Source organism: Stenotrophomonas sp. Ps181 (assembly GCF_025697425.1).
In the GTDB taxonomy this organism is placed as follows: Bacteria; Pseudomonadota; Gammaproteobacteria; order Xanthomonadales; family Xanthomonadaceae; genus Stenotrophomonas; species Stenotrophomonas sepilia.
In genome coordinates, this window is the sequence record NZ_JAHWBI010000003.1 from 587271 (window position 1) to 675447 (window position 88177).

At 67.4% G+C, this 88177-nt stretch carries 75 protein-coding genes, 7 tRNA genes and 1 pseudogene; 41 read left to right on the plus strand and 42 right to left on the minus strand.

The window, feature by feature from the left end:
- Positions 1 to 468 precede the first annotated feature (468 nt).
- From KXV01_RS09570 to KXV01_RS09600, 7 genes are all read right to left on the minus strand, one after another.
- Positions 469 to 2115 (minus strand): MFS transporter, encoded by a 1647-nt coding sequence (locus KXV01_RS09570; protein ID WP_099488254.1) that lies wholly within the window; start codon positions 2113 to 2115, stop codon positions 469 to 471.
- Positions 2109 to 3428, minus strand: a complete 1320-nt coding sequence (locus KXV01_RS09575; RefSeq protein WP_263467735.1) for an alginate export family protein — start codon at positions 3426 to 3428, stop codon at positions 2109 to 2111. The genes KXV01_RS09570 and KXV01_RS09575 overlap by 7 nt, the downstream gene beginning before the upstream one ends.
- A complete protein-coding gene (locus KXV01_RS09580; RefSeq protein ID WP_192839728.1) occupies positions 3407 to 5254 on the minus strand; it encodes an amidohydrolase in 1848 nt (615 codons plus the stop codon). The genes KXV01_RS09575 and KXV01_RS09580 overlap by 22 nt, the downstream gene beginning before the upstream one ends.
- Positions 5255 to 5373: 119 nt before the next feature.
- A complete protein-coding gene (locus KXV01_RS09585) occupies positions 5374 to 5799 on the minus strand; it encodes a DoxX family protein (RefSeq protein WP_111096592.1) in 426 nt (141 codons plus the stop codon).
- Between the two features lie 2 nt (positions 5800 to 5801).
- The gene (locus KXV01_RS09590) at positions 5802 to 6458 is read right to left on the minus strand and encodes a hydrolase (protein WP_005417006.1); all 657 of its coding nucleotides are present in this window, start codon (positions 6456 to 6458) and stop codon (positions 5802 to 5804) included.
- On the minus strand, positions 6455 to 6898 hold the full coding sequence (locus tag KXV01_RS09595; RefSeq protein WP_053091543.1) for an AraC family transcriptional regulator: 444 nt from the start codon (positions 6896 to 6898) through the stop codon (positions 6455 to 6457). Before KXV01_RS09595 ends, KXV01_RS09590 begins: the two co-directional genes overlap by 4 nt.
- Positions 6899 to 6948: 50 nt before the next feature.
- Positions 6949 to 7281, minus strand: coding sequence for a hypothetical protein (locus tag KXV01_RS09600; protein ID WP_263467736.1), 333 nt, complete (start codon positions 7279 to 7281; stop codon positions 6949 to 6951).
- Between the two features lie 96 nt (positions 7282 to 7377).
- Here KXV01_RS09600 and KXV01_RS09605 point away from each other — a divergent pair, with 96 nt between their 5' ends.
- Positions 7378 to 10407, plus strand: a complete 3030-nt coding sequence (locus KXV01_RS09605; protein WP_164282544.1) for a sensor histidine kinase — start codon at positions 7378 to 7380, stop codon at positions 10405 to 10407.
- Positions 10400 to 11053, plus strand: coding sequence for a response regulator transcription factor (locus KXV01_RS09610; RefSeq protein ID WP_049413726.1), 654 nt, complete (start codon positions 10400 to 10402; stop codon positions 11051 to 11053). The genes KXV01_RS09605 and KXV01_RS09610 overlap by 8 nt, the downstream gene beginning before the upstream one ends.
- A gap of 637 nt (positions 11054 to 11690) precedes the next feature.
- Here the strand turns inward: KXV01_RS09610 and KXV01_RS09615 are convergent.
- Entirely contained in the window at positions 11691 to 12884 is a 1194-nt protein-coding gene (locus KXV01_RS09615) for an MFS transporter (RefSeq protein WP_049414584.1), read from the minus strand.
- Between the two features lie 93 nt (positions 12885 to 12977).
- Between KXV01_RS09615 and KXV01_RS09620 the strand changes: the two genes are divergently transcribed.
- A complete protein-coding gene (locus KXV01_RS09620; protein ID WP_049414582.1) occupies positions 12978 to 13907 on the plus strand; it encodes a LysR family transcriptional regulator in 930 nt (309 codons plus the stop codon).
- A gap of 93 nt (positions 13908 to 14000) precedes the next feature.
- Here KXV01_RS09620 and KXV01_RS09625 read toward each other — a convergent pair whose 3' ends face one another.
- Both KXV01_RS09625 and KXV01_RS09630 read right to left on the minus strand, forming a co-directional pair.
- Entirely contained in the window at positions 14001 to 15458 is a 1458-nt protein-coding gene (locus KXV01_RS09625; RefSeq protein ID WP_111096611.1) for an amidohydrolase family protein, read from the minus strand.
- Between the two features lie 54 nt (positions 15459 to 15512).
- Entirely contained in the window at positions 15513 to 16214 is a 702-nt protein-coding gene (locus KXV01_RS09630) for an ankyrin repeat domain-containing protein (RefSeq protein ID WP_099495807.1), read from the minus strand.
- A 115-nt stretch (positions 16215 to 16329) separates the two neighbouring features.
- On the opposite strand from KXV01_RS09630, the gene KXV01_RS09635 reads away from it, so the two are divergent.
- Positions 16330 to 17211, plus strand: a complete 882-nt coding sequence (locus tag KXV01_RS09635; RefSeq protein WP_049440171.1) for a LysR substrate-binding domain-containing protein — start codon at positions 16330 to 16332, stop codon at positions 17209 to 17211.
- Between the two features lie 131 nt (positions 17212 to 17342).
- Positions 17343 to 17780, plus strand: a complete 438-nt coding sequence (locus KXV01_RS09640; protein ID WP_111096587.1) for a DUF3806 domain-containing protein — start codon at positions 17343 to 17345, stop codon at positions 17778 to 17780.
- 49 nt (positions 17781 to 17829) lie between these two features.
- On the opposite strand, the gene KXV01_RS09645 is transcribed toward KXV01_RS09640, so the two are convergent.
- Positions 17830 to 18990, minus strand: coding sequence for an amidohydrolase family protein (locus KXV01_RS09645; RefSeq protein ID WP_049440174.1), 1161 nt, complete (start codon positions 18988 to 18990; stop codon positions 17830 to 17832).
- A 182-nt stretch (positions 18991 to 19172) separates the two neighbouring features.
- Between KXV01_RS09645 and KXV01_RS09650 the strand changes: the two genes are divergently transcribed.
- On the plus strand, positions 19173 to 19817 hold the full coding sequence (locus KXV01_RS09650) for a hypothetical protein (RefSeq protein WP_049414575.1): 645 nt from the start codon (positions 19173 to 19175) through the stop codon (positions 19815 to 19817).
- 79 nt (positions 19818 to 19896) lie between these two features.
- On the opposite strand, the gene KXV01_RS09655 is transcribed toward KXV01_RS09650, so the two are convergent.
- Positions 19897 to 22623, minus strand: coding sequence for a TonB-dependent receptor (locus tag KXV01_RS09655; RefSeq protein WP_111096586.1), 2727 nt, complete (start codon positions 22621 to 22623; stop codon positions 19897 to 19899).
- A gap of 181 nt (positions 22624 to 22804) precedes the next feature.
- Here KXV01_RS09655 and KXV01_RS09660 point away from each other — a divergent pair, with 181 nt between their 5' ends.
- The gene (locus tag KXV01_RS09660; protein ID WP_049414571.1) at positions 22805 to 23440 is read left to right on the plus strand and encodes a GNAT family protein; all 636 of its coding nucleotides are present in this window, start codon (positions 22805 to 22807) and stop codon (positions 23438 to 23440) included.
- Here the strand turns inward: KXV01_RS09660 and KXV01_RS09665 are convergent.
- Positions 23437 to 24213 carry a CDP-diacylglycerol diphosphatase gene (locus KXV01_RS09665; RefSeq protein ID WP_111096585.1) on the minus strand — a complete coding sequence of 259 codons (777 nt, stop codon included), beginning with the start codon at positions 24211 to 24213 and terminating at the stop codon, positions 23437 to 23439. The genes KXV01_RS09660 and KXV01_RS09665 overlap by 4 nt on opposite strands.
- A gap of 68 nt (positions 24214 to 24281) precedes the next feature.
- Positions 24282 to 24941 carry a hypothetical protein gene (locus KXV01_RS09670; protein WP_049414568.1) on the minus strand — a complete coding sequence of 220 codons (660 nt, stop codon included), beginning with the start codon at positions 24939 to 24941 and terminating at the stop codon, positions 24282 to 24284.
- A gap of 170 nt (positions 24942 to 25111) precedes the next feature.
- On the opposite strand from KXV01_RS09670, the gene KXV01_RS09675 reads away from it, so the two are divergent.
- The gene (locus tag KXV01_RS09675) at positions 25112 to 25408 is read left to right on the plus strand and encodes a hypothetical protein (protein WP_049414567.1); all 297 of its coding nucleotides are present in this window, start codon (positions 25112 to 25114) and stop codon (positions 25406 to 25408) included.
- Between the two features lie 101 nt (positions 25409 to 25509).
- Here KXV01_RS09675 and KXV01_RS09680 read toward each other — a convergent pair whose 3' ends face one another.
- The 5 genes from KXV01_RS09680 to lldP form a co-directional block, all read right to left on the minus strand.
- Entirely contained in the window at positions 25510 to 26394 is an 885-nt protein-coding gene (locus KXV01_RS09680; protein ID WP_049438369.1) for a hypothetical protein, read from the minus strand.
- 138 nt (positions 26395 to 26532) lie between these two features.
- Complete coding sequence (gene dld / locus KXV01_RS09685; protein WP_111096584.1) at positions 26533 to 28233, minus strand: D-lactate dehydrogenase; 1701 nt, start codon at positions 28231 to 28233, stop codon at positions 26533 to 26535.
- A complete protein-coding gene (gene lldD, locus KXV01_RS09690; protein WP_263467737.1) occupies positions 28230 to 29369 on the minus strand; it encodes an FMN-dependent L-lactate dehydrogenase LldD in 1140 nt (379 codons plus the stop codon). The genes dld and lldD overlap by 4 nt, the downstream gene beginning before the upstream one ends.
- Positions 29370 to 29373: 4 nt before the next feature.
- Entirely contained in the window at positions 29374 to 30138 is a 765-nt protein-coding gene (lldR, locus tag KXV01_RS09695) for a transcriptional regulator LldR (protein WP_049414563.1), read from the minus strand.
- 53 nt (positions 30139 to 30191) lie between these two features.
- Positions 30192 to 31850: an L-lactate permease gene (gene lldP, locus KXV01_RS09700; RefSeq protein ID WP_111096583.1), complete on the minus strand. Its 1659-nt coding sequence runs from the start codon at positions 31848 to 31850 to the stop codon at positions 30192 to 30194.
- Between the two features lie 237 nt (positions 31851 to 32087).
- Between lldP and KXV01_RS09705 the strand changes: the two genes are divergently transcribed.
- A complete protein-coding gene (locus KXV01_RS09705) occupies positions 32088 to 32480 on the plus strand; it encodes a hypothetical protein (RefSeq protein ID WP_049438364.1) in 393 nt (130 codons plus the stop codon).
- A 70-nt stretch (positions 32481 to 32550) separates the two neighbouring features.
- On the opposite strand, the gene KXV01_RS09710 is transcribed toward KXV01_RS09705, so the two are convergent.
- Both KXV01_RS09710 and KXV01_RS09715 read right to left on the minus strand, forming a co-directional pair.
- Entirely contained in the window at positions 32551 to 33000 is a 450-nt protein-coding gene (locus tag KXV01_RS09710) for an MgtC/SapB family protein (protein WP_049422814.1), read from the minus strand.
- Positions 33001 to 33129: 129 nt separating this feature from the next.
- On the minus strand, positions 33130 to 33888 hold the full coding sequence (locus KXV01_RS09715; RefSeq protein ID WP_111096582.1) for an SDR family NAD(P)-dependent oxidoreductase: 759 nt from the start codon (positions 33886 to 33888) through the stop codon (positions 33130 to 33132).
- Positions 33889 to 34208: 320 nt separating this feature from the next.
- Between KXV01_RS09715 and KXV01_RS09720 the strand changes: the two genes are divergently transcribed.
- The gene (locus KXV01_RS09720; RefSeq protein ID WP_049414561.1) at positions 34209 to 35162 is read left to right on the plus strand and encodes an AraC family transcriptional regulator; all 954 of its coding nucleotides are present in this window, start codon (positions 34209 to 34211) and stop codon (positions 35160 to 35162) included.
- Positions 35163 to 35386: 224 nt separating this feature from the next.
- On the opposite strand, the gene KXV01_RS09725 is transcribed toward KXV01_RS09720, so the two are convergent.
- From KXV01_RS09725 to KXV01_RS09735, 3 genes are all read right to left on the minus strand, one after another.
- Positions 35387 to 37297 carry a CocE/NonD family hydrolase gene (locus KXV01_RS09725; RefSeq protein ID WP_049414560.1) on the minus strand — a complete coding sequence of 637 codons (1911 nt, stop codon included), beginning with the start codon at positions 37295 to 37297 and terminating at the stop codon, positions 35387 to 35389.
- Positions 37298 to 37519: 222 nt separating this feature from the next.
- Complete coding sequence (locus KXV01_RS09730; RefSeq protein ID WP_111096581.1) at positions 37520 to 37906, minus strand: DUF4440 domain-containing protein; 387 nt, start codon at positions 37904 to 37906, stop codon at positions 37520 to 37522.
- Entirely contained in the window at positions 37906 to 39264 is a 1359-nt protein-coding gene (locus KXV01_RS09735; RefSeq protein ID WP_111096580.1) for an MFS transporter, read from the minus strand. Before KXV01_RS09735 ends, KXV01_RS09730 begins: the two co-directional genes overlap by 1 nt.
- 105 nt (positions 39265 to 39369) lie before the next feature.
- On the opposite strand from KXV01_RS09735, the gene KXV01_RS09740 reads away from it, so the two are divergent.
- Positions 39370 to 40275, plus strand: a complete 906-nt coding sequence (locus KXV01_RS09740; RefSeq protein ID WP_049414558.1) for a LysR family transcriptional regulator — start codon at positions 39370 to 39372, stop codon at positions 40273 to 40275.
- 86 nt (positions 40276 to 40361) lie between these two features.
- Here KXV01_RS09740 and KXV01_RS09745 read toward each other — a convergent pair whose 3' ends face one another.
- A complete protein-coding gene (locus KXV01_RS09745) occupies positions 40362 to 43157 on the minus strand; it encodes a glycoside hydrolase family 3 C-terminal domain-containing protein (RefSeq protein ID WP_111096579.1) in 2796 nt (931 codons plus the stop codon).
- A gap of 338 nt (positions 43158 to 43495) precedes the next feature.
- Here KXV01_RS09745 and KXV01_RS09750 point away from each other — a divergent pair, with 338 nt between their 5' ends.
- Both KXV01_RS09750 and KXV01_RS09755 read left to right on the plus strand, forming a co-directional pair.
- Positions 43496 to 43930 carry a glyoxalase/bleomycin resistance/dioxygenase family protein gene (locus KXV01_RS09750; RefSeq protein WP_049429041.1) on the plus strand — a complete coding sequence of 145 codons (435 nt, stop codon included), beginning with the start codon at positions 43496 to 43498 and terminating at the stop codon, positions 43928 to 43930.
- 293 nt (positions 43931 to 44223) lie between these two features.
- Positions 44224 to 44928 (plus strand): AraC family transcriptional regulator, encoded by a 705-nt coding sequence (locus KXV01_RS09755; RefSeq protein ID WP_111096578.1) that lies wholly within the window; start codon positions 44224 to 44226, stop codon positions 44926 to 44928.
- A gap of 9 nt (positions 44929 to 44937) precedes the next feature.
- On the opposite strand, the gene KXV01_RS09760 is transcribed toward KXV01_RS09755, so the two are convergent.
- On the minus strand, positions 44938 to 45828 hold the full coding sequence (locus tag KXV01_RS09760; protein WP_111096577.1) for a sterol desaturase family protein: 891 nt from the start codon (positions 45826 to 45828) through the stop codon (positions 44938 to 44940).
- Positions 45829 to 46000: 172 nt separating this feature from the next.
- On the opposite strand from KXV01_RS09760, the gene KXV01_RS09765 reads away from it, so the two are divergent.
- From KXV01_RS09765 to KXV01_RS09795, 7 genes are all read left to right on the plus strand, one after another.
- Positions 46001 to 46906: a LysR family transcriptional regulator gene (locus KXV01_RS09765; protein WP_099488300.1), complete on the plus strand. Its 906-nt coding sequence runs from the start codon at positions 46001 to 46003 to the stop codon at positions 46904 to 46906.
- 92 nt (positions 46907 to 46998) lie between these two features.
- Entirely contained in the window at positions 46999 to 47649 is a 651-nt protein-coding gene (locus KXV01_RS09770) for a DsbA family protein (RefSeq protein WP_263467738.1), read from the plus strand.
- A gap of 35 nt (positions 47650 to 47684) precedes the next feature.
- Positions 47685 to 48692, plus strand: coding sequence for a cyclase family protein (locus KXV01_RS09775; RefSeq protein ID WP_049414226.1), 1008 nt, complete (start codon positions 47685 to 47687; stop codon positions 48690 to 48692).
- A gap of 218 nt (positions 48693 to 48910) precedes the next feature.
- Positions 48911 to 49525, plus strand: coding sequence for a translesion DNA synthesis-associated protein ImuA (gene imuA / locus KXV01_RS09780; RefSeq protein WP_263467739.1), 615 nt, complete (start codon positions 48911 to 48913; stop codon positions 49523 to 49525).
- A 9-nt stretch (positions 49526 to 49534) separates the two neighbouring features.
- Complete coding sequence (locus KXV01_RS09785) at positions 49535 to 50944, plus strand: DNA polymerase Y family protein (RefSeq protein WP_049414229.1); 1410 nt, start codon at positions 49535 to 49537, stop codon at positions 50942 to 50944.
- 6 nt (positions 50945 to 50950) lie between these two features.
- Complete coding sequence (locus KXV01_RS09790; RefSeq protein ID WP_099488306.1) at positions 50951 to 54061, plus strand: error-prone DNA polymerase; 3111 nt, start codon at positions 50951 to 50953, stop codon at positions 54059 to 54061.
- 81 nt (positions 54062 to 54142) lie between these two features.
- Positions 54143 to 54649: a hypothetical protein gene (locus KXV01_RS09795; protein ID WP_263467740.1), complete on the plus strand. Its 507-nt coding sequence runs from the start codon at positions 54143 to 54145 to the stop codon at positions 54647 to 54649.
- A 99-nt stretch (positions 54650 to 54748) separates the two neighbouring features.
- On the opposite strand, the gene ptsJ is transcribed toward KXV01_RS09795, so the two are convergent.
- Positions 54749 to 56035: a transcriptional regulator PtsJ gene (gene ptsJ / locus KXV01_RS09800; RefSeq protein ID WP_263467741.1), complete on the minus strand. Its 1287-nt coding sequence runs from the start codon at positions 56033 to 56035 to the stop codon at positions 54749 to 54751.
- A gap of 76 nt (positions 56036 to 56111) precedes the next feature.
- Between ptsJ and KXV01_RS09805 the strand changes: the two genes are divergently transcribed.
- The 9 genes from KXV01_RS09805 (at position 56112) to KXV01_RS09845 (ending at position 63948) form a co-directional block, all read left to right on the plus strand.
- On the plus strand, positions 56112 to 56885 hold the full coding sequence (locus tag KXV01_RS09805) for a YggS family pyridoxal phosphate-dependent enzyme (protein WP_111191480.1): 774 nt from the start codon (positions 56112 to 56114) through the stop codon (positions 56883 to 56885).
- Positions 56882 to 57583, plus strand: coding sequence for a glutamine amidotransferase (locus tag KXV01_RS09810; protein WP_049414238.1), 702 nt, complete (start codon positions 56882 to 56884; stop codon positions 57581 to 57583). The genes KXV01_RS09805 and KXV01_RS09810 overlap by 4 nt, the downstream gene beginning before the upstream one ends.
- A complete protein-coding gene (locus KXV01_RS09815; protein ID WP_049414239.1) occupies positions 57580 to 57804 on the plus strand; it encodes a hypothetical protein in 225 nt (74 codons plus the stop codon). The genes KXV01_RS09810 and KXV01_RS09815 overlap by 4 nt, the downstream gene beginning before the upstream one ends.
- A 305-nt stretch (positions 57805 to 58109) precedes the next feature.
- Complete coding sequence (locus tag KXV01_RS09820) at positions 58110 to 58361, plus strand: hypothetical protein (RefSeq protein WP_240458925.1); 252 nt, start codon at positions 58110 to 58112, stop codon at positions 58359 to 58361.
- A 125-nt stretch (positions 58362 to 58486) separates the two neighbouring features.
- A complete protein-coding gene (locus tag KXV01_RS09825) occupies positions 58487 to 58996 on the plus strand; it encodes an RNA polymerase sigma factor (protein WP_111096571.1) in 510 nt (169 codons plus the stop codon).
- Positions 58993 to 59919: a FecR domain-containing protein gene (locus tag KXV01_RS09830; RefSeq protein ID WP_049438491.1), complete on the plus strand. Its 927-nt coding sequence runs from the start codon at positions 58993 to 58995 to the stop codon at positions 59917 to 59919. The genes KXV01_RS09825 and KXV01_RS09830 overlap by 4 nt, the downstream gene beginning before the upstream one ends.
- Positions 59920 to 59983: 64 nt before the next feature.
- On the plus strand, positions 59984 to 62455 hold the full coding sequence (locus tag KXV01_RS09835; RefSeq protein WP_263467742.1) for a TonB-dependent receptor: 2472 nt from the start codon (positions 59984 to 59986) through the stop codon (positions 62453 to 62455).
- Positions 62442 to 63242 carry a ChaN family lipoprotein gene (locus KXV01_RS09840; protein WP_049415363.1) on the plus strand — a complete coding sequence of 267 codons (801 nt, stop codon included), beginning with the start codon at positions 62442 to 62444 and terminating at the stop codon, positions 63240 to 63242. The genes KXV01_RS09835 and KXV01_RS09840 overlap by 14 nt, the downstream gene beginning before the upstream one ends.
- A complete protein-coding gene (locus tag KXV01_RS09845) occupies positions 63235 to 63948 on the plus strand; it encodes an energy transducer TonB (protein WP_099488314.1) in 714 nt (237 codons plus the stop codon). The genes KXV01_RS09840 and KXV01_RS09845 overlap by 8 nt, the downstream gene beginning before the upstream one ends.
- A 256-nt stretch (positions 63949 to 64204) precedes the next feature.
- Here the strand turns inward: KXV01_RS09845 and KXV01_RS09850 are convergent, their stop codons facing one another.
- The 7 genes from KXV01_RS09850 to KXV01_RS09880 all read right to left on the minus strand — a co-directional run bounded on the left by KXV01_RS09850 (position 64205) and on the right by KXV01_RS09880 (position 73639).
- Entirely contained in the window at positions 64205 to 65107 is a 903-nt protein-coding gene (locus KXV01_RS09850; RefSeq protein WP_099488316.1) for a cation diffusion facilitator family transporter, read from the minus strand.
- A 28-nt stretch (positions 65108 to 65135) separates the two neighbouring features.
- Positions 65136 to 67424 carry an Orn/Lys/Arg decarboxylase N-terminal domain-containing protein gene (locus KXV01_RS09855; RefSeq protein ID WP_049415368.1) on the minus strand — a complete coding sequence of 763 codons (2289 nt, stop codon included), beginning with the start codon at positions 67422 to 67424 and terminating at the stop codon, positions 65136 to 65138.
- Positions 67425 to 67444: 20 nt separating this feature from the next.
- Positions 67445 to 68797, minus strand: coding sequence for an arginine/agmatine antiporter (adiC, locus tag KXV01_RS09860; protein WP_049415369.1), 1353 nt, complete (start codon positions 68795 to 68797; stop codon positions 67445 to 67447).
- Between the two features lie 76 nt (positions 68798 to 68873).
- Positions 68874 to 70301 carry a porin gene (locus tag KXV01_RS09865; protein ID WP_263467743.1) on the minus strand — a complete coding sequence of 476 codons (1428 nt, stop codon included), beginning with the start codon at positions 70299 to 70301 and terminating at the stop codon, positions 68874 to 68876.
- A gap of 514 nt (positions 70302 to 70815) precedes the next feature.
- Positions 70816 to 71655, minus strand: a complete 840-nt coding sequence (dsbG, locus tag KXV01_RS09870) for a thiol:disulfide interchange protein DsbG (protein ID WP_049438485.1) — start codon at positions 71653 to 71655, stop codon at positions 70816 to 70818.
- Positions 71656 to 71685: 30 nt separating this feature from the next.
- Positions 71686 to 72489 (minus strand): TlpA disulfide reductase family protein, encoded by an 804-nt coding sequence (locus tag KXV01_RS09875; protein ID WP_263467744.1) that lies wholly within the window; start codon positions 72487 to 72489, stop codon positions 71686 to 71688.
- Between the two features lie 82 nt (positions 72490 to 72571).
- Complete coding sequence (locus KXV01_RS09880) at positions 72572 to 73639, minus strand: helix-turn-helix domain-containing protein (protein WP_049415382.1); 1068 nt, start codon at positions 73637 to 73639, stop codon at positions 72572 to 72574.
- Positions 73640 to 73825: 186 nt separating this feature from the next.
- On the opposite strand from KXV01_RS09880, the gene KXV01_RS09885 reads away from it, so the two are divergent.
- The 7 genes from KXV01_RS09885 to KXV01_RS09915 all read left to right on the plus strand — a co-directional run bounded on the left by KXV01_RS09885 (position 73826) and on the right by KXV01_RS09915 (position 75162).
- Positions 73826 to 74224 carry a heavy metal-responsive transcriptional regulator gene (locus tag KXV01_RS09885; RefSeq protein WP_263467745.1) on the plus strand — a complete coding sequence of 133 codons (399 nt, stop codon included), beginning with the start codon at positions 73826 to 73828 and terminating at the stop codon, positions 74222 to 74224.
- A gap of 103 nt (positions 74225 to 74327) precedes the next feature.
- Positions 74328 to 74403 (plus strand) — tRNA-Ala (locus tag KXV01_RS09890).
- A 54-nt stretch (positions 74404 to 74457) separates the two neighbouring features.
- Positions 74458 to 74533 (plus strand) — tRNA-Glu (locus tag KXV01_RS09895).
- A 185-nt stretch (positions 74534 to 74718) separates the two neighbouring features.
- Positions 74719 to 74794 (plus strand) — tRNA-Ala (locus KXV01_RS09900).
- A 49-nt stretch (positions 74795 to 74843) separates the two neighbouring features.
- Positions 74844 to 74919 (plus strand) — tRNA-Glu (locus KXV01_RS09905).
- 44 nt (positions 74920 to 74963) lie between these two features.
- Positions 74964 to 75039: transfer RNA gene (locus tag KXV01_RS09910), tRNA-Ala, on the plus strand.
- Between the two features lie 47 nt (positions 75040 to 75086).
- Positions 75087 to 75162: transfer RNA gene (locus KXV01_RS09915), tRNA-Glu, on the plus strand.
- A gap of 95 nt (positions 75163 to 75257) precedes the next feature.
- Here the strand turns inward: KXV01_RS09915 and KXV01_RS09920 are convergent.
- Positions 75258 to 75674 (minus strand): GNAT family N-acetyltransferase, encoded by a 417-nt coding sequence (locus tag KXV01_RS09920; protein ID WP_263467746.1) that lies wholly within the window; start codon positions 75672 to 75674, stop codon positions 75258 to 75260.
- 76 nt (positions 75675 to 75750) lie between these two features.
- On the opposite strand from KXV01_RS09920, the gene KXV01_RS09925 reads away from it, so the two are divergent.
- Complete coding sequence (locus KXV01_RS09925; RefSeq protein WP_263467747.1) at positions 75751 to 76707, plus strand: SOS response-associated peptidase; 957 nt, start codon at positions 75751 to 75753, stop codon at positions 76705 to 76707.
- Between the two features lie 45 nt (positions 76708 to 76752).
- Here KXV01_RS09925 and KXV01_RS09930 read toward each other — a convergent pair whose 3' ends face one another.
- Both KXV01_RS09930 and KXV01_RS09935 read right to left on the minus strand, forming a co-directional pair.
- On the minus strand, positions 76753 to 76950 hold the full coding sequence (locus KXV01_RS09930) for a hypothetical protein (RefSeq protein ID WP_049412313.1): 198 nt from the start codon (positions 76948 to 76950) through the stop codon (positions 76753 to 76755).
- Between the two features lie 72 nt (positions 76951 to 77022).
- Positions 77023 to 77403, minus strand: a complete 381-nt coding sequence (locus tag KXV01_RS09935) for a response regulator (protein WP_049412316.1) — start codon at positions 77401 to 77403, stop codon at positions 77023 to 77025.
- A gap of 132 nt (positions 77404 to 77535) precedes the next feature.
- Between KXV01_RS09935 and KXV01_RS09940 the strand changes: the two genes are divergently transcribed.
- A tRNA-Leu gene (locus tag KXV01_RS09940) sits at positions 77536 to 77621 on the plus strand.
- 203 nt (positions 77622 to 77824) lie between these two features.
- A pseudogene (locus KXV01_RS09945) lies at positions 77825 to 78124 on the plus strand (diguanylate cyclase); the annotation flags it as partial.
- Here the strand turns inward: KXV01_RS09945 and KXV01_RS09950 are convergent.
- A complete protein-coding gene (locus KXV01_RS09950; RefSeq protein WP_263467748.1) occupies positions 78121 to 79947 on the minus strand; it encodes a methyl-accepting chemotaxis protein in 1827 nt (608 codons plus the stop codon). The pseudogene KXV01_RS09945 and the gene KXV01_RS09950 sit on opposite strands and share 4 nt — an antisense overlap.
- Before the next feature lie 516 nt (positions 79948 to 80463).
- On the opposite strand from KXV01_RS09950, the gene KXV01_RS09955 reads away from it, so the two are divergent.
- Together KXV01_RS09955 and KXV01_RS09960 are read left to right on the plus strand one after the other, a co-directional pair.
- Positions 80464 to 81552 (plus strand): DUF5694 domain-containing protein, encoded by a 1089-nt coding sequence (locus tag KXV01_RS09955; protein WP_049438475.1) that lies wholly within the window; start codon positions 80464 to 80466, stop codon positions 81550 to 81552.
- Between the two features lie 61 nt (positions 81553 to 81613).
- Positions 81614 to 81904 (plus strand): putative quinol monooxygenase, encoded by a 291-nt coding sequence (locus tag KXV01_RS09960; RefSeq protein WP_099495730.1) that lies wholly within the window; start codon positions 81614 to 81616, stop codon positions 81902 to 81904.
- Here KXV01_RS09960 and KXV01_RS09965 read toward each other — a convergent pair.
- From KXV01_RS09965 to KXV01_RS09980, 4 genes are all read right to left on the minus strand, one after another.
- On the minus strand, positions 81846 to 82148 hold the full coding sequence (locus KXV01_RS09965; RefSeq protein WP_049435379.1) for a hypothetical protein: 303 nt from the start codon (positions 82146 to 82148) through the stop codon (positions 81846 to 81848). The two genes, KXV01_RS09960 and KXV01_RS09965, sit on opposite strands and share 59 nt — an antisense overlap.
- Before the next feature lie 62 nt (positions 82149 to 82210).
- Complete coding sequence (locus tag KXV01_RS09970) at positions 82211 to 84400, minus strand: PAS domain-containing protein (RefSeq protein WP_049438476.1); 2190 nt, start codon at positions 84398 to 84400, stop codon at positions 82211 to 82213.
- 208 nt (positions 84401 to 84608) lie between these two features.
- Positions 84609 to 86996, minus strand: coding sequence for a Tex family protein (locus KXV01_RS09975; protein ID WP_099495728.1), 2388 nt, complete (start codon positions 86994 to 86996; stop codon positions 84609 to 84611).
- Positions 86997 to 87203: 207 nt separating this feature from the next.
- The gene (locus KXV01_RS09980) at positions 87204 to 87419 is read right to left on the minus strand and encodes a hypothetical protein (RefSeq protein ID WP_005410085.1); all 216 of its coding nucleotides are present in this window, start codon (positions 87417 to 87419) and stop codon (positions 87204 to 87206) included.
- Positions 87420 to 88177 lie beyond the last annotated feature (758 nt).

The following is an 88177-nucleotide window of genomic DNA, read 5'->3' on the forward strand; positions in this document are numbered from 1 at the left end:
CCCGATCAATCCATCGCGATCCTGCACAGCCGTCCAGCGGCCGGCTCTACCACGGGCAGGTCAACCGCCTCCGCTTTGGTAGTGCCGGCCGCTGGCCGGCAACCCGATCAATCCATCGCGATCCTGCACAGCCGGCCAGCGGCCGGCTCTACCCCTGGCAGGTCAACCGCCTCCGCTTCGGTAGTGCCGGCCGCTGGCCGGCAACCCGATCAATCCATCGCGATCCTGCACAGCCGGCCAGCGCCCGGCTCTACCACGGGCAGGTCAACCGCCTCCGCTTTGGTAGTGCCGGCCGCTGGCCGGCAACCCGATCAACGCGTCGCGATCCTGCACAGCCGGCCAGCGGCCGGCTCTACCACGGGCAGGTCAACCGCCTCCGCTTTGGTAGTGCCGGCCGCTGGCCGGCAACCCGATCAATCCATCGCGATCCTGCACAGCCGGCCAGCGGCCGGCTCTACCAGCGACGGCTCAGATGTCTGCATGGTGATGTGGCACGGAGGCGGGCAGCGGATCATGGCCACCCACGAAGTGACGCACCACCGGCGCGCGCTCTCCCCGATGCAATCCGCGTAGTTCTTCCTGGATCGCCTTGTCGTCGGCGGTGATGCGCTCGTGCTGGCGAAGGTGCTCCAGCCATGACGGGGTCACGAAATACTCCAGGTGGATCCCCGGTGTTGCCACGTCTTCGACTACGCCCCAGACCACTGCACCATCGCGACGACGGATGGATCCCATCGCGCGCATCTGCGCCTGGAACGCGGCACGATCAGCATCATCGATGCGGTACTCGATGGTGACCAGCACCGGGCCTCGATCGTTCGACACCGGCACCGACAGCTCGGGTGCCGGCCAGTGCCCGGCCGGGCTCAGGTTCAGGTCTTCGGTACCGGCGATGCGCACGCGCCATACCAGCAACCCACCGATCACCGCACCGGCCGCTGCCACCAGCAACGCCAGTTCGGGCGAGGTGCGCTGAGCGAGCGCGCCCCAGCTCAGGCCGCCGGCGGCCATGCCGGCAGAGAACACCATGATGTACAGCGCCAGCGCACGCGCACGTACCCATGCCGGAACCGCAGTCTGCGCAGCGATCTGCAGTGACGACAGCACGGTGATCCACGCAAATCCATTGACCAGCATCACCGCCGGAAGCACGTACCAGCTGCGGGTCAGCGCCAGCCCGACCAGGCTCAGGGCCAGCGACAACGTCGCCAGCAGCACCAGCAGGTCGCGATCCATCTGTGCGCGCAGCTTCGGCAGCAGCAACGCACCGCCCACTGCGCCGATCCCGATGCAGCCCAGCAGCATGCCGTACTGCCCCGCCCCACCCTGCATCTGCCCACGCACCACCACCGGCAACAGCGCGTTCATTGCCGCGGCGAAGAAGAAGAAGCCGACCGACTTGATCAGCACCGCCTGCAGCCGTCCGGCACGGCTGGCGTAGCGCAGGCCCGCTTTCAATCCGGCACCGAAGCCTTCCGGCGGCAAGCTCGACTGCTTTGGGTCGCGCTTCCAACCCCACACCACGAACAACATCGCGGCGAAGGTGATGGCATTGAAGCCGAACGCCCAGACCGCACCCAGCTGGGCGACGATCACGCCGCCGATGGCCGGGCCGATCGAACGGGCGATATTGATGCCGATCGAGTTCAGCGCCACCGCCGAGGCCAGCATCGGCTGCGGTACCAGTTCGGAGACGATGGCGGCCTGCGCGGGCATTGCCATCGCCGCACCGCAGCCCATGCAGAAGGTCAGCAGCACCAGCAACTGCGGGGTCAGCAGGTCCATCGCGGTCAACGCAGCCATCGCTGCGGCCACCAGCAGCATCCAGCCTTGGGTCGCCAACAGGTACTTCCGACGATCGACAATGTCGGCCAGGGTGCCGGCAGCGAGCGCCAGCAGCACGATCGGCACCGTGGTGGCCGACTGCACCAGGGCCACCATCAGCGGCGAACCGGTGCGCTCGGCCATCACCCAGGCGGCGGCCACATCGTTGACCCAGGTGCCGATGTTGCTGGCCAGGATTGCCAGCCAGATCGAACGGAACATCTGGATCTTCAGCGGGGACCAGGCCCCTGCGGCCTGTGCGGGGTGTTGCGACGCGGTTGCGTTCACCATTGCCATGCTCCAACGATCGAGGCGAACAGCGTGTCCTGGCCTCCAGCCTGCTTCAGTGCAGGACCGGCATCGACCCAGGCCAGCTGCAGCTGCCATTGCCAGTGTTCGCTGGCCTGCCAGCGGGTTTCGGATTTGTACTGGGTGCCGATGCGGCGCGCGCCACCGGCGCTGCCCGGCAACGCCACCAGCGGCGCCGGCGTGGTGTAGACCGCATCGGCACGACGATGCTTCCAGGCCATCTGTACGCCCAGCTCCGTCGCCACCGCGTCGTGCAGGCGCAGGGCCAGTGTCGGCTGCAGGTCCATCAGATTGGCCGGGGCCAGCAGGCTGGCCTCGCTGAAGTACGCCGATTTCGGGAACAGTGCATTGAAGGTTCCCAATCGCCGATCGTGCAGCTTGCCATCGCCACTGGCGATGTCGGCCTTCAGCCCCAGCCGCGGTTGCAGCGGCCGCTCCGTCCAGCGCCAGCCGGTGTCGGTGGCCAGCGTCCAGGCACGGATGTCGAGGGGGCCGGTGGCGGCATGCAGTTCACCGCCCTGCGCCACCAGCTCACTGTTCCAGTCCAGCAGTCCTGACTGGCCGAACCAGCGCGCACCGAGTGTCTGCCGGCGCTCGGTTCCCGAGCCTGCCGCAAAGCGCGCACCGTCGCGACGATAGTCCAGCAGGTACAGATCCCATTGTCCCTCGCCCTGCCCGCGTGCCGCGGTGGCGTAGGCACCCCACAGGTGCGCACCGTGTTCGCCCCGATCATCAAAGGCACCCGGCCGGTTCTCGACCGGCCGCAAGGCCATCAGGTCAAGCGTGCCGAGCCGCCCCTTCCAGCCCAGGCGCGCACCGTCGAAGGCCAGGCGGATGTTCGGCCCATCGCGCACCGACAACAGCCGCGAGCTGCCATAGCCGGCTTCCTGCCGGCCGAGCAGCGAGCTGCCATAGCCGGCTTCCTGCCGGCCGAGCTGCACATGGATGCCACCGCGCTGCCAGCGCCAGTACGCCTGCTGCACGTCCAAGGCACCACGGTCGGTGCGGCCCGGGCCGCCTGCCTTGCCATTCTCGGCATGCACGCCCAGCTGCAGCTTTGCCTGCCAGCTGTCCTCCACATAGGTGGCCGAGGCCAGTGCCCGCAGCAGGCCATAGCCATCTTCGCCGCCGCCGATGCCGAACCGGGTCGGGTCGTAGTACAGGCCGCGCAGGCGCAGCGATGCGTCCAGCTGCAGCCGGCCATCGCCCGCGTCGCTGCAGCGGCCCCCCTCGCAGGCCAGCGCCAGCGATGGCGCGGCCAGCAGCGCCAGGCTCAGAACGCGAAGCACGAGCATCCCATCGCGCCCCAGAAGGCGGTCAGGTCACCGGTAGGCGCCGCATGCTGCGCGGCATGACCGTGAGCACCATGCGTACTGCAGGCCACACCGTGATGGTGGCGATGGGCGGCGGCCAATCCGGTGGCGGCACCGCCAACGTGGTAACCACCGAAGCGGTTGACCGGCGACCAGTCCGGCATCGCCGGCGGCAGCTGCGGCGCCAGGCCGGCGTAATCGCCGTCGGCGTGCACGATGCGGCCGCCGACCACGGTCAGCAGGCTGGTGATGTCGGCGATCTGCGCGTCGTCGACGCGGAAGAAATCGGCCGAAAGCAGAATGAAGTCGGCCAGCTGACCAACCTTCAATGTCCCCTTCACTGCTTCGTCGCCGGAGAACCAGGCGCTGCCCTGGGTCCACAGGCGCAGCGCCTGCTCGCGTTCGAGCAGGTTTTCCTCGCCATACAGGGCCAACCCGCCCACGGTGCGCCCGGTTACAAGCCAGGACAACGCCACCCACGGATTGTAGCTGGCCACGCGGGTGGCGTCGGTGCCTGCGCCCACCGGCACGCCCTCGGCCAACATGCGCTTGACCGGCGGCGTATGCCGCGCGGCCTGCACGCCGTAGCGCTCGACGAAGGCCTCGCCCTGGTAGGCCATGCGGTGCTGCACGGCGATGCCGCCGCCCAGCGCGCGGATGCGTTCGATGTTGCGCGGGGTGATGGTCTCGGCGTGGTCGATGAACCAGTGCAGGCCATCGAACGGCACCTCGCGGTTGACCTGTTCGTACACATCGAGGATGCGGGTGATGCTCTCGTCGTAGGTGGCATGGATGCGGAACGGCCAGCGCTTCTCGACCAGCAGCTTCACCACGTCGTGCAGTTCCGGTTCCAGCTCCGGCGGCAGTTCCGGGCGCGGCTCGTTGAACAGTTCGAAGTCGGCGGCGGAGAACACCAGCATCTCGCCCGCGCCGTTGTGGCGCAGCAGGTCATCGCCCTGGCGCGGCTGCAGGATCTCGCTCCAGCCACGGAAGTCATCCACTTCCCTGCCCTTGTTCTGGGTGAACAGGTTGTAGGCGATGCGCACCGTCAGCTGATCATCGCGATGCAGCTGCTCGATGACCTGGTAGTCCTCGGGGTAGTTCTGGAAGCCACCGCCGGCGTCGATCACCGAGGTGATGCCAAGGCGGTTCAGTTCGCGCATGAAATGGCGCGTCGAGTTGGCCTGGTATTCGATCGGCAGGCGCGGGCCCTTGGCCAGCGTGGCGTACAGAATCAGCGCATTGGGCTTGGCCAGCAGCAGTCCGGTCGGGTTGCCCAGCGAATCGCGCACGATCTGGCCACCCGGCGGATCCGGCGTGTCCTTGGTGTAGCCGCAGGCGCGCAGCGCGGCGCGGTTGAGCAGTGCGCGGTCATACAGGTGCAGCAGGAACACCGGCGTATCCGGTGCGATGTCGTTGAGCTCCTGCAGCGTCGGCAGGCGCTTCTCGTTGAACTGCGCGGCGGTGAAGCCACCGACCACGCGAACCCACTGCGGCGCGGGAGTGCGGTCTACCTGGGCCTTCAGCATGTCCAGGGCATCGCCCAGCGAACGCAGGCCGTCCCAGCGCAGTTCCAGGTTGTAGTTCAGGCCACCACGGATGAGGTGGGTATGGCTGTCGTTGAGGCCGGGCAGCAGGCGCCGGCCCTGCGCGTCGATCAGCGTCGCTTCATTGCCCCAGCCGCGCATGATCTCCTCGTCGCTGCCGACGGCGACGATGCGGCCTTCCTGTACAGCCAGCGCCTGCGCATGCGGCTGCCGCGGGTCGAGGGTGGTAATGCGGGCATTGCGGATGACCAGCGTGCTCATGCGACGCTCCTTGGAAGTGGAATCGAGTGCGGCACCGGCGCGACCTGCCAGGCCGAGCGCAACAGCGGCGCCGCTGGCCAGCACCACGTTGCGGCGGCCGTGATCGAGGGGATCGTGACTCATGCGAATTCTCCCGGAAAGCGTTGGCCGTCCAGCGCCCAGGCGCCGGGGCCGGCCAGCGCGAGGGCCAGCAGCACCGTGGTCCACATCAACGGATACTCACTGCCGCCGCGCATCCAGAACCAGCCCTTGGGCAGGGCCAACAGCACGGTGAAGCCGATGAAGGCAGCCGCCGCAAGCGCGGCGATGCGGGTCTGCCACCCGAGCAGCACGGCCAGCCCGGACAACACCTGCAGCACGGCCAACAGCAATGGCAACGGTGCCACTGCCGGCAGCCCGAAACCGCGCAGCTCGGTGGCGAAGCCGGAAAGCCCCGGCCCCCCGAACCAGCCGAACAGCTTGCCCAGCGCGTGCGGCAGCAGGAAGCCTCCTGCCGCCACGCGCAGCATCAGCAGGGCCAGGTCGAGGCCATGGCCGGCAACCATGCTCAGTGCCCGCCTTCCTGCGCACCGAACATCCGCTTGGCGTACTGGATGCCGATGCCGTAGCCGCCGGCGTGGTCGCGCGCAATGCCGGTGGTCAGGTCGTAGGTTTCACCCCGTGCCCAGTCGCGCTGCAGTTCGAGCAGGTACTGCACGCTGGTCATCGGCACCGCGCCGGCCTGCACCATGCGGGTGATCGCACGCTCGTGCGCTTCCTCGCTGACATCGCCACAGGCATCGGTGATCACATACACCTCGAAGCCCTGCGCCAGCGCCGACAGCGCCGGGCCGACGATGCAGACGCTGGTCCACAGGCCGGCGATGACCAGACGGCGCTTGCCGATGCGGTTGATCTCATCGATCACAGGCTGGTCTTCCCAGGTGTTCATCGAGGTGCGATCGAACACCGTCTGGCCAGGGAAGATCTGCGGCAGTTCCGGGAACATCGGCCCGGAGAACGATGCTTCGGCGACTGTGGTCAGCACGACCGGTACATTGAAGCCCTTGGCGCCCTTGCCGATCAGCGACACGTTGTTGCGCAGCGCGGAGATGTCGATGGTGTGGGTGGCGAACGCCATCTGCGACTGGAAGTCGATCAGCACCAGGGCGTGGTCGGTCGGCGACAGCAGCGCCGGGGCGGGAGTGGCGGTGGCAAGGCTCATGGGTGGACTCCGTTGGAAACACGATCAAGGGGATGCAACAGGGCGGCATCGCCGGCGACGTACTGGCCGGGGCTGCAGCCGGTCTCCGCGCGGAAGCTGCGGACGAAATGGCTCTGGTCGAAGAAGCCCAGCTGCTGGGCCAGGCAGGCCATCGGCAGCTGCGCGCCCGGCAGCAGCTGGCGCGCACGCTCGATACGACGGCGGCGGACATAGCGCAGCGGGCTGGCGCCGGTACCGGCGCGGAACAGGCGTACCAGATGGAAGCGGCTGACGCAGGCGGCCGCCGCCAGCTCGGTCACCCGCAGCGGCTGCGACAGATGCTCATCGACATAGCGCAGGGCGCGCTGCAACGCGGCAGCCTGCTGCGGTGCCAGTGAAGCGGCGGGCGGATCAGGCGGGGAGATGGTGGCCATGCGGGACGCCGCGAAGGGGTGCCCCATGGTGCGTGACCCCTGCGCGACGCCCTACCCCCGTCGGTCGAGGCCAGCACCTACCCGAATGGGGGAGGCCGACGGCGGAGCAGGCGGCGCCCGAACAACCGCGCATCCAGTGAATAGGCGCCAGGGCCCAGCATCAACAGCGCCACTGGCAGCACCACCTGTGGCCACGGCGCCTGCTGCGCGAACATGCCCACGGCCGCCATCAGCGCCGCCAGCGGCGTCAACGCACCCAGCACGAGCATCGGCACTGCCAGCAGGCACAACGCCGACCACCCGCCCGCCTGCATGCCGGGCGTGACCAGTGCAGCGGACAGGCACAACCGCAACCACAGCAGGCCGATGCCCGGACCGCGGTCGGGGAACATCAGGAACAGGCGCTGCATGGCGGGGCTCCGGAGGGCATGCCGGCGTGATAGCCGACCCCGGCGCACGCCGCCTACCCCGTTCGGGTCACCCTGGACTGCCCCACACCTGCCAGAATGCGCGCCATGCGTGGCCGCCCCTTCCCGTTCCTGCGTCGCCTGCCGGCGCTGCTGACGTGCCTGCTGCTGTTGACCTCCCTGCCCGCCTTTGCCGTGCAGCGCCCGCCGGTGAGCGGCGGGCTGCCTGATTACGAACACACCGCCTGGCGTGTCGGCCAGGGCGCACCAGGCGATATCTGGGACATTGCCCAGGACCGCGAGGGCCTGTTGTGGCTGGCTACCGGCTCGGGCCTGTACCGCTTCGATGGCCGTCGCTTCGAACGGCAGGCAGCACCCGCCGGCAGCCAGTTCCCGTCCACCAACATGGTCACGCTGGCGCATGCCGCCGGCGGTGCGCTGTGGATCGGCTACTTCCAGGCCGGCATCAGCCAGTTCGCGCATGGGCAGCTGCGCAGCTACGGCCGCCAGCAGGGGGTGCCGGTCGGCGTCGTCCCACGCTTCAGCCAGGATCGCCAGGGCCAGCTCTGGGCGGCGATCAATGGCGGGCTGCGCCGCTTCGACGGACAACGCTGGCAGCCACTGCCGGCCGCTGCCGGCCTGCCCGAGCGCCGTGTGCAGTGGGTGCTGCACGACAGCCGGGGCAGGTTCTGGGTGCTGGCCGACCTGAAGATCTGGATGCGTGCGGCCGGCCAGACTGCGTTCGAGGACACCGGCATCGCGGTCTCGCAGATGGCGACGCTGGCCGAAAGCCCGCAGGGTGAAGTGTGGCTGGCCGACCGGGTGCGCGGCACCTCGCCGCTGGCCAACGCGCAGGGTCTGCTGGCAGACAGCGAACGCGAGGCGCGGCGGCTGCCGGAACTGGTTGCTGCGCGCCTGCAGTTCACTGCCGATGGCGCGCTGTGGGCCACGATGAGCCCGCACGGCGGCGTCGCCCGCATCACCTTCGACGGCACCCGGGCCGTGCGCATGGAACGCTTCGATTCGCCGCAAGGACTGACCGCCACATCAGCAGTGCCGATCATCGTCGATCGCGAAGGCAATCTCTGGATTGGCACCAATCTCGGCCTCAACCGCTTCCGCGCACGCAGCGTGCACACCCTGGCGGTGGGCCCAAGCGATCCGTACCGCGCGCTGGTGCGGGCCAGCGATGGCCACGTGTATGGCTATGGCGAAGACCTCAAGCCCTACGACCTGCGGCGCACCCTGCTGGATGGCAGCGCCACGCAGCTGCAGGCCGCCGCGCGCCAGGCACCCACGCCGATCTGGCAGTTCGACTGGGTCAACCTCGCGCGCACGGTCGCCGGCCACACCACGTTGATCCCGCTGCCGGCGCCGTTCACCGGGCAGCCGCTGCATGCCCTGTTGTTCCCCGATGACGGACAGGCCTGGGTCTGCACCGGCGAACGCGGGGTGCTGCACTACCAGCATGACCAGTGGCAACGTGAACTCCGCCTGCCCGAGCAGGCCTGCTCATCGCTGGCGCTGGATGCCGATGGCCAGCTGCTGCTCGGCTATGCCGATGGCCGCCTGCGCCGCCTCGGTGCGAATGGCACCGAGACCTTCGACGCCGGGGACGGCCTGTCGGTAGGGCCGGTGACCGCGATGCTGCACCACCGGGACCTTCTGCTGGTCGCCGGCGAAGCGGGGCTGGCGGCACGGCTGGGCAACGGCCGGTTCGTCCCGGTGCGCACCGACATGGCCGGTGTCCTGGAGGGCATCACCGGCATGGTCGCCGATGCCAATGGACACCTGTGGCTCAACGGCAGCCGTGGCCTGGTACGGATGGAAAGCGGGTTGCTGCGCCGTGCCCTGCGCACCGGCCTGCCGGTGACGCCACGCCTGTTCGACGCCATCGACGGCATGCCCGGCATCGCCCTGCAGAGCGGACCGATCTCCACCGCCGCCCTGGCCGACGACGGCCTGCTGTGGCTGGCCACCAACCAGGGCCTGGCCTGGCTGGACACCACCCGCTCGCACGTCAATACGATGGCTCCCAGCGTGCGCATCGGCGAGGTGCTGTATGGCAGCGAGCACGCGCCGCTACGCGATGGCCTGCGCCTCCCGGCCGGCACCAGCCAGCTGCAGATCGATTACGTGGCGCTGTCCTTGGCACGTCCGGAGCGCAACCGCTACCGCTACCGCCTGTCGGGCGTGGATGACGGCTGGCAGGACGCTGGCAGCAGCACGCGTGCGTATTACACCAACCTCGCGCCCGGCAACTACCGGTTCGAGGTGGAAGCCGCCAACGAGGACGGCATCTGGAGCTCCGCGCCGGCCAGCCGCAGCTTCCGCATCGCTCCCACCTTCATGCAGACCGTGTGGTTCAAGCTGCTGTGCACCGTCGCCGTGGTTGCACTGCTGGTGCTGGCGGTACGCATCCGCAGCGGGCAGCTGGCCGCACTGTTCCGCGCGCGCCTGCAGGAACGCAACGGCGAGCGCGAACGCATCGCGCGCGACCTGCACGACACCCTGCTGCAGGGTAGCCAGGGCCTGATCCTGCGCCTGCACGCGATCAGCCAGTCAGCGCAGACACCCGAGCCGGTGCGCAGCCAGCTTGAGTCAGCGATGCAGCTGGCCGAGCGCAACCTGGCCGAGGGTCGCGAACGGGTCAATGCGCTGCGCGAGGCGCCGTTCGCGGGCCGCGACCTCGCTTCGGCGCTGGCCGACGTGCACGCCGAATACGCCGGGCATGGCATCAATCCCCTGCGCCTGACCGTGGAAGGCGCGACGCCACCGCTGCAGGCCGACGCGGCCGAAGAGGTGTTCCTGATCGGGCGCGAGGCCATCCGCAATGCGTTGCGCCATGCCAATGCCAGTGCCATTGAAGTGGAACTGTCCTATGGCACGCGGTGTTTCCTGCTGCACGTGCGCGACGACGGCGCCGGCATTGCCGACGAGAACGCCGGCCATGGCCATTGGGGCCTGCAGGGCATGCGTGAGCGCGCCCAGCGCCTCGGCGCGGAACTGCAGCTGTGGACCCGCCCTGGGCTGGGTACCGAAGTCGCGCTGGCAGTTCCGGCCCGGCGGCTGTATCACCGCCGCCGATCACGTTGGCATTGGCCCTGGAGTAGAGAAAGCCATGACTGAGTCCCCTGCCCCGATCGGCGTACTGGTGGTCGACGACCACCCGCTGCTGCGTGATGGCCTGGCGGCACTGCTGGGCGCTCACGCCGACCTGCGCCTGCTCGGCGAGGCCGCCGATGGCGAGGAAGCCATCGCGCGCTACCAGCAGCTGCAACCTGACGTCGTGCTGATGGACCTGCAGATGCCCCGCCTGGATGGCGTGGAAGCCATCGTGCGGATCCGCGCGCTGGACCCACGCGCGCGCATCATCGTGCTGACCACTTACCGCGGTGACGTACGTGCGGTGCGGGCGCTGCAGGCCGGCGCCAGCGCTTACCTGCTGAAGGACATGCTGCGCCATGAACTGATCGACACCATCCGCATGGTCGCCGGCGGCCGGCGCGCACCGATTCCCCCGGCCGTGGCGGCCAGCATCGCCGCGCATGTAGTGGAAGATCGCTTGTCGCCCCGCGAGACCGAGGTACTGCGGCACGTGGCCGGAGGGCTGTCGAACAAGCGCATCGGCGAGCGCATGCAGATTTCCGAGCAGACGGTGAAGGCGCACATGAAAAGCCTGATGGACAAGCTCGGCGTGGGTGATCGCACGCATGCGGTAACCCAGGCGCTGCGGCGCGGCATCATCAGCCTGGACGACAGCGGTCACGATTAGGGGGTTGTTCGGCAGGGCCTGCAGCCCTGCACCCGCGGTAGTGCCGGCCGCTGGCCGGCAACCTCGGCAGCAACGGCAACAACAACAGCAACAGCCTGGATTCCGTGGAATGGCGGGGCGGTGTCGGAGTGCGGGGACGCTGCAAGTACGTCCCTGTAAGCTTGGCAGCCGCATCCATGCCGCGGACACCCCGCACTCCGACACCGCCCCACCTCTGACAGATTCCGATGGCGGTTGGTAGGTGTCGACCTTGTTCGACACTTCTGTCAGATATCGAAATCAATCAGGGGTCAGATCCGTTTTCCTTCGGAAAACGGATCTGACCCCAAGAGCCATTCCAACAGACCGCAGGAACCTGTCGAAGGCGGGGTGGGTCCGGTTGCGGGGGCGTGAGCCGCATGGGCCCGAGGCATGCCTCGGGCGGGTTGGGCAGGACGCCCAACCCCGGTCTTGCCGTGTGCGCAGGACAGCGCACACGAGCAAGGCGCGACCGAGCCTCCAAGGACGGATTCACGGCGTCCCCCGCAACCGGAACCACCCCGCCTGCCCACGGGAACCCCGCGGTTTGTGCTGTTGCCGGCCAGCGGCCGGCACTACCGCAGGTGCTGGCCCTGCAAGTCCTGCCGAACGCCCACCCTTACTTCAGACGCAGCAGCAGGCTGCCACCCGCACACACCACCGCCAGCCAGGCCACGCCGTGCCACCCCCACTGCGCCAGCGCCAGGCTGCCCAGCGCACCACCGGCGGCCATGCCGATGAACATGCCGGTGAACAACAACGCATTGAGCCGGCTGCGTGCCGGTGGCACCAGGCCGTAGACCAGCGTCTGGTGCGCCACCAGCGCCGACTGGAAGCCGAAGTCGAACAGCAGCGCACTCACCACCAGCAGCGGCAGCAGCGCGGCGGCCGGCAACCAGGCTTCGGCCAGCAGCAGGCCGAAGCCCAGCAGCGCCACCGCGATCGCCAACCGCGCCACGGCATGGCAACCCAGGCGATCAGCGAAACGGCCGGCAAACGGCGCGGCCAACGCACCGGCCGCACCCGCAATACCGAACGCACCCGCCGCCGCACTGCCCAGCCCCAGGCGGGCATGCAGCATCAGCGCCAACGTCGACCAGAACGCACTGAAGCCGACCGCCAGCAGCGACTGGCTGGCCACCGCACGGCGCAGCTGCGGCTGCTCACGCCACAACGCCAGCAATGAGCCCAGCAACGCCGGATAGCGCAGCGTGCTGGTCGGTGCAAAACGCGGCAGCGCACGCGCCATCACCGCGCCCATCGCCGCCACCGATACCGCCGCCAGCACGAACTGCGTGCGCCAACCCCACGCTTCAGCCACCACGCCACTGACCACACGCGACAACAGGATGCCGAGCAGCAGGCCGGTCATCACCCGGCCGACGATCTGGCCGCGCTGCGCATCCGGTGCCAGCACCGCAGCGGCGGGAACGATGTCCTGCGCCAGCGTTGCCATCAGCCCGACCAGCAGGCTGGCCATCAGCAGGCCCGGCAGGTGCCCAGCCATCGCGGCGGCGCCCAGTGCCAGCGCCAGCAGCGCGGACTTCAACAGGATCAGATGGCGGCGGTCGAAGCGATCGCCCAGCGGTGCCAGCAGCAGGATGCCCAGTGCGTAGCCGAGCTGGGTCAAGGTTGGCACCAGGCCGGCGGCGCGCTCACCGGCGCCAAGGTCCTGGGCGATCAGGCCCAGCATGGGCTGGCTGTAATACAGCGATGCGACCGAGAAGCCGGCACCGGCCGCCATCGCCAGCACCAATGGGGTGGAAGGTACGGTCGCCGGTGCGGCCGCAACAGACAGCGAGGGGGTAGACATGGGGGAGCCCGGTAGAGGAAGTGGGCGTATCCTGCCTGTATTCGCCAAACGTCTGTAGTAGGCTCTGGCACATATATTTCATACGCCACACGCATGAATGACCTCGCCACCGGCGCTGATCGCCTGGATCTGCTGCGCACCTTCCTGCGCATTGTCGATGCCGGCAGCCTGTCTGCTGCGGCCCTGCAGCTGGGCACCACCCAGCCGACGGTCAGCCGACGCCTGCAGGCACTGGAGCGGCAGCTCGGCCTGCGCCTGCTGCAGCGCTCCACCCATGGCCTGCAACTGACCGAGGACGGCCTGCGCTGCCAGCGTCATGCGCAGCGCGTGGTCGACGAATGGGAGTCGCTGCAGGCCGAACTGAACGGCGAACCGGAAACGCTGCGCGGACGCCTGCGGGTGATGGTGCCGCACGCCTTTGGCCAGGCGCAGCTGCTGCCGACCATGCTCGGGTTCCTGGCCCAGCACCCACAGCTGAGCCTGGAGTGGATCCTGGAAGATCGGCGCCCGGATTTCATCGCCGAAGGTATCGACTGCGCGGTGCGGGTGGGTCCGGTCGACGAACCGCGCATGGTTGCACTGCCGCTCGCAGAAGTGCCGCGCATCGTCGTGGCAGCGCCCTCGCTGGTGGACGCCACGGCGGTCAGTACGCCGGAACAGGCACAGTCACTGCCGTGGATCTCGCTGGTCACCTACTACCGCGAACGCCTGCTGCTGCATGATGCGCAGGGCCGGGCGCATACGCTGTCAATCAGCCCACGCCTGCTCAGCGACAACCTGTTCGTGGTACAGCAGGCTGCACGCGCCGGACTGGGCGCAGCGGTGGTCTCGGCCTGGCTGGTGGCCGACGACCTCGCACAAGGGCGGCTGGTGCAGCTGCTGCCGGACTGGCAGGCACCGGCACTGCCGGTACACGTGGTGTTCCCGGCCGCGCGCCAGCAACCGCCACGGTTGCGTGCCTTCATCGATGCGATGAAGGCCGCGTTGCCGCAACTGCACGGAATGCGGCCGGCGCCGCGCTAGGTCACCGGCCGCATCATCCACGCATGGCGTGGATTTCGTTCAAGACCACAGGGTCAGGGTGCTTCCCGTCGGGAAGGGATCCGACCCTGTCGATCATTGCCCCTTCGCAGCCTCGGCGTTCCACGCTGCGACCTTGGCCTTGGTCTCGGCCAGCATCTTGTCCAGCGCAGCGCGGTCATACACGTTGCCGCGCAGGATCACGCTGTCGATCTTCTCGGTGGCGGCGATGTCCTGCAGCGGGTTGGCGGTCAGCAGCACCAGGTCGGCGGCCTTGCCCTGCGCGACACCACCGTAACGGTCCATCTGGCCGAACCAGGCCGGGCCGGAACGGGTTGCGGCCGACAGCGCCTGCGGCGCGCTCAGGCCCTCCTTCACGAACAGCTGCAGTTCCTGGTGCAGGGCGATGCCCGGGAAGTTGAACGAGTTGAGGAAGCCCGCATCGGTGCCGGCAATGATCGTCACGCCCGCCTCCTGCAGCAACGGCAGCACGGCCGCCACCTGATGGTACTGCGCGTGGCGCGCCTCGATCTGTGCCGGCGTCGCCTTCGCGGCGCGGTCCACGCGCCACTGGTAGGTCGCGCGCAGGCCCGGGCCGATGTAGGCCAGGTACGGATCGTTGGCGTGGTCATCCTGGTCAAGGAAATCGAGGATACGGCCACCGTTGAGGGTCGGGGTCACGAATACGCCGCGCTTGGCGAAATCGCGGTAGGCGCGCATCGCGGTGTCACGGTCGAAGCTGGCGTCGAGGCGGCGATTGGCTTCGGCGCGGTCGATGCGGCCGGCGCCGAAGTCGGCGGCGATCTTCGCTTCGTCCTTGCTGCCGGCCTTGAATGCGTAGTCCAGGTGCTCGATCGAGGCCAGGCCGGCATCGACCGCCTGCTCCACGGTCAGCGCCATCGGAATGTGGCCCGAGGCCTTGAATCCGGCCTTGCGCGCGGCGCTGGCCGAATACAGGAACAGATCCGGCTTCAGCGTGCTGTCGGTGATCTTCACGAAATCGACCTTGTCGTGCTGCAGGCGGGTGATCGCTTTGTCGACGTCGGCCTCGCTGCCCACTTCGATCGTGCCCTTCCACACCGGCTTGATGCCTTCGATCTTCGCGCCGGAACTGAGCAGGCGCGGGCCGAACAGCGTGCCCCTGGCGATCTCGCCACGCCACTGCAGCACCTGCTCGGGCAGATCGCCGGAGCAGTCACGCACGGTGGTGATGCCGTGCGCGATATACAGCGGCAGCAGTGCCTTGTTCTCTTCGATCAGCGCCGGGCCCCCCCCGAAGTGCACGTGCATGTCCCACAGCCCCGGGATCAGGTATTTGCCCTTGGCATCGATCTGGCGGGCCGCGCTCCACTGGCTGCGCAGCTGCGCGTCCGGGCCCACCGCAACGATGTCCTCGCCGCGGATCACCACGCTCTGCCCGGCCAGCGTGCTGGCGTGCTCGACATTGACCACGGTGGCGTTACGGATCAGCAGGTCGGCGCGCTCGGCAGCAGATGCCGACAGCGGCGCCACCGCAAGGAGGATGGCAAGGGACAACGGACGGGAACGGAACATGATGGACAGCATCCTGATGGGCACGGCCAGCGTGCGGGTGGAAGGAGTAGCGGTTCAGCGCGCCGCGCCGTGCTGGCGCAGCAGGGTTTCAATGCCGGCATAGCCACGCTGGCGCGCGTGCGCCAGTGGCGTTACGCCATCGCCGTCGGCCAGCTCCGGGTCGGCACCGGCCTCCAGCAGCAGCTGCACGATCTGCACATGGCGTGTACCGCCATCGCCGAGCAGGATCGCTTCCAGCAGCGCGGTCCAGTGCAGGCGGTTGACATGGTCCACCGCCACACCTGCGCGCAGCAGCGTGCGCACGGTGGCGACATGGCCGCGCTCGGCGGCCGGAATCAACGCGGTGCCGCCATAGCGGTTGGTGCTGCGCAGATCGGCGCCGTGCGCCAGGGTCATCGCCAGGATCTCGTCCAGGCCGCGCGCGCCGGCATACAGGTAAGCACTGTCCTGCAGCGCATCCTTGGCATTGACGTCCGCCCCGGCCTCGATCAGTTCGCGCGCGGCATCCACGTTGTTGCCCTGCGTGGCCAGCAGCAGCGCCGTGCGGCCCTGGCCGTCACGCGCCTCCAGATCAGCACCATCGGCCAGTGCTCCGCGCACCGCCCCGGCGTCGCCGCGACTGGCGGCATCACGCAGGCGCGCGTCTGCGTCGGCCCTGGACGTAGCAGTGCAGGCAGGGGCGACCATGGCCAGCAGACACCACAGCAGCACGCGCGTGAACGGTGCAGGCCAGCCAGCGGGGCAATGGAAGCGCATCACGGTGTCTCCTTTTCTCCATCGCCGCAGGGCGATGGTCGCAGGGGTCGCGCATTGCCGGCCCCTGTCCCGCATGGTAGAAGTCGGCCTGGGTATCCAGAAGTGAAATGTTCAAATGCAAGACAGTGCCAAATCGAATAGAACCCTGTTCGAACTGGACCTGCTGCGGGCGCTGGTGATGGTGGCCGACTGCGGCAGCTTCACCACGGCGGCCACGCGCCTGCATTCGACCCAGTCCACGGTCAGCCAGAAGGTGCGGCGGCTGGAGGAACTGGCCGGGCATCGCCTGCTCGAGCGCGGCCACCGCGATGTGCACCCCACCGACGCCGGCCACACCCTGCTCGGCTACGCGCGGCGCATGCTCGACCTGAACGAGGAAATGGCCCAGGCGCTGGCCGGCGCGATGGTGGAGACCGCGGTCCGCATCGGCGTACCCGAAGACTTCGTCAACCCGCAGACCACCCGCATGCTGGCCGCCTTCAGCCGCCGCCACCCGCAGGTGAAGCTGGAGATCAGCAGCGGCCTGAGCCGTGACCTGGCGCAGGGCTTCGACCACGGCGAGCTGGACCTGGTGCTGGTCAAGCAACGCCGCAACAGCCGCCAGGCGGTGCATTGCCGGCGCGAGCCGATGCACTGGATCGACAGCCTGCGCAGCAGCTGCCTGCAGCAGGACCCGCTGCCGCTGGTCACCTTCCCGCCACGCGGGCTGTACCGCGACGAGATGATCCACGCCGTGGAAGCGCTGGGCCTGCGCTGGCGCATCGCCTTCACCAGTTCGTCGCTGAGCGGCATCCAGGGCGCGGTGGCCGATGGCATCGGCATCAGCCTGCTGCCGCGCCGCGCGGTCACGCGCGAGCACCGCATCATCGATGGCGAGCGTGGGCTGCCGGTGATCGACAACTACGAAATCGGCCTGCTGCATCGTGCCGATGCCGATGATGCGGTGCGGGCACTGGCCAGCGAGCTGTGGCGGCAGGTGCAGCGCGAACCGGACTGACCACGGTAGGTCCACGCCATGCGTGGATGCCTTTCGCGCATTGATCATCGATATCTGATCAATCTTGCCGCACGGCGGGCATCATCGCCTCGTAAAGTGCCCCTTGTTTCCGTGCTCCACGGCGCCTCGCCATGTCCGACGAAACCCCGACCCGCTTCGATCCCCTGCCCGCCGCCCTGCAGACGCACCTTCAGCACCAACGCTCGCTGATCGCGGCACGCGTGGCCGCCAGCTTCCCGACGTTGCCGGTGCAATGGCCGCTGGCCGCCAGCACATTGCAGCGCGTGGTCGATGCCGAACTGATCGATCGTGACGACTGCGGCGGCTGGGAAGCCCTGGGCGTCGCGTTCGGTGACACCCTGGCCCAGCGCGTGCCTGGCCTGGCCTGGATGCAGGTCACCGATGCCTGGGGCATCGATGCAGTGCTGCGCTATGCCGACAGCAGCCTGCAGATCGGCGCCGGCACCCTGCTGCTCAAGCGCGTGGAGCAGGGCGAGGTCATCGACATCGCCCATCTGCTGGCGTGGCTGGAAGAGTTCGTCGCCACCCGCGCAGACGATTACGCCTGAAAGGTCGCCGAGCATGGCTCGGCGCTACAGGGGGTCGCGCGGCCTGGATCTACAGCCAGCGGCCATCAACGACCACCTTGCGCTCCACCGGCACCCCGGCCACCGCCGCCGGGCCGTGGTCGGCGCGAACCGCCACGAACGTCGCCGGCAGGCCTTCGGCAATGCCATGCTGCGGCAGGCCGATCACCTGCGCGGCATGGGTGGTGACCATGTCCAGCGCCAGCATCAGGTCGGCGTCGGTGTAGAACCCGGAACGGTAGCCCAGCAGCATCGCCCGCTGCAGCAGGTCGCCGTTGCCGTACGGCCACCAGCAGTCGCGGATGTTGTCATTGCCGGCGAACACGCGCACGCTCGCATCATGCAGTGCGCGCAAAGGCGGAAATGGATGATCACCCGGGGCATTGCTCATGATCGCCACGCCCGCCGTCGCCAGCGCCTCGCCCACCTGCAACGCGCGCGCCAGCGGCACGTCGCCCAGCGAGTAGGCATGACTGACCGCCACCCGCCCCTGCAGGCCAGCGGCCCGGGTCCGCGCGGCAATGCGCAGCAGCTGCGCCAGTCCGGTCTCGCCGGGCTCGTGCAGGTGGATGTCCAGGCCCACGCCATAGCGCTCGGCCAGGCCGAACAGCAGTGCCAGCTGGCCTTCAGCATCGCCATCCAGCGTGGTCGGGTCGATGCCGCCGAGCACCTCCACGCCCGCGGAAAGCGCCTGTTCCAGTACGGCGGCGGTACCCGGACAGGACATCACCCCGGCCTGCGGGAACGCCACCAGCTGGATGCGCATGAGGTCGGCACAGCGCCGCGCCGCTTCGCGGACCGCCTCGAGATGGCGCAGGCCGGTGCTGCCATCCACATCCACGTGGCAGCGCATCGCCACGGTGCCGAAGCGGCTGCACTGGCGGATCAATGCCTCGGCACGGTCCACCATCGGCGCGGCACCCGCTACCGCGGCCTTCTCCACCGCCAGCCGCTCACGCAGGCTGTTCACCGGCTGATGCGGGTGCCAGCGGTCGCCGACAAAACTCTTGTCCAGATGGATGTGGCCGTCGACCAGCCCGGGCAGGACCGCGAAGCCCTGCAGGTCGACGCATTCTGCCCCGTCGGCCGGCGAGGCCTCGCCATTGAGGCCACTGATGCGGCCGCCACGGATATGGAAATGCAGTGGCGCGCCGTAGCGGTCTACACCGCCATGGACGAACTGGAGGGTCATTGGGGACTCCGGGAAAGCCAAGAATGGCGCCAGCGTGCGCCTCCGCAAAACCATCGGCCAACGAAATATCTGGATGCCAGATATTCATCAGACCGATGATCGCCCTGCCACGATCGCTCGCAGCCACGCCGTGCACACGCCTGAACGGGTACCATAGGCGCCTGTTTCCGTTGTGATGCCGCATGGGCCCGTCCGACCGCCACGATCGCCTCCGCCGCTGGCAGGCCGCGTCCCTGCTCGCTGCTGCCCCGATCGCCAGCCTGTCCGCCACCGATGCGGCCGCTACCGCGCCGCCGCAGGCACCGCCTGGCCAACAGCGCATCGCATCGGCTGCCCTGGTCGAGCGGTTGCACCAGCGCGTGCTGTCCGGGCAGAGCGCCACCGCCACCCTGGAACACTGGTGCGCCGAACACGGCCTGGCCGAACAGGCGCGGGTGCGCGCGGTGCGTGTGCACGGCCAGGACAAGCCTGCCCCCGCCGACGTGCTGCAGGCGCTGGGCGCAACGCAACCGGGCACCGCCCTGCGCTACCGCCGGGTACAGCTGGTCTGTGGCAGCCGCGTCCTCTCCGAGGCCGACAACTGGTACCTGCCGGACCATCTCAGCCCGGCCATGAACCAGGTGCTGGACAGCACCGACGAACCCTTTGGCCGCGTGGTCGGCCCGCTCGGCTTCCAGCGCCAGACACTGGCCGACCAGACGTTCTGGCCACCGCGTGGCCAAGGCGACCACGGCGTGGTCCTGGAAGTGCGCGCGCTGCTACGCGATCGCCAGCAGCAGCCCTTCAGCTACGTCATCGAGTCGTACCTGCAACAGGCGCTGCCCTAGGCGACCGGCGCGCGCCATCACCGCGGTGTCTCGACAGCAGAAGGCCCGGCATTGCCAGGCCTTCTGTCTGCCTGCCGGATCAGCGGAACCGATAGTCCAGCTGTACCCAGTATTGGCGGCCATAGGGGTCGTAGTTGCCGACCGGGTAGAACGGCCAGCCGCCACCGTTCCTGTCCGCCGGCGGGCGGCTGTCACGCAGGTTGTTGACGATCACGCCCACCGACAGGTTCTCGCCGAACTGGCGGAACACGCTGGCGTTGTAGGTCATGTACGGCGCGATGCGGCCACTGCCATCGGTCTTCGGCAGTGAACCGAAACGATTGCCGTACAGCGTGGTGGTCCAGTCTCCCTGGTTCCAGGTGATGCTGCCATTGGCCTTGCTGCGCCACTGGTAATCATCCAGCGAATTGCGGATGTCACGCTCCGGATCATCGGCGAACTGCCGGTACGTGTGCTCCAGCACCACGGTGTAGGCCAGGCGCGTGGTGAAGCGGCCATAGCGGCCGGCATCGAAACGCCAGTTGCCCTTCAGGTCCAGGCCGCGCACCGATTCGGAGGCCGCGTTGATCGGGTTGATCAGCACGCGGGTTACCTGGTCCGGCTGCACCGTGGCATTTGACGGGTTGCGGATCACCCGCGACAGCGCGTCCTGGCACAGCGGTGAACCGATATCGCGCGCTTCGCCACCCAGCGTGCGGCCCAGGCGGCAATCGGCTTCATCACGCAGGATGCGGCTGGTGTCGAGGCTGGTGACCTCGTTGTCGATGCGGATGTCGTAGTAGTCAGCACTGAAGTCCAGCCCGGACAGCGGCGACCAGACCACGCCGAAACCATAGGACTTGGCGGTTTCCGGCTGCAGCTGTGCGTTGGCACGGTTGCTGTAGTCGATCGACAGGCCGTTGTAGTCGCAGTTGTCGTACGACTGGCCTGCGGTGCGGCAGCGCCAGTAGTCGGTCATGCCCGGGTTGTAGCCGCGGGTCTCGGTCGCGAACACATAGTTCATGTCCGGCGCACGGAAGCTGGTCGCGGCAGAGCCGCGGATCAACAGGCTCTCGATCGGGCGGAACTCGACGCCGAAGCTCCAGGTCGCCTTGCCGATGTGCTCGCCGCCTGCGCGGTACTGGTCGTAGCGGCCGGCCAGCGTGGTGGTCAGCGATTGCAGCAACGGCAACTGCAGTTCAACGCCGGCCGCATAGCGGTCACGATCACCGCCGGCACCGATACCGGCGCTGGTGTTCCAGAACTCGCCGGTGCCCAGCCGCGGGTCCGGGCGGTTGCGGTAGCCCTGGCTGCCGGCCTCGACCACTGCCGCCAGCGCAGCATCGCCGCCCGGCAGTGCGAACAGGCGGCCATTGACACTGGCGCTGAAGGTCTGCAGCCACGCCGCGTTGCGGCTTTCCTGGTAGCCGGACAGGCCCTCGTACTCGTTCGGAGTCAAAGGCTTGAACAGGCGCACCGGGTCCGGCGCATAGACCTCCACGCCATTGCGCACGCCCAGCTTCGGGCCCAGCAGGTACTCGTTGATGCCGGCCAGCAGCACCGGGCGACGGGTGCGGTTCTCGTAGCGCGAACGGCTGTAGACCGCCTCGTAGTCCCAGCCGCTGTCGCCGATCTGGCCGCGTGCGCCCACGTTGAACGACCACGAGTTTTCCAGGAACCGGTTGGCATTGCGCGGCAGGCCACCGATTTCTTCCGGCGCGAAGCGGCGGTACCAGCTCTCCAGGTTCCCGCTGTTCTGGTTGTAGAAGTAGTTGCGTGACGACGTCCAGGTCGGCGCGCGCGTGTTGTTGTAGATGCGCGCGCTGCCCACGGCGACATCGGCGAACAGGTCGGTGGTCTCGTTGAGGTGGAAGGTCGCCAGGCCATAGCCGTTGAGGTTGCGCTTCTCGGTCTGCACCGTCCAGTAGCTGGCCGCGGCCTCGTTGCTGCCGCAGTACCAGCCCAGGCGCGGGTTGCTGGCACGGAACACGCTGCCGCCATAAATATCCGACGCTGCGTCGCAGCCGCTCACGCCCGGATCGATGTTGCGGCCGGTGGCGGCGTTGCGACGGTAGGCGATCGCCGTTGCCTGCGGCGCCTTGCCGGCCGGATCATCGTCCAGCGAATCCATGAAGTCGCGTTGGCGCGCGTGGATCGCCTTGCGCACATCGAACTCGAAGCCGAACAGCGCATCCCAACGCTCGCCGGAACTGCCGCCCACCACCTGCGCGCGCTGGTTGTCACCCCCGCCCTGCTGGGTGCCGCCGGCGCGCACGTTGACGTCCACGCCTTCAAAACGGTCCTTGAGGATGATGTTGACCACACCGGCAATGGCGTCGGACCCGTACACCGCCGACGCACCAGCAGCCAGCACTTCGATGCGCTCGATCAGGGCGCTGGGAATGTTGGCCAGGTTGACCACGTTCACCGAGCCCTCGTAGGCCAGCGGGTAGTCGGCCTGGCGGCGGCCGTTGACCAGCACCAGCGTGCGGTTCGGACCCAGTCCGCGCAGGTTGATGGTGTTGGCGGCCGGGGTGAAGGTATTGCCGAAGTCCTCGCCCTGCACGTTGCCGGTGTTCTCGGTCAACGCACTGAGCGCGTCGAAGGCATTGCGGTAGCCCTGCGCGTCAATCTGCTCGCGGCTGATCACCGTTACCGGCGACGGCCCTTCGACGCTGGCACGCGGAATGCGCGAGCCGGTGACCTTCACTTCCTGCAATGTGGTGGGTGCGCTTTCCTGCGCGAAGGCCGGCAGCGAGACCAGCATCAGGGACGACAGCGCGAGCACCAGCGGACGCGGGCGCAACGCCTTGTGGGAGGCGGACATGGGCTTCCTGGGGGAGTGGGCGGGTGGTACGGGGGAGCCGTGGCCTGTGCGGCACATAACGATCCCGTAACGAAAGTGTCCTGAATGGGTGGTTTCAACGGAAATGACCAGCCCTGATGGGCTTATGCCTGAACCGAATCAGAAGGACCCACGGCACCGCCACACTTTTGCAATGAATTGCATGGTCTGGCGCTTTTCCGATACGCATCGTGCATGGATGACCAACCGCGCCACCTACACCCACCTCGCCCCGCTGCGCCCCGTCCTTCGCCGCCACCTGCTGCACCTACAGGCAACGCCCATCACCCTGCGTTCGTTCCAGCGCACCGATCTGCCGCGCTGGCGCACCTTCGACGACCGTCGCCAGCGCGGCCAACGGCCGTCCTACGGCATTGATGAAGAGGCCCGCTTCCTCGCCAGCGTCCATCGTTCACGCCTACAGGAAGACAACGATCTGCTGGTACTGGGGGTGTTCGACGACGCGCAGGGCATCCTGCACGACCAGCTGCATGTCCGCCTGCAGTCGCTGCATTCGCGCTGCGCAGAACTGCAGTCGCTGCAGCACCGCAACGCGCATCCACAGGCCACACTGCGCGCGCTGTGCCCGTTCCTGTTCGACAATGTCGGCCTGCATCGCATCTTCGTCCTACTGCCGCCGGGTTGCACCACCCCTTTCGCCCAGGCACTGCAGGCCCACGGCTTCATGCGCGAAGGCATCCTGCGCGACTACCACCTGGATGCCGAGGGATGGCATGACCGCCAGCTGCTGGCGCTTACCGCGCCGGCGTGGCGCAGCAATCTGCAACGGATCGGCTAGCGCACCCGCTCCAGTGCCGCACCCGCGCCGGTCAGCACCGTGCAGGCATGGTCCTGCAGTTCTTCGCCGCTGGCATCGTTGCCGCTGGCGGCATCCACGCGGGTGGTCAGCAGGATGAAGCCGGGGCCGCCCTGCACGTCATCGCGTCCGGCCACCACCAGGCTCCACTGGCCCACATCGCCCACGCCACTCAAGCCATAGGCCAACAGGTTGAGCGGATTGGCGGTCATTTCTGCACCGGGCAACAGATAGGCCTGGTACTGATGCCCGCGCAGAAGCACCGGCAACGGTGACCAGCGTGGCCCCAGGGTGCCGGCGTGTGCATCCAGGGCCTGCAACACGTCCGTGCGCAGGCAATCGACATGGATATGCAACTGGTGCTGCGACCGTCCGTGCGGTGAGTTCAGCGCCAGGCTGGCCACGTTGCGCGGCAATGGCTGGCCCAGGGCCTGTTCGGTGCGCGCGCGCGCCTGCCAGGCGGCCGCGAAATAGTTGGGCGCCCCACGCTGGTAAAGACCGCGGCTCTCGATGCCACTTACCTTGTCCAGCGGCATCAGCAGGAACTGGTAGTCACCGTGTGCATCCTTGACCAGCACGTCACGGCGGCCGGCCGCCGTCTCCACCCGCAGGCAGCTGCCGCGCGGGCCGTCAGCTGCCTGGCAGTCACGCTCGATCAGGCGCCACAGTGCATCGGAATGGGCGGGCGGCGGAGGCGCGCTCGCACAGGCGGACAACAGCAGCAGGGGCGACAGCAGCAACGGGCGCAGGGACACGGCGGCGACTCACGGAACAGGCACGGCAGGCGGCGCCGCGCTGCATTCTAGCCAGCGCGGTGCTGCAATCAGTAGGTGCCGAACGGCACTTCAACCACGATCGGGGCCACGCCCTCGCCCGCCTGCAAGGTGTAGCGGTCCAGTGCGCCATCATCTTCGGCGTGCGGCTGGCGCTGGAAATGCAGGGAATAGCGGTCATCCCCCAGGCGCACGGCACTGCCATCGGCCTCCAGCGCGGCACCTTCGGGAATCAGCAGCCCACCCAGGTCGCTGTAGGCCCCCGGCACATCGGTGAAACCATAGTCGGCCAGTTCATCCACGCGCTGCATCGCATAGACATGCGGCAGGTAGGGGCGTGCCGGGCTGCGGCCATTGCTGAGGTCGGTCACCCAGGCCTGTGGCAGGTGGTATTGCTCGCGCAGTGCGGCCACGCCCAGCGACGGGCTGGCCACCTGCAGGCAGCACACCGCGCGCTTGCCCTCACGATCGACAATGGCGAATCGATCGCCGCGGGTGGCGGCCTGCGGCAGCATCGCGAACGCCAGGTTGCGCTGGGCGGGTGCGTAGCCTGCCTCGGTCTGCAGGTTGCGCCAGGCACCGAACACCGGCGCTTCCGCAGCGGCGTCCGGCGCCGGCTCGATGGCAGAGGCGGCAAACGCCACGCCCAGCACCGACACTGCCAGTATCCTTCTCGCCCTGCGCTTGTCGCGCAAACTGCCTGCCGTCATAGCGTATCCAACATCTGCACCGGAATGGCCCGGCCTGCCCGCTGGCGTGCTGCCAGCCATCCCTGCCACTATGCAATGACCACGCTGTGCCGGCAATGACCGGAGTGCTGACGCCTTTCGCGCGACGGGTGCTATCGTTCCGCCCATCTTCCCCGCGCAGGAGCGCTCGCATGTCCGCCTTCCGTCTGTCCCTGTTACTGCCTGCGTCGGCCCTGCTGCTGTCGGCCTGCGTCAGCACTCCTGGCCCGCAGGTCAAGGGTACCGGCCACTGCGATGCCAGCCAGCTGGGCTGGGCGATCGGCCAGCCGGCCAACGAACCCAACATCCGCCGCCTGTCCAGCGAGAGCGGCGCCGGCCTGGTCAACCCGATCGGCCCCAGCACCATCACCACCAAGGACATCCGCCAGGACCGCCTGCGCGTGTTCGTGGACAAGGACAACATCATCACTTCCACGCGCTGCGAGTAGGCGCTGCAGAGCCGTGCCCAGCTCGGCTGCGCTTCCGTGACAGCCGAGCGCAGGCTCGGCTCTACAGAAAACGCGAGTCGAGCATGGCTCGACGCTACAACTCAGGGCTCGGTGTAGCCGGCGCAGTCCGGCAGCGCCTGGTCGGGGCGGAACACCCCATCACTGAAGCGGAACAGCCGCGTGTAGCTGCACGCCGGGTCCTGCTCGGTGCGCAGATCCTTCTTCTTCAGCGGCCCCTTGGCCAGTGAATCCTCGAAACGTGAAACGCCGGCCGGGAACCGGGTCGCCACCGTCTGGTAGCGCAGCACCGGCATGCCCTGGGCAGCCGTGTCCAGCGCCAGCTTCGCCGAGAAGCCGTACTCGTCGTGGCAGGCGCCTGCGCGCTGCTTGCTGTCCTGCTCGCTGAAACAGGCTCGGATCATCGCATTGCCCAGCCATGGCACGGTCAGCACGTCGTCGTCCACCTGGATGTCGTCCTGCAGGTGGCGCACGCGTGCCAACTGCAGCGTGGACGCGTCGGCACCTCCACCGGAGTACATGGTGCTGAACTTGACGATGCCGCCCACCAGCACATTCTGGTGGGCGCGCTGCTGCGGGTCGGTCACCGCTTCATCGCTGCCCACGCCCGGCGCCAGCCGCACGATCCACGGCCACAGTGACAGGTCGGCTTCCTGCGGCACGTCGATGCTGACGTGGTAGGTGTGTGGCTTGCCCTGGCCCTGCACCTTCTCAAGCACTTCCAGCACGCTCGGCCGGTCACCCTCCTCGGCAACCGGCTGCACGCGCACGCACCAGGTGCCGTCCCGCGTGCAGTCATAAAGCCCCGAAGGTCCGGTCTCATTCGCGATCAGCACCTGTCCCAGCGGCTCCATCACGTTGCCGGCCGCGTCGCGCTGCTGCGGCAGGATAGAAGACTGGGCCAGCACCAGCAGCGGGGTCGCCAGCAGTGCAGCGCACAGGGCGGCGCGGACGGAAATGGAATGCATGGGTGGCTCCTGTGGCTGGGGTTCCGATGGTAACCGCTGCCCGGGCGACGTCGAACTGCTCGACTTGGCTTTTGTAGCGCCAAACCCTGCTCGACTGCTTGCCATCCGACATCAGGCGAGCGCCGGCCCGGCTCTGCATCATCCGCAGTCGCAGTTCCCCCAGCCCTTGGCCTTTGACGTCTGGCCGATACCGGGATTGAACGTATTGCTCGGGTCCAGCTGCCGGTAGAAATCCGCCAGCGCCGGCTTGGCCGGGTACAGGTGGCCGACATTGTGCTCGGCCGGATACTCGGCACCACGCTGGTCCAGCAATGCCCACATCGAATGCTCGATCGCCATCGGGTCTTCACCCTTGCGCGCGATGTAGTCCTGGTGGAACACGTGGCACAGGAAGTGCCCGTAATACAGCTTGTGCAGCAGGCGGGCGTCGATATCGGGTGGCAACTGCTCGAACCAATCCGCATCGTCGCGGCGCAATGCGATATCCAGCGCGACGATGTCCTGCACCTGCTCACGATGCACTTCGCGATAGCGGACTGCCGCACCGGCCACCGCGAAGCGATGCAGGAACGCCTTGCGCCCCTCCTCGGCCGTGCAGTGGAAATAGCCGCCTTCGTGCCCGGCGAAGAACCCGCGCAGCCAGGTTTCGGTCGCCGCCGCGTCCTGCGCGGAAACCTTCAGCAACAGGTGATGCTCATAGCGTTGCCGGAACTCGCCCATGCGCTTGGGCAGGTGCGAGGGCAGCAGGCCGGTCAGCACCTGCATCACCCGGTCGGTCACCCCCCGCAGGCCCAGCCGTTCGAACCAGCCATCGATGCGGCTCTTCAGCGCGAACGCCGCGGGCACACGGGAGGTACCGAGTCGATCGATCAGCAGGAAGCTGTCCTTGCCGTAGCGCTCGCCGATGTCATAGGCATCGCGGTGGATGTACTCACCGGCAATCGGCAGGCGCTCGAAGCCGGTCAGCAGCTGGCGACGGATCGCGGTGAGGCTGTCGGTGCGGTTGCTGCCGATATAGAAGACCTCGGCAGCCTCCTTCTCGAAGGTGTCCAGGCGCACCGCGAACACCGCCAGCTTGCCCGCGGACCCGGCCGCCTCGAAGTGGCGGCGGGGATCCGCATTGAAACGCGCCGGGGTATCGGCGTCGACCTTGCGCACTTCGTCGGCGTAGCGCGGATCGGAAGCCGCACGGCCGTCGCCATCGCCCACGTCGGCGGCCGTGTAGTCACCGGCCTGCAGGCGCTGCAGGATCTGCTCGGGCGTATCACCCAGCGCGATGCCCAGATGGTTGACCAGCTGCAACTGGCCCTGCGCATCGACCTTCGCATACAGCGCCAGCTCGGTGTAGGCCGGGCCACGTCGCACCAGCGCGCCACCAGAGTTGTTGCAGATGCCGCCCAGCACCGAGGCACCGATGCAGGACGAGCCGATCACCGAATGCGGTTCGCGACCCAGCGGAGCCAGCGTCTGCTCCAGGCGGTCCAGCGTGGCGCCGGGCAGGCACAGCACTTGGCGGCCTTCGTTCAACAACTGGATGCCGGTCAGGCGCAGCGTGCTGACCAGCACGATCGGCCGTCCATAGTCATCGCCATCCGGGGTCGAGCCGCCGGTCAGGCCGGTATTGGCCGCCTGCAGGATGATCGCCGCCCCACCCTGCACCGCCGCCTGCAGCACGCGCCACAGTTCCAGCAGCGTACCCGGGCGCACCACCGCCAGCACTGGGCCATCGCCGAAGCGGTAGCCGCGACGGAAGCGCCGCGTGGCCTTGTCGCTGGTCAGTACATGGCGATTGCCGACCGCATCGCGCAACTGTGCCAGCACGGCGTCGTAGCCGCTCATGGCAGGCTGACCAGCGAATCGCGGCCGATGTCGGCGATGCGGCGCGCACCGGTCAGGGTCATCGCCACGCGCATTTCCTTGCCGATCAGGTCCAGCAGGTTGGCCACGCCGACCTCGCCCTGCGCGGCCAGCGCATAGATGAAGGCGCGGCCCAGCAGCACGGCATCGGCCCCCAGTGCCAGCATGCGCACCACGTCCAGGCCGGTGCGGATGCCGGAATCGGCGAGGATCTTCAGGTCGCCCTGCACCGCATCGGCGATGGCCGGCAACGCACGTGCGGTGGACAGCACGCCGTCCAGCTGGCGGCCACCGTGATTGGAGACCACGATGCCATCGGCACCGAACTTCACCGCATCACGCGCGTCATCCGGGTCGAGGATGCCCTTGATCACCATCGGGCCCTTCCAGAACTCGCGGATCCACTCCAGGTCCTTCCACGAAATGGAGGGATCGAAGTTGCTGCCCAGCCAACCGATGTAATCCTCCAGCCCGGTGGGGTTGCCGCGGTAGGTGGAGATGTTGCCCAGGTCATGCGGGCGGCCGAACAGGCCCACGTCCCACGCCCAGTGCGGATGGGTGATGGCCTGGCCGATACGGCGCAGCGAGGCATTCGGGCCGCTCATGCCCGAGTGTGCATCGCGGTAGCGCGCGCCCGGCACCGGCATGTCCACGGTGAATACCAGCGTGGTCACGCCTGCGGCCTGCGCCCGCTCCAGCGCGTTGCGTATGAAGCCGCGGTCGCGCAGCACGTACAGCTGGAACCACATCGGCCGCTGGATGGCCGGTGCCACTTCCTCGATCGGGCACACCGACACCGTGGACAGGGTGAATGGAATGCCACGGCCGTCGGCCGCGCGCGCCGCCTGTACTTCACCGCGCCGCGCATACATGCCGGTCAGGCCGACCGGCGCCAGCGCCACCGGCATCGCCAGTTTCTCACCGAACAGCTCGGTTTCCAGGCTCAGGTCGGACATGTTGCGCAGGATGCGCTGGCGCAGCGCGATGTCGGACAGGTCGGAAACGTTGCGCTTCAGCGTGTGCTCGGCATACGCGCCGCCATCGATGTAGTGGAACAGGAACGGCGGCAGCCGGCGTTCGGCAGCAGCACGGTAATCGGTGGAGGCGGAGATGATCATGGGGTCAACCGTGGGGGGAAGGCAGGCGCGAGGCCCGCGCGCGCCGGGCTTCGTTGTCATCGAGAGTGCGCAGCGTGGTGTGCACGAACTCGAGGTGGGCATGCGCGGCGGCGCGCGCGCGTTCGGGATCGCCGTCCAGCACCGCGTCCATCATCTCGCGGTGCTGGTCGGACAACGGCGAGAAGGTCCTCGCCGAGGTGTAGAGCTTTTCGCGGCTCTGCGAGATGTTGGTCTGAAGCAGTTCGAACAGGCCGCGCATCACCTGCAGAAGGACCAGGTTGTGCGAGGCCTCGGCGATGGACAGGTGGAAGGCCGCGTCGGCCTCGGCTTCGCCGGTGGGGTCGTCCTTGCCGTGCGCGTCCATCATGGTCTGGAAGGCCTGCGCGATGCGCGTGCGGTCCTCGTCAGTGGCACGCAGCGCCGCATGCCAGGCGGTGGCACCTTCCAGCGCGTGGCGGATCTCCAGCACGTCGAAGCGGTATTCCGGGTCGCCCTGGAACAGCGGCAGGTACGGCGCCAGCGGTTCATCCAGCGCCTGCCGCGCGCGTGCCGCAGGCTCGGCCACGTAGGTGCCGCCACCGACGCGTGCGGTCAGCAGGCCCTGGCTGGCCAGCTGCGCGATGGCCTCGCGCAGCGCGGTGCGCGAGACCCCCAGCTGCACCGCCAGGGTGCGCTCTGCGGGCAGCCGGTCACCCGGCTGCAGCCGTTGTTCCTGCACCAGGCCGCGCAGCTGCGCGGCCACCTTGTCCGAAATACGTTGCGTGCTCATGGCGTCATTGTGGCCCGAAGCGCGCAGCGGGTGGTCGGCCAGCCGCGCATGGCTCAGGGAATCATCCAGGTCAGCCAGTAAGCCTGGGCCAGGGTGATCAGGCCGACCATCGTGGTGAAGATCAGGCTGTGCTTGACCGTGAAGCGGAACAGATCCGACTCCTTGCCGGCCAGGCCGACCGCCGCGCAGGCAATGGCGATCGACTGCGGCGAGATCATCTTGCCGGTGACACCACCGGTGGTGTTGGCCGCCACCAGCAGCACGTCGGACACGCCGATCTGCTGTGCTGTGGTCGCCTGCAACGCCGAGAACAACGCATTGGACGAGGTGTCCGAGCCGGTCAGGAACACGCCCAGCCAGCCCAGGAACGGTGAGAAGAACGGGAACGCGTCGCCGGTATGCGCCAGCGCCAGGGCCAGCGTGGCAGACAGTCCCGAGTAGTTGGCGATGAAGGCGAACGCCAGCACCATGCCAATCGAGTAGATCGGCATGCGCAGCTCACGCACGGTCTCGCCGAAGGTCTGCAGCGCCGAACGGCCCGGCATGCGCAGCGCGATGATGGCAATCACCCCGGCCAGGATGATCGAGGTACCGGTGGCCGAGAACCAGTCGAACTTGTAGACGGCGTCATAGCTCAGCGGCGCATCCACGATCGGTGGCATCTTCTGCACCAGCTGGTCCAGGCCTGGCACCGGGATCTTCAGCACCCAGCCTTCCAGCGGGCCATCCGCCGCGAACAGCGATTTGAACGGCTTGATGCTCCACAGCGTGACCATCGCGGTGAGGATCAGGAACGGCGACCATGCCCTGGCGATCTGGCCGACGCTGTGGCGCGGTGCCTCCAGCGCCTGTGCGGCCGCCTCGGCGCTGGTTTCGGTGTCGAAACGGAAGATCCGTACCGGCTTCCAGCGGCGCAGGAACAGGGTCAGGCAAACCAGCGACGCCAGCGAGGCGGTGATGTCCGGCAGCTCCGGGCCGATGAAGTTGGAGGTCAGGTACTGCGCGATGGCGAACGAACCACCCGCAACGAGCACCGCCGGCCAGGTCTCCTTGATGCCGCGCCAACCATCCATGATCGCCATGATCCAGAACAGCACGATGATGGTCAGGAACGGCAACTGGCGGCCGGCCATCTGGCCGATCTCGAATGCGTCCAGGCCGGTGACCTGCCCGGCCACGATGATCGGAATGCCCATCGCGCCGAACGCTACCGGCGCGGTGTTGACGATCAGGCACAGGCCAGCGGCATACAGCGGCTTGAAGCCCAGCCCGACCAGCAACGCTGCGGTGATCGCCACCGGCGCACCGAAGCCGGCCGCGCCTTCCAGAAAGGCACCAAACGCGAAACCGACCATCAGCATCTGCAGGCGCTGGTCTTCGGTCACCGACAGGATCGAGGCGCGTATGATGTCGAACTGTCCGGTCTTGACCGAGACCTTGTAGAGGAACACCGCGCCGATGATGATCCACGCGATCGGCCACAGGCCGTAGACGAAGCCGAAGCCAGCCGCGCCCAGCGCCTGCGGCAACGGCATGCGGTAGAACAACAGGGCCACGCCGAGTGCGATGGCCACGGTGATCGTGCCGGCCAGCCAGCCCTTCATGCGCAGCACGGCCAGGGCAACGAAGAAGAACGCGATCGGCAGCAGCGCGATCAGGCTGGACAACCACAGGTTGCCGGCGGGGTCGTACAGGTGTTGCCAGGGCTGCATGAAGACTCTCGACTGGGGGCGGGTTCACCACCGCAGGGGTGGGTGGTCGTTGGCCCCATCATTATTGGTCATACCGATAATGAATTGCGAAGCCACTGGACGCAGATTGAACCGACGATTGCGCGAAGATCCTATTAGACCATAGGGTTAGAATGAATTATTGGTACGACCATTAAGCCAGTTGAGACAGTGGCGCGTATCCACCACACTGGATCCTGCCCCACCTCTGGTACACGAATGACACCCGCCCCCACCCGCGACCTGCAGTCCATGCAGCGGCAGGCAGCTGACTGCCTTGCCAACTACGCTGAGGCGAACCGGCTTGATCACGCAGGATTGGATGCACTCATCGCCCATCTGCGCGCATATCCGGATGCGGGCGAAGCCATGGCATTGCCAAGCTGGGATCAGGCAGGCTCAGAGCTCCAGATCGCGGGTCGAGGTGATCCATTGCCGCCATCTCTGTTGGGGCAGATCGCCACGGACAAGCACGAGGAGTTGAACGACCTGATCTGTTCGTGCGTTGAAGTGGGAATCGCAGATCTGTACGGCGCTACGACGGGTGTTCCTGACCAGATGTTGGCCAGAGCACTGGCCATCCTGCAGCGCAACGCTCCGCAGAAGACCTGACTGCTTCAACTCCGCCTTGCAATCACGGTCAGATCACCCGTAGAGACTATGATCCCATCCCCTCAACGCCTCAGATCTTCTTCTCCAACCGCCGCATCACCGCCAGCACCAGCACGCACAGCACGCTGACCCCGATCGCGATCACGTACTTGCTGATCCCCACCGCGATGCCGATGGCCGCTGCCATGATCAGCGAACTGGCCGTGGTCAGGCCGCTGACCTGGTCCTCGCGTGAGCCGCGCAGGATGGTGCCGGCGGCCACGAAGCCGACGCAGGCCACCACCGCTTCAATCAGGCGTACCGGATCGACCTGCAACAGGTCGCGGTAACGCTCCTGCTGGAAATGTTCGGCCACCGAGTCGCCGAGACCGACGATCAACGCGGCGGCCCCGGCGATCAACATGTGCGTTCGCAGGCCGGCGGCGTGCTTGCCCATTTCCCGCTCGACACCGAGCACACCGCCGAACAGCATCGCTGCGGCTACGCGCAGCAGGATCGAGACATCCTGGGTAAGTTCCATGGGCAGGCTCCGGGAATTTCCCTGAGCGTCGCGTGGAATGCGTGGCACAGAGGTGAAGGCCACCCCACAGTGCGTTCACCCGGTAGCGCCGGGCGATGCCCGGCGACGCCGTAACCCGCGTTCAGCGCATCACTGCGCGAGGTAGCCACCGTCGATGGCGTAGTACGTGCCGGTCGCGAACGAGGCATCGTCGCTGGCCAGCCAGGCTACCAACGCGGCCACTTCCTCCGGCGTACCCAGCCGCTTCAACGCGTGCCGCCCTTCCAGCGTGGCGCGCACCTTCGGGTCCATCCTCTCCAGCAGTGGCGTGCTGATGAAGCCCGGCCCCACAGCGTTGACACGGATGCCGTCAGCCGCATGTTCCCACGCTGCGGTCTGGCTCAGCCCGACCACGCCGTGCTTGGCCGCCACATACGCGGTGGAGCCGGCATAGCCCACCTGGCCCAGGATCGAGGCCATGTTGATGATGCTGCCGCCCGTGCCGGCCGCGCGCATGGCCTGGATCTGCGCACGCTGGCACAGGAACACGCTGGTGAGGTTGACATCGATCACGCGCTGCCAGCCATCGATAGGATAGTCACCGCTGGCGGCGGCCGGCCCGCTGATGCCGGCGTTGTTGACCGCCACGTGCAGGCCGTCGAGTTCCTTGATCGTGCGCTGCACCGCTGCCTGCACCGCCGCGTCGTCGGTGACGTCCAGCGCGATGCCGATGGCCTGTGCGCCGGTGCTGCGCAACTGCGCCACGGTGGCATCCACTGCATCCTGCTTGAGGTCCCAGACCGAAATACGGGCACCGGATGCGGCCAGCGTCTGGGCCACGGCCAGGCCGATGCCCGATACGCCTCCGGTCACGATCGCGGTCTTGCCGGTCAACTGGTAATCAATCATCTCCATTCTCCATCGGTGGGGTTATCGAAGTGGCCTGCAACAGCCAACCGACCCACCCTACGCGCGCGCCCGTGATGGCCGGACTGACATCGCATCTTCAGATCGTTCCAGCCATGAAACCTCAACTGCAGTTTATGTATGGAATTACGTACGGACATGCGTGCAAAACGCCGGCGTATGTTCGTCGACATTTTCACTTTGGCCGTAATCGCCAATCGCTTTGACCTTATTGAAGTCAAAAGCACGCGAATCGCGGCGACAATGGGAAACGCTTCCAGATTCTTCGACACCTTCAATTCAACCTGTGTTTGCGCAGAGCGATGTCCCGATATTTCACTTTTGCTGATTACCGCCAGTTCGGCGAACGCCATGGCTACGACTACCGGATCGAAGGGAGTGAACTGCGCGACGACCAATGGGCAGGGCGTGGCGACGTCCACGAACAGTCACTGCGCGGTGGCCTGGGCCTGATAGCCTCGGACGTGCACAACCGCTTTACCTATACGGCAACCGCTGTGCACGATGCCGGCCTGACCATCCGCCTGATGCTGCAGGGCGAAGTGGATGTCCAGTTTCCTCGTCGCAAGGGCTTCACCCTGCGCGCCGGCACAGGCATGACCACCAGTCACCATGAACCTGTTTCCATGGCCGGTCTGCATCCTGGTGGCAGCCACCTGCGCGGAGTCAGCTTGAGCGTACCGGCCGATCTGGACGTGGACATGCTGCGCCTGCCGGCACTGCAACGGATCCTTCAGTCCCCTCTGCAGTGCCGCCACTGGGCCATTCCGCACGCGATGCTGCCGACGCTCGCCCAACTGTTCGACAGCCCCTGGCAGGACGACATCGATGCGCTGTGGCGCGAAGGCGTGGCCCTGCAGGTGTTGGCCGTCGGCCTGCAGGCCCAGGATATGCAGACCGAGCATGTACGCACGCTGCGCGCCGGCCAGCGCGAGCGGCTGGAGCGCGTGCGCAGCTACCTGCATGACGACCCCAGCCATGCCCACAGCCTGATCGAACTGGCCCAGCTGGCCTGTATGAGTCCGAGCTCCTTGCGTCGCCATTTTGCCCAGCAATACGGAAGCTCGGTGTTCGACTACCTGCATGAGCAGCGCATGCGCCATGCCGAACAGGGCCTGCGCGAAAACGGATGGACCGTCGAGCAGGCTGCCGCCGCCAGCGGCTACCGCCACCCCAGCAACTTCGCCGCCGCGTTCCGCAAGCGCTTCGGCCTGGTCCCCAGCCGCTGGCGCACGGGCCCGTCGAAGGTGGGCTGAAGGCCCGGGCCCTGGTAGGTGTCGACCTTGGTCGACAGGCTCCTGCGCCATTGCGGATGCCGGCCAGCGGCCGGCACTACCACACCCGCCTGGATCCACCTGCCATGGCTCAGCCCTGGTAGGTGTCGACCTTGGTCGACAGGCTCCTGCGCCATCGCGGATGCCGGCCAGCGGCCGGCACTACCACGTGCTGCCGGGCTATGCCCGGCGTCATCCTCTCCGCCTCAATACACCGGCAGATCGATGTAGCTGGCCTGCGCAGCGCTGTGCCACACGCGCTGCGTGGCCTTCTGGTAATCGCCTGGCTTGGCCAGGTAGATGTTCGGCACGTAGGTCTGCGGATTGCGGTCGTACAGCGGGAACAGGCTGGACTGCACCTGCACCATCACCCGGTGGCCCTTCTGGAACGTATGGTTGGCGTTGGGCAGATCGAAGCGATACGGCAGCACCTGGTTGGCGGCCAGCGGCTTCGGATCGCTGAAGCTCTCGCGGTAGCGGCCACGGAAGATCGCCAGCGACACCGGCAGCTCGTAGCCACCCATCTCCGGCGTGGACGCTTCCTGGTCCGGATACACGTCGATCAGCTTCACCACCCAGTCGCTGTCGGTGCCACTGGTCGAGGCCTGCAGGTGAACCACCGGCGTGCCGCCGATGCGCAGCGGCGCGGTCAGCGGTTCGGTGATGAAGGTCAGCACGTCCGGGCGCCCATCGACGAAGCGCTGGTCCTTGACCAGCCAGGTGGTCCACATGTCGCGGTCGCCGAAGCGGACCGGGCGCGGCACGAAGGGCACCGGCTTGGCCGGGTCGGACACGTATTCCTCGAAATCACCCTCGCCCGCTGCCGGTGCCTGGAACGCCAGCTTGCCGCCGGCGCGCAGGTACAGCGGCTTGCTGCTGGCGGCACAACCCTTGTCGCAGCTGCGCGGCCAACCCTTCAAGCGGTCCCAGTGGTTTTCGCCGGTGTTGTAGATCAGCACCGGTGGCGTATCGGCCTTCGGCGCGCCATCCACCAGGTACTGGTCGAAGAAGGGCTTGAGCACGTCGCGGCGGAACTGCAGCGCGGTATCGCCGTCGAACTTCAGCGCACCCAGTTCGCTGCCGCTGTAGTTCACCTGGCTGTGTCGCCACGGGCCCATCACCAGGTAATTGCGGTTGTTGCCGCTATCGCGTCCTTCCATCGCCTGGTAGGCGTGGTTGGCACCCCACATGTCCTCCTGGTCCCACAGGCCCTGCAGCCACATGGTCGGCACCTTCAGCGGTGTCTTTGCCATCACCGCGTCCAGCGCCTGGCCCTGCCAGAAGCCGTCATAGGCCGGATGCTCGACCAGCTTCTTCCACCAGGTCAACTGGTCCACGCCGGTGAAACGCGCGTAGTCGCCTGCCGAGCCGATACGCAGGAAGGTGCTGTAGTCGTCGTAGCCGAGGCTGGGCAGCGGCGTACCCTTGCCGCGCTTCTCGGTCTGCATGGCGAAATAGTTGAAGTTGACCTGGCGGAACGCACCGTAGTTGAGCCAGTCGTCACCCATCCAGCCATCGACCATCGGGCTCTGCGGTGCGGCCACCTTCAGTGCCGGGTGCGGGTCGGTCAGCGCCATCACCACGGTGAAACCCTCGTACGACGAACCGAGCATGCCGACCTTGCCATTGCTCTCCGGCACGTTCTTCACCAGCCAGTCGATGGTGTCCCAGGCGTCGGTGGAATGGTCGACTTTGGTGTTGTTCAATGGCCCGCGCAGCGGCCGGGTCATCACGTAATCGCCCTCGGAGCCATACTTGCCGCGGATATCCTGGAACACGCGGATGTAGCCGCCGTCGACAAACACCTCGTCACCCTGCGGCAACAGGTCGCGCATGCGCGGCGAATCACTGCGGCTGGCGCGACCGGCAGCATCATAGGGGGTCCGGGTCAGCAGAATCGGCGCATTGCGGGCGCCCTTGGGCACCACGATCACCGTGTACAGCTTGGTGCCATCACGCATCGGCACCATCACCACGCGCTTGTCGTAGTCGCGACCGACATCCGGGGCAACGAACGGCTTGCCGCTGATATCCGGGGTCATCGGCGGGGTATCGGCGGCCAGCACGGTGCTGGACAGGCAAAGGGCAATGGCTACAGCGACGGCACGCACACGCATGGACAACCCCTCCCGGCAGGAAAGCCTCAAGCCTACTCCTGCCTGGCGCCGTGAAGTGTGTGCAGACTTTGCATTCTTCGGTGGATGCAGGCAGGACTGATGGCACATGTGCCTGCGGTGCCGCTGCGCTCGCCGGCGAACGGTTGTGCCGGCCGCTGGCCGGCAACCGCGTAACGCGCCCCAGGATCATGAAGTTGCCGGCCAGCGGCCGGCACTACCCGGTCAGGCCACCACCACCTCATGCAGCGCCAGCCAGCGCCAGCGACCCTCTTCCTGCCTCAGCACCGCCAGCGATTCGCGCCACGCGGGCTGGCCGTCATCGATCGAATGCCCTTCGCGATAGCGCAGCACCGCCAGCGGCATCGGCGCATCCACCGCCTGCACGGCGTCGATGGAAATCCGCAGCCCGGGGCGCGCCCCGTGACCACCGGCGAACAACGCCTGCACGGACTGCCGATCCAATCGGCGTCCAGCGATGCCGACCATGCTGAAGTCCCTGCAGAAATGCGTCATCAGATCATCCAGCGCATCCGCATCAACCTCGGCCCGGAACCAGGCCTGCAGCTTGTCATGCAGGCAGTGGATTTCATGTTCTGCGGTGGTGTCCATCAGGTGTTCTCCGGTTGCTGAAAGGTGATCCTCTGCGACCTGCGCAGCAATGCCATCGGCAGCAGGGTCAGCAGGGCGGCCAGCCCCAATGCCACGCGGGTGGCGTTGGCCGGCAGCCATTGCATGGCCAATGCCAGCAGCAGTGCGATAGCGGCGGTGCCGAGGCAGAAGCTGAGCTGGCGGTTGAGGTTCCAGAGTGCACTGGCATCGCCCAACGCCTCACCTTCCACACCCTGGAAGGCCAGCGTCTGCGCGGTGCTGCTGCACAGGCTGCCGCCGGCGCCCGTCAGCGCGAACAACAATCCGGCCAGCACGAAGGCCGGCTGTGGCAGCAGCGCCATCAACAACAGGCCACTGGCCTGCAGGAGCATGCCGACGCGCAGTACCGCGGCCGGACCGAAGCGAGCCAGCAGGCGCTTGCTGGCCATGATCGCGATGGCCGCAGCCAGCGCCCAGGGCAGCATCAGCGCGCCGATGCGTGCCGCGCTGTAACCGGCGTGGTGCAATTGCAGGGTACTGACCAGTTGGCTGCCAATGAACACACCGGGTACGGCGAGATACACCAGCATCGCCAGCCGCAGCCCGCGATGGGACAGCAACGACCAGCGCAGCAGTGGCTGCGCCTGCCGACATGCATGCCGCAGGTGCGTCGCCGCCAGCAACAGCGCGGCCAGCAGCAACACGGCACCTGCACCGCGATGTCCCGATTCGCCCAGCCAGGTCAGCGCCAGCAGCAGCGCGCCCAGCGCCAGCATCGCGGTGGACAGCGCATAGGCCTGCAGGCGCGGCGCACTGCGCGCGCCATCGGCCGGCATCCACGCCAGCACCAGTCCAATCGCCACCACGGCCAGCGGCAGGCTGGCCCAGAGCACACCGCGCCAGGACAACCACTGCACCAGCAGCCCACCGAGCGCGGGCGCCAGTGCTGGTACCAGCAGCGCAACCAGCAGGATGCGCCGGGTCAGCGCACCACGCTGCCCGGTCGTGCACTGTCGGTAGGCCGCCGCCTGTGCCACCGGAATCAGCAGGCCACCGGCCAGGCCCTGCAGCAGGCGCCAGCTCAGCAGCCAGCCAATACCCGGTGCTGCGCCGGCCAGCGCAGCGGCAACCGCGAACAGCAGCAACGCCACCAGCAGCAGGCGACGCTCACCCCAGCGCGCGGCCAGCCACGGCGCCAGCGGAATCACCACGCTCAGACCCAGCATGTAGGCGGTGCCCACCCAGGCCAGGGTGCTGATGTCGGCGTGCAGCTCCGCTGCCAATGCCGGATAGGCCACCGTGGCGACGAACATGTTGACCAGATCCAGAGCGAATACCAGCAGGAAGATCGCCTCATGGCGCAGGCGGGGGGACGGCATCGGCGGCGCTCCAGCAGGGAAGCGGCCAGCATGCCGTGCGGGCCTTGTTGGAAAAACACGACAGCAACTGCAACACTGTCAAATCCACTTTGACAATGAATTGCCATGGTCAGCCTCGATCGCTTCGATATCTTCCGCGCCGTGGTCGAGGCCGGCAGCCTGACCGCTGCGGCCGATCGCCTCGGCCTCAGCCGCGCGGTGGTCAGCTTCAACCTGAAGCGGCTGGAGCAGGAGCTGGGCGTGACCCTGCTGCTGCGCAGCACCCGCCACCTGGCCCTGACCGAGGCCGGGGAACAGTTCCTGCAACACTGCGTGCAGGCACTGGATGCCGCACAGGCAGCGATCGATGCCGCGCGCCGCGACCAGCATCAGCTGCAGGGCGTGCTGCGCCTGACCACCACGCCGGAGTACGCCCAGCTACGCTTGATTCCTGCGTTGGAGGCCTTCCGTGCGCGGCACCCGGCCCTGCAGCTGCACCTGTCGACCTCACCGGCACCGGCCGACCTGATTCCCGAACGCTTCGACCTGGCGATCCGCCTCGGCCGCCTGCCGGATTCAGGGCTGCATGCCAGCGAGCTGGAACGCCATCCACTGTGCGCGGTGGCGGCTCCGTCCCTGCTGGCACGCCTGCCCTCTGCCGATGCGGCCGATGACCCCGTGCAGCTGGGCACCCTGCCCCGCCTGGGCTACCCACGCCTGGCCGACGTGCCGGTGGTTGCCCCCGATGGCAGCGACGCGCTTTTCGCCACTAATCCGGGCAATGCCGTGGTGCGCGTAGATGGTGCCAGCAGCCTGCGCGCTTTCGCCGTGGCCGGCGCCGGGGTCACCGTGCTTCCACGTTGGCTGATCGAGGACGACCTGGCCCAGGACCGGCTGCGGCCAGTACTGCGCCAACACCGTTTCCCGCAGCAGAGCGTGTACGCGGTCTATCCGCACAGTTCGCAGCCTTCACCGAAGGTGCGGCAGCTGATCGATTTCCTGCGCGGGTGGTTTGGCACCGCACCTTTGTAGAGCCGAGTTCATCAGCCGAGCGTGGGCTCGGCTCTACAGGAACGCCACGAACGGACACGGCCCTGTGCGGGCCGTGTCGTCAGGCATCAGCGCAGCACCTGCTCCACCAGCTGCACGTCCACGCTCTGCAGCGGCTCGGCCGCATTGCGCGACAGCTGCACCTGGTAGGTGCCGCCGTGGATCTTCCACTGGCGCGCCTGCGCATCGTAGTGGGCCAGCGTCTTCGGCTCGGCTTCGATGCGGATGCGGCGCTGTTCGCCCGGCTGCAGGTTCACCTTGTCGTAGCCGATCAGGCGGATCGGCGTGGTGCTGCCGGCCGGCAGCTTCAGGTACAGCTGGGCCACATCGGCGCCGGCCCGCTTGCCGGTATTGCGGATGTCGACGCTGGCGACCAGGCGCGAGCCTTCCACGCTCACCTTCAGGTTCTCATAGGCGAACGAGGTGTAGGACAGGCCATGGCCGAAGGCGAAGGTCGGGGTCAGGCCCCTGGCCGCCATCCACTTGTAGCCGACGTTGGCACCTTCGATATCGAAATCGAACACATCTCCGAACGGCTTGGCCGGCTTGAAGCCGAGACCGTCGATATGCGGGCGCGGCAGCTGCGATTCGTCCGTCACCCAGGTCACCGGCAGGCGGCCGGACGGATTGACCTGACCGGTCAGCAGCGCGGCGATGCCTTCGCCGCCGCGGATGCCCGGGTACCAGGCCTGCAGCATCGCTGGCACCTGCGCCAGCCAAGGGGTGCGCACCGGGCCATTGGTTTCCAGCACCAGCACGGTCTTCGGGTTGGCCTTGGCCACCGCCGAGATCAGTGCGTCCTGATTGTCCGGCAGCTGCATGTCCGGCAGGTCCACCGATTCGGCGGCCCACTGAGTGGCGAACACGATGGCCACGTCGGCCTGTGCGGCGGCCCTGGCCGCTGCGGCGGCGTTGGTGCCGTCCACGTACTCGATGGTCGCGTCCGGACGCGCCGCACGCAGCGATTCCAGCGGCGAGGACGGGTGGAAGATCACCGGGCCCGGCCAGGTGGTCGGCAGCACGCCCGGCACCGCGTTGGTGCCCTTGGCGGTCACGCCCACCATCGACGAACCACCGCCACCGATCACGCCCTTGTCGGCGTGGCCACCGATGATGACGATGCGCTTCACGCTGTCGGCCAGCGGCAACAGGTTGCCTTCATTGCGCAGCAGCACGCTGCCCTCTTCCACCGTGCGCTGGGCCACGGCGAAGCCGGCCTCGGCATCCACCTTCTGGTGCTGCGGCGGGTTGTCGAAGTTGCCGTGCAGGAACATCGTGCGCAGGATGCGCGTGACCATGTCATTCAGGCGCGCCTGCGGCACCACGCCGCCATGCACGGCCAGGCGCAGCGGTTCGTCGAAGAACACCGCCGCATCGAACACTTCACCGGCCGACTGCTGGTCCAGGCCGGCCAGCGCCGCCTTCGAGCCGCTGTGCACGCCGCCCCAGTCGGACATCACGAAACCGGGGAATTTCCATTCCTGCTTCAGCACCTGGTTCATCAGGTAGCCGTTCTCGCAACCGTAGGTGCCGTTGATCTTGTTGTACGAGCACATCGCTACACCCGGGCGGCCGGCTTCGAGCGCGATCTCGAAGGCCAGCAGGTCCGACTCGTGCATGGCCTGTTCGCCGATGCGCACGTCGTGGAAGTTGCGCCGGGTCTCCATGTCGTTCAGCGCGAAGTGCTTCATCGAGGAGATCACGTGCTGGCTCTGCACGCCCTGGATCAGCGCGCCGACCATCGATCCGGCCAGCAGCGGGTCCTCACCGGCATATTCGAAGTTGCGGCCGTTGCGCGGGTCGCGCTGCAGGTTGACGCTGCCCGACAGCAGGATGTTGAAGCGCTGCTGCCAGGCTTCGCGGCCCATGGTCGCGCCACCGGCGAAGGCGACTTCGCGGTTCCAGCTGGAGGCGGTGGACGGGCCTGAGGGCATTGCCGTGGCGAAGTCGCCCGGGCGGATGCCGCCCGGATTGGTCACGCCCACGCCAGCATCGGCCGACTGCTGCGACGGAATGCCCAGGCGCGGCACGCCCGGCACGAAACCGGCCGAACCGACCGCACCTTCCGGCAGTGGGCCACCGTCCTTGCCCAGCCCGAAGTAGCTGTGCAGCATCTGGAACTTCTCATCCTCGGTCATCGCCTTCAGCAGCAGCGCGGCGCGCGCATCAGCGTTGAGGGCGGTGTCCATCCATGGCTTTTCGCCGTGCTTGTCGGCGGCATAGGCCAGTGTCAGCAGGGTGGCGCGCAGGCTGCTGCCCTCCACCTTGAATGGTGCGCTGCTGGCGGCCTGGAAACCGTCGCTGAAGTAGCTGGCATCGGCTTCCAGCGCCACACGCGCCGGATCGAAGCCTGCGGCCTTGGCCGATTCACCGGCCACCGCGCCGAGCAGCACCGCCGGCGCACCCAGCCGCGAACGGGTGACCAGCGCCGGCAGCTGCGCGGCACCTGCGCCGGCATCGGTATAGACCGCCACAGTGTGGCGGCCATCGTCCAGGCGCAGGTAGTTCAGGCCCGGCTGGTCGGGGCCGGATTCGGCAGCAATCGGCAGCCGGGTCAGCACGGCCTGGCCGCGCTGGGTCTGGCCATCGTCCTTGCCCGCAGCAACGAAGCGGTATTCGTAACCCAGTCCATCGGCCAGCACCTGCAGCGGATCGACCTGGCCAATACCGCGCTGCACCTGGCGCACGCTCACCGCGTCCACCTGCAGGCTCTTCAGCTGGGCGGCCAGGGCCGGCATCGCCTCGGCGGTCGGGGCCTGTTCCAGGGTCAGCACGGTGAACGCGGCAGGGTCGGCCCACGCCGGAGCGGCCAGTGCGGCAGACAGGGCCAGGGACAGTGCAAGCGGCTTTGTAAACGTTTTCATCGACGGGCGTAATTCCGTTGCCAAGGCAATCGGTCCAGGGAAAGTGCCGCCGAAGGGTGCAGCGTTCATGCCGCGCAGGGGTTGCTAGGCAACACCCCGCAGGCCGAAGGACGGGCCGGTCTGCGCGCGGGACCCTCCTCCCGGCGTGACAACCTGCCTGCCCGGGCCGCGCAGGGCGACCCAATCCTGTGAAGATTGTGCGAGGGCGTTCACGCCTGTCAACAGGACCTAAGTCACAGGGGCGATCCCTGCCTGCAGTTATCAGGCCATCACCGGCGGTCATCAGCGGGCCGCGCTGGGCTGCCGATAATGAAGGTCCCAGGCCACGAACCGAGCCCATGACTGTCCATCGCGACTTCGACCATCTCTGGCGTGACCGCTGTGATACCTCCAGCCAGCGTGCGCCGCGCGTGCTGATCCGGGTGTTCGTGGCCCCCGGTGAGCTGGAACGCAGCGTGGCGTTCTACGAGCAGTTGCAGGGCGTGGTGGCCGATGCGGGCTTTCCGTTTCCGGAGGCCGGGCTGCGCCTGGCCATGGTCGGTGCGTTCCTGTTGATCGAGGGCAGCGAGGCGGCGCTGGCGCCGTTCACCTCGACCACGGGGACACTGCTGGTCGATGACGTTCGGCCTTATCACGACAAGCTGGTCGCCGCCGGCGCCGAGATCATTTTCCCATTGCAGGTGGTCCCGACCGGGGCGGCGTTCAATGCAGTGCATCCCGATGGCACGGTGGTCGAGTACGTGCATCACCGGCCTGATCCGCAGGGGCGGTGAGGGGGCGCACGGCCGGGCTGCGCCCGGCACCCGCAGAGGCGACATCAACGTCAAAAACCAGAGCAACAGCAAAAGCTGGGTTCCTGCAGGTAGGCGGGGTGGGTCCGGCTGCGGGGGGCGCTGCAAGTACGTCCATGTAAGCTAGGTCACGCCATCCATGGCGCTCACGCCCCCGCAACCGGCCCCACCCCGCCTTCGACAGTCTCTCGCGACCTGCAGTAGATCCACGCCATGCGTGGATGCTCTTCGTTTCATTGTCGAAATAATCGATTTCGATTGAGATTCATCCACGCATGGCGTGGATCTACAATCCCTCCATGTCCTCCCCCGCCCTGCCCTGGAACGGCACGTTGCTGCTGGATGCGCACGCCGCCGTGCTGCACGGCCATGCCGGTGACAGCGCTTCGCATGCGCACTACGCCCATCAACTGCTGCTGAGCGACGATACGCCCTGGCAGATCGAAGTCGATGGCGTACGGCAGCAGGGCCAACGGCTATGGCTGCCTTCGTTCCAGCCGCACGCGATCCTGTCGGCACCGGAAGCAGGCTGCACGGTGTTCCTCGAACCTGCCCACGCCGATCCCACCCAGATCCAGCAGCATCTGCACGCGCTGCCGGGCAACGCGCTGGAGCTGCGCGATTGGCTGCCACGGCTGAGCCGCCCGCAACCGCTGGACCGCCGCGTGCAGGCGGCGTTGGCCCGTATCGCCCAGCACCTGCCTGGCCCGGTGCCGGCTGCCGACATCGCCGAAGCCGCGCATCTGTCGACCAGCCAGCTGCATCGGCGCTTCCAGTCCGAGCTGGCGGTGACCCTGCGCGGCTGGGTGCTGTGGCAACGGCTGCGCACTGCGCTCACGCATCATCTGCGCGGGCACAACCTGACCGACAGTGCGCATGCCGCTGGATTCGCCGATCTGGCCCATCTCTCGCGCAGCCTGCGCCGCATGTTCGGCATCGGTGCCGCGCAGCTGCAGGGCCTGCAGCTGCACGCGGCCTGACATGTTCGATCATTCGCGCCTGCGCAGGCCTTCCGGCAGCTCCGGCACCTCGCCATGCGGTAGTTCGCGGAACGGCGCCAGCAGCTGCCCCGCGTAATCGCGTGGATAGTCCGGTTGGCTGCCGATGCCGAGATCGCATTGCTGCAGCCGATAACCGGGCGCATCGAAGGCGGTCCCCAGCAGGTGATCCCAGACGGTCAGGAACAGGCCGAAGTTGACGTCGCCGGCGGTGCCGTAACGCATGTGGTGGAAGCGATGCAGCGGCGCCCACGCCATCACCCGGCCCAGCACGCCAGGGCGCATGTCCACGTTGGAGTGCTGCAGCAGCAGCTGGATGGCGATGGCAAACGCCAGCACCGCCGCCACCGGCATCGGCAGGCCCAACAGCAGCAGCGGCAGCACACCGCCCACCGCTTCGGCCGCCTGGTGCAGCGGGTGTTTCATCAGCCCGTTGAAACCGTACATGCGGGTCACGCTGTGATGCACCGCATGCAGCCGCCACAACCAGCCGATGCGATGGCTTGCGTAGTGCACCAGGGTGATGCCGAGATCGGCAGCGATGATCGCCACCAGTACCTGCAGCGCGAACGGCCACTGCAGCGGCCAGACCTGCCACGGAATGATCGCCGCCAGCAGCGGCACCGCCGCGATCGACAACAGGTTCAGGCCCTCGTTGACCAGCGCGTGCAGGGCGTCACGCACACGGTCGCCATGGTCGTGGTTGAACGCAGAGTCATACGGCCAGGCGCGCTCGGCGACGAACGAGACCGCGCTGGCGATCGCCAGCAGGGCCAGCAGCCACAACGGATCGCCATGGCAGTGGCCGACCCAGACGACGGCAGTGGCAACGAACCCCAGCAGGAACAACGGGGCATACAGGCGGAGGATCCAGTGTTTCATGGGCAACCCGGGAAGTGAGGGCCTGCATGCTGGCGCGGGATGCGGGTTACGGGCTTGAACAAACGGCGCAACCCGTGCCGCTGCCAGAGGCCCACCTTGGTGGGCACCGCGTTTCCCACATCCACGCACGGCGCGGCTCTACAATGGCGCCCTCATCGCGCCCGGGGCCGGCATGGATTCCTTCAACCTGATGCGTGCCTTCCGCCGCATCGTCGAACGCGGTGGGCTGGCCCGTGCCGCCGAAGACCTGAGCATGTCGCCGGCCGGGCTCAGCAAACAGCTGCGCACGCTGGAAGCGCATCTGGGCGTGGTACTGCTGCAGCGGACCACGCGGCGCATGAGCCTGACCGAGACCGGCCACGCCTATTACCGCGAATGCTGCCGCCTGCTCGACGAACTGGAGGCGCTGGAACGCGGCATCGCCGAACAGCGCAGCGACGTGGCCGGGCGCCTGCGCGTGAACGCGCCGCAGTCGTTCGCGCTGAGCACGCTGTCGCCGCTGCTGCCACGCTTCCTGCAGCAGCATCCGCAGCTGTCGCTGGACCTGGTGATGGAAGACCGCCTGCTCGACGCGGTCGGTGAGGGTTTCGATGTGTCGTTGCGGCTGCGTGCCGAACTGGATGATTCACGCCTGGTGGCACGCCGGCTGGCGTCGCTGCAGCAGGTGCTGTGCGCTGCCCCGTCCTACCTGCGGCAGCATCCGGCACCGCAGGCGGTGGACGATCTGCAGGCGCACAGCGTACTGGCCTACAGCCTGTCCGACTCACCGGGCAGCTGGCCGTTGCTCGGCCCCGATGGCCAGGTGACGATCACCTTGCCAGCGCGCGTGACCGTCAACAACAGCCTGCTGCTGCGCGACCTGCTGGTGGCCGGCATGGGCATCGGCGCCCTGCCCTCGTTCCTGGCGGCACCCGCACTGGCCCGTGGCGAACTGCAGCAGGTGCTGCCCGACCATCGCTATCCGCCGCGCTTCGTGCATGCGGTCTACCCCACCTCGCGCCACCTGCAGCCCAAGGTGCGTGCCTTCATCGACTTCCTGCACACCGAGCTGCCCGGCTGCGCCGGCCTGGATTCGTAACCGCCAGCGAAAACTGAGCTGCCCGCAGCGTGCTGTTTCGGCCATGCCACGCTGCCTACTCTGCCGCCTCCTCTCTCACCGATGGCAGGCAGATGTCTTCCGTTCCTTTCCCCGCCACCGCAGCGCCGGTGGTCGATTTCTTCCACGACGTGGTCTGCGGCTGGTGCTTCGTGCTGGCCCCGCGCCTGCAGAAGGTCTCCGCCGAACTCGGCATCCAGGTGCGCCACCGCAGCTTCGTGCTGCAGGACTCGCGCGCGCAGATGGTCGAGGTGTTCGGTTCGATGGCGCGCGCCAAGGCGATCATCCTGCGTCACTGGACCGACTGCGCCGCGCATGAAGACACCGCGCGCATCGATATCGAAGGCATGCGCGCACAGGACTTCGAGTATCCCTCCGGCTGGCTCGGCGCACTGGCCTGCCAGGCCGCAGGACTGATCGGTGGCAACGATGCCCATGGCGCGATGTTCGACGCGGTGCAATGGGCGCACCTGCACCAGCACCGCAACATCGGCGATGCCGAAGTGCTGCTGGATATTGCCGAATCGCTGGGCCATCCACGCGGCACCTTCGCTGACCACATGCGCAGCGACACAGTGCGCCAGCGCGTGCAGGCCGATCGCGCCGAAGCTGCCGCGCTCGGCATCCGGTCCATCCCCACCGTGATCGGCGGCAACGGCCTGCGCCTGCAGACCCTGCCGCTGCCACACCTGCGCCAGGCCCTGGCGTCCCTGGTCGCGGCCTGAGCCGCACCCTCCCCACTCTGCAAGGAGATTTCCCCATGACCCCACGTACCCTGTCCACCGCGCTGGCCCTGCTGCTGGCCGCCACTGCGGCTTCCACCACCGTATCCGCGCACGAACGCGTTCCCTCCGGCCAGCAGGTCGGCACCAGCCCCTGGGGGCCGAAGGACGAGATCGGCCGCCTCAACCTGATCACCGACGCCTCGCGTGCGGCGATCCTGTCGCGGGTCAGCGGCGGCAAGGCCTATGACCTGGCCACCGAATACTACGTCGGCATGCCCAGCTGGCAGGATGCCGGCGACCCGCACTACCAGTTCTGGATGACCCACACCCCGCGCGGCACGGTGATGGACGACCCGATGGGCGTGGGCGAGACCATGAACCTCACCCGCAGCTACACCGGCACCGCGTTCTCGATGTACAGCCACACCGGCACCCACATCGATGCGCTGAACCACTTCGGCATCCACGGGAAGATCTGGAACGGCTTCGAGGCCGACAAGCATCTCGGCGATCGTGGCTGGAATGTCACCGGCATCGAGAAGTTCCCGCCGCTGATCGCGCGTGGCGTGCTGATCGACGTGGCCGCCGCCAAGGGCGTGGACATGCTGCCGGACAGCTATCGCGTCACTCGCCAGGACCTGAAGGATGCGCTGGCACGCCAGAAGGTGAAACTGCAGCAGGGCGACGTGGTGCTGATCCGCACCGGCCGCATGCGCCTGTTCCAGCAGCCCAGGGCCTACATGGCCAACCCGCCGGGCATGGGCCTGGATGCGGCGCGCTTCCTGGTGGAGGACAGCGGCGCGATGATCGTCGGCGCCGACAACCTCAGCTTCGAGACCTTCCCCTCGGAGGTGTCCGACGACTACGTGCCGCTGCACACCTACCTGCTGGCCCAGCAGGGTGCGCCGATCATCGAGCTGGTGGCGCTGGACGAACTGGCCCGCGACAAGGTCTACGAATTCGCCTTCATCGGCGGCCCGCTGAAGATCCGCGGTGGCGATGCCGCGCCCCTGCGCCCGGTGGCGTTGCCGGTCCACCCGTAACCGCATCCTGTGGGTGCCGACCTTGGCCGGCACTCCTACCCCCTTCAGCAACCTGAAACCCGGCCCTCGGATTTCATTAGTAATTCTACTTACAACGCGAGTAGCATGTCTGGTCTCAGCCCCTGATACCGGCCCGTCGATACTCGCGCCATGCCCGCCGTTTCCGCCCGTTCCTGCCGTTTCCAGCCCACCCGGCGCCTCCCCGGGAGGATCGGCTGATGGGTGCGGTCGTTGCCCTCGACCGGCTGCTGGACGGGCGCCAGCTGTGGCGCGGTCCGGCCCGCCAGGGCCCAGCCAGCGACCATCTGGCCAGCGGCCACCCGGCGCTGGACGCACGCCTGCCCAGCGGCGGCTGGCCGGCCAGCGGACTGTGCGAGGTGCTGCAGGCGGCGCCGGGCGTTGGCGAACTGGCGCTGGTATGGCCGGCACTGGCCAGGCTGAGCCAGCGCGACCGCCCGATCGTCCTGGTCGCTCCGCCCTACCGTCCGCATGCCCCGGCCTGGGCCGCCGCCGGGCTGGACCTGGGCCAGTTGCAGATCATCCACGCCGCGCCGAAGCAGGCACTGTGGGCCGCCGAACAATGCCTGCGCTCTGCGGCCTGCGCGGCGGTACTGTGCTGGCCGCATCAAGCCGACGACCGCGCCCTGCGCCGCCTGCAGGTGGCCGCCGACAGCGGCCAGTGCCTGGGCTTCGTGTTCCGCGAGGCGCAAGCCGCGCGCAATCCCTCCCCGGCCAGCCTGCGCCTGCAGCTCGACCACGGCCAGGTGCGGGTGCTGAAGTGCCGTGGCGGCCTGCCGCCGGCACAACCGTTGCCGCTGGCCATCGCCCACTGAGGACGCGCCATGCACTGGGCCTGCCTGTTGTTGCCGCAGTTGGCGCTGGACAGCGTGCTGCGCCTGCAGCCCGACCCACAGCGGCCATTGGTACTGCTGCAGGGGCCGGCGCAGCGTCGCGTGCTGCGCGCGGTCAGCCCGTCGGCACGTGCAGCAGGGCTGCGCCCGGGCATGCTGCTGTCGGCTGCACAGGTACTGGTGCAGGACATGCACCTGCACGACTACGACCCCAATGCTGAACAGCACACCCGGCATCTGCTGGCCAGCTGGGCCTATGCCTACAGCTCGCAGGTCAGCCTCGATTTTCCGCATGCGCTGGTGCTGGAAATCGGTGCCAGCCGCGCCCTGTTCGGTGACTGGCTGACGATCCAGCAGCGCCTGCGCAACGAACTGCACGAACTCGGCTTCCGCCACCGCCTGGTGGCCGCGCCTACCCCACATGCCGCGCGCGTGCTGGCCAACGTCCACGATGGCCTCGGCCTTGATGCGCAGCAGCTGCCGGCGGCGCTGGCGCAGCTGCCTCTGGCGCGCTGTGGCCTGCCCAGCGAGGCGGTGACGGTGCTTGGCCGTTCCGGCCTGCGCACGTTGGGCGCGGTGCTCAAGCTGCCGCGCGACAGCCTGGCCCGGCGCTTCGCCCCCGAGGTCCTGCAGCAGCTGGATGCATTGCGCGGGCTGCCCACCGCGCCATTGCGCTACTACCAGCCACCGGACCGTTTCGATGCGCGCATCGAATTCGAATACGAGATCGAATCCAGCCAGGCCCTGCTGTTCCCGCTGCGCCGCCTGCTGCTCGACCTGGCCGCCTTCCTGTGCTCGCGCGATGGCGGCGTGCAGCGCTTCGACCTGCATTTCGAGCATGACCTGTTGCCGGCCAGCGTGCTGACCATCGGCCTGTTGGCGCCCGAGCGCGATCCCACGCTGCTGTTCGAGATCGCACGCAACCGCATGGAAGCGTTCGCCCTGCCGGCCGGCAGCCGCGCACTACGCCTGCAGGCCGAACAGCTGCCGCCGTTCGTACCCGCCGCGCGTGACCTGTTCGATACCCGTCCGGCGCAGGCGATGCCGTGGAACCAGCTGCGTGAGCGCCTGCGCGCGCGGCTCGGCGATGATGCCGTGCAGCCGCTGGCAGTGCAGGCCGACCATCGTCCCGAACGTGCCAGCGGCACCCAGCCAGCGGCCAGGCCACCGGCATACTGGCCACTGCGCCCCGGTTGGCTGCTGGACGCTCCACAGCCGCTGCGTGACCCGCGCCTGCGCATCATCGCCGGGCCGGAGCGGATCGAATCGGGCTGGTGGGACCAGGCTGATGCGCGCCGCGACTACTACGTGGTGGAAACCGCGCATGGCCAGCGCGGCTGGGCCTTCCGCGCGCGCAACGATCCGCATGCGCCGTGGATGCTGCACGGCTGGTTCGGCTGAGCCGCCATGCACAGCGAACTGCCCGGCTACGCCGAACTGCACTGCCTGTCGGCCTTCAGTTTCCAGCGCGGTGCTTCGATCGCCGAAGAGTTGTTCGCGCGCGCCGCGGGCCAGGGCTACCGCGCGTTGGCGATCACCGACGAATGCTCGCTGGCCGGCATCGTGCGCGCCTGGCAGGCAGCGAAGGCACATGGCGTGGCACTGATCGTCGGCGCCGAATTCCAGGTCGAGGACGGGCCGAAGCTGGCCCTGCTGTGCACCGACCAGACCGCCTATGCCGGGCTGTGCCAGTTGATCACGACCTGTCGGCGGCGGGCTGCCAAGGGCGAGTACCGCTGCCTGCGCGACGATCTGCTCGGCCTGCCCGACGGTTTGTTGTGCCTGTGGCTGGACCGGCAGCCATCCGCCACCGATCTCGAGTTGCTGCGCACCGGCTTCGATGACCGGCTGTGGCTGGCGGTGGAACTGCACCGCGAACACGATGACGCACGCCGCCTGCAGCAGCTGCGGGCCTTCGGCGAACGCCACCGCCTGCCCCTGGTCGCCAGTGGCGATGTGCACATGCACGTGCGCCGCCGCCGTGCCCTGCAGGACACACTGACCGCGATCCGCCACCGCTGCAGCGTGGCCGAGGCCGGCTGGCGCCTGTTTCCCAATGGCGAGCGCCACCTGCGCCCGCGTACCGCGCTGGCCCAGCTGTATCCGCCCGAACTGCTGGCTGAAACCCTGCGCATCGCCGAACGCTGCCACTTCACCCTGGAACAGCTGCAGTACACCTATCCGCGCGAGCTGGTGCCCGAAGGACACGATCCGGACAGCTGGCTGCGCGTGCTGGTCGAGCGCGGCATCCGGTGGCGCTGGAAAGGCGGCATCGAAGCGAAGCAACGCACGCAGATCGAGCACGAACTGGCGCTGATCAAGCAGAAGAACTACGCCTCCTACTTCCTCACCGTGCAGGACATCGTGCGCTTTGCGCGCAGCCAGGACATCCTCTGCCAGGGCCGTGGCTCAGCGGCCAACTCAGCGGTGTGCTTCGTGCTGGGCGTGACCGAGATCGACCCGGCACGCAGCAACCTGCTGTTCGAGCGCTTCATCTCCGCCGAGCGCGACGAACCGCCGGATATCGACATCGACTTCGAGCACGAGCGTCGCGAGGAGGTGCTGCAGTACGTGTTCAAGCGCTACGGCCGCGAGCGCGCCGCACTGACCGCGGTGGCGATCAGCTACCGTGGCCGCAGCGCGATCCGCGACGTGGCCCGCGCACTGGGCCTGCCGATGGACCAGGTCAACGAACTGGGCGCGGCGATGGACCACTGGGGCGGCAACATCCCATTGCCGGAAACCCTGCGCGAGCGCGGTTTCGATCCGGACACGCCGTTGATGCGGCGCCTGCTGGCACTCACCGCAGAGCTGATCGATTTCCCGCGCCACCTGTCGCAGCACCCGGGCGGTTTCGTGATTTCCGAGCATCCACTGTCGACCCTGGTACCGGTGGAGAACGCGGCGATGGCCGACCGCACCGTCATCCAGTGGGACAAGGATGACCTGGATGCCACCGGCCTGATGAAGGTCGACTGCCTGGCATTGGGCATGCTTACGGCCATCCGCAAGTGCCTGGCGATGCTGAAACAGCATGGCCTGCACGAAGGGCGCATGGACGCCATCCCGCCCAAGGATGCGAAGACCTTCGACATGATCTGCGCCGCCGATACCATCGGCGTGTTCCAGATCGAATCGCGCGCACAGATGGCGATGCTGCCGCGCATGCAGCCGCGCACGTTCTATGACCTGGTGATCGAAGTGGCGATCGTGCGCCCCGGACCGATCCAGGGCGACATGGTGCATCCCTACCTGGAGCGGCGGCGGATCCTGCGCGAACAGGGCCCGGAGGCACTGAACGATCCGGACAATCCGCTCTACCCACCGCAGCTGGAACGCGTGTTCGCGCGTACGCTGGGCGTGCCATTGTTCCAGGAACAGGTGATGCAGCTGGCGGTCGAAGCCGCCGGCTACACGCCTGGCCAGGCCGATGCCCTGCGCCGTTCGATGGCCGCCTGGAAACGTCGTGGCGGGCTGGAACCGCATCGCGAGAAGCTGTTGGCCGGCATGCTGGAGAACGGCTTCAGTCGCGAATACGGCGAGCACCTGTTCGAGCAGATCAAGGGCTTCGGCGATTACGGCTTCCCGGAAAGCCACGCCGCCAGCTTCGCCCTGCTGACCTATAACAGCTGCTGGCTGAAGTGCCACCACCCGGCCGCATTCACTGCCAGCCTGATCAACAGCCAGCCGCTGGGTTTCTACAGCCCCGACCAGCTGCTGCAGGACGCGCGGCGGCATGGCATTACCGTTCTTCCCGTGGACGTACGCCACAGCGACTGGGACTGCACGCTGGACTTCAGCAGGGGGCCGGCGGCGATCCGCCTGGGCCTGCGCCTGATCGACGGCTGCAACGAAGGTGCCGTGCAGGCCATCATGCGCGAGCGCGCGCGGCGCCCGTTCGACGACGTCGGCGACCTGTGCCAGCGCACCGCGCTGGACCGCCGCCAGCAGGGCCTGCTGGCCGATGCCGGGGCACTGCGCGGGCTCAGCGGCCATCGCCATCGTGCACGCTGGGATATCTCGGGCGTAGAGAACCGGCTGCCGCTGTTCGACCAGGCCCGTGCCACTGCCGAAGCCCGCGTGCCCCTGCCACTGCCCAGCGCCTGGGAGGACATGCAGGCCGACTACCGCAGCACGGGCACCACCCTCGGCCGCCACCCGATCTCGTTCCTGCGCGCGCAGCTGCGCAGCCGTGGCTGCCTGGATGCCGCACAGCTGGCCGGGCACGGCCACGGCCGCCGTGTGCGCATCGCCGGACTGGTGCGCATGCGCCAGCGGCCACAGACCGCCAGCGGGGTGACTTTCCTCACCCTCGAGGACGAGACCGGCATGGTCAACGCCGTGGTCTGGCGCCACCTGGCCGACCGCCAGCACCGGGTGCTGGTCGACACCCAGCTGATGCAGATCGATGGCCGCCTGGAGCGCGTTGATGGCGTGCAGCATGTCATCGTGCAGCGCATGCACTGCCTGGATGAGCTGCTGCAGGGACTGCGCAGCCACAGCCGCGATTTCCACTGACGATACACATCGTCACACAACGAACTGGCCTTTGCCCGCCGGCATCCGCTATCGTCGGCCTATCCAAGGAAGGACGACCCGATGCCCCGTGTGCTGCTGCTGACCACCCTGGTGGTCTCGACCCTTGCCCTGCTCGTTTCCGGCTGGACCGCCTGGAGCCTGCATCGCAGCCAATCGCCTGAGCGGATCATCGAAGCGCGCGGCCTGGTCATCCACGATGGCACTGGGCAACCACGGCTGATCCTCGGCGCGCCGGTGCCGGCCCCCCTCAGCAAGGGCCGCACCCAAGGACCGCGTGCAACCGCGCTGTCCGGCCTGATCCTGCTTGGCCCCGACGGTTCCGAGCGCGGCGGTTATGGCACCAGCGACCGCGGGGGCGAAGCCCTGCTCACTCTGGACGATGCCACCGGCACCACCGAAGTCTTCAAGGTCGTCGCCAACCCGGACCGTGGCGCCAGCCTGATGGTCAAGCACCAGAACAATACCGGCGCCATGCTCACGTCCTGGCAGGGCAAGCCGGAGTTGATGTTCGTCGATGACAGTGGCCAGTCCTACTACGTGCGCCCCGGCGCCAACGCCGCGCCCTGATCTGCTTCTGTAGTGCCGAGCCATGCTCGGCTGCTGGTAGAAGCAGCCCAGCATGGCTCGGCTCTACAAAGGCGAAGCAACGTCGAGCATGGCTGGGCGCTATGCCCCACACACCGCCGCCAGGTCATCGGCCAGCTGCCGCAGCTGCGCCGCCCCCAGTGCCGCACAGGTGATGCGCAGGCCATGCCCTGGTGCAGCCACCGCAAACACTTCGCCAGCACGCACATGCCATCCGCGCGCAGCCAGCGCCAGTACCTGTGGATGGCTGTCGGCCGGCAACGGCAGCCACAGGTTCAATCCCTCCATCGGCAACGGCGTCGGCACGCCACGCACGCGCAGCAGTTCCTGCAGCGACTGCAGGCGCTGCTGGTACCGCTCGCCTGCCGAGGCGATCTTCGCCCGCTGCGGCGCCGACGCCAGCACCGACGTGGCGGCATCCTGCAGCAGATGACTGACCCAACCGATGCCGGACGCCAACCGCAACCGCAACCGCATCGCGGTCTCGTCATCACAGGCCAGCCAGGCCAGGCGCAGGTCGGGGCCAAGCGGCTTGGACAGCGAACGCAGCAGCGCCCAGCGCCGGCCATCCACCGGCAGTACCGAGTGGTAGGCCCGCTGCGAGAGCAGCGCGTAATGATCGTCGACCAGCAGCGCCACCTGCGGGTAGGCCGCCAGCAACTGGCGCAACGCCCGTGCCCGCTTCGCATCCAGGCTGGCCCCGGTCGGGTTGTGCGCACGCGGGGTCAGCAGCACCGCGCGTGCACCGGCCTCCAGCGCCTGTCGCAGCGATTCAACCTGCATGCCATGCGCATCCACCGTCACCGGCAACGGCGCATGGCCCACGGCATTGAGCACATTGAGGCTGCCGAGGAAGCATGGATCCTCCACCGCGATGCGATCCCCCGGCAGCAGCCATGCCGCCAACAGGCGCTCGATGCCATCGACCGCGCCATGGGTCAGCTCCAGCGCGTACCCCTCGGGGCAATCCGCATCCAGCGAGGCGCGTGCCAGCGCCTGCAACCTCGTGTCGACCGTACCCACGCCATACAGCCGCGGCGCCGCCGGGGTCAGGCGCAGGTTCGGCAGCAGGCGCGGATCCGGGTTGCCACCGGCCAGGTCCTGCAGCGCCAGCCCCGGCGTACTGCCCTCGCGCGCCAGCGGCGGCGGCAGGCCACGCACCACCGTGCCGCGGCGGCCCGCCGTGCTGGCCAGGCCGGCCGCATCCAGTCGCTTGTAGGCAGCAGCCACGGTGTTGCGATTGACCCCCAGCTGATCGGCCAGTTCGCGCACCGGCGGCAACACGCTGCCGGCCGGCAGGCGGCCCTTGCCGATGCCATCACGGATGCTGTCGAAGATCGACTCGGCGCTGTGCCCGGTGATTTTCACTTTGTCCTATGCCAAAATAATTCTTGTCCTGTGCCAGTGTATCCCACCCTGGCCATCCTGCATTGGAGGTGCCCGCATGCCCCTTGCCGCCCCCGACTGGCCCGTCGCCCAGTCCGTTGAACAGATCGCCGCCAACCTGGTCACGGTGCGCCAACGCATCGCCGCTGCCTGCGCCCGCGTCGGCCGGGACCCGGCCAGCGTGCGCCTGCTGCCGGTCAGCAAGACCGTCGATGACGCCCGCATCCGCATGGCGGTGGCCGCCGGTTGCCGCGAGCTGGGCGAGAACAAGGTGCAGGAGGCGCAGCGCAAGGCCGAGACGATGGCCGATCTGGGCGTGCACTGGTCGGTGATCGGGCATCTGCAGACCAACAAGGCGCGCTACGTGGCGCGCTTCGCCAGCGAGTTCCAGGCGCTGGACAGCCTGCGCGTGGCCGAAGCACTGCAGCAGCGCCTGCAGCTGGAAGACCGCACGCTGGATGTGTTCGTGCAGGTCAACACCTCCGCCGAACCCAGCAAGTACGGTCTGGAACCCGCTGCCGTCGAGGCCTTTGTGCAGCAGCTTCCAGCGTTCGATCGCCTGCACGTACGCGGCCTGATGACGCTGGCCATCTTCACCCCCGAGGTCGAGCGCGTGCGTGCCTGCTTCGTGCGCCTGCGCGAACTGCGCGACCAGCTGCAGCGCACTGCACCTCCCGGCATCGACCTGTCGCAGCTGTCGATGGGCATGTCCGGTGACTTCGAAGTGGCCATCGAGGAAGGTGCCACTGTGGTCCGCGTCGGGCAGGCCATCTTCGGCGCACGCGCCACCCCGGACAGTTTCTACTGGCCCAGCAATGGAGCCCTGGCATGAAGCACGCGGTCGTCCTGCAACACGTCGCCTTTGAAGACCTCGGCACCCTGCAGCCTCTGCTGATGGCACAGGGCTGGCAGCTGCAGGTGCTGCAGGCCGGTGTCGACGCCCTCGATCCGGCCGAAGCCGCCGACCTGCTGGTGGTGCTGGGCGGTCCGGTAAGCGTCAACGACGTTGATCTCTATCCCTTCCTCGATGACAGCATCGCGCTGCTGCAATGTCGGCTGCAGCAGCAGCGGCCCACGCTGGGCATCTGCCTGGGCGCACAGCTGATGGCGCGTGCACTCGGTGCCGACGTCGCCGCCAGTGGTGGCAAGGAGATCGGCTTTGCGCCGCTGCTGCTCACCGATGACGGCCAGCGCTCGCCACTGCAGGCCCTGCAGGGCATTCCGGTACTGCATTGGCATGGCGAGGCGTTCGAACTCCCGGCGGGTGCACGTCGCCTGGCCAGCACGCCGGCCTGCCGCCACCAGGCCTTTGCCATCGGTAACCATGCGTTGGCACTGCAATGCCATCCGGAGCTGGACGCGCGCCAGTTCGAGCGCTGGCTGATCGGTCACACCCTGGAACTGGCGCAGGCTGGCATCGATCCGAACGACCTGCGCACGCAGGCGCGTCGCTATGGCGCGCCACTGGCCGCGGCCGCCACCGCGATGTTCGACCATTGGCTGCAGGACCTGCCGGAGCTACCGCGATGAACTACCGATTGCAGATCCACCGCGATGGCGCCTATTGGGGTCACTTCGACTGCAGCGGGCCTGATGCCCTGCAGCACATGGACAGCATCGCCGCGCAGCTGCCTGCAGACCAGGGCTTCCAGCTGAAACGGCAGAAAGGCATCGGCGAAGAGCGCATCCTGTCCAGCAATGCCGATGGCCTGCGCGTACTGGCGTCGCAGATCCAGTACCGCGACCTCTGACGATCGTCACGGTAGTGCCGGCCGTTCGCCCGCATGCGAAGCTTGACCCATGCTGACCCTGCAACGCGGCCGCCACCACGGACTGCTCGTCGCACCGCGCTGGCCCTCCACCCGCATCCAGCTGGAAGAAGAGGTACTGCAACGCCTGCTCGACGCGCAGGCATTGCTGCCTGCCGAGCTGGGCCTGCCGGTCACGCGCGGCTTCGAACCCAGCCACCGCCGGCTTGGCAGCTTCCGTCGTGGCGCGCGTTGGCTCGGCATCGCGGTGCTCCGCGCCTGCTATCCGCAGCGCCATGATGAAGTCGATGCCATCTTTCGGCGCCAACGGCCACGACATCGATGGCCGTCATATCGATGTCTCGGTGGTATTGCACGGCAAGCGGCTGCGGCTGCTGCCACTGGGCGTGTTCACCCCGCCGCGCTGGCAGGATCGTCGCACCGCCCGCCACGCCGAAGCGATCGCCTGCGTGAAGCGCAGCCTCCAGCACTGCGGTTTCGCGCTGCATCACAACCCCACCGAAGCCCTGCAGATCCACTGCGATTATCGTCCGCGCTGACCTCGCAGTCGGCCATGCATGCCACGCCTTGCGCCCATTGATGCAAATGATTCTCTTTTGCTGTAAGGTGCAGCCGCTGCCCTTGCCGCCGCGGGCTGTTCCCTTTCCCAGTTGTCGCCCGCCCCGTGTCCACGCCTGTCGAACCGACGGATGTCGCGCAGCTGTGCGCGGCCCACTACCGGCCGCTGCACGCCCATGTCCGCCGTAAACTCCCGCAACGCAGCGACGCCGATGACGTCGTTCAGGAAACCTGGCTGCGCGTCGTCAGAATCGCCGCCAGTGGCCTGCTGAGCAATGGCCGCGCCTACCTGTACCGCGTCGCCCACAACCTGATCGCCGATCATTACCGGCAACGCCAACGCCGGCGCGAAGACGCTCTGGATGAAGCGCAGCTGCTCGCCATCACTGATCCTTCGCCCCTGCCGGAGCAGCGCCTGCTCGATGCCGAACAGCTGCGCCACCTCGACGCGGTCATTGCCGCGTTGCCGCCCCGGTCGCGACAGGTGTTCCTGCTGGCACGGGTGGAGCAGATGACGCTGGCCCAGATCGGCCGACAGCTGGGGATCAGCCGGCAGACCGCGCACGGCCATCTGCTGCGTGCGCTGGTCGCGCTGCAGCAGGTACCCGGCGCATGAGCCAGGAGGCGATCGCGCGCGAGGCCGCACGCTGGTGGCTGGACGGCCGCGACGGCGGCCGTGACGAGCGTGCGTTCAGCCAGTGGTACCACGCCGATGCGCGCCACGCCGCGCAGTACCAGCACCTGCAGGCGCTCTGGCTGGCCGGTGATGCGACACCCAGCCTGCAGCGGCACCAGCTCCGGCGGCAGCGCCGGCGCCTGCGCGACGCCGGTACCGCCGTGCTGCTGCTCTGTGCGTTGGGCCTGTATACCCACCAAGCCGCGCCCCCGGCCGCGCAGATGATCCGCACGGCGGCAGGCGAGATCCGCGAAGAAGTACTGCCGGATGGCTCGCGCGTACTGCTCTCGCCCGGCAGCGAAGTCCATGTCCGCATCGATGCACAGCGCCGCCAGCTGCAGCTGGAGCGCGGCCAGGCCTGGTTCCAGGTCAGCGCCGACGCTGCGCGACCGTTCCAGGTGCATACCCCGCACGGTACTGTCACCGCGCTGGGCACCGCGTTCGATCTGGCGGTACTGCGCGACGACAGCGTGGTCACGGTCACCGAGCACCGCGTCAACGTGGTGTCCGGCAGCAGCACCCGCCAAGCATCCGAAGGGCAGCAGATGCGATTCGACGCGAAGGCATCCGCCACGCTGCTTCCAGCGGAAGGGGCTGCCCTGGCCTGGCGCGAGCGGCGCCTGCACTGGATCTCCGCACCCTTGGCCGAGGTCACCCAGGGCCTGGATCGCTGGCATGGCGGCCACACCTGGATCATCGGCGCACAGCTGCGCCAGCAGCCGGTCACCCTGCTCGGCAGCGCCGACGGCGCGGCGCGCAGCCGCGACCAGCTGGCCACACAGCTGCGTGTGCGCGTGCTCCGCCTGGGCGCGGGCGTGCAGGTGTGGCTGCCGCCACGCAAGGGACATCGCGATGCACCCTGACATCAGCCCTGCCGCTGCGTCTACCCAGGATGACGACGCGCTGCGTCAGCCCCTGGAGCTCCCGATGCCGTTTCACCGCCCCCTTGTCCTCGCCCTGTCACTGGCCTGCGCCATTCCGCTTCCACTGTTGTCGGCCAGCGCGCACGCGCAGACCGTCACGCGCCACTTCGATCTTCCTGCACAACCGCTGGCCAGCGCGCTGGATGCGTACAGCCGGCTGACCGGAGTCGATCTGGTGATCGGGGCGGCATTGCCGAGTGGCCAGACGGCACCGGCGCTGCAAGGACAGTTCGATGATGCGCAGGCGCTGTCGCACCTGCTGGTCGGCAGCGGCCTGCGCCCCCGCTTCATCGACACACGCCGTGCCACGCTGGAACCGGCGCCGACCGCACCCACCGACGGCAGCCGTCGAACCGGCCCGCTGCGCGTACAGGCCACTGCCGCGCACGGCCGGGCACCGGGTGCCGGCGCCAGCCAATATGTACCGGCCACCGGCGATGGCTTCGCGCCCTCCGTCGGCAGCGAACGCGTGGCGATGGCCGAGCGCCAGGACGGCAACAGCCTGCTGCGCTCGATGCCCGGCACCCACAGCTTCCATTCGCGCAGCCAGCCCGGCCTGCAGGTCAACATCCGCGGCATGACCGGCGCCGGGCGGGTCAACACCATGATCGATGGTGTCACCCAGGCCTTCCGCAACAACGCGGGCCATGGCTCCGGTGGCCCGTTCGCCTACGTCGACCCGTTCCTGCTGGCCGGCGTGGACGTGCAACGCGGCGCGGTCGCCGGTGGTGATGGCGCAGGCACGCTGGCCGGCAGTGCCAATTTCCGCACGCTGGATATCGATGACCTGCTCGGTGAAGACCGTCGCTGGGGCCTGCGTGCAGGCTACCGCCACGGCAACAACGGCTACGGCAATGGCCGCACCTTCGCCGGCGCCTGGCGCCACAGCGAGGACGGCGGTGATCGCCAGTTCGGCCTGCTGGCCGCTGCCAGCAGCAGCCGCAGCAGCGAATACGCCACCGCGCGGGGGCAGAAGAACACCGCCGACCCGGGCAGCCAGCAGCCCAGCAGCTGGCTGCTGAAAGCACGCCTGCAGCCGAGCGACCAGCATCGGCTGGACCTGAGCCACATGCGTTACGAAAACGACTTCTACCACAACTACCCGTGGCAGATTTCCGCACGCAACCAGCGCGCCAGCTACCACTACACGCCCTATTCGCCGTGGATCGACCTGCGCGCGACCTTTGCCAGCAACAAGACCCGGCTGTTCTATCCGCCCGTGGAGGATTCCAGCTACATCGGTCGGCGCACCCACAGCAGCCTGAGCAGCTGGACCCTCGACAACACCAGCCGCTTCGATATCGGCGCGCTGCAGGCCCGCTGGAACACCGGCATCAAGCACCAGTCGGATATCTATGTGGCCGACACCCCCACCCTGCGCGGCGCCAACCCGCAGGGCCGCAGCCAGCTGGACAGCGTGTTCAGCACGCTGGAACTGCAGTACGACGTCTACGCGCTGACCGCAGGCCTGCGCCAGGATCGCTACGGCATCCGCGGCCACGTTCCGGTGTGCTCGGATGTCCCCGGCCAGTGCGCGGAGATCAATGGCGGCGGCATCGACGTGCGCCGCACCCAGCACGCGCTCAGCCCCAGCCTGGCGGTTTCGTGGCAGGCCACCGACTGGCTGCAACTGTTCGCTGAAGTCTCCCGCACTTCGCGGCCGCCACGCGTCCAGGAGATGTTCTTCGAGAAGATCCCACTGGAAGGCATCAGCGATGCCGACGGCGTCGGCGCCAATCCGTTCCTGCGCCGTGAGCGCTCGCGCAACCTGCAGTTCGGCGCCAACCTCAGCACCGACGCGTTGCTGGTTGACGGCGACCTGGCCCAGCTGCGCGTCACCCGCTTCGACAACCGCATCCGCGACTACATCAAGCCGCAATACCTGCTGATCGTGCATCCGCCGGAAGTGGAGCCAGTCGTGGTACCGATCGACAGCGATCCGCAGCTCACTGCCTGGACCGACGCACTGGACGTGGACGACTTCAGCACCACCACGCGCTGGATGAACCACCCGGGCGTGGTGCGCATGCGCGGTATCGAGCTGGAAGCGCACTACGCCAGCACGCGCTATCACGCGACGCTGAGCTGGACCCGCTCGCACACCAGCGCGCCCGCCATCGAATTCGTCAACCTGGAAGACATCACCGCCCTGCCCGACCGCTACTGGACGCTGGACGTGGGCGGCCGCTGGTGGCAGCAGCGCGTGCAGGCCGGCCTGCGTGCCGAATACTCCGGGCCCACCGAAGAAGGCTACGACTTCTTCCAGACCCGCAAGACCGGTGGTACCGGTGTACTCCTCGACTTCTACGCCAGCTTCAAGCCCCAGCCCAGCACCACGCTGTGGCTGAACATCGAAAACCTGCAGAACAAAGCCTATGACAACAATGCCTCGATCGACAGCATCTTCAGCCCGATTCTGGACCGCGGCAACGGCCGTGGCCGCACCGTCTCGATGGGCGTCAATGTGGCGTTCTAGCCGTCGCTGGCTGCCGCTGTGCCTGCTTGCGCTGGCCGCAATGGTCAGCGCGCAGCCGATGCCCGGCACGGTGATCGACCTGGCCAGTGGCCAGCCCCTGGACGAAGCCGCATTCGTGAAGCGCGCAGCGAATGCCCCGCGACTGCTGCTGGGCGAACGCCACGATCTGGCCGGTGACCACGCCGCCCAGCGCTGGCTGCTGCACGCGCTGCAGCAGCAGCGTCCACAAGGCGCGCTGGTGCTGGAGATGATTGCCAGCGAACGCCAGCCGCGCCTGCAGCGGGTGCAGCGCTGGCTGGCCACCGGCAACCATGCCGACGGTGCGCGCCTGCAGGAGCTGCTGGGCTGGGATACACGCTGGCCGTGGGCTGCCTATGGCGGGCTGGTACAGGACGCCACCGCTGCCGGCATCCCCCTGTTCGGCGGCAATCTGTCGCGTGCCGAGGTCAATGCGTTGCTCGCTTCCAACGGGCCGGTGCGGTTCCCGATGCCCACCGCCCGGCACCGCCTGTCGGCCGTGGTGCTGGCCCAGCATGCGGACGCAGCACCGATGCTGGAAGGGATGCTGGCCGTGCAACAGGCCCGCGACACGCGCATGGCACAGGTAATGACCGAGGCACCGGCACCCACGCTGCTGTTGGCCGGCCGCTGGCATGTACTGCGCGGTACCGGCGTGCCGGGCTACCTGCCAGCGGACACACCAGCGCTGGTGATCGCACTGGCCTCGCCGGGTGAATCCGTCGAGGCGGTCGACGCCGACCTGCTATGGGCGCTGGACGATGAGTGAGCGTGGCCAACACTGGCAGGCGATCGCCATCAGCATCGGGCTTCACCTGTTGCCCCTGCTGCTGTTGGTGCACTGGGTGGCCGCGCCGCCATCGCTGCCGCCGCCCGAGCAGGACGTGCGCATCAGCCTGCGCCTGCTGGCACCGGCGACGCCGCCGCAGCCACTGGAAGAACGCCAGGCCGACACACCCAGCCAGGCGCAGCAGGCGCGCGCATCCCAACCGACGAAGTCGCCCCCTCCACCGAAGCCCACCGCCGCACGCGAGGGCGAGGTGGCCGCCAGCGAACGCGGTGGCGCTGGCCGGCAAGCCCTGCCGGTCGCCCCGCCTGCGGCCGCGACCGATGCAAGTCCCGCACCGGCATCGATCACGGCCGCGCCGCCCGCTCCCGACGCCCCACCGGCGGACTTCCAGGCCGGCGCCGCCAGCGACCAGTGGGAAGCCCGCCTGATGGCGCGGCTGGAGCGTTATCGCTACTACCCTGCTGCGGCCCGCTCACGGCGCCAGCAGGGCACTGCCTGGGTCAGGGCCAGCATCGATCGCGAGGGACGCCTGCTGGCCCTGCGGTTGGAGCAGTCCAGTGGACAACCGATGCTTGACGGCGCCGCACTGCAGACCTTCCGCCGCGCGCAGCCACTACCGCCCATTCCCGATGAACTGAAGGCACCACAGGAACTGGTGGTGCCGGTGGAGTACTACCTGCGCTAGGCGTTGTGGAACTGTGCCGCAGTCTGCGACCTCAACCCAGGTTCAGGTCAAACACATCCGGCGCAACAGAGCAGTCCGCCGTGTGCAACGATCGCGTCGCGTATCGCCGGGCCGATGCTCGGCCGCTCCACGCAATCGGCAGTCGTAGAGCCGGGCCCACGCTCGGCTGCTCCACGCCAACGGCAGTCGAACACGGCCCGGCTGTACAGGGCCGAAGAAGGCGGCCGCCCGTGGTGCCCGAGCCGAACAAGCAGGGCTACGTCCACGCCGGATCCGCAGTGAAATCGATGGTCAACCAGAACGTGCTGCCCCGCGCATCCAGCCGCACGGCGATCTCATCGCGCATCGCATCGACCTCGCCCACCGAGCCCAATGGCGTACCGGGGTCTGCCAGCACATGGATCTCGATGAAGCGCATCCGCCCCATCTTCGCCACGTGGCTGGTGAAACCGGCATAGCCACGCTCGGACACGAACGCCTGCATTACCTGCTGCACGCGCCGGTCCAGGTCATCCGGCGCCACCTGCAGCACTTCGCGCATGGCTTTCCATGCACTGCGCGCCGGCACTGGCAGCACCGCCAGGCTGATCAACGCCAGCACGATCGAATCCAGGTACGGGACCCAGTGGTGCCACTCGCCGCCATGCAGGACCAGGGCCAGCACGAAGGCCAGCACGACCGCCAGGCTCATCAGGCCGCCCAGCAGCCAGCCGCGCACATCCAGCCACAACAGCGCCGAGCGCAGCCGACGCGCGCGCTGCGCGACGAATGCCGCCATCGCCAGGTTGCTGGCACTCAGCAGCGCCGCCCACCACAGCGCCGGCCCGAATTTCACTTCGTGCCCGCCCGTGGTCAAGCCAATGACCGCGTTGGCCAGCGCATACACGCAGGCCAGCGACAGGATCACCCCGCCGAGTGCCTCGACCATCGGCTCCAGGTGCCAATAGCCGTACTGGAAGCGCGGGCTCTGCTCCCGCGCCACCAGCCGCAGTACCGACAACGACACCAGGGTCAAGGCAACGTCGACCAGGCTGTACACGCCGTCAAACAGGATGGCCTGCGATCCCACCAGCAGGCCCCCGATGAAGCCGACCGCGCTCACCGCAATGGTCACCCCGATGGAGAACTTCAGGATGCGTTGCTCGCGCGCGGTATCCATCACTCGCCGAAGGGCCGACCGTCGCCGGTCAGGCCTTCAGCACCTCCACCTTGTACGAGGTCACATCGCCATCGTGCTCGATGATGAGCCCGTGCACATCCGACTCGAAGCCCGGGAAGCGCGCATTCTGTTCACGGGCAATACGCAGTGACTGGATGATCGGCTCGTCGCTGTCGCCGAATCGCTCGCCCGGCATGATGGTCGGAATGCCCGGCGGATACGGCACCAGCATGGTCGCCGCGACGCGACCACTGAGCTGCTCGATGTCGACCCGCTCGATCTCGCCCTTCACCAGGTGGTTGTAGGCATCGGCCGGGGTCATCACCGGCGTCGGCAGATCCACGTACATCTCGCGCATTACCTTGGCGACCTCGAACTCCTGGTTGAACGCGTGCAATGCATCGCACAGGTCACGCAGTCCCCAGCCGGCGTAGGCAATCGGATAGTCCGCCGCCAGCGTCGGCAATGCCTGGCTCAGCGGCGCGTTGCAGTCGTACAGCTCCTTGAAGGCCATCAGCTCGGTGACCAGCGTGCTCCACTTGCCCTTGGTGATGCCCATCGAGAACAGGAACAGCACCGAATACAGGTTGGTCTTCTCCACAGTGATGCCGCGGCCCCACAGGAACTTGCTCAGCACCGCCGCCGGAATGCCCAGCTTGCCCATGCTGCCGTCCATCGCCAGGCCCGGGGTCAGCAGGGTCACTTTGATCGGGTCGATCAGCACGTAGTCATCGACCAGATTCTCGAAGCCGTGCCAGTGCGCGTCCGGCTGCAGGTACCACTCCTCGCGCTTGGCCACCAGCGGCGCCGGCGTATCGCCCTTGTCCAGGCTGCGCTCGACCTTGGTCGGCTGCCACACACTGAACCACCAGTCGTCGCGCCCGAGGTCGTCGCGGACGTGCAGCATCGCGCGGCGGAAGGCGATCGCCTCGTCATGCATTTCCTGCACCAGCGAACGGCCGGCCTCGCCCTCCATCATCTTCGAGGCCACGTCACAGGCCGCGATCACCCCATAATGCGGGCTGGTCGAGGTGTGCATCATGAACGACTCGTTGAAGCGCTCGGCATCCAGGTCGCGCTGCGCCGAGTTGCGTACGTGGATCATCGACGCCTGCGAGAACGCGGCCAGCAGCTTGTGGGTGGAATGCGTGGTGAAGATGATCGCATCCTGCTCGCGCGGCTTGCCCTTGGCCATGCCGTAGTGGTTCTCATAGAACGGATGGAACGCGGCGTAGGCGTACCACGCTTCGTCGAAGTGCAGGAAGTCGACCGCGCTGCCGATTTCGGCGGCGATCTTCTCGGCGTTGTAGCACAGGCCGTCGTAGGTCGAGTTGGTGACCACCGCGATGCGCGGTTTGGAACCGGCCTTGTAGGCCTGGCTGGCCAGCGGATTGGCGGCGATGCGCTGCTGCAGCGACTCCGGCGTGAACTGGTCCAGGCTGATCGGGCCGATGATGCCGTGCGCGTTGCGGCTGGGAGTGAAGTACACCGGCACCGCACCGGTCATGATCAGCGCATGCAGCAGCGACTTGTGGCAGTTGCGGTCGACGAACACCACGTCGCCGCGGGCCACTGTACCGTGCCAGACGATCTTGTTGGCGGTGGAGGTGCCGTTGGTGACGAAGAAGGTATGGTCGGCGCCGAAGTTGCGTGCTGCCTCTTCCTCGGCATCCTTGATCGGGCCGGTGTGGTCAAGCAGCGAACCCAGCTCCGGCACCGAGATCGACAGATCGCTGCGCAGGGTGTTCTCACCGTAGAACTGGTGGAACGCACGGCCGACCGGCGACTTGGTGAACGCCACGCCGCCTGCATGGCCCGGCGTATGCCAGGAGTAGTTCGACTCGGCCGCATGATGGATCAGCGCCTTGAAGAACGGCGGCAAGAGATTCTTCATGTAGTCTTCGGCCGCGCGCATCACCTGCCGCGAGATGAAGCTCTTGGTGTCTTCAAACAGGAAGATGAAGCCGTGGATGTACTTGAGCAGCTTGCTCGGCACCTTTTCGATGGTGCGGCGCTCGCCGTACAGGAACACCGGCAGGTTGGCGCGGCGCGCACTCTGCTCGCGCAGGAAGGCGGTCAGGCGCTGGAACTCGCCATCCACCTCTTCGCTGCCATCGATCGAGATCAGCACCGCCGAGGCCGCCACGTAGGTACGGGCGCCGGCACGCGCATCATCCAGGTTCAGCCCGCACAGCACCCGCTGGTCGTTGCTGCGCAGCTCTTCCACCAGGGCGCGGATCAGGATGCCGCCGATGCGCGGCGACTCGTAGTCGTTGTCGATGACAATGACCGGGTAGTCCAGGGACTTGAAGTACACGTTGATTCTCCTTGTCGAACTCAGGAACGCTGGGCGCCGGCACTGATGGCCGATGCCTCGCGGGCGCGCTGCCGCTGCTGGCGGCGCTCCTCGCTGAAGAAGGGATAGAACACGGTGATGAACAGCACGAACAGGAAGGCGTACTGCACGATGGTTCCCGACGAGCCGTAGATCGCCCACAGGCAGTACACGACGGTCAGGCTGGTCAGGGTCCAGAACGCACCGGTATGGACCAGGGTGTGCGAACGTTCGACCACGAAGTAGCAGGCCACACACGAGTAGATGTAGGGCAGCAGGGTCAGCACCACGGCCGCCGACGTGATCACGTCGAACTGGGCGGACGCGGTTTCCGAGGTAGAGGTCACCAGCACCGCCAGGGTCATCAGCACGGCCACGATCAGCACGCCCTTGACCGGCACGTCATCCTTGTTGGTCTTGCTGAAGATGCTCGGGAACAGGCCGTCATCGGAGGCTGCCTTGGCACTCTGCGCGGTCAGCAGGATCCAGCCACCCAGCGAGCCGGCGGCGCCGATGAAGGCGCACAGGCTGACCAGCGCGCCGCCCCAGCCGCCGACCGCCTTGGCCGCCGCCAGTGCGAACGGCGCGTCGGACACCTGCAGTTCCGAGTTCGGCACCATGCCCATGATCACAGAGGAGCTGGCGATGTAGGCGATGGCAGCCAGGAACACGCCGGCCAGGGTGGCACGGGCCACGTTCTTCTCCGGGTTCTCGACCACGCCAGCCGTGACCGAAGCCGATTCGACACCGATGAAGGCCCACAGGGTCAGTGCCGCGGCACTGGAGATCGCGCCGAAGTTGGACTCACCGGACACGTTGTAGGCGCCCTTGAAAATGTCGGCATCGAAGAAGAACCAGCCGAAGATGGCGATGCCCAGGATCGGCACCAGCGCGAAACTGGTGGTGACCGTCTGCACACGGCTGACGAAGGCCGGGCCGATCACGTTGGCAAAGCTCAGCGCCCACACCAGGATCAGCACCGCGATGCAGCGCACCAGCGGCTCGGACAGGATCGGGAAGAAGTAGCTGAAATAGCCCACCGCGGCGATCGGGATGGCAACGTTGCCGATCCAGTTGGCGAACCAGTAGATGGTATTGGTCTGGAAGCCCATGTAGGGCCCGAACCAGTCACGCGCATAGGCGTACGGACCGCCCGCCTTCGGCGCCAGCTTGCCCAGCTTGGCGAATACGAAGGCCAGCAACAGCGCACCGGCCGTGGTGATCAGCCAGCCCCAGATCGATGCGGTACCGATCTTGGCGAGGCTGGACGGCAACAGGAACACGCCTGAGCCCATCATGTTGCCGGCGACGAGGAAGGTGGCTCCGACCACCCCGATTTTCTTTGCTTCTGCCATGACAATCTCCGGTACTGGCATGAGCCCGGTGCGGCCGGGCGTGGGGACGGTTGCGCTGGCGTAACGCCGCTGGCGCTTACTTGATGAAGTTGTATTGCAGGCTGCCCTGCACCCGGACGGTGTCGCCGCGCGCGCCGCCCTGCTGTTCCAGGCGGCCGTACAGCAGCTCCATGCCCATCGTCCACGACGGCGCCGGGCTCCAGATCAGGTTGAACACGCCGTATCGGCTCTGCCGGAAGGCATCGGCGGCGAGTGCGGCATTCCGCTCCAGGGTCAACTGGCCGAAGATCAGGTTGGAACGCCAAAGCTCGGACCAGTAATGGGTGTAGCCGACGAAGCCACCGTGCAGGTCCAGCGCGTCGAGACGGCCATCGGCACCGACCACCGCGTCCAGCCCGGAGCCGGTCAGGTCCGCGGTGTAGCGGCTGAGGCCGCGCCCGCCGAGTGCGCCGAACAGCAACAGATCGCGCTCGCCCACCGATGCCGAGCCACTGAACTGCATGCCGCCGGCCATGCGCCGGTCACGCTCGCCCTCGCCGTCATAGGCCAGGCTGCGCGCCACCGCGCCCAGCTGAAGATGGCCCCAGTCGCGCTCCATGCGTGCGGTCACGGTCACATCCGGCAGCCGGTTCACTGCGGCCCGTTCATCACTGGCACCGGCCAGGTCGGTCTTGGGGTCTTCGGCCGCCAGCGTCAGGGTGTTGCCCTTGCCCATCGCGAAGCTGTGGTGGATGCCGGCCACCAGCAGATAGCCGGCGCCGCCGGGACCGGCGAAGTCGAGCGTGTCGGGCAGGCTGTCCGGGTCCATGAAACTGGAGTAACCGTAGCCGGCATAGGTATTGCCAAGCTGGCCATACGCGTGGCGCAGGCGGAACGCGTAGCCATCGCTGCTGCCGAAGAAATCATTCTCCAGGTAGAAGCGCAGGTTGCCGTGCGTGGTCGGGCGCCGCGCCTCGAAGCTGAAGCGGGTCTGCTTGGCGTGGATGTTGAAATTGGAAACATCGCGATGGCTGCCGCCCACCGGCATCGATGAGGGGATGAACTGATCCTCGTCACCGGCCGCACGCGAATCGGCAATCGCATCGAGCTTGGCATAGCCGCCAATGCGGATCACCGTGTCAGTGCCTGGAATGGCAAAGAAGCCCTTCAGATCCGGGTCGGTCGGCCCAGCGGCGCTGTCGGGACGCGAGGCCGCCGTCGAGGGGTCGGCCACCGATTCGCGCTGCGGCAGCACCGGTTGCGCCACACCCGGCACCTGGGTGGGATGCAGCAGGTTGGCGCTGCTGCCAGGTGGTGTCACCGGCGCCGTTGCCTGCGCAGCCGCGACAGCGCCCTCGCGTTGTTCGAGCCGATCCAGGCGCTTCTGCATGCCCTCCAGTGCCTGCCGCATGGCAGCGATTTCCTGGCGCAATGCGTGCGCATCCTCCTGACCATTCTGCTGCGCATATGCTGGCGTGACCGCCAGCGCGGTCAGGCAGGCCAGACTCAGTACCGCAAAGCGCATTGCATCCTCCCTGGACGAACATTCGCAGCACACTGACGGCGCGCGCGCAGGCGCAGCTCCGACGTTGCGTTGCCGTTGCTGGAAATGCGGGTACTGCGTCGACGACACCGGCCAGCCTGCGCGTGGCAGGCAACAGGACGATGACACTGCCCCGCCCGTACCGATATCGACGCCCTCAGGGCCGCACTGCCGGAGAGGTGGCGACCGCAGCGGTCTGGGTAACAACCAGGGAGTGAGAACGTCGTGAATGGCTGTGCCGACTGCCCCGGTTCAGGGCGTGTCAGGCGCGGCATCCCTGGCGCGTTGACGCTGTATTCCATGCGTCACAGGCTAATCCGCCTGTCGTTTTTGGCCTTGATTGGAATCAAGGCGCGATGCTTGATGACAGTCACGATTCAGACGTGACGACGAACAGGTGGTGCGCAGCCTGCATCATCCGCACAGGTGACCAAACGCAACAGGCCCGCATGCTGCCATGCGGGCCTGTGGTGTCGCATCACGGCATGGGTGCCGGTCAGCGTGGGCCCAGCACCGTCTGCAGGTCAGCGCCTTGTGGCAGGCCGGCGCGACGCTGCACCTGGCCCTGCGCATCCTGGAACAGGATGCCCGGCGTGCCCTGGAAGCCCATTTCAATCATCAGCACTTGGTTGGCATCGAGCTTGCCGGCGATCTCGCGGCTGATGCTCGGCAGGGCCTTGATGCCACCACGGTCGAACTGGTGTTCGTTTTCCAGCAAGGCCGCACTCGGGTCACGCGCAGACAGGATGGCCGCAGCCTTGGCCGGGCTGTCCTCGCGAATCACGCCGACCATGATGTGGCGCAACTGCACCTTGCCGGCGTCGACCCACGGACGCGCCGCTTCCCAGAACTTGTGGCAGTACGGGCAGTTGGCATCACTGAAGGTATAGACCACGCGCGGCGCATCGGCCTTGCCGTCACGCACCCAGGCACTGGCCTCCAGCTTGGTCCACATCTTGGCCGACATCGGTGCTGCGACCAGCTTCTCCACTGCCTCAGCGGCCACGTCGTTGCCCTCGGCATCGAACAGGCTGCCTACCAGCACATGCTTGCCGTCGGCGGTGACATAGGCTGCGGCCGGCTGCTGCCCGCCCACCACGCCAGCGAATCCACGCAGGCCACCCGGTGCATCGAACTCGGCAACGACTTCAAAACCGTGCTTCTCGATGCCTTTCAGCACTGCGGGGCGCTCGCCTTTCGCCGCTGGGGCCTGAGCGCTCGCTGCCGGCGCTGCCGCCTTGCCCGGCGGGGTCTGGGCCTGGCTGCAGGCGGCCAATGCCAGCATGACCGGCAGCAACAGCACCGCCGAAGCGATGCGCAGGGAAGTCGACAACATGGGAACTCCGTAGTGAGATGCCCGCGCAGGCTACCGCAGCCGGCGCAGTTTGTGTTCAAGACCCGCCGCCGTCAGTTCGCCAAGGTGCAGTTCACGCAGGCGGCCTTCGGCGTCGAAGAACAGCGTCGACGGATAGGCCTGTACACCCAGCACGGTTGACGCCGACGCGGTATCGTCCAGCAATACATTGCCCAGCCGGAGCTGTTCGGATGCGATGAAACCCTTCACTTCGTCCAGGGTTTCCCCCTGGTTGAGGAACACGAACTGCACGTCAGTATGGGTCTGCTGTGCGGATGCCAGCACCGGCATCTCGCGACGGCAAGGTCCACACCAGCTGGCCCAGAGATTCAGCACCACCGGTTTGCCACGGAGCTGCTGCAGGTCGATCCTGCGCCCCTGCAGATCGACCACCTGGACCGCCGGCAGCGGCATCCGCCGCTCCTGCCATGCTGCGAGCAGGTGGCTGCCCGCCGCCCACAGCACCACACCCACCAGCGCCCCCGCCAGCACCGGCGCACGCAACGCGCGCCGCAGCCGCAGCCGCCAGGTGCCCCACGCCAGGCCGGCAACCAGCACGACGGCAACGTGATACCCACCGTCGGCGATCTGCAGGATGCTCCAGGGGGCCTCACGGTAGAGCGCGAAGTTCAAGGCCACGAAGCTGATGCGTCCACACAGCAGGCTGATCAGCAACATGTCCAGGACCAGGCTGGCCGCGGAAGGCACTGCCATCCCGTCCTTCGGCCGCGGCCACAGGTGGGCCACCGCCATGGCCATAAGCACGCACATCAGGAGCAGCACCACCGGCATCGGCACCGGTCCAACACTCGACATCAACCCACCTGTCCCATCATCTCGTTGCCTGCATGGTCAAAGCGTCGCGCCCAGGTTGCAAGTGCGACGCCCGCCGCAGGCTTCAGGCCGCGCTGCGCGGCATCTGCATGCCAGGCGCCGGTTGCAGCCCGCGCAGGCTGCCCGCCACCGACGACAACAGCGGTCGCTCGCGCCGATTGTTGTTGACCTGCCGGCGATAGTTGGCCGGCGTCATCCCGACAATGCGCAGGAACAGGCGGCGGAACGCGCTCTGGTCTGCATAGCCCACGCCCCAGGCCACTTCATCGATACCCGCCCCCTGCTGCAGCAATGTCTGCGCCTTGGCGATACGCAACCGCTGGCAATACTCGATCGGACGCAGGCCGGTGGCCTTCAGGAAGCGCCGCTGCAGAGTCCGCGGTTCCAGTCCGGAAACCTCGCAGATCGCTCCGAGCGTGGCCCCACGCGCAGCGGTGGTATGCAGCCAGCGTTGCGCCTTCAGTACGTCGCGATCGCCGTGGGCGAAGTTGGCACTGAAACGCTCCAGATCCTGCTGGATCGCCGCTGGCACCGTGATCCCCAGCTGCTGCGCCACGGAACTCGCTACGCCTTGACCGTGCAGCCGGTACAGCAGGCGCAGGGCGAGGAAGCGCCAGGCCTGGGACCCGGCCACCGTCAGCAGATCACCGTCGTCGACCAGCGCGCGCTCACTGGGCACCCAGCTGGCCGACTGCCCCTGCAGGCCCGGATGGCGCCCGAGGTCCGGCCCACTGACGGTGCGCCCGGCAAGCAGACCGGCGCGTGCCAGCATGCTGACACCATCGCTGGCAGCTGCCAGCAGACTGCCGCCATCGTAATGCGCGCGCAGCCAATCCAGCAGGACCTCATCGGCGCGCAGGCAGACGCCTTGACTGATCTGGCCAGGCACGGCGATCACGGCGGGAATGTCCGCCTCGAGCATCTCCGCGCCGGCAATGCGATGCACGCCGGTCTGGCTGGCTGGCACGACCCAGCGGGTCACCAGGACACGCTTGAACGGGCGACGCTGCTGCTGGGCAAGGCGGTTGGCGACATGTGCCATTTCGGTCAGCACGGAGGCGGCCGACGGGTCGCCTCCCGGGTACTCGACCACCGCGACCTCTACGAATCCTTCGTTCCTGAATCCTTCCACAGAGCATCTCCTCGGTTCGTTGCGGGCCATCCAGCGGCCGGTTCAGGCGCAGGGTAGGAACTGCCACGACGGCGGGGCTATGAAGAAAGTTGCAAAGTGCGCTGAATGCGCCGTCAGCGCCGGGAGCTTGACCCTGGACCGGACTCAAGGCTTCAGAATGACCGGCAGCATCCGCAGGAATCCGCCATGAACATTGGTCAACTGGCGCGCCAGGCCGGCGTACCGATCGATACCGTGCGCTACTACGAGCGCCAGCAGTTGCTGCCCACCGCGGCACGCTCGGCCGGGGGCTACCGCATCTTCGGGGAGCAGGACCTGCGCCGGCTGCGCTTCATCCGCCGCGCCAAGACGCTGGGCTTCAGCCTGGAACAAATCGCCGAACTGCTGGCACTCAGTGATCGCCACCCGCAGGACATGGGCAGCGTGCGCGACGCGGCGCACGCCCGCCTGCAGGACATCGCGCAGCGCATGGCTGAACTGCAACGCATGCACAGCGCTCTCTCGCAGCTGGTCGACGCCTGCCCCGGCCACGGCACCCTGGATCAGTGCCCGATCCTGGCGGCGCTGACCGACGGCGCCGACTGAGTACGTGCGATCGTCGTCCTCCTCGCAACGCGCGTGAGGAAAAGTGCAACAAATGCTTGCCAACCCTCTGGGGCAAGGCTATTATTTCGCTCCTCAGCGACGTGGGGCCATAGCTCAGCTGGGAGAGCGCCTGCATGGCATGCAGGAGGTCAGCGGTTCGATCCCGCTTGGCTCCACCAATCTTTCGGCATTAGGCCGTCGAAAGGTCGCTAAAGAACATTGATGAGAATTGCGTCCCCATCGTCTAGAGGCCTAGGACATCACCCTTTCACGGTGGCGACCGGGGTTCGAATCCCCGTGGGGACGCCACTCATCACGAACAACGAGGACCCGGCCGATAACCGGGTCTTTTTTGTTCACCGCCTACCGGCATTCAGGTTGTGGCGTTGCGGCTCCCCTGCCCTTGGTGGCAAAGGTTGAACCGAAACGAAAAAAGTTCAAAAAAAGCTTCCACAAACGTGAACACGCAGGTATGATAGGCGGCTCGGTAACACGGGGCCATAGCTCAGCTGGGAGAGCGCCTGCATGGCATGCAGGAGGTCAGCGGTTCGATCCCGCTTGGCTCCACCACTTTCGACATTAGGCCGTCGAAAGTTCTACAACTTGAAGTTTTTCGTGCGTCCCCATCGTCTAGAGGCCTAGGACATCACCCTTTCACGGTGGCGACCGGGGTTCGAATCCCCGTGGGGACGCCAGTTTCAAAACGGACTCTGCTCACGGCAGATATCCGGAGTTTCATGGGGCCATAGCTCAGCTGGGAGAGCGCCTGCATGGCATGCAGGAGGTCAGCGGTTCGATCCCGCTTGGCTCCACCACTTCGACATTAGGCCGTCGGAGGATCTACAACTTGAAGTTTTCGTGCGTCCCCATCGTCTAGAGGCCTAGGACATCACCCTTTCACGGTGGCGACCGGGGTTCGAATCCCCGTGGGGACGCCAATTCTTGAAAACCCCGGCTTCGGCCGGGGTTTTTCTTTGCCCGCGACCTGCCATCAAACCGCCATGCCGGGGGATGGCTTCACCCCGCCCACGGCTCAGAACCGCCGATACATCCCGATCGATGCCGGTGCAGTCGGTGCGAAACCAAACTGCGCGTACAACCGATGCGCCTCGCCATCGGCCAGCAGGCTGACGTACGCCGACGGCGGCAGGTTGGCCTGCATCCAGCCGTCCAGCCGCCGCATCACTTCCTTGCCAAGGCCCTGCCCCTGCAACCGCGGCAGTACCGCGATATCACAGACCTGCAGGTGGCAGCCGCCATCGCCGACGATACGGCCCATCGCCACCAGCTCAGCGCCCTGGTAGGCACATACGCCGAACAGCGTATTGGGCAGCGCGCGGGCGGCTGCTTCGCGGGACTTGGCGCTTAGGCCTGCGAGCACGCGCAACTCGCAGTAGTCCTCGACCGTGGGTACGGCTTCGCGGAACTGGCAGGTGATGGAATCATTCATGCGGCATCTCCGGATGGGTCGGGCTATCCTGCCGCATCCACGTCGCAGCCGCTGCGACCCAGGCCCACAGAGTCCCATGTGCTATTCCGCCCTGATCCGCGCTGACTACGCCAAACTGGTACGCGAGTTCGGCGCCATCCTGTCGCTGGAGGACTTCGCCGAACTGTACGCACACGATCCGGGCAAGAAACGGCCGAAGACCCCTAAGGCGATGGATGACGGATTCGCCGGTGCGCGTACCGAACAGGGGCGGGACATCGTGGCGAAGATCCAGCAATGGCATGCGCAGGAGCAACTGGCCCTGGAGGCCGAACTGGCCCGGCAACGCGAACGACGCGATGTTGCCCATGCCACGCTGGCCACCCGGCCCACGCAGAAAGCGCGCAACGACCTGCGCGTGGCCGGCAACCGCATCGAGCGCGCACAGGCCCGGCTGGAAGACCTGCATCGGGTGCAGCTGCTGCCGCGCGACAACCGCATTTTCCCAGGTACCTACGCACCAGTGATGGTCAGCGAGAACGGCCAGCGCGTGATCAAGCCGATGCGCTACCAGTGCCGGCTGCCGGACAAGCCGGCGCGCAACGACGTGCTTTACCCCGGTACCTACAATGCGCGGCGCGACAGCCTGGAAGGTTACTGGCGGGGTGCGTTCGGAGTGCGCCATGGCGTGGTGGTGGTGCAGGCGTTCTACGAGCACGTGCCCCGCCACGCCATCGCCGGCCGCACCCTCGGTGCCAACGAAAAGGAAGAGGACGTGGTACTCGAATTCCGTCCCGATCCGCCCCGCGACCTGCTGCTGGCCTGCCTCTGGGCGGAATGGGAAGGGCCGGAAGGCCGCCTGCTGTCGTTTGCCACGATCACCGACGCACCTCCCAGCGACGTCGCCGCTGCCGGGCATGACCGCGGGGTGGTGCCGATCCGCAAGGAACACCTCGACGCCTGGCTCAACCCCGAACCGGATGACCTGGCGCGCCAGTACCGCATCCTCGATGACCGCGAGGAGATCCGTTACGTGTACGAGGAAGCGGGCTGAGCGCCGGACGCAATTGAAAAACCCCGCCTGGGCGGGGTTCCTGGATCAGGGGTGGCCGCCGCACATCGCCTCTTCGCAGAAGGCTTGTTCCTGCAGGCACTGCTCAACCTCACCGCCGCGTGCGATGCAGCTCTTGTAGAGCTGGAAACAGGGCTGGCCGCACCATGCGGCAGACGCCGTACCACCGAAGACCGTCATCGAAAGGACACCCGCAGCAACCATGCGCTTGATCCACTTCTTCATGCCACTCTCCTTGTAGGCCTGAGCATTCAGGCCTTGGCAGCATACCCCTCCTGCCGGTCCGCAGTGGGATGCTCAGGCCTTGACGCTGGAGCGGCCAACCGCACGCGCCAGCGCGCGTGACAGATCGGCCGACAGGTACGGCTTGACCAGCAGCAGGCCGGCCAACATCGGCGCCGGCAGCTGCTCGGCCAGCATCCCGGTGGCCAGCACGAACGGAATGCCACGCGCCGAAAGCGCTGCAGCCACTGGTTCACTGGTCTCGTTGCGGGCCAGCCGGTAATCCAGCAGGGCCACGTCAGGAGTGCTCTGCTCCAGCAGCCGCAGGGCCTCGGACACACTCGCTGCAAGCCCGACCACAGTCGCACCGGCGTGCACCAGCTGCATCTGCAGCAGGGCCGCACTCATTTCGTCGTTCTCGACCACCAGCACCCTCAGGTCCTGCAACACTGTCATCGGCTACCGCTCCTGGAGGCAATTGCTCGCTGGGAGTATAGCTATCAAGGGGCCAATGCCGACAGGAACCGCCCTCATAGGCCCTCCTACTATGCATCGCCTGCCGACCTCGGTTACACTCGCACGCTGCCTGCCGGTGTGGCGGAATGGTATACGCAGCTGACTCAAAATCAGCCGGGGGTGACCCCATGAAGGTTCGAGTCCTTTCACCGGCACCACTGCATCAAAGGCCAGGTCCATGACCTGGCCTTTTGCATTTCCCAGACCCGAGCGCCGGCACTGGCAAGCATGCCCCAGCATGCCCTGCCCGCGCGATTGCCCCTCCTTCGGCGTCCGACGCAGTCGCCTGTCCCACTACTTCCCGCTGCCGGGCGTGATCGAGCACAAACGCCGACGACCAGTTGATCGGCACCGGCGGCGGCTGGCCAGCTACGGCGGCGAGGAGTTCATCGCGGCCCTGCCCGCGCCCGACGCCGCCCAAGCCCTGGGCCTGGGCGGCGTCGAGCGCCGCCATGGAAGCCGCCGCCTGCCCGCCGCAGAGGCCCATGTGACCATCAGCGTCGGCGTAGCCTGGCAGGCCGCGCATGAGCAGGCCGACCCACGAGGCCTGGTCGAGCGGGCCGACCAGGCCCTGTACCGGGCAAAGCATGCCGGCCGCAACTGCGTGCATGCTGCCCCGGCGCTCGAGGCCGGGGAACAGCACTCCGACCGCCGGGCCTAGACCGCGCGCAGCACCGCCGCGCCATGCAGGTTCCCCGCCCCACCGTGCACGCGGAAGCTGGCCACGGTCTGCAGCAGCTGCGCTGACTGCTCCTCCATGCTGCGCGCCGCGGCCGAGGCTTCCTCGACCAGCGCAGCGTTCTGCTGGGTGCCCTGGTCGATCAGATCGACAGCGTGGTTCATCTGCTGGATGTCGTCGCTCTGCTGCTGCGCGGCCGTGCTGATCTCCGACATCAGGTCACTGACCCGGCGCACGTTGACCACGATCTCGTCCATGGTGCGGCCAGCGCTCTCGACCTGCGCGGTGCCGGCGCCGACATTGGCCACCGACGCATCGATCAGTTGCTTGATCTCCTTGGCGGCACTGGCCGAGCGCTGCGACAGTTCGCGGATCTCGGTGGCGACCACGGCGAAGCCACGCCCGTGTTCGCCCGCACGCGCCGCCTCCACCGCCGCGTTCAACGCAAGGATATTGGTCTGGAAGGCGATGCCGTCGATCACGCCGATGATATCGACGATGCGCCGCGAGGATGCGTTGATCACCGCCATGGTCTGGACCACTTCGTGCACCAGGTTGCCGCCGCGCGCAGCGACATCGGCAGCCCCACCGGCCAGCTGACTGGCCTGCCGTGCGTTGGTCGCGGTGCGCTGCACGGTCTCGGCCAGGCCCTTCATCGACACGGCGGTCTCCTCCAGCGACGCTGCCTGCTGCTCGGTGCGCTGCGACAGATCGCTGTTGCCCTGCGCGATCTCGGTGGCGCCGACGGCGATGGTGTCGGCGGCGAACTTGATCTGGCCGATGATCGCGGCCATCGCCTCGACCAGCGAATTCACACCTTCGCACAGCTCGGCGATCGGCCCGTTCTTGTCGGCGGTGGACACGCGCCGGGTCAGGTCGCCCTCCTTGGCGGCCGCCACCACTTCACGGGTCTGCGCCACGGCGCGCTGCATGGCCTGGTTCTCATGCACCTGCGCGGTGATGTCGGTGGCGTACTTGACGACCTTGAACGGCTTCCCATTGAGATCCAGGATCGGATTGTAGGACGCCTGGATCCAGACCTCGCGCCCGCCCTTGCCGAGGCGCCGGTACTGGCCGGCATCGTATTCGCCACGGCCCAGCTTCTCCCAGAACTGCCGATACTCGGCACTGCCACGATGCTCGGGCTCGACGAACAGCGAGTGGTGCTGGCCGCGCACGTCGTCCAGGCTGTAGCCGGTGGCGGCCAGGAAGTTGTCGTTCGCCAACAGTATGCGGCCGTCCATACCGAACTCGATCACCGCCTGCGACTTGTCGATCGCCGCCAGCTGCCCGGCCGAGTCGGCCGCCTGCAACTTCTGCGCGGTGATGTCGGTGGCGAACTTGACCACCTTGTAGGGACGCCCCTGCCGATCCAGTACCGGGTTGTACGAGGCCTGGATCCAGATCTCGCGCTGGCCCTTGCCGAAACGCCGGTACTGGCCAGCGTCATATTCGCCACGACCCAGCCGCGCCCAGAAGTCACGGTATGCAGCGCTACGCGCCTGCTCGGGATCGACGAACAGGGAATGATGCTTTCCCTGGATCTCCTCCAGCCGGTAGCCCATCGCCTGCAGGAAGTTGTCGTTGGCCTGCAGGATGGTGCCATCGAGGGCGAACTCGATGACCGCCTGGACCCGGTGCAGCGCCGCAACCTGGGCTTCCAGCTCGGCACGGCCATCCGACACGGCCTCGGTGCCGGTGCGGTGCTGGGGTGCCAGCGCGCCCAACAGGGCACGCCACGGCGACCAACGGGTATGCAGCTCGGCCGGCGCCTGCGCACCTGCCGTGAAGCCTGGAATGAGCATTGTCTGATCCTCGGTGTCCGGTAAGCGGTTGCGACCCGACGGGCGGGATGCCCGACGGCAACTTCAGTTGCCAGGGACTACAGGTGCCAACCGGCACCTCTCGAGCGACTACCAAGAACGTCTGCTGCGGGTGCGATCGGCATTTGGGAGTGGCGGAACACACAGCGCGGGCCGCCCATCGGGGACGGCCTGGGGTCCTGCGGCGGGCCACTGGAGCGGGATCCAGAGGGAATATCGGCGATGCGATCGGTGGCTTTAGCCGGATTCCGCGACGCCCGTCGCAACTTCAGATGCGGCTGCAGGGACGCGGTAGACAATCGCGATGTACTTCACATTCTGCCCCCGCGCGACGGGGACACCGCCGAGCGGTTACGCCAGGCGCCGGCTGGGCATAGCCTTGCCGGGCACGATGCAGTTCAAGCCCAAAAGGTTTGCATGACCAACGGGCGATTCCGCGGCAGGTGAAAACGGCCAGCATGCAGCGAACCGCAGGATGCCCACTGACACGGAGATCGCATGTTCCCACGCTTGGCCAGCTTCCTGATCCTGGGCCTGTGCAGTACCGGCGCCCTCGCTGCAGATGCCACCTATCGGCCCGCCTTTCAGCCGGACCAGCTGAAGGGGCCGCCTGTCGGGCGACCGAACGAGGTGCTGGTACTGGGCACCGCTCATCTGTCCGGCCTGCCCAAGTCCTTCCAGCCCGCCTTGCTTGAACCGTTGCTGCAGCGACTGATCGCCTGGAAGCCCGAGCTGATCGCCACCGAAGACCTGTCCGGCCTCCAGTGCGATTCCATGCGTCGCTACCCGGCACGCTATGCGGAAAGCGTGGCCACCTACTGCTTCGACACCACCGCTGCGCAGGCTGCCACCGGCCTGGACGTGCCCGCAGCGAACGCCCAGGCCGAGCGCCTGCTTGCGACTTGGCCGGACGAGCCGACGCCCGCCCAGCGTCGTCGGCTTGCAGCATTGTTCCTGGCAGCGGGCGAACGCGGCTCGGCGCAGGTGCAATGGCTGCGCCTGCCTGCGTCCGAGCGCAAAGCCGGCGATGGGCTGACGCCGGCCCTGGTCGAGATCCTCGGCAAAGGCCTGGTCCGCCGCAATGAAACCAGCCTGATCGCCGCCGTAGTTGCCGCCCGCCTCGGGCATGAACGGCTGTGGGCCGTGGACGACCACACGGCCGATTCTCCCACACCGGCCGAGGATGAGGCGGCGGCCAGTGCAGCCATCACCGGTGCCTGGAACAATACGCATTCGCGGGCACGACGGGAGGCCGATGAACGCCTCGTGGCCAATCTGGACAAGCCCGGCGGCGTCATGGCGCTGTATCGGGATTACAACAGCCCGGCGGCAGCGATGGCAGCGTACCAGAGCGACTTCGGCGCGACGCTCGTCGAGCCGTCCTCCAAGGCGTTCGGCCGGATGTATGTCGGTTACTGGGAAACCCGCAACCTGCGCATGGTCGCCAACATCCGCGACGTGCTCGGCCTGCACCCTGGCAGCCGAATGCTGGCCATCGTCGGTGCCTCGCACAAGGGCTACTACGAGGCCTACCTCAATCAGATGCACGACGTGCAGCTGGTCAGTACGGACGCAGTATTGCGTTGACCAGGATAGGTGCACGCGATGCGCTGGCACTATCCTGCAAGGCCCGTCTGCAGGTGCCGACATGCTGAAAGTGATCGCCGAGGATTTCATCCATCCCGATGCGGTGGACACCGTGCTTCCCCTGTACCGCGAGCTGGTCGCATGCACGCAGCGAGAGCCGCTCTGCCTCGGCTATGAACTGTTCGTCGACCACAAGGACCCCGGGCATTTCGTCTTCATCGAGCAATGGCCAGACCGCGACGCTCTGGATATCCATTGCGCCAGCGAGCACTTCCAGCGTCTGGTGCCTCAGATCAACGCGTTCCAGCGCGCACCGTGCCGGGTCCTGCTGATGGACGCCGCACGGATGTAGTGCCGGAAGCGAGACGCCCGCCGTCGCCGCGGCCATGCCGCCACAGCAACACGCAGGCCGCAACCGTGCAGGCCAGGCTCAGGACCAGCAGCGCGACCGCGCCTTGCTGCAACACGGGCAACAACGCCTGCGCGTGCGGGTCCCCGCGCAGCTGTTCGGCGCGCAGGCAGGTGGCCAGCGCCAGGCACCAGCCGACCAGCGCCGGGATGAACATGCGTACCGCAACCGGGTTCCAGGCCTTCATGGGTTCACCTGCTTGAGTGGAGATGCGCGCAGTATTCGCGCGCGTCCTCTCACAGGCTGAGATCAGTCCTGGGCGGCGTCGGCATCGTCGCCTGGAAGCCCCGACAGCTCGCCCTGCACCTGCACGTTGTTGCGCCCCAGCGCCTTGGCCCGGTAGCACTGTGCATCGGCAGCGGCCACTGCCTGGTCCACGCTCATGCCCCCCGCCAGGGGCGCGATGCCGATGCTGGCACCGACCCGCAGCCGATGCTGATCCCACGGAATGGACAGCGCTGACAGGGTCTGCAGGAGTTCACCGCCGATCCGCGCGGCACGACGCGGCGTACACCCGGACAGGATCACCGCGAACTCGTCGCCGCCCAGCCGCGCCACCACGTCCGAATCACGCACACCATGTCTCAGCACACTGGCCACCGCCCACAGCACGGCATCGCCGGCCAGGTGGCCCCAGGTGTCGTTGACCGGCTTGAAGCGGTCCAGATCGATGTACATCAGCGACGCGGCCTGCCCGGTGCGCTCGACGCGGGTGATCGCCTGCTGCAGGTGCACCTCGAAACCGCGGCGGTTGCTCAGTTCGGTCAGTGGATCGATCTCGGCCAGGTGGCGGGCTTCGCGCTGCCGCGCCCGCTGCTGGGTGTCGTCGCGCAGCACCCACACCGCACCGCGCACATGGCCCTCGTCATCGCGCAGCCAGGCCCGCGTCAGGTCCACCGGCACCGCTGCCGTGCCCAGGCGCAGCAGCAGGTCGGCGTGCAGATCCACCGCGTTGCTCTCCGGGTCCAGCAGTACCGACACATCCAGTACCGAGCCGGGCGCGTACTCGGTGGTCAGCGCCAGCACGTCCTGCACCCTGTGCCCGGCCAGCGACAGCGCGCCATCACCAGCCAGGGTGCGTACCGCGGCCGCGTTGGCATAGTCGATGCGGCCGTCAAGGTTGACGCTGAGCACCAGGTCGGCCACCGCATCCAGGGTGATGCGGCTGCGCTGTTCGCTCTCGAACAGCCGTTGCTCACTGCTGCGCTGGGCGGTGATGTCCTGGATCTGCGACACGAAATGCAGTGGCTGGCCATGCTCGCTGCGCACCAGCGACACCGACAGCCGCGCCCAGATGATGCGGCCGTCGCGGTCGAGATAGCGCTTTTCAAGATGGTAATGGCTGCGCCGTCCGGCCAGCAGATCCTGCACCAGGGCCAGGTCGGTCTGCAGGTCATCGGGATGGGTCAGGCGCTGGAAGTCGACCTGCAGCAGCTCTTCGCGCGGGTAACCCAGGATCCGGCACAGCGCATCATTGACGTCCAGCCAACGCCCCTCCAGCGACACCAGTGCCATGCCCAACGCCGCCGACGTGAACGCACCTGCGAACTTCTCCGCCGACAACCGCGCCTCGGCCCGTGCCTGCAGGATTTCGGTGATGTCGATGGCCATGCCGACGTAGCCGATGCGTGCGCCATCGGCACCTTCCATGCGGCTGATCGACAGGCGCACCTGGCGTGGCAGGCCCTCCTTGCGCAGCAACGTCCACTGCCGCGAGTAGGTCTGCCCGTCAGCGCGAGCACTGAGCGCTTCGAACACGTCGGGAAGGTTGCCCTCGGCATCGGCCAGCGGCCCCAGCCAGGCTTCCAGTTCCCCCGGATCGTGGAACGCATCGAGCCGGCGCTGGCCGACCACCTCCGCTGCGCTGTAGCCCAGCAGGCGCTCCGCACCCGTGTTGAACAGAGTGATGGTGCCATCGGTATCGGTGGCGATCACCGCTACCTCATCGGACGCATCGACCACGGCCTGCAGGCGTTGGCGGGTTTCGGCCGCGTCCTGCCTCGCCTGCTGCAGCTCGGTGACGTCGGCATGGGCACCGGCCATCCACAGCGGCATGCCCTGCCCGTCCCATTCAAAGACGCGGCCACGGTCCTGGATCCAGATCCACTGGCCGTTCCTGTGGCGCATGCGCAGCAGGCAGGCGTAGTTGTCGCTGCGCCCTTGGAAATGGTCGTCCAGCGCAGCATCGGACAACGCAATGTCATCGGGATGGACCAGCTTCAGGAACGTCTTCTGGCAGATGGGTTCCAGCTCTTCCAGGCGGTAACCGACGATCTCGGCCCAGCGCGCGTTGACCCGCATCTCGCCGGTCTGCACGTTCCATTCCCAGGTTCCCGCGGCGGTACCGTCGATGATCATCGCCAGGCGGCGACGCTCTTCCGCCAGCTCCTGCAGGCGGCGCTCCAGCAGTCCATTGCCGTGGGTGCCCTGGCCCGGCATCAATCCGGTCTCCTGCCGGCACGGGCAGGCGTCGACCGCAGCGCAGCGCTGCGGCCGCCGGTACAAGCAACGGGTGGTGCTGGCGTCATGGCCCTCCCCAGCAACAGCGGGGTGGCCGGACGCCTCCCCTCAAGCGCAAGTGTGCGCAATCACGGGGAAAATCGACAAGTCCCCCGCCACGAATCAAGCGTGACGGGGAACACGGTCCTCAGCTGCGCTTGGCGCGGGCGAAGGCCTCGGCCAGGGCGTTGTTGGCCGGGGGCGCGGACGCGGCAGGACGGCCGCCATTGCCTTGGCCCCGGTTCGGCCCGCGGTTCTGGCCGCCTGCATCGCGGCGCGGCCCCTGCCCATGGCTGCGCTCATCACGCTGGCCCGGGCGGCTGGTGGCTTGCCCGGGGGTATCGTCCAGGCGCCGGGTCAGAGCGATGCGCTTGCGCGCCACGTCCACCTCCAGCACCTTCACCTTGACGATATCGCCGGCCTTGACCACGTCGCGCGGGTCCTTCACGAACGTATCGGACAGGGCCGAAATGTGGATCAGACCGTCCTGGTGCACACCGATATCGACGAAGGCACCGAAGGCCGCCACGTTGCTGACCACACCCTCGAGCACCATGCCCTCGCGCAGGTCCTTGATGTCCTCGACGCCCTCGGCGAAGCGTGCCGCCTTGAACTCGGGGCGTGGGTCTCGGCCCGGCTTCTCCAGTTCCTTGAGGATGTCACGCACGGTCGGCACGCCGAAGGTGGCATCGGTGAACTGCTCGGCCTTCAGGCCGCGCAGGAAGCTGCCATCACCGATCAGCGCCTTGATCGGGCGCGCGGTGCTGGCCACGATGCGCTCGACCACCGCGTAGGCTTCCGGGTGTACCGCCGAAGCATCCAGCGGCTCATCTCCGTCGGCAATGCGCAGGAAGCCCGCGCACTGTTCGAAGGTCTTCTCGCCCAGGCGCGCGACCTTCAGCAGGTCCTTGCGGCGCTTGAACGGGCCGTTCGCATCACGGTGGCGCACGATGTTCTCGGCCACCGTGGCCGACAGGCCGGACACCCGCGACAACAGTGCAGCCGAAGCAGTGTTCACGTATACGCCCACGGCATTGACGCAGTCCTCGACCCGTGCGTCCAGCGCCCGCGCCAGGCGGTACTGGTCAACATCGTGCTGGTATTGGCCGACACCGATGGCCTTGGGTTCGATCTTCACCAGTTCGGCCAGCGGGTCCTGCAGGCGGCGGGCAATCGACACTGCCCCACGTAGCGACACGTCCAGCTCCGGGAACTCCCTGGCCGCGAACTCGGACGCCGAGTACACCGACGCGCCGGCCTCGCTGACCACTACCTTCTGCAGCTTCGGGTTGGCGGCGGCCTTGATCGCTTCACCAGCCAGCTTGTCGGTTTCGCGGCTGGCGGTGCCGTTGCCGATCGCGATCAGTTCCACGTTGTGCTTGGCGCACAGCTGCTTGATCGTCTGCAGCGACTGCTCCCACTGGCGACGCGGCTCGTGCGGGTAGATGGTGTCGGTGGCGACCAGCTTGCCGGTGGCATCGACCACGGCGATCTTGCAGCCGGTGCGGATGCCCGGGTCCAGTCCGAGCACGGTCTTCGGGCCGGCGGGTGCCGCCAGCAACAGGTCCTTCAGGTTGTCGCCGAACACCGCGATGGCTTCGGCTTCGGCCTTTTCGCGGGCCTGGTTGAACAGGTCCAGCAGTAGATGGGTGTGCAGCTTGGCGCGCCAGGTCAGGCGGCACGCATCCAGCAGCCAGCGGTCGGCGGCACGGCCCTGGTCGGCGATGCCGGCCTTGCGCGCCACGCGTCCTTCGGCGTACTGATGGCCAGCCTCGGCATCGCTGCCCGGGTCCAGTTCCAGGAACAGGATCTCCTCGCGGCGCGCACGGAACAGTGCCAGCAAGCGATGCGACGGAATCTTCGCCAGCGCCTCGGCATGCTCGAAATAGTCGCGGTACTTGGCGCCCTCGGTTTCCTTGCCCTCGGCGACGCGGGCACGGATCACGCCGGTCTCGCCCAGCCAGGTGCGCAGTTCACCGACCAGCGCGGCGTCTTCGCCCCAGCGCTCCATCAGGATCGCGCGCGCGCCTTCCAGCGCGGCCTTGGTGTCGGCTACACCCTTGTCGGCGTCGACGAAGGCAGCCGCGAACGTCTGCGGGTCCTGCGTCGGGTCAGCCAGCAGGCCATCGGCCAACGGCTCCAGGCCGCCCTCGCGGGCGATCTGCGCACGGGTGCGGCGCTTGGGCTTGTACGGCAGGTACAGGTCTTCCAGCCGGCTCTTGGTATCGGCGGCCAGGATGTCATTGCGCAGCTCGTCGCTGAGCTTGCCCTGCTCGCCGATGCTGGCCAGCACCGCCGCGCGACGGTCCTCCAGCTCGCGCAGGTAGGTCAGCCGGGTTTCCAAGTTGCGCAGCTGGGTGTCGTCCAGGCCACCGGTCACTTCCTTGCGGTAGCGCGCGATGAACGGAACGCTGGCACCTTCGTCGAGCAGGCCGACGGCGGCGCGTACCTGGGCGGACTGGGCACCGATCTCGTCGGCGATGGTCTGGGCGATCTGCTGGGCGAGCGCGCTCTGGGCGTTCTTGGCGTCGTGCATTGCTTCAGGTCTGTGCCGCATTACGGGAAGACCCCATTCTGGCAACCCACGACGGAGCCGGACAAGGCATTGACAGGGCGCAAGGTTCAGCGGCGTAGCCGGATTGGACGCCGGCATCCTGGCGAAGAGCGGGCTCGGACTGGCCCGGGGCTGGGATGCCGGCGCGGGCGCGCGATGGTGGGCGCGCCCTGCCGCGTGTTGCGAAGGTCAGCGGTAGTGGCGGGCGGCGCGCTGCATGACGATCTCGTCACGCATGCCTTCCAGGGCCATCAGGCGGACCTTGCCGACACCCTGCAGTTCCATGAACCGCTCCGTGTAGAACTCCGGCCCCAGCGCGGTGTCGGCGCGGGATTTGCTGAAGCCGTAGGGCACCACGCCCTTCTCGCCATCCTTGCTACCACCGACATAAAGAACGATTGCCATGTGATGTCTTCCTCCAAATTGCTACTGCGTACTGCGCTCGATGAGCGATGCTGCGAGCTCATCGAGGGAGAGCTTACCGCGTCGAACCTGACTGGAACGTCACGAAGGCTAATGACGATCGGTTGCATGCAGATGACTGCGGGATCGCAGCAGAATGCTTACGGATCCTTAACTTCCGGCTAACGAATCCGTGGGGGATTCCCGCCAACGGCGCAGCCCCTCGTGGGTGGTTTGGTTGGTCGCGGAAAGCCGGTTTCCTGTGGGCTTGCCGGGAGGGTGGGTAGGCCGGGGACGCCGTGAACCCATCCATGGGGGCTTGGCCGCGGCATCCATGCCGCGGACACCCCGCCCTACCCACCCTCCCGGCCGCTGACAGATTCCTGGTGCCTGCCGCCACCCACGGAGAAGAAAAAAGAAGATCAAAAGCAAAAGCAGCTTGGCCGGCTGCTTTTTGTAGAGCCGAGCCCACGCTCGGCTGCTTCCTGGCCCTGTCGCGAAGCCGAGCGCAGGCTCGGCTCTACACGAGCAAGCGCAGCGCGCGACCCGCTTCTGCTGTTCTTTTTCTTTTCCGTGGGTGGTGCAGGCCACAGCCATCTGTCAGAGGGCGGTCGGGTTGGGTTCGCGGGGGTGTCTGATCTGGCCCCCCGTCAGCGGACGCCAAGAAGCGATACTTTGATCGCACTTGGAGGCCCCTTATGTCCCGTATCACCCGTCGTAGCTACACCGATGAGTTCAAGCACCAAGCCGTGGAGTTGGCC

Coding starts and splice junctions, on each gene's coding strand:
- KXV01_RS09570 (WP_099488254.1), bottom strand. CDS start 2,115: ATGGTGAACGCAACCGCGTCGCAACACCCCGCACAGGCCGCAGGGGCC.
- KXV01_RS09575 (WP_263467735.1), bottom strand. CDS start 3,428: ATGCTCGTGCTTCGCGTTCTGAGCCTGGCGCTGCTGGCCGCGCCATCG.
- KXV01_RS09580 (WP_192839728.1), bottom strand. CDS start 5,254: ATGAGCACGCTGGTCATCCGCAATGCCCGCATTACCACCCTCGACCCG.
- KXV01_RS09585 (WP_111096592.1), bottom strand. CDS start 5,799: ATGGTTGCCGGCCATGGCCTCGACCTGGCCCTGCTGATGCTGCGCGTG.
- KXV01_RS09590 (WP_005417006.1), bottom strand. CDS start 6,458: ATGAGCCTTGCCACCGCCACTCCCGCCCCGGCGCTGCTGTCGCCGACC.
- KXV01_RS09595 (WP_053091543.1), bottom strand. CDS start 6,898: ATGGGGCACCCCTTCGCGGCGTCCCGCATGGCCACCATCTCCCCGCCT.
- KXV01_RS09600 (WP_263467736.1), bottom strand. CDS start 7,281: ATGCAGCGCCTGTTCCTGATGTTCCCCGACCGCGGTCCGGGCATCGGC.
- KXV01_RS09605 (WP_164282544.1), top strand. CDS start 7,378: ATGCGCGCCATGCGTGGCCGCCCCTTCCCGTTCCTGCGTCGCCTGCCG.
- KXV01_RS09610 (WP_049413726.1), top strand. CDS start 10,400: ATGACTGAGTCCCCTGCCCCGATCGGCGTACTGGTGGTCGACGACCAC.
- KXV01_RS09615 (WP_049414584.1), bottom strand. CDS start 12,884: ATGTCTACCCCCTCGCTGTCTGTTGCGGCCGCACCGGCGACCGTACCT.
- KXV01_RS09620 (WP_049414582.1), top strand. CDS start 12,978: ATGAATGACCTCGCCACCGGCGCTGATCGCCTGGATCTGCTGCGCACC.
- KXV01_RS09625 (WP_111096611.1), bottom strand. CDS start 15,458: ATGTTCCGTTCCCGTCCGTTGTCCCTTGCCATCCTCCTTGCGGTGGCG.
- KXV01_RS09630 (WP_099495807.1), bottom strand. CDS start 16,214: ATGCGCTTCCATTGCCCCGCTGGCTGGCCTGCACCGTTCACGCGCGTG.
- KXV01_RS09635 (WP_049440171.1), top strand. CDS start 16,330: ATGCAAGACAGTGCCAAATCGAATAGAACCCTGTTCGAACTGGACCTG.
- KXV01_RS09640 (WP_111096587.1), top strand. CDS start 17,343: ATGTCCGACGAAACCCCGACCCGCTTCGATCCCCTGCCCGCCGCCCTG.
- KXV01_RS09645 (WP_049440174.1), bottom strand. CDS start 18,990: ATGACCCTCCAGTTCGTCCATGGCGGTGTAGACCGCTACGGCGCGCCA.
- KXV01_RS09650 (WP_049414575.1), top strand. CDS start 19,173: ATGGGCCCGTCCGACCGCCACGATCGCCTCCGCCGCTGGCAGGCCGCG.
- KXV01_RS09655 (WP_111096586.1), bottom strand. CDS start 22,623: ATGTCCGCCTCCCACAAGGCGTTGCGCCCGCGTCCGCTGGTGCTCGCG.
- KXV01_RS09660 (WP_049414571.1), top strand. CDS start 22,805: ATGGTCTGGCGCTTTTCCGATACGCATCGTGCATGGATGACCAACCGC.
- KXV01_RS09670 (WP_049414568.1), bottom strand. CDS start 24,941: ATGACGGCAGGCAGTTTGCGCGACAAGCGCAGGGCGAGAAGGATACTG.
- KXV01_RS09675 (WP_049414567.1), top strand. CDS start 25,112: ATGTCCGCCTTCCGTCTGTCCCTGTTACTGCCTGCGTCGGCCCTGCTG.
- KXV01_RS09680 (WP_049438369.1), bottom strand. CDS start 26,394: ATGCATTCCATTTCCGTCCGCGCCGCCCTGTGCGCTGCACTGCTGGCG.
- dld (WP_111096584.1), bottom strand. CDS start 28,233: ATGAGCGGCTACGACGCCGTGCTGGCACAGTTGCGCGATGCGGTCGGC.
- lldD (WP_263467737.1), bottom strand. CDS start 29,369: ATGATCATCTCCGCCTCCACCGATTACCGTGCTGCTGCCGAACGCCGG.
- lldR (WP_049414563.1), bottom strand. CDS start 30,138: ATGAGCACGCAACGTATTTCGGACAAGGTGGCCGCGCAGCTGCGCGGC.
- lldP (WP_111096583.1), bottom strand. CDS start 31,850: ATGCAGCCCTGGCAACACCTGTACGACCCCGCCGGCAACCTGTGGTTG.
- KXV01_RS09705 (WP_049438364.1), top strand. CDS start 32,088: ATGACACCCGCCCCCACCCGCGACCTGCAGTCCATGCAGCGGCAGGCA.
- KXV01_RS09710 (WP_049422814.1), bottom strand. CDS start 33,000: ATGGAACTTACCCAGGATGTCTCGATCCTGCTGCGCGTAGCCGCAGCG.
- KXV01_RS09715 (WP_111096582.1), bottom strand. CDS start 33,888: ATGATTGATTACCAGTTGACCGGCAAGACCGCGATCGTGACCGGAGGC.
- KXV01_RS09720 (WP_049414561.1), top strand. CDS start 34,209: ATGTCCCGATATTTCACTTTTGCTGATTACCGCCAGTTCGGCGAACGC.
- KXV01_RS09725 (WP_049414560.1), bottom strand. CDS start 37,297: ATGCGTGTGCGTGCCGTCGCTGTAGCCATTGCCCTTTGCCTGTCCAGC.
- KXV01_RS09730 (WP_111096581.1), bottom strand. CDS start 37,906: ATGGACACCACCGCAGAACATGAAATCCACTGCCTGCATGACAAGCTG.
- KXV01_RS09735 (WP_111096580.1), bottom strand. CDS start 39,264: ATGCCGTCCCCCCGCCTGCGCCATGAGGCGATCTTCCTGCTGGTATTC.
- KXV01_RS09740 (WP_049414558.1), top strand. CDS start 39,370: ATGGTCAGCCTCGATCGCTTCGATATCTTCCGCGCCGTGGTCGAGGCC.
- KXV01_RS09745 (WP_111096579.1), bottom strand. CDS start 43,157: ATGAAAACGTTTACAAAGCCGCTTGCACTGTCCCTGGCCCTGTCTGCC.
- KXV01_RS09750 (WP_049429041.1), top strand. CDS start 43,496: ATGACTGTCCATCGCGACTTCGACCATCTCTGGCGTGACCGCTGTGAT.
- KXV01_RS09755 (WP_111096578.1), top strand. CDS start 44,224: ATGGCGTGGATCTACAATCCCTCCATGTCCTCCCCCGCCCTGCCCTGG.
- KXV01_RS09760 (WP_111096577.1), bottom strand. CDS start 45,828: ATGAAACACTGGATCCTCCGCCTGTATGCCCCGTTGTTCCTGCTGGGG.
- KXV01_RS09765 (WP_099488300.1), top strand. CDS start 46,001: ATGGATTCCTTCAACCTGATGCGTGCCTTCCGCCGCATCGTCGAACGC.
- KXV01_RS09770 (WP_263467738.1), top strand. CDS start 46,999: ATGTCTTCCGTTCCTTTCCCCGCCACCGCAGCGCCGGTGGTCGATTTC.
- KXV01_RS09775 (WP_049414226.1), top strand. CDS start 47,685: ATGACCCCACGTACCCTGTCCACCGCGCTGGCCCTGCTGCTGGCCGCC.
- imuA (WP_263467739.1), top strand. CDS start 48,911: ATGGGTGCGGTCGTTGCCCTCGACCGGCTGCTGGACGGGCGCCAGCTG.
- KXV01_RS09785 (WP_049414229.1), top strand. CDS start 49,535: ATGCACTGGGCCTGCCTGTTGTTGCCGCAGTTGGCGCTGGACAGCGTG.
- KXV01_RS09790 (WP_099488306.1), top strand. CDS start 50,951: ATGCACAGCGAACTGCCCGGCTACGCCGAACTGCACTGCCTGTCGGCC.
- KXV01_RS09795 (WP_263467740.1), top strand. CDS start 54,143: ATGCCCCGTGTGCTGCTGCTGACCACCCTGGTGGTCTCGACCCTTGCC.
- KXV01_RS09805 (WP_111191480.1), top strand. CDS start 56,112: ATGCCCCTTGCCGCCCCCGACTGGCCCGTCGCCCAGTCCGTTGAACAG.
- KXV01_RS09810 (WP_049414238.1), top strand. CDS start 56,882: ATGAAGCACGCGGTCGTCCTGCAACACGTCGCCTTTGAAGACCTCGGC.
- KXV01_RS09815 (WP_049414239.1), top strand. CDS start 57,580: ATGAACTACCGATTGCAGATCCACCGCGATGGCGCCTATTGGGGTCAC.
- KXV01_RS09820 (WP_240458925.1), top strand. CDS start 58,110: ATGCCATCTTTCGGCGCCAACGGCCACGACATCGATGGCCGTCATATC.
- KXV01_RS09830 (WP_049438491.1), top strand. CDS start 58,993: ATGAGCCAGGAGGCGATCGCGCGCGAGGCCGCACGCTGGTGGCTGGAC.
- KXV01_RS09835 (WP_263467742.1), top strand. CDS start 59,984: ATGCCGTTTCACCGCCCCCTTGTCCTCGCCCTGTCACTGGCCTGCGCC.
- KXV01_RS09840 (WP_049415363.1), top strand. CDS start 62,442: ATGTGGCGTTCTAGCCGTCGCTGGCTGCCGCTGTGCCTGCTTGCGCTG.
- KXV01_RS09845 (WP_099488314.1), top strand. CDS start 63,235: ATGAGTGAGCGTGGCCAACACTGGCAGGCGATCGCCATCAGCATCGGG.
- KXV01_RS09850 (WP_099488316.1), bottom strand. CDS start 65,107: ATGGATACCGCGCGCGAGCAACGCATCCTGAAGTTCTCCATCGGGGTG.
- adiC (WP_049415369.1), bottom strand. CDS start 68,797: ATGGCAGAAGCAAAGAAAATCGGGGTGGTCGGAGCCACCTTCCTCGTC.
- KXV01_RS09865 (WP_263467743.1), bottom strand. CDS start 70,301: ATGCGCTTTGCGGTACTGAGTCTGGCCTGCCTGACCGCGCTGGCGGTC.
- dsbG (WP_049438485.1), bottom strand. CDS start 71,655: ATGTTGTCGACTTCCCTGCGCATCGCTTCGGCGGTGCTGTTGCTGCCG.
- KXV01_RS09875 (WP_263467744.1), bottom strand. CDS start 72,489: ATGTCGAGTGTTGGACCGGTGCCGATGCCGGTGGTGCTGCTCCTGATG.
- KXV01_RS09885 (WP_263467745.1), top strand. CDS start 73,826: ATGAACATTGGTCAACTGGCGCGCCAGGCCGGCGTACCGATCGATACC.
- KXV01_RS09920 (WP_263467746.1), bottom strand. CDS start 75,674: ATGAATGATTCCATCACCTGCCAGTTCCGCGAAGCCGTACCCACGGTC.
- KXV01_RS09925 (WP_263467747.1), top strand. CDS start 75,751: ATGTGCTATTCCGCCCTGATCCGCGCTGACTACGCCAAACTGGTACGC.
- KXV01_RS09930 (WP_049412313.1), bottom strand. CDS start 76,950: ATGAAGAAGTGGATCAAGCGCATGGTTGCTGCGGGTGTCCTTTCGATG.
- KXV01_RS09935 (WP_049412316.1), bottom strand. CDS start 77,403: ATGACAGTGTTGCAGGACCTGAGGGTGCTGGTGGTCGAGAACGACGAA.
- KXV01_RS09950 (WP_263467748.1), bottom strand. CDS start 79,947: ATGCTCATTCCAGGCTTCACGGCAGGTGCGCAGGCGCCGGCCGAGCTG.
- KXV01_RS09955 (WP_049438475.1), top strand. CDS start 80,464: ATGTTCCCACGCTTGGCCAGCTTCCTGATCCTGGGCCTGTGCAGTACC.
- KXV01_RS09960 (WP_099495730.1), top strand. CDS start 81,614: ATGCTGAAAGTGATCGCCGAGGATTTCATCCATCCCGATGCGGTGGAC.
- KXV01_RS09965 (WP_049435379.1), bottom strand. CDS start 82,148: ATGAAGGCCTGGAACCCGGTTGCGGTACGCATGTTCATCCCGGCGCTG.
- KXV01_RS09970 (WP_049438476.1), bottom strand. CDS start 84,400: ATGCCGGGCCAGGGCACCCACGGCAATGGACTGCTGGAGCGCCGCCTG.
- KXV01_RS09975 (WP_099495728.1), bottom strand. CDS start 86,996: ATGCACGACGCCAAGAACGCCCAGAGCGCGCTCGCCCAGCAGATCGCC.
- KXV01_RS09980 (WP_005410085.1), bottom strand. CDS start 87,419: ATGGCAATCGTTCTTTATGTCGGTGGTAGCAAGGATGGCGAGAAGGGC.